This window comes from Frischella perrara (assembly GCF_000807275.1).
In the GTDB taxonomy this organism is placed as follows: domain Bacteria; phylum Pseudomonadota; class Gammaproteobacteria; order Enterobacterales; family Orbaceae; genus Frischella; species Frischella perrara.
In genome coordinates, this window is sequence record NZ_CP009056.1 from 57,672 (window position 1) to 173,014 (window position 115,343).

At 35.2% G+C, this 115,343-nt stretch carries 103 protein-coding genes, 5 tRNA genes, 4 rRNA genes and 1 pseudogene (2 of these 113 cut by a window edge); 71 read left to right on the forward strand and 42 right to left on the reverse strand.

The genetic code is table 11. The features are described from left to right. Positions 1–790 carry the 5' portion of a uroporphyrinogen decarboxylase gene (gene hemE, locus FPB0191_RS00240; protein WP_110021821.1) on the reverse strand. 272 nt of this gene lie to the left of the window's left edge, so 790 of the gene's 1,062 nt are visible here — the first part of the coding sequence; the start codon lies at positions 788–790; its stop codon lies beyond the left edge, outside the window. Positions 791–1,023: 233 nt separating this feature from the next. On the opposite strand from hemE, the gene glmU reads away from it, so the two are divergent. The 3 genes from glmU to argA all read left to right on the forward strand — a co-directional run bounded on the left by glmU (position 1,024) and on the right by argA (position 5,718). After that, complete coding sequence (glmU, locus tag FPB0191_RS00245) at positions 1,024–2,391, forward strand: bifunctional UDP-N-acetylglucosamine diphosphorylase/glucosamine-1-phosphate N-acetyltransferase GlmU (RefSeq protein ID WP_039103169.1); 1,368 nt, start codon at positions 1,024–1,026, stop codon at positions 2,389–2,391. Positions 2,392–2,412: 21 nt separating this feature from the next. After that, the gene (glmS, locus tag FPB0191_RS00250) at positions 2,413–4,260 is read left to right on the forward strand and encodes a glutamine--fructose-6-phosphate transaminase (isomerizing) (protein ID WP_039103171.1); all 1,848 of its coding nucleotides are present in this window, start codon (positions 2,413–2,415) and stop codon (positions 4,258–4,260) included. Positions 4,261–4,380: 120 nt separating this feature from the next. Next, a complete protein-coding gene (argA, locus tag FPB0191_RS00255) occupies positions 4,381–5,718 on the forward strand; it encodes an amino-acid N-acetyltransferase (protein ID WP_039103173.1) in 1,338 nt (445 codons plus the stop codon). A 34-nt stretch (positions 5,719–5,752) separates the two neighbouring features. On the opposite strand, the gene lysS is transcribed toward argA, so the two are convergent. The 7 genes from lysS to FPB0191_RS00290 form a co-directional block, all read right to left on the reverse strand. Further along, entirely contained in the window at positions 5,753–7,273 is a 1,521-nt protein-coding gene (lysS, locus tag FPB0191_RS00260) for a lysine--tRNA ligase (protein WP_039103175.1), read from the reverse strand. Positions 7,274–7,294: 21 nt separating this feature from the next. Continuing rightward, a protein-coding gene (gene prfB, locus FPB0191_RS00265; RefSeq protein ID WP_110021820.1) for a peptide chain release factor 2 occupies positions 7,295–8,393 on the reverse strand; the annotation gives its coding sequence in 2 pieces (ribosomal slippage) (positions 7,295–8,317 and positions 8,319–8,393; 1,098 coding nt in all). 802 nt (positions 8,394–9,195) lie between these two features. Beyond that, the gene (asnB, locus tag FPB0191_RS00270; RefSeq protein WP_039103179.1) at positions 9,196–10,869 is read right to left on the reverse strand and encodes an asparagine synthase B; all 1,674 of its coding nucleotides are present in this window, start codon (positions 10,867–10,869) and stop codon (positions 9,196–9,198) included. A 545-nt stretch (positions 10,870–11,414) separates the two neighbouring features. After that, positions 11,415–12,839: a glutamate--tRNA ligase gene (gene gltX / locus FPB0191_RS00275; protein WP_039103181.1), complete on the reverse strand. Its 1,425-nt coding sequence runs from the start codon at positions 12,837–12,839 to the stop codon at positions 11,415–11,417. Between the two features lie 119 nt (positions 12,840–12,958). Next, positions 12,959–13,234 carry a GNAT family N-acetyltransferase gene (locus tag FPB0191_RS00280; protein WP_039103183.1) on the reverse strand — a complete coding sequence of 92 codons (276 nt, stop codon included), beginning with the start codon at positions 13,232–13,234 and terminating at the stop codon, positions 12,959–12,961. Between the two features lie 121 nt (positions 13,235–13,355). Continuing rightward, positions 13,356–14,318 carry a 6-phosphofructokinase gene (gene pfkA / locus FPB0191_RS00285; RefSeq protein ID WP_039103185.1) on the reverse strand — a complete coding sequence of 321 codons (963 nt, stop codon included), beginning with the start codon at positions 14,316–14,318 and terminating at the stop codon, positions 13,356–13,358. Positions 14,319–14,395: 77 nt separating this feature from the next. After that, positions 14,396–15,301 carry a cation diffusion facilitator family transporter gene (locus tag FPB0191_RS00290; protein ID WP_039103187.1) on the reverse strand — a complete coding sequence of 302 codons (906 nt, stop codon included), beginning with the start codon at positions 15,299–15,301 and terminating at the stop codon, positions 14,396–14,398. 195 nt (positions 15,302–15,496) lie between these two features. Here FPB0191_RS00290 and FPB0191_RS00295 point away from each other — a divergent pair, with 195 nt between their 5' ends. From FPB0191_RS00295 to trmL, 3 genes are read left to right on the forward strand one after another with little or no spacing between them, the layout of a single operon-like run. Next, positions 15,497–16,210, forward strand: coding sequence for a response regulator (locus FPB0191_RS00295; protein WP_039103189.1), 714 nt, complete (start codon positions 15,497–15,499; stop codon positions 16,208–16,210). 39 nt (positions 16,211–16,249) lie between these two features. Beyond that, positions 16,250–17,623 carry an envelope stress sensor histidine kinase CpxA gene (gene cpxA / locus FPB0191_RS00300; RefSeq protein WP_039106354.1) on the forward strand — a complete coding sequence of 458 codons (1,374 nt, stop codon included), beginning with the start codon at positions 16,250–16,252 and terminating at the stop codon, positions 17,621–17,623. Positions 17,624–17,635: 12 nt separating this feature from the next. Next, a complete protein-coding gene (gene trmL, locus FPB0191_RS00305) occupies positions 17,636–18,118 on the forward strand; it encodes a tRNA (uridine(34)/cytosine(34)/5-carboxymethylaminomethyluridine(34)-2'-O)-methyltransferase TrmL (RefSeq protein WP_039103191.1) in 483 nt (160 codons plus the stop codon). Positions 18,119–18,205: 87 nt separating this feature from the next. Here trmL and efp read toward each other — a convergent pair whose 3' ends face one another. Continuing rightward, positions 18,206–18,772, reverse strand: coding sequence for an elongation factor P (efp, locus tag FPB0191_RS00310; RefSeq protein WP_039103195.1), 567 nt, complete (start codon positions 18,770–18,772; stop codon positions 18,206–18,208). A 35-nt stretch (positions 18,773–18,807) separates the two neighbouring features. Between efp and epmB the strand changes: the two genes are divergently transcribed. Further along, a complete protein-coding gene (epmB, locus tag FPB0191_RS00315) occupies positions 18,808–19,827 on the forward strand; it encodes an EF-P beta-lysylation protein EpmB (RefSeq protein WP_039103197.1) in 1,020 nt (339 codons plus the stop codon). Positions 19,828–19,923: 96 nt separating this feature from the next. Here the strand turns inward: epmB and metA are convergent, their stop codons facing one another. The 5 genes from metA to fabZ all read right to left on the reverse strand — a co-directional run bounded on the left by metA (position 19,924) and on the right by fabZ (position 24,278). Then, positions 19,924–20,853 carry a homoserine O-acetyltransferase MetA gene (gene metA / locus FPB0191_RS00320; protein ID WP_039103199.1) on the reverse strand — a complete coding sequence of 310 codons (930 nt, stop codon included), beginning with the start codon at positions 20,851–20,853 and terminating at the stop codon, positions 19,924–19,926. A 345-nt stretch (positions 20,854–21,198) separates the two neighbouring features. Beyond that, positions 21,199–21,783 (reverse strand): ribonuclease HII, encoded by a 585-nt coding sequence (gene rnhB, locus FPB0191_RS00325; RefSeq protein WP_039103203.1) that lies wholly within the window; start codon positions 21,781–21,783, stop codon positions 21,199–21,201. Further along, positions 21,783–22,943 (reverse strand): lipid-A-disaccharide synthase, encoded by a 1,161-nt coding sequence (gene lpxB / locus FPB0191_RS00330; RefSeq protein ID WP_039103207.1) that lies wholly within the window; start codon positions 22,941–22,943, stop codon positions 21,783–21,785. The genes rnhB and lpxB overlap by 1 nt, the downstream gene beginning before the upstream one ends. A 67-nt stretch (positions 22,944–23,010) precedes the next feature. Then, positions 23,011–23,802, reverse strand: coding sequence for an acyl-ACP--UDP-N-acetylglucosamine O-acyltransferase (gene lpxA / locus FPB0191_RS00335; RefSeq protein WP_039103209.1), 792 nt, complete (start codon positions 23,800–23,802; stop codon positions 23,011–23,013). 29 nt (positions 23,803–23,831) lie between these two features. Further along, positions 23,832–24,278: a 3-hydroxyacyl-ACP dehydratase FabZ gene (gene fabZ / locus FPB0191_RS00340; protein ID WP_039103211.1), complete on the reverse strand. Its 447-nt coding sequence runs from the start codon at positions 24,276–24,278 to the stop codon at positions 23,832–23,834. Positions 24,279–24,571: 293 nt separating this feature from the next. On the opposite strand from fabZ, the gene fkpA reads away from it, so the two are divergent. From fkpA to tusC, 3 genes are read left to right on the forward strand one after another with little or no spacing between them, the layout of a single operon-like run. After that, positions 24,572–25,390 (forward strand): FKBP-type peptidyl-prolyl cis-trans isomerase, encoded by an 819-nt coding sequence (gene fkpA, locus FPB0191_RS00345; RefSeq protein ID WP_039103213.1) that lies wholly within the window; start codon positions 24,572–24,574, stop codon positions 25,388–25,390. A gap of 9 nt (positions 25,391–25,399) precedes the next feature. Continuing rightward, the gene (tusD, locus tag FPB0191_RS00350) at positions 25,400–25,783 is read left to right on the forward strand and encodes a sulfurtransferase complex subunit TusD (RefSeq protein WP_039103214.1); all 384 of its coding nucleotides are present in this window, start codon (positions 25,400–25,402) and stop codon (positions 25,781–25,783) included. A 23-nt stretch (positions 25,784–25,806) separates the two neighbouring features. Further along, the gene (gene tusC / locus FPB0191_RS00355) at positions 25,807–26,160 is read left to right on the forward strand and encodes a sulfurtransferase complex subunit TusC (RefSeq protein ID WP_039103216.1); all 354 of its coding nucleotides are present in this window, start codon (positions 25,807–25,809) and stop codon (positions 26,158–26,160) included. Between the two features lie 77 nt (positions 26,161–26,237). Here the strand turns inward: tusC and ung are convergent, their stop codons facing one another. After that, positions 26,238–26,930: a uracil-DNA glycosylase gene (ung, locus tag FPB0191_RS00360; RefSeq protein WP_039103218.1), complete on the reverse strand. Its 693-nt coding sequence runs from the start codon at positions 26,928–26,930 to the stop codon at positions 26,238–26,240. A gap of 250 nt (positions 26,931–27,180) precedes the next feature. On the opposite strand from ung, the gene grcA reads away from it, so the two are divergent. Next, entirely contained in the window at positions 27,181–27,564 is a 384-nt protein-coding gene (gene grcA / locus FPB0191_RS00365) for an autonomous glycyl radical cofactor GrcA (RefSeq protein WP_039103220.1), read from the forward strand. Between the two features lie 93 nt (positions 27,565–27,657). Here the strand turns inward: grcA and satP are convergent, their stop codons facing one another. After that, entirely contained in the window at positions 27,658–28,236 is a 579-nt protein-coding gene (satP, locus tag FPB0191_RS00370; RefSeq protein ID WP_039103222.1) for an acetate uptake transporter, read from the reverse strand. A 234-nt stretch (positions 28,237–28,470) separates the two neighbouring features. Here satP and dnaK point away from each other — a divergent pair, with 234 nt between their 5' ends. The 3 genes from dnaK to FPB0191_RS00385 all read left to right on the forward strand — a co-directional run bounded on the left by dnaK (position 28,471) and on the right by FPB0191_RS00385 (position 32,968). Beyond that, the gene (gene dnaK, locus FPB0191_RS00375; protein ID WP_039103224.1) at positions 28,471–30,384 is read left to right on the forward strand and encodes a molecular chaperone DnaK; all 1,914 of its coding nucleotides are present in this window, start codon (positions 28,471–28,473) and stop codon (positions 30,382–30,384) included. Positions 30,385–30,641: 257 nt separating this feature from the next. Next, positions 30,642–31,775, forward strand: a complete 1,134-nt coding sequence (dnaJ, locus tag FPB0191_RS00380) for a molecular chaperone DnaJ (RefSeq protein ID WP_039103225.1) — start codon at positions 30,642–30,644, stop codon at positions 31,773–31,775. Between the two features lie 194 nt (positions 31,776–31,969). Next, complete coding sequence (locus FPB0191_RS00385) at positions 31,970–32,968, forward strand: LacI family DNA-binding transcriptional regulator (RefSeq protein WP_039103226.1); 999 nt, start codon at positions 31,970–31,972, stop codon at positions 32,966–32,968. Positions 32,969–33,029: 61 nt separating this feature from the next. Here FPB0191_RS00385 and FPB0191_RS00390 read toward each other — a convergent pair whose 3' ends face one another. From FPB0191_RS00390 to FPB0191_RS00410, 5 genes are all read right to left on the reverse strand, one after another. After that, complete coding sequence (locus tag FPB0191_RS00390; RefSeq protein ID WP_039103227.1) at positions 33,030–33,296, reverse strand: PTS sugar transporter subunit IIB; 267 nt, start codon at positions 33,294–33,296, stop codon at positions 33,030–33,032. Positions 33,297–33,459: 163 nt separating this feature from the next. Further along, positions 33,460–34,578, reverse strand: a complete 1,119-nt coding sequence (locus FPB0191_RS00395) for a glycoside hydrolase family 172 protein (RefSeq protein WP_039103228.1) — start codon at positions 34,576–34,578, stop codon at positions 33,460–33,462. A gap of 68 nt (positions 34,579–34,646) precedes the next feature. Continuing rightward, positions 34,647–35,906, reverse strand: a complete 1,260-nt coding sequence (locus FPB0191_RS00400) for an oligosaccharide MFS transporter (RefSeq protein ID WP_039103229.1) — start codon at positions 35,904–35,906, stop codon at positions 34,647–34,649. Positions 35,907–36,184: 278 nt separating this feature from the next. Beyond that, positions 36,185–36,261 (reverse strand) — tRNA-Pro (locus tag FPB0191_RS00405). A gap of 10 nt (positions 36,262–36,271) precedes the next feature. After that, positions 36,272–36,347: transfer RNA gene (locus FPB0191_RS00410), tRNA-His, on the reverse strand. 427 nt (positions 36,348–36,774) lie between these two features. On the opposite strand from FPB0191_RS00410, the gene ptsH reads away from it, so the two are divergent. The 3 genes from ptsH (at position 36,775) to crr (ending at position 39,335) form a co-directional block, all read left to right on the forward strand. Continuing rightward, a complete protein-coding gene (ptsH, locus tag FPB0191_RS00415; RefSeq protein WP_039103231.1) occupies positions 36,775–37,032 on the forward strand; it encodes a phosphocarrier protein Hpr in 258 nt (85 codons plus the stop codon). Between the two features lie 62 nt (positions 37,033–37,094). Further along, a complete protein-coding gene (ptsI, locus tag FPB0191_RS00420) occupies positions 37,095–38,822 on the forward strand; it encodes a phosphoenolpyruvate-protein phosphotransferase PtsI (protein ID WP_039103233.1) in 1,728 nt (575 codons plus the stop codon). A 9-nt stretch (positions 38,823–38,831) separates the two neighbouring features. Beyond that, positions 38,832–39,335 carry a PTS glucose transporter subunit IIA gene (gene crr / locus FPB0191_RS00425; protein ID WP_039103235.1) on the forward strand — a complete coding sequence of 168 codons (504 nt, stop codon included), beginning with the start codon at positions 38,832–38,834 and terminating at the stop codon, positions 39,333–39,335. A 50-nt stretch (positions 39,336–39,385) separates the two neighbouring features. On the opposite strand, the gene pgi is transcribed toward crr, so the two are convergent. The 4 genes from pgi to FPB0191_RS00445 all read right to left on the reverse strand — a co-directional run bounded on the left by pgi (position 39,386) and on the right by FPB0191_RS00445 (position 43,975). Next, complete coding sequence (pgi, locus tag FPB0191_RS00430; RefSeq protein WP_039103236.1) at positions 39,386–41,035, reverse strand: glucose-6-phosphate isomerase; 1,650 nt, start codon at positions 41,033–41,035, stop codon at positions 39,386–39,388. Between the two features lie 82 nt (positions 41,036–41,117). Next, positions 41,118–42,296 carry an ABC transporter permease gene (locus FPB0191_RS00435; protein ID WP_202965358.1) on the reverse strand — a complete coding sequence of 393 codons (1,179 nt, stop codon included), beginning with the start codon at positions 42,294–42,296 and terminating at the stop codon, positions 41,118–41,120. After that, a complete protein-coding gene (locus FPB0191_RS00440) occupies positions 42,277–43,401 on the reverse strand; it encodes an HlyD family secretion protein (protein WP_039103237.1) in 1,125 nt (374 codons plus the stop codon). The genes FPB0191_RS00435 and FPB0191_RS00440 overlap by 20 nt, the downstream gene beginning before the upstream one ends. Before the next feature lie 76 nt (positions 43,402–43,477). Then, complete coding sequence (locus tag FPB0191_RS00445; protein ID WP_039103239.1) at positions 43,478–43,975, reverse strand: MarR family winged helix-turn-helix transcriptional regulator; 498 nt, start codon at positions 43,973–43,975, stop codon at positions 43,478–43,480. Positions 43,976–44,324: 349 nt separating this feature from the next. On the opposite strand from FPB0191_RS00445, the gene nirB reads away from it, so the two are divergent. The 4 genes from nirB (at position 44,325) to cysG (ending at position 49,479) form a co-directional block, all read left to right on the forward strand. Next, complete coding sequence (gene nirB, locus FPB0191_RS00450) at positions 44,325–46,847, forward strand: nitrite reductase large subunit NirB (protein ID WP_039103240.1); 2,523 nt, start codon at positions 44,325–44,327, stop codon at positions 46,845–46,847. 2 nt (positions 46,848–46,849) lie between these two features. Then, positions 46,850–47,185 carry a nitrite reductase small subunit NirD gene (gene nirD / locus FPB0191_RS00455; RefSeq protein ID WP_039103241.1) on the forward strand — a complete coding sequence of 112 codons (336 nt, stop codon included), beginning with the start codon at positions 46,850–46,852 and terminating at the stop codon, positions 47,183–47,185. An 18-nt stretch (positions 47,186–47,203) separates the two neighbouring features. Continuing rightward, positions 47,204–47,971, forward strand: coding sequence for a nitrite transporter NirC (gene nirC, locus FPB0191_RS00460; RefSeq protein WP_052236655.1), 768 nt, complete (start codon positions 47,204–47,206; stop codon positions 47,969–47,971). Between the two features lie 134 nt (positions 47,972–48,105). Further along, on the forward strand, positions 48,106–49,479 hold the full coding sequence (gene cysG / locus FPB0191_RS00465) for a siroheme synthase CysG (protein ID WP_039103242.1): 1,374 nt from the start codon (positions 48,106–48,108) through the stop codon (positions 49,477–49,479). Between the two features lie 53 nt (positions 49,480–49,532). On the opposite strand, the gene narL is transcribed toward cysG, so the two are convergent. Both narL and narX read right to left on the reverse strand, forming a co-directional pair. Next, positions 49,533–50,186 (reverse strand): two-component system response regulator NarL, encoded by a 654-nt coding sequence (narL, locus tag FPB0191_RS00470; RefSeq protein WP_039103243.1) that lies wholly within the window; start codon positions 50,184–50,186, stop codon positions 49,533–49,535. Further along, complete coding sequence (gene narX / locus FPB0191_RS00475) at positions 50,187–51,998, reverse strand: nitrate/nitrite two-component system sensor histidine kinase NarX (RefSeq protein ID WP_052236656.1); 1,812 nt, start codon at positions 51,996–51,998, stop codon at positions 50,187–50,189. It abuts the gene before it with no gap. A gap of 225 nt (positions 51,999–52,223) precedes the next feature. Here narX and rplU point away from each other — a divergent pair, with 225 nt between their 5' ends. From rplU to FPB0191_RS00540, 13 genes are all read left to right on the forward strand, one after another. Next, positions 52,224–52,532: a 50S ribosomal protein L21 gene (gene rplU / locus FPB0191_RS00480; RefSeq protein WP_039103244.1), complete on the forward strand. Its 309-nt coding sequence runs from the start codon at positions 52,224–52,226 to the stop codon at positions 52,530–52,532. A 15-nt stretch (positions 52,533–52,547) separates the two neighbouring features. Further along, positions 52,548–52,808: a 50S ribosomal protein L27 gene (rpmA, locus tag FPB0191_RS00485; RefSeq protein ID WP_025314437.1), complete on the forward strand. Its 261-nt coding sequence runs from the start codon at positions 52,548–52,550 to the stop codon at positions 52,806–52,808. 129 nt (positions 52,809–52,937) lie between these two features. Beyond that, complete coding sequence (locus FPB0191_RS00490; RefSeq protein ID WP_052236657.1) at positions 52,938–53,906, forward strand: DMT family transporter; 969 nt, start codon at positions 52,938–52,940, stop codon at positions 53,904–53,906. After that, on the forward strand, positions 53,903–55,063 hold the full coding sequence (gene cgtA / locus FPB0191_RS00495) for an Obg family GTPase CgtA (RefSeq protein ID WP_039103248.1): 1,161 nt from the start codon (positions 53,903–53,905) through the stop codon (positions 55,061–55,063). The genes FPB0191_RS00490 and cgtA overlap by 4 nt, the downstream gene beginning before the upstream one ends. Before the next feature lie 437 nt (positions 55,064–55,500). Then, complete coding sequence (locus FPB0191_RS00500; RefSeq protein ID WP_039103250.1) at positions 55,501–56,115, forward strand: NADH-quinone oxidoreductase subunit J family protein; 615 nt, start codon at positions 55,501–55,503, stop codon at positions 56,113–56,115. Next, complete coding sequence (nuoK, locus tag FPB0191_RS00505; RefSeq protein WP_039103252.1) at positions 56,096–56,398, forward strand: NADH-quinone oxidoreductase subunit NuoK; 303 nt, start codon at positions 56,096–56,098, stop codon at positions 56,396–56,398. Before FPB0191_RS00500 ends, nuoK begins: the two co-directional genes overlap by 20 nt. Beyond that, the gene (locus tag FPB0191_RS00510; protein WP_039103253.1) at positions 56,395–58,242 is read left to right on the forward strand and encodes an NADH-quinone oxidoreductase subunit 5 family protein; all 1,848 of its coding nucleotides are present in this window, start codon (positions 56,395–56,397) and stop codon (positions 58,240–58,242) included. The genes nuoK and FPB0191_RS00510 overlap by 4 nt, the downstream gene beginning before the upstream one ends. A 29-nt stretch (positions 58,243–58,271) precedes the next feature. Then, positions 58,272–59,879 (forward strand): complex I subunit 4 family protein, encoded by a 1,608-nt coding sequence (locus FPB0191_RS00515; protein ID WP_052236658.1) that lies wholly within the window; start codon positions 58,272–58,274, stop codon positions 59,877–59,879. Between the two features lie 5 nt (positions 59,880–59,884). Continuing rightward, positions 59,885–61,576 (forward strand): NADH-quinone oxidoreductase subunit N, encoded by a 1,692-nt coding sequence (locus FPB0191_RS00520; RefSeq protein WP_052236659.1) that lies wholly within the window; start codon positions 59,885–59,887, stop codon positions 61,574–61,576. Between the two features lie 143 nt (positions 61,577–61,719). Continuing rightward, complete coding sequence (yajC, locus tag FPB0191_RS00525; RefSeq protein ID WP_039103255.1) at positions 61,720–62,055, forward strand: preprotein translocase subunit YajC; 336 nt, start codon at positions 61,720–61,722, stop codon at positions 62,053–62,055. A 47-nt stretch (positions 62,056–62,102) separates the two neighbouring features. After that, positions 62,103–63,956, forward strand: a complete 1,854-nt coding sequence (secD, locus tag FPB0191_RS00530) for a protein translocase subunit SecD (RefSeq protein ID WP_082018195.1) — start codon at positions 62,103–62,105, stop codon at positions 63,954–63,956. 27 nt (positions 63,957–63,983) lie between these two features. Further along, entirely contained in the window at positions 63,984–65,018 is a 1,035-nt protein-coding gene (secF, locus tag FPB0191_RS00535) for a protein translocase subunit SecF (RefSeq protein ID WP_039106376.1), read from the forward strand. Positions 65,019–65,153: 135 nt separating this feature from the next. Next, positions 65,154–65,229 (forward strand) — tRNA-Ala (locus FPB0191_RS00540). A 426-nt stretch (positions 65,230–65,655) separates the two neighbouring features. Here FPB0191_RS00540 and FPB0191_RS00545 read toward each other — a convergent pair. From FPB0191_RS00545 to metN, 6 genes are all read right to left on the reverse strand, one after another. Further along, positions 65,656–66,339 carry a winged helix-turn-helix domain-containing protein gene (locus FPB0191_RS00545; protein ID WP_039103258.1) on the reverse strand — a complete coding sequence of 228 codons (684 nt, stop codon included), beginning with the start codon at positions 66,337–66,339 and terminating at the stop codon, positions 65,656–65,658. A gap of 553 nt (positions 66,340–66,892) precedes the next feature. Continuing rightward, positions 66,893–68,257 carry a histidine-type phosphatase gene (locus FPB0191_RS00550; protein WP_039103260.1) on the reverse strand — a complete coding sequence of 455 codons (1,365 nt, stop codon included), beginning with the start codon at positions 68,255–68,257 and terminating at the stop codon, positions 66,893–66,895. 104 nt (positions 68,258–68,361) lie between these two features. Further along, positions 68,362–69,048 (reverse strand): tRNA (N6-threonylcarbamoyladenosine(37)-N6)-methyltransferase TrmO, encoded by a 687-nt coding sequence (gene tsaA / locus FPB0191_RS00555; RefSeq protein WP_039103261.1) that lies wholly within the window; start codon positions 69,046–69,048, stop codon positions 68,362–68,364. 109 nt (positions 69,049–69,157) lie between these two features. Beyond that, entirely contained in the window at positions 69,158–70,039 is an 882-nt protein-coding gene (locus FPB0191_RS00560) for a MetQ/NlpA family lipoprotein (RefSeq protein ID WP_039103263.1), read from the reverse strand. 19 nt (positions 70,040–70,058) lie between these two features. After that, a complete protein-coding gene (locus tag FPB0191_RS00565; protein ID WP_039106378.1) occupies positions 70,059–70,718 on the reverse strand; it encodes a methionine ABC transporter permease in 660 nt (219 codons plus the stop codon). A 112-nt stretch (positions 70,719–70,830) separates the two neighbouring features. Then, entirely contained in the window at positions 70,831–71,862 is a 1,032-nt protein-coding gene (gene metN / locus FPB0191_RS00570; protein WP_039103264.1) for a methionine ABC transporter ATP-binding protein MetN, read from the reverse strand. A gap of 119 nt (positions 71,863–71,981) precedes the next feature. Here metN and gmhB point away from each other — a divergent pair, with 119 nt between their 5' ends. From gmhB to dolP, 16 genes are all read left to right on the forward strand, one after another. Further along, positions 71,982–72,518 carry a D-glycero-beta-D-manno-heptose 1,7-bisphosphate 7-phosphatase gene (gene gmhB, locus FPB0191_RS00575; RefSeq protein WP_039103265.1) on the forward strand — a complete coding sequence of 179 codons (537 nt, stop codon included), beginning with the start codon at positions 71,982–71,984 and terminating at the stop codon, positions 72,516–72,518. Positions 72,519–73,037: 519 nt separating this feature from the next. Next, positions 73,038–74,571: ribosomal RNA gene (locus FPB0191_RS00580) — 16S ribosomal RNA — on the forward strand. 58 nt (positions 74,572–74,629) lie between these two features. Then, positions 74,630–74,706 (forward strand) — tRNA-Ile (locus FPB0191_RS00585). Between the two features lie 90 nt (positions 74,707–74,796). Further along, a tRNA-Ala gene (locus FPB0191_RS00590) sits at positions 74,797–74,872 on the forward strand. Between the two features lie 310 nt (positions 74,873–75,182). Next, positions 75,183–76,382 carry a pyridoxal phosphate-dependent aminotransferase gene (locus FPB0191_RS00595; RefSeq protein ID WP_039103266.1) on the forward strand — a complete coding sequence of 400 codons (1,200 nt, stop codon included), beginning with the start codon at positions 75,183–75,185 and terminating at the stop codon, positions 76,380–76,382. 440 nt (positions 76,383–76,822) lie between these two features. Beyond that, a 23S ribosomal RNA gene (locus FPB0191_RS00600) occupies positions 76,823–79,723 on the forward strand. A gap of 67 nt (positions 79,724–79,790) precedes the next feature. After that, positions 79,791–79,906: ribosomal RNA gene (rrf, locus tag FPB0191_RS00605) — 5S ribosomal RNA — on the forward strand. A 224-nt stretch (positions 79,907–80,130) separates the two neighbouring features. Further along, positions 80,131–80,246: ribosomal RNA gene (gene rrf, locus FPB0191_RS00610) — 5S ribosomal RNA — on the forward strand. 169 nt (positions 80,247–80,415) lie between these two features. Beyond that, positions 80,416–81,015 carry an RNA pyrophosphohydrolase gene (rppH, locus tag FPB0191_RS00615; RefSeq protein ID WP_039103268.1) on the forward strand — a complete coding sequence of 200 codons (600 nt, stop codon included), beginning with the start codon at positions 80,416–80,418 and terminating at the stop codon, positions 81,013–81,015. Further along, positions 81,012–81,878: a prolipoprotein diacylglyceryl transferase gene (gene lgt, locus FPB0191_RS00620; protein ID WP_039103270.1), complete on the forward strand. Its 867-nt coding sequence runs from the start codon at positions 81,012–81,014 to the stop codon at positions 81,876–81,878. Before rppH ends, lgt begins: the two co-directional genes overlap by 4 nt. Positions 81,879–81,925: 47 nt before the next feature. Beyond that, on the forward strand, positions 81,926–82,720 hold the full coding sequence (thyA, locus tag FPB0191_RS00625; RefSeq protein WP_039103272.1) for a thymidylate synthase: 795 nt from the start codon (positions 81,926–81,928) through the stop codon (positions 82,718–82,720). A 174-nt stretch (positions 82,721–82,894) separates the two neighbouring features. Continuing rightward, the gene (gene rlmM / locus FPB0191_RS00630) at positions 82,895–83,968 is read left to right on the forward strand and encodes a 23S rRNA (cytidine(2498)-2'-O)-methyltransferase RlmM (protein WP_039106379.1); all 1,074 of its coding nucleotides are present in this window, start codon (positions 82,895–82,897) and stop codon (positions 83,966–83,968) included. 156 nt (positions 83,969–84,124) lie between these two features. After that, a complete protein-coding gene (locus FPB0191_RS00635; RefSeq protein WP_039103273.1) occupies positions 84,125–86,041 on the forward strand; it encodes a penicillin-binding protein activator in 1,917 nt (638 codons plus the stop codon). Then, positions 86,041–86,394: a YraN family protein gene (locus FPB0191_RS00640; RefSeq protein ID WP_039103275.1), complete on the forward strand. Its 354-nt coding sequence runs from the start codon at positions 86,041–86,043 to the stop codon at positions 86,392–86,394. The genes FPB0191_RS00635 and FPB0191_RS00640 overlap by 1 nt, the downstream gene beginning before the upstream one ends. Positions 86,395–86,440: 46 nt before the next feature. Beyond that, positions 86,441–87,025, forward strand: a complete 585-nt coding sequence (locus tag FPB0191_RS00645) for an SIS domain-containing protein (protein WP_039103277.1) — start codon at positions 86,441–86,443, stop codon at positions 87,023–87,025. 116 nt (positions 87,026–87,141) lie between these two features. Next, on the forward strand, positions 87,142–87,717 hold the full coding sequence (dolP, locus tag FPB0191_RS00650) for a division/outer membrane stress-associated lipid-binding lipoprotein (protein WP_039103279.1): 576 nt from the start codon (positions 87,142–87,144) through the stop codon (positions 87,715–87,717). 123 nt (positions 87,718–87,840) lie between these two features. Here dolP and csdE read toward each other — a convergent pair whose 3' ends face one another. The 4 genes from csdE to ubiU all read right to left on the reverse strand — a co-directional run bounded on the left by csdE (position 87,841) and on the right by ubiU (position 91,516). Beyond that, complete coding sequence (gene csdE / locus FPB0191_RS00655) at positions 87,841–88,251, reverse strand: cysteine desulfurase sulfur acceptor subunit CsdE (RefSeq protein WP_039103281.1); 411 nt, start codon at positions 88,249–88,251, stop codon at positions 87,841–87,843. A 143-nt stretch (positions 88,252–88,394) separates the two neighbouring features. After that, positions 88,395–89,594 carry a cysteine desulfurase CsdA gene (gene csdA, locus FPB0191_RS00660; RefSeq protein ID WP_039103282.1) on the reverse strand — a complete coding sequence of 400 codons (1,200 nt, stop codon included), beginning with the start codon at positions 89,592–89,594 and terminating at the stop codon, positions 88,395–88,397. Next, positions 89,591–90,466: a U32 family peptidase gene (locus tag FPB0191_RS00665; RefSeq protein ID WP_039103283.1), complete on the reverse strand. Its 876-nt coding sequence runs from the start codon at positions 90,464–90,466 to the stop codon at positions 89,591–89,593. Before FPB0191_RS00665 ends, csdA begins: the two co-directional genes overlap by 4 nt. Positions 90,467–90,520: 54 nt before the next feature. Further along, the gene (gene ubiU / locus FPB0191_RS00670; protein WP_039103285.1) at positions 90,521–91,516 is read right to left on the reverse strand and encodes a ubiquinone anaerobic biosynthesis protein UbiU; all 996 of its coding nucleotides are present in this window, start codon (positions 91,514–91,516) and stop codon (positions 90,521–90,523) included. Positions 91,517–91,894: 378 nt separating this feature from the next. Here ubiU and FPB0191_RS00675 point away from each other — a divergent pair, with 378 nt between their 5' ends. Beyond that, positions 91,895–92,980 (forward strand): LacI family DNA-binding transcriptional regulator, encoded by a 1,086-nt coding sequence (locus FPB0191_RS00675; RefSeq protein WP_039103286.1) that lies wholly within the window; start codon positions 91,895–91,897, stop codon positions 92,978–92,980. Positions 92,981–93,008: 28 nt separating this feature from the next. On the opposite strand, the gene xseA is transcribed toward FPB0191_RS00675, so the two are convergent. Both xseA and xthA read right to left on the reverse strand, forming a co-directional pair. After that, positions 93,009–94,484: an exodeoxyribonuclease VII large subunit gene (gene xseA, locus FPB0191_RS00680; protein ID WP_039103288.1), complete on the reverse strand. Its 1,476-nt coding sequence runs from the start codon at positions 94,482–94,484 to the stop codon at positions 93,009–93,011. Between the two features lie 204 nt (positions 94,485–94,688). Then, positions 94,689–95,492: an exodeoxyribonuclease III gene (gene xthA / locus FPB0191_RS00685; protein ID WP_039103289.1), complete on the reverse strand. Its 804-nt coding sequence runs from the start codon at positions 95,490–95,492 to the stop codon at positions 94,689–94,691. Positions 95,493–95,956: 464 nt separating this feature from the next. Between xthA and tyrA the strand changes: the two genes are divergently transcribed. Further along, complete coding sequence (gene tyrA / locus FPB0191_RS00690; protein WP_039103290.1) at positions 95,957–97,078, forward strand: bifunctional chorismate mutase/prephenate dehydrogenase; 1,122 nt, start codon at positions 95,957–95,959, stop codon at positions 97,076–97,078. 12 nt (positions 97,079–97,090) lie between these two features. On the opposite strand, the gene FPB0191_RS00695 is transcribed toward tyrA, so the two are convergent. Further along, the gene (locus FPB0191_RS00695) at positions 97,091–98,125 is read right to left on the reverse strand and encodes a LacI family DNA-binding transcriptional regulator (RefSeq protein WP_082018198.1); all 1,035 of its coding nucleotides are present in this window, start codon (positions 98,123–98,125) and stop codon (positions 97,091–97,093) included. Positions 98,126–98,435: 310 nt separating this feature from the next. On the opposite strand from FPB0191_RS00695, the gene FPB0191_RS00700 reads away from it, so the two are divergent. From FPB0191_RS00700 to fdx, 11 genes and pseudogenes are all read left to right on the forward strand, one after another. Further along, on the forward strand, positions 98,436–98,879 hold the full coding sequence (locus tag FPB0191_RS00700) for a PTS sugar transporter subunit IIA (RefSeq protein ID WP_039103292.1): 444 nt from the start codon (positions 98,436–98,438) through the stop codon (positions 98,877–98,879). Between the two features lie 32 nt (positions 98,880–98,911). Next, positions 98,912–99,184 (forward strand): PTS sugar transporter subunit IIB, encoded by a 273-nt coding sequence (locus FPB0191_RS00705; RefSeq protein ID WP_039103293.1) that lies wholly within the window; start codon positions 98,912–98,914, stop codon positions 99,182–99,184. A gap of 20 nt (positions 99,185–99,204) precedes the next feature. Then, positions 99,205–100,569 carry a PTS ascorbate transporter subunit IIC gene (locus tag FPB0191_RS00710; RefSeq protein WP_039103295.1) on the forward strand — a complete coding sequence of 455 codons (1,365 nt, stop codon included), beginning with the start codon at positions 99,205–99,207 and terminating at the stop codon, positions 100,567–100,569. A 285-nt stretch (positions 100,570–100,854) separates the two neighbouring features. After that, complete coding sequence (locus tag FPB0191_RS00715) at positions 100,855–102,213, forward strand: MFS transporter (protein ID WP_039103297.1); 1,359 nt, start codon at positions 100,855–100,857, stop codon at positions 102,211–102,213. Between the two features lie 172 nt (positions 102,214–102,385). After that, positions 102,386–102,814: pseudogene (iscR, locus tag FPB0191_RS00720) on the forward strand (Fe-S cluster assembly transcriptional regulator IscR); the annotation flags it as partial. Positions 102,815–102,872: 58 nt separating this feature from the next. Further along, a complete protein-coding gene (locus tag FPB0191_RS00725; protein ID WP_039103300.1) occupies positions 102,873–104,087 on the forward strand; it encodes an IscS subfamily cysteine desulfurase in 1,215 nt (404 codons plus the stop codon). 24 nt (positions 104,088–104,111) lie between these two features. Further along, positions 104,112–104,495 carry a Fe-S cluster assembly scaffold IscU gene (gene iscU / locus FPB0191_RS00730; protein ID WP_039103302.1) on the forward strand — a complete coding sequence of 128 codons (384 nt, stop codon included), beginning with the start codon at positions 104,112–104,114 and terminating at the stop codon, positions 104,493–104,495. Between the two features lie 159 nt (positions 104,496–104,654). Continuing rightward, positions 104,655–104,978 (forward strand): iron-sulfur cluster assembly protein IscA, encoded by a 324-nt coding sequence (gene iscA, locus FPB0191_RS00735; protein ID WP_039103304.1) that lies wholly within the window; start codon positions 104,655–104,657, stop codon positions 104,976–104,978. 29 nt (positions 104,979–105,007) lie between these two features. Further along, positions 105,008–105,529 carry a Fe-S protein assembly co-chaperone HscB gene (gene hscB, locus FPB0191_RS00740; RefSeq protein WP_039103305.1) on the forward strand — a complete coding sequence of 174 codons (522 nt, stop codon included), beginning with the start codon at positions 105,008–105,010 and terminating at the stop codon, positions 105,527–105,529. Positions 105,530–105,568: 39 nt separating this feature from the next. Continuing rightward, positions 105,569–107,428, forward strand: a complete 1,860-nt coding sequence (gene hscA / locus FPB0191_RS00745; protein ID WP_039103306.1) for a Fe-S protein assembly chaperone HscA — start codon at positions 105,569–105,571, stop codon at positions 107,426–107,428. Between the two features lie 26 nt (positions 107,429–107,454). Beyond that, positions 107,455–107,793, forward strand: coding sequence for an ISC system 2Fe-2S type ferredoxin (fdx, locus tag FPB0191_RS00750; protein ID WP_039103308.1), 339 nt, complete (start codon positions 107,455–107,457; stop codon positions 107,791–107,793). A 97-nt stretch (positions 107,794–107,890) separates the two neighbouring features. Here fdx and fmt read toward each other — a convergent pair whose 3' ends face one another. Then, on the reverse strand, positions 107,891–108,850 hold the full coding sequence (gene fmt, locus FPB0191_RS00755) for a methionyl-tRNA formyltransferase (RefSeq protein ID WP_039103309.1): 960 nt from the start codon (positions 108,848–108,850) through the stop codon (positions 107,891–107,893). Positions 108,851–109,034: 184 nt separating this feature from the next. Beyond that, positions 109,035–110,876, reverse strand: coding sequence for an SLC13 family permease (locus tag FPB0191_RS00760; protein ID WP_039106382.1), 1,842 nt, complete (start codon positions 110,874–110,876; stop codon positions 109,035–109,037). A 591-nt stretch (positions 110,877–111,467) separates the two neighbouring features. On the opposite strand from FPB0191_RS00760, the gene rpsJ reads away from it, so the two are divergent. The 8 genes in view from rpsJ to rpsC are tightly spaced (at most 33 nt apart) and all read left to right on the forward strand, a layout consistent with a single transcriptional unit that may run on beyond the window. Further along, on the forward strand, positions 111,468–111,779 hold the full coding sequence (gene rpsJ / locus FPB0191_RS00765; protein ID WP_001181005.1) for a 30S ribosomal protein S10: 312 nt from the start codon (positions 111,468–111,470) through the stop codon (positions 111,777–111,779). Positions 111,780–111,812: 33 nt separating this feature from the next. Further along, complete coding sequence (rplC, locus tag FPB0191_RS00770) at positions 111,813–112,439, forward strand: 50S ribosomal protein L3 (RefSeq protein WP_039103311.1); 627 nt, start codon at positions 111,813–111,815, stop codon at positions 112,437–112,439. A gap of 16 nt (positions 112,440–112,455) precedes the next feature. Next, positions 112,456–113,073 (forward strand): 50S ribosomal protein L4, encoded by a 618-nt coding sequence (gene rplD / locus FPB0191_RS00775; RefSeq protein ID WP_039103313.1) that lies wholly within the window; start codon positions 112,456–112,458, stop codon positions 113,071–113,073. Continuing rightward, the gene (gene rplW, locus FPB0191_RS00780) at positions 113,070–113,372 is read left to right on the forward strand and encodes a 50S ribosomal protein L23 (RefSeq protein ID WP_039103315.1); all 303 of its coding nucleotides are present in this window, start codon (positions 113,070–113,072) and stop codon (positions 113,370–113,372) included. Before rplD ends, rplW begins: the two co-directional genes overlap by 4 nt. 18 nt (positions 113,373–113,390) lie before the next feature. Continuing rightward, positions 113,391–114,215, forward strand: coding sequence for a 50S ribosomal protein L2 (gene rplB, locus FPB0191_RS00785; RefSeq protein ID WP_039103317.1), 825 nt, complete (start codon positions 113,391–113,393; stop codon positions 114,213–114,215). 19 nt (positions 114,216–114,234) lie between these two features. Further along, positions 114,235–114,513 (forward strand): 30S ribosomal protein S19, encoded by a 279-nt coding sequence (gene rpsS / locus FPB0191_RS00790; protein WP_039103318.1) that lies wholly within the window; start codon positions 114,235–114,237, stop codon positions 114,511–114,513. A 13-nt stretch (positions 114,514–114,526) separates the two neighbouring features. Continuing rightward, complete coding sequence (gene rplV / locus FPB0191_RS00795; protein WP_039103319.1) at positions 114,527–114,859, forward strand: 50S ribosomal protein L22; 333 nt, start codon at positions 114,527–114,529, stop codon at positions 114,857–114,859. Between the two features lie 15 nt (positions 114,860–114,874). Further along, positions 114,875–115,343, forward strand: partial view of a 30S ribosomal protein S3 gene (gene rpsC, locus FPB0191_RS00800; protein ID WP_039103320.1) — the 5' portion only. The gene runs 233 nt beyond the window's last position; 469 of the gene's 702 nt are visible here — the first part of the coding sequence; its start codon is at positions 114,875–114,877; its stop codon lies off the right edge, out of view.

Genomic DNA, 115,343 nt, shown 5'->3' on the forward strand with positions numbered 1-115,343 from the left:
TTTTTTCAAACCATAACCCGCCACCTTTGGTAAATAGCGTAACTGGCACATAATCTGGTGTAAAGGTATTTTGCTTTTTCCCACGATTTAAAAGTGATATGATCTTTGTCATGTAATAGAGGGAAAATTCATTATAGCTTGTGTGGCTTAAAACGCCTCCCCAAGAATCAAAAATCATAATAGATTGCGCGCCTGCTTGGATTTGAGCATTAAGATAGAGTGCAATACTATCGCTTAATTTATCTAGTAATAAATGTAATGATAAAGGATCACTGTATAACATCTTTTTTATTTTAGTAAATGTCTTACTGCTTCCGCCTTCTATCATATAGGTGGCTAAAGTCCACGGGCTACCCGAAAAACCAATCAAGGGTACTTTGCCGTTTAATTCACGTTTAGTTAATCGAATCGCATCCATAACATAGCCAAGCTCTGATTCAGGATCGGGAATAGCTAATTGTTTAATATCACTGATATCATTGATACTTTTCTTGAATTTTGGTCCTTCACCTTGCTCAAAATAAAGACCTAACCCCATCGCATCAGGAATTGTCAAAATGTCAGAGAAGATGATCGCCGCATCTAGATCATAACGCCGTATTGGTTGTAGAGTTGCTTCACATGCTAACTCAGGCGTTTTGCACATCGTCATAAAATCACCTGCTTGAGCGCGTAGATGTCGATATTCTGGCAGATAGCGACCAGCCTGACGCATCATCCAAATTGGCGTACAATCGACCGGTTGACACTGCAAAGCGCGAAGATAGCGATCATTTTTTAATGGCATGATATTCCTAATATCCTAATATAACGCTGATTAATCTTATATGTTTGTTATTATAACATTAATCAGAGATGATGTAGTTGAGATAATATTTAAACTTTGATCACTATCTAATTTCAACAGAAAATAAAACGCAACTTATTTCGTTATAAAAATTAAATTTTAACAAGGCAATTAAGATTGTTAACCACTCTATCTTTTATTATAGTAACCATAAATTTGTTATCTTGGTTACAATTATGCCTCAATTAAGTTCTATTATTCTTGCTGCGGGTAAGGGTACCCGCATGTATTCTAATCTCCCTAAAGTGCTACATAAAATTGGTCACAAAACGATGTTACAGCATGTTATTGATACGGTCATTCAATTAGGATCTGATCATATTTATGTTGTTTATGGGCATGGAAAAACACAATTAGAAACAGCTCTACATAGTCAACCAGTACAATTAGTTCTTCAAGAACAGCAATTAGGTACAGGGCATGCAGTGCAGCAAACCATACCTTATATTAACGATAATGAGGACATTTTAATCCTCTATGCGGATACACCATTGATATCTAAACAAACCCTAGAGACTTTAATTGCTAATAAGCCAGAAAATGGTATTTCACTATTGACTGTAGTATTAGATGATCCAACGGGTTATGGTCGAATCGTGCGAGAAGAAGGAAATGTTGTGGCAATTGTCGAGCAAAAAGATGCGACGCCAGAACAGCAAGCCATTAAGGAAGTGAATACAGGTATCATGCTAGTACCTGGACGTTTACTAAAAAGTTGGTTAACGAAGATTAATAATCATAATGCTCAACATGAATTTTATCTAACAGATATTATTGCTTTAGCTCATCAGGAAGGGCATGCAATTGTTGCTAGCCATCCATTACAACCTTTTGAAGTCGCCGGTGTGAATAACCGTTTACAACTAGCTAATCTAGAACGTATTTATCAACAACAATTAGCAAATCAACTATTGGCTGATGGTGTGACATTACTTGATCCGCAACGTTTCGATCTAAGAGGTGAGATTACTCACGGTATAGATGTCACAATAGATTGTAACGTCATTATTGAGGGTAAGGTTGAATTGGGTAATCATGTTTATATCGGTGCCGGTTGTATTTTAAAAGATTGTGTGATTGGTGATCATAGTGTCATTAGTCCTTATAGTGTGATTGAAGGTAGTAAACTTGCCAATCATTGTACCGTTGGACCATTTGCAAGATTACGTACGGGCACCCAATTAGAGGATAGTGCTCATATTGGTAATTTTGTTGAATTAAAAAAAGCGCATCTTGGAAAAGGCACTAAAGCTGGACACCTAACTTATTTAGGTGATAGTGAGATTGGCTCAAATGTTAATATTGGAGCAGGAACTATTACCTGTAATTATGATGGTGCTAATAAATTTCAAACGACTATTGGTAATGATGTTTTTGTGGGATCGGATAGTCAATTAATCGCGCCGGTTACCATCGGTAACGGTGCAACGATTGCTGCTGGAACTACGGTTACTAGCAATGTTAATGACGATGAATTGGTTGTTAGTCGCGTTAAACAAAAACATATTGCTAACTGGAAACGACCGGTAAAAATAACTAAATAGATTAACTCTTTAGGAGCTTTTATGTGTGGTATTGTTGGCGCTGTAGCACAACGTGATGTTGTGGATATTTTAATTGAAGGATTAAAACGATTAGAATACCGAGGTTATGATTCGGCAGGACTTGCGGTAATTTCAAAACTGGCACAAGGATATCAATTAGAACGAATCCGACGAGTGGGGAAAGTTGAAGTCTTACAAGATGCAATTATCCAACATCCTATTCAAGGTCATATTGGTATTGCGCATACACGCTGGGCAACACATGGTCAGCCGAGTGAATATAATGCGCATCCACATGTTTCTGGTTTTATCAGCGTTGTACATAATGGCATCATTGAGAACTATCAATCTTTACGTACAATGTTAATTGATAAGGGGTATCAATTTAGTTCTGAAACCGATACCGAAGTAATCGCACATTTGATTCATGATATTATTCTTGAAAACGATTGCTCATTATTTGAGGCAGTAAAAAAAGTACGACCACAATTACAGGGAACCTATAGTGTTGTAATAATGGATAGCCGTAATCCTGATCGTTTAGTGGCAATTCGTTCAGGTAGTCCGCTAGTGATTGGTTTAGGTCAGGGAGAAAATTTTGTCGCCTCGGATCAGCTAGCTTTGTTACCCGTCACAAGGCGATTTATCTTTCTTGAAGAAGGAGATATTGTCGAGATTTGTCGTGATAATATTAATATTATTGATAAAGAGCAACAAACAGTTACACGCCACGAATGTTTATCCGATGTGAAATATGATGCAGGCGATAAAAACAATTTCCGCCACTACATGGAAAAAGAGATCTTTGAACAACCAATAGCCATTAAAAATACACTCCTTAACCGCATCAAGCATGGAAAAGTTGACCTTTCCGAACTAGTAGAAGAGCATGCTACCGTTTTAGCACATGTAGAGCATATACAGATTGTGGCATGCGGAACAGCCTATCATGCTGGCTTAGTAGCAAGATACTGGTTTGAATCAATTACAGGAATACCATGTGATGTCGAAATTGCGTCAGAATTTCGTTATCGAAATCCTGCAACGCGACCAAATAGTTTATTTATTACATTATCACAGTCCGGCGAAACGGCTGATACTTTAGCCGCTTTACGCTTAGCAAAAACAATTGGTTATATTAGTACTTTGGCTATTTGTAATGTCGCTGCCTCAACATTAGTACGAGAGGCTGACTTAGTCCTTTTGACTAAAGCAGGTACTGAAGTTGGTGTAGCTTCGACAAAAGCTTTTACTACGCAATTAACCGTACTATTATTGCTAGTTGCTAAGTTTAGTCAGATTAAAAATAAACCGGCTTTAGTTGAAAAACAAATTGTTGAAGCATTACAGATTTTACCTAATCGTATTGAGCAACTTCTATCAAGTGCTGATAAAATCGAAAAATTAGCTAAACATTTTGCTGATAAGCAACACACTTTGTTTTTAGGTCGTGGTGATGAGTTCCCTATTGCCCTTGAAGGCGCATTGAAACTAAAAGAAACGAGCTACATACATGCAGAAGCCTACGCTGCAGGTGAATTAAAACATGGTCCATTGGCCTTAGTTGATAAAAATATGTCTGTTATCGTGATTGCTGCTAATAACCATTTATTAGATAAGCTTAAATCGAATATCGAAGAAGTTAGGGCACGCGGTGGACAGCTTTATATATTTACCTCAGAGGATAGTGATTTAGCTGATGCTGACAGTAAGAATATGCATGTTATTGCCTTACCTAAAATAGAGGAATTGACAGCATCAATTTATTACACGGTGCCAATGCAGTTGTTAGCATATTATGTCGCTTTAATAAAAGGTACTGATGTCGATAGACCACGTAACTTGGCCAAATCGGTAACCGTAGAATAACGTAAGTCATTTAAATATACGTTGATAAAGCCAGTATGTTTAATTTAAAAAACTTGCGATTTTTATTAAAATAAATAAAAATACAAAATAATCGCATAATTATTCATATTGGTGATCGGGATGAAAGAACGAACTACCGAACTTGTTAAAGGCTTAAGACACTCTGTTCCATATATCAATTCCCACCATGGTAAAACGTTTGTTATTTTACTCACGGGTGCAACTTTAAAAAGTAATAATTATGCAAATATTATTAATGATATTGGTTTATTACATAGCTTAGGCATTAAATTAGTGATCGTTAATGGTGCTCGTAATCAAATAGATGAGGCACTTAAAAACCAAAATATCACCCCCAAATACCATAAGTATACCCGTATTACTGATGCAAAAACACTGGATATAATTAAGCAAGTTACTGGATTATTACAACTTAATATTACAGGTAGCTTATCAATGTGTCTGAATAATACACCTTTACAAGGCGCACATATTAATGTGATCAGTGGTAATTTTGTTATTGCTCAACCATTAGGGGTTGATGATGGTGTTGATTATTGTCATACCGGCAAGATTCGACGTATTAATAGTGAAGGAATTAATAATCAACTAAACGCGGGTTCAATTGTTTTGTTAGGACCTGTAGGTGTTTCAGTCACGGGTGAAAGCTTCAATTTAGCCTCAGAAGATGTTGCAGCAGAAGTAGCAATTAAGCTAAAAGCGGATAAATTAATTAGTTTTTGTAGTGAACAAGGCGTATTGGATGAATCTGGTCAAGTGATCACCGATCTTTTCCCCGCAGATGCAGATTATTATGTCAATGATAAAGAACGTCAGGGTAAACATCTATCTAGCGATGCTCGTTTTTTAAGAGCAGCTTCACGTGCCTGCCGTAATGGTGTACATCGATGTCATTTAGTGAGTTATTTGATTGATGGATCAATTCTACAAGAGATATTTTCTCGAGATGGTATTGGTACTCAAGTTGCAATGGAACACTCTGAAAATGCCCGTGATGCTAATATCAATGATATTGGTGGCATTCTAGAGTTAATTCGCCCACTTGAGGAACAGGGGATTTTAGTACGCCGTTCAAGAGAACAACTCGAAATGGAGATAGATAAGTTTACGATTATAGAAAGAGATAATATGACTATCGGCTGTGCAGCACTCTATCCTTATTTCGAGGAAAGTATGGCGGAGATGGCTTGTGTAGCAATTCACCCTGATTACCGCAATTCTGCTCGTGGTGATATGTTGTTAGACATGCTAGTTGAAAAAGCTCAAAAAATGGGAATAGGGAAATTATTTGTTTTAACTACTCGTAGTATTCATTGGTTTAGAGAAAAAGGCTTTATTCCTGCTGAAGTTGACGATTTACCCATTAAAAAGAAACAACTTTATAATTATCAACGTAACTCAAAAATATTAATCATGACACTGAACAGTGAAGATTAGCCGTTAACGTTATTGTCAACGGCTATAAAGGATATTATTTAGTTGGACGCATTGCTGGGAATAAAATGACATCACGGATAGTATGGCTGTTAGTAAATAACATTACTGTACGATCAATACCAATACCTAAACCAGCTGTAGGTGGTAAACCATGTTCCAAAGCGGTTACATAATCTTCATCAAAGAACATCGCTTCGTCATCACCGGCATCTTTTTGTTTAACCTGTTCTGCAAAGCGTTCAGCTTGATCTTCAGCATCATTAAGTTCTGAGAATCCATTACCGATTTCACGACCGCCAATGAAGAATTCAAAACGATCTGTGACGTCTGGATTAATATCGTTACGTCTTGCCAATGGTGATACTTCGGCTGGATATTCGGTAATAAATGTTGGTTGAATTAGATTAGATTCAGCAACTTCTTCAAAGATTTCTGTCACTACCCGACCGAGTCCCCAACCTTTTTCAACTTCAATGCCAACACTTTTCGCTATTTCGCAAGCTTTTACAAAGTCATCTAAATCGGCGCTGTTAGTTTCCGGTCGATAATGACAAATCGCTTCTCGCATTGTCATTTTGATAAACGGTTTACCGAAGTCGAAAGTATGTTCACCATATTGCACAACCGGAGAGCCAGTGACCACAACAGCTAAACGACGGAATAGTTCTTCTGTCAGAGTGATCAGATCTTTATAGTCAGCATAAGCCATATAAAGTTCCATCATTGTAAACTCTGGGTTATGACGAGGTGATACACCTTCATTACGGAAATTACGATTGATTTCATAAACACGTTCGAAACCGCCAACCACTAAACGTTTTAAATAAAGTTCAGGAGCGATACGCAGATACATATCTAAATCAAGCGCATTATGATGAGTAATAAATGGTTTTGCTGATGCACCACCAGGAATCACCTGCATCATTGGAGTTTCCACTTCCATGAAGTGTAATTCATTCATGAATTGGCGAATTTCAGCAACAATCTGCGAACGGGCTCTAAATGTGTTGCGTGATTCTTCATTAGTGATCAGATCTAAATAACGTTGACGATAGCGTGTTTCTTGATCAGCTAAACCATGGAATTTATCAGGAAGCGGTCGTAATGCTTTAGTTAGTAATCTAATTTCTTCGCAATGGATGGATAATTCACCGGTCTTAGTTTTGAATAAATAACCTTTGGCTGCAACAATATCACCTAAATCCCATTTTTTAAATTGTTCGTTGTAATACCCTTCCGGTAATTCGTCACGAGTAACATATAGTTGAATTTGACCACCTACATCCTGTAACGATACAAATGACGCTTTACCCATAATACGACGCATCATCATACGTCCTGCAACGGCAACATAAGTTTTATTCTCAACGAGCTCTTCATTAGTCTTTTCACCATATTTTTGGTGGAGTTCGTTAGAAATTGCATCTCGGCGGAAATCATTTGGAAATGCAATACCGTTTTCACGAATTTGTACTAACTTTTCGCGACGTGTCGCTAATTCGTTATTTAATTCTTCCATGCTATTGTTGATTTGATCTTGTTGCTGTATTGACATGATTGTTACCTTATAAACTGTTTATAGTCCTGCTTTTAAACTCTCTTCAATGAATTGATCCAAATCGCCATCAAGAACGGCTTGTGTATTACGTGTTTCCACACCGGTGCGTAGATCCTTGATGCGTGAATCGTCAAGTACATAAGAACGAATCTGGCTACCCCAACCAATATCTGACTTATTATCTTCCATTTGTTGCCTTTCGGCATTTTTCTTTTGCATTTCTAATTCATACAATTTCGCTTTTAATTGCTTCATTGCTTGATCTTTATTGCTGTGTTGTGAACGATTATTCTGACATTGGGTCACAATACCCGTAGGGATATGGGTAATACGAACGGCTGATTCTGTTCGGTTAACATGTTGGCCACCTGCTCCAGAAGCACGATAAACATCTATACGTAGATCAGCAGGATTAATGTCGATATCAATATTGTCATCGATCTCAGGGTAAACAAAGACAGAAGCAAAAGAGGTATGTCTACGATTTCCAGAGTCAAAAGGACTTTTACGGACTAAACGATGCACTCCTGTTTCAGTTCTTAACCAGCCAAAAGCATAGTCCCCAGCAACACGAATAGTCGCTGATTTAATTCCAGCAACATCACCATCAGACACTTCCATTACTTCAGTCGAAAATCCTTTTGCTTCCGCCCATCGTAAATACATACGCAAAAGCATTTCTGCCCAATCCTGCGCTTCTGTTCCACCAGAACCAGATTGAATATCCAAATAACAATCTGCACTATCATAATCCCCGGAAAACATACGGCGAAACTCCAACTTCGCTAGTTTGGTTTCAAGTTGATTTAATTCGTCAGTGGTTTCATTAAAAGTGTCAAGATCATCGGCTTCAATGGCTAGTTCTAATAATCCTTCAACGTCATCAATACCTTGTGTTAAGGTATCAATAGTATTGATTATCTCTTCTAATGCAACTCGTTCTTTACCGAGCGATTGTGCTTTTTCTGGATTAGCCCAAACGTCCGCCTGTTCGAGTTCGCCATTAACTTCTTCGAGACGTTCTTTCTTCGTTTCATAGTCAAAGATACCCCCGTATAACAGCGGTTCTTTCAGTAAGTTCTGTGATTTTATTCCTGACTGGATTTATTTCAAACATGAGTTTTAAATTAAAAATCTGAAAATTGAGTGATAGCGCAACATTTTAACGGAATAATGCCTAAATAAGCAATAAAATTAAAGAACTTAATTTGGCAATCGGCAATTAAAATAAGAAAGCAAAGTCCATGATGTTTTGTTATTTTTAAGCGATTATATTAGTTTTTTATGAACACTAACCTATGATTGGTACTGAAAATTAATGTCCAATACTGAATCTATAATTTATGTTGTTAAAGACAGTTCTTCCATTCATCAAACAAATTATATCAGCAGTTGATAAATTATTAGTGATAAACCGTCTCAATGGTTACGGGCAGATATTTTTATCAAGACGCTTAAATTTAATCGTCATTACCATTTTGATATTAATTGCTATGTCGTTCATTGATTTAATGTTGATGATTTAGTGAAGATTAACATTTCAAGTTCAATGGTCTTGTATAACCCAATGAAATTTTACCGTGATATCCGCAGCGTTCAAGCTTGTTGAATATTTTTCGAGTAACAAAACCAGAATATTAAAACTCAATGGCTATACCTACATTCTACATTGTTTAAAGTGATAATGGAGCAGCATGTAATTTAAACAATAGATAATAAAAGTTACTGACTCAAATGGTTACTGGTTTTTAGATGTGTTTAATTAGAGTGAGAAATCATTAAAATACGACGATAAAAAAATCCATAATTAGTTTAAATAATTATGGATTTTAACGATATTAAGAACTAATTAATGCGTTCTTTTTATTAAACAGCCATCATTCGAAGCGATTATTCGTACATTTAGTTAATAAAGAATGCTATTTTTTGTAAGCATCATTATGTACGCCAACCGCAGCACGACCTGATGGGTCATTAAGATTCTTGAAAGCCTCATCCCATTCAATTGCTTTAGCTGTAGAACATGCAACAGATGGACCACCGGGTACACATTCAGCAGCACTTGGTATAGGAAAGAGTTCATCGAAAATCTCTCTATACATATATGCTTCTTTAGTGGTTGGCGTATTGTATGGAAAACGGAATTTTGCGTTTTCTAGTTGCTGATCAGTGATTTTGCTTTCAGCAATTTCTTTCAATGTATCGATCCAACTATAACCAACTCCATCGGAAAATTGCTCTTTTTGGCGCCACACTACAGATGCAGGTAGATACGATTCAAAAGCTTCACGAACAATGTGTTTTTCCATTTTGCCATTGCTACCACACATTTTATCTTTAGGATTAATGCGCATAGCGACATCTAAGAATTTCTTATCTAAGAATGGAACACGTGCTTCAACGCCCCAAGCAGCCATAGCTTTATTGGCTCGTGCACAATCATACATATGTAATGCAGCTAATTTACGCACTGTTTCTTCATGGAATTCTTTAGCATTAGGAGCTTTATGGAAGTAAAGGTAACCACCGAATACTTCATCAGCACCTTCACCAGATAAAACCATTTTAATACCCATCGCTTTGATCTTTCTTGCCATTAGGTACATTGGCGTGGAAGCGCGAATAGTGGTTACATCATAAGTTTCAATAAAGTAAATAACATCACGAATTGCATCAATACCTTCTTGAATAGTAAAGTTAATTTCATGATGAACAGTACCTAAATGATCTGCAACAGATTGAGCTGCTTTAAGATCAGGAGCACCTTTTAGACCCACTGCAAATGAATGTAACTGTGGCCACCAAGCTTCAGATTTTTCTTGATCTTCAACTCGACGAGCGGAGAATTTTTTGGTAATAGCTGATATTACGGAAGAGTCAAGTCCGCCTGATAATAATACCCCATAAGGTACATCAGACATAAGGTGACTTTTTACAGACTCTTCTAATGCTATGCGTAATTCGTTAATATTGGTCTTATTGTCTTTGACATTATCGTAATCCATCCAATCACGTTGATAGTAGGATTTAATTTCACCTTCAGTACTGGATAAATAGCAACCCGGTGGAAATGCATTGATTGTTTTACAAATTGGCACTAATGCCTTCATTTCAGAAGCAACATAAAATGTGCCATGTTCATCATGACCTGTATACATTGGGATAATACCAATGTGATCACGACCTATAAAATAGCTATCATTGTTAATATCATACAGAACAAAGGCAAACATCCCTTGTAATTCATCAAGACCATGAATCCCTTTTTCTTGATATATAGCTAAAATAACTTCACAGTCTGATCCTGTTTGAAACTCATAACGATCTTTGTACTTATTTCGAAGCTCTTGATGATTATAAATTTCGCCATTCACAGCTAACACTAAGGTTTTATCTTTATTGTAAAGTGGTTGAGCTCCGGTATTTACGTCAACAATTGATAGACGTTCATGAGCAAGGATAGCTTTATCAGAGGCAAAAATACCAGACCAATCCGGACCACGATGTCGCATTAAACTTGATAGTTCTAATGCTTTCGTTCGTAGTGTTTGTGGATCTGATTTAATATCAAGGATACCAAGAATCGAACACATTGAGTTTCTCCATTAAGTCTTGCCAAATAGGCAAATTAAAATCTTATAATAAATATTGAGTTACAATCTTCAAAATAGTAATAATTGTAACTATTTTTTTAGACTAGCTAATGTTAGAAATAAACAACTAGGCGTTTGTTTATTTCGTTATTTAATCACTACTAAATTAATCTTCTAAACTATTTATAGTCGAAGATGAATCACAATTTAGTTTTGCAAATAACATGCCAAAACGGTTAAAGACTATAAATTGTTATGTAATATAACGATATTAAAATATGAGATCTTTACCACAAAAACAAGATAAAAACATCAATTTAACTGATTTGTTGCTAAAAAAAGTAACACATCATACCTTAAGTAAAGGGATAAATCATAAAATATTTATTATATTCAACGAATTAATTAAAGTTCATTAAGGCGATAATAATTTAAGGCTTATCAATATATGATGAATGGTAGCAGCAGTTTTAATATGTTATGGTAAGTTGATTCGCACCATATTGGTGCGAATACTTTATTAAATGCTCAGTATATGACGAATATTATTGCTCGGCTCTGTTTGCAATATAAGCTAATGCTTTGTCAATTCGAGCTAAAGTACGTTGTTTACCAACAGCAAAAATGGTTGCATCTACAGAAGGGGATTGACCCATACCCGTAACGGCAACCCGCAATGGCATACCAACTTTTCCCATACCAACATTTAGTTCATCTGCGGTTGCTTGAATAGTTTGATGAATTTTTTCTATTTCCCAATCGAAATCAGCAATCGCTTGTAGTTTAGTTTTCGCAAGTTCTAATGGCTCTTTAGCAACAAGGCGTAGATGCTTTTTCGCTGCATCGGCATCAAAATCAGAGAAATCTTGATAACAGTAAGCACATGACTGAGCCATTTCTTTTAAGGTTTTAGATCGCTCACCAAATAATTTGATAATAGTAATGAGATCCGGACCTTGAGTTAAATCATAACCTTGTTGATTCATATGCCAAACTAAATGCTGTGCAACATAATCAGCATCTAAATGGTTAATATAATGGTGATTTAACCATAATAACTTTTCAGTATTAAAGGCGCTAGCAGAACGACTCACCGCATCAAGAGTGAAATATTCGATCATCTCTGGAACACTGAAAATTTCTTGATCACCATGCGACCAACCTAAGCGAACGAGATAATTGAGAAGAGCTTCAGGTAAATAACCATCATCACGATACTGCATAACGCTTACTGCACCGTGGCGTTTAGATAGTTTTTGTCCATCATCACCTAAAATCATTGATACATGACCATATTGTGGTAATGGGGCACCGAGTGCTTTTAGTATATTGATTTGACGAGGTGTATTATTGATATGGTCTTCACCACGAATAACATGAGTGATTTCCATATCCCAATCATCAACAACAACACAAAAATTATAAGTTGGTGATCCATCAGTACGGCGGATAATGAGATCATCAAGTTCCTTATTCGCAATCTCGATAGGACCGCGAATAAGATCATTAAATATCACAACGCCATCTATAGGATTAGCGAAACGGACAACATGAGGTTCGTCTACAGAGTGTGTTTTTTGAACACTTTTACAGCGACAATGTCCATCATAACGTGCTTTTTCTCCACGCGCCATTTGCTCTTCGCGTAGCTTCTCTAAACGTTCTTTTGAACAATAACAACGATATGCCGTACCATTTTCTATCATTTCATCAATGACTTTATTGTAACGGTCAAAGCGTTTAGTTTGGTAAAATGGACCTTCATCCCATGATAGTTGTAACCAGTTCATACCTTCCATTATCGCTTCAATGGCTTCTGGTGTTGACCGTTCTAAATCAGTATCTTCAATACGTAATACAAACGTACCATTAGCATGACGAGAATAAAGCCAAGAATAGAGTGCAGTACGTGCACCACCAACATGTAAATAGCCAGTAGGACTAGGGGCAAAACGAGTTTTTACTTTCATGAAAATAATTCCTGCTACGATAAGCGATAGCTGGCTATTTTATCATGATCAAGCGATTGAGCAATAAAAGACGGTAAAGAAAATCTTCCGTCTTAGATATGTATTATTTGATATAGAAATTATGCTTTGATGGATTGAAGTTGATTATCTCGTTCAAATTTCCTTACAGCATATGAACAAACTGGAATCACTTTACGATGTTGCTTGCGCATTTCTTCGATCACTAAATCGAACAAACGATCAGCAATTCCTTGCCCACGATAATTGACATTAACGAAAGTATGATCAATTGAAGCTTTATCATTACCTATTAGAGTATACGTAATTTCGGCGATATCCTCACCACCATCAGGATTGGGTACATAGAAACGATTATCACCAGCTAAAAATTGCATATATTTTCTCCTTCATTGACTAGAGTTAAATACTAAAACATAAAAGTGGATAGAAAACCATCCACTCTTATCAAATATAATGAAGTAACAATCTCTGGGCTAGTTTGTATACAGAGTAGTTTTAAAACAAACGTTTAGCTGTATTAAACAAATCCATATCAAATGGACGCTTCATATTGTTAATGGCATCAATAATATCGTGGTGTGCAAGTTTACCATTTTGGATTCCTATACAACGACCACCATGACCTTGTAAAAGAAGTTCTACGGCATACGCGCCCATACGAGATCCTAAAATACGATCGTAAGGAACAGGAGAACCACCACGTTGAACATGACCCAGTACTGTTGCACGTGTTTCATGACCAACTGCATCTTGAATATCTTTGGCGAGTTGATTCACATCTAACATAAGTTCAGTAACAGCAACAATAGCGTGTTTTTTCCCTTTATCAAAGCCGAGTTTAATCTCTTGAATGAGATCTTCTTTAGTACATGTGATTTCAGGGATAATCATAAATTCACAACCACCGGCAACCGCTGCATTTAAGGTTAGATCACCACAGCCACGACCCATGATTTCAATCACTGAAATACGGTGATGTGATGAGCAAGTATCTCGTAAGCGGTCAATTGCTTCAACAGCAGTTTGAAGTGCGGTAAAGTAACCGATTGTGTAGTCAGTACCACGAATATCATTATCAATCGTGCCTGGTAAACCAATACAAGGAAATCCCTCTTCGGTTAAGCGCATTGCTCCCATATAAGAACCATCACCACCAATGACGACTAATGCATCAATACCATTTTTTCTTAGGTTTTCAATAGCAACTTTGCGCGTTTCTTTTTCTTTAAATTCAGGGAAACGTGCTGAGCCTAAGAAAGTACCCCCACGGGTGATGACATCTGACACACTATGGCGTTCAAGTTTCCTAATGCGGTTTTCATATAAACCGAGGTAACCATCTTCAATACCATACACTTCCAATCCTTCGGTTAAGGCTGTTCGGACAACACCTCGAATTGCTGCGTTCATTCCAGGAGCATCGCCACCACTAGTTAGTACACCTATTTTTTTTATCATATTAAAGTACCTTCAATTATTTGACTGAGTTTATTATAAAAGTATAAGCACGCACTAACAATAGAAATCAATGCTGGTTATTTAAATTTTTGAAGTCCAACTTTTTCATTTGCCACCACAGAAATGGGGTCTTGATGAACAATAACTTCCGCAGGGGAGAATTGATTAGCAACCATTTTTTCTAGTTTATCTGCGATGGCATGTGCTTTAACTAGTGGCATATTATCATCTAATTCAATATGTAATTGAACAAAAGTGATGGGGCCAGAACGGCGGGTTTTTATATCATGTACGCCGTGAATATCGCTAAATGACATTGCTAATTCGTAAATTTTTTGATTGTCTGATTCGGGGAGTGCTTTATCCAATAAATCTTGAAGTGCAACAAACATTATTTTTATTGCATGGAAGAAAATGTAACCGCCAATAAGTAGTGCTAGAACCCCATCAGCGTAAACGATTCCAATCCAACTTAAACTTAATGCGATAATTACGGCAATATTCATGAGTAGATCTGCCGAGTAATGTAACATATCGGCTTCAATTGCATTACTACCTGTTAGTTTGATTACATGGCGTTGATAGGAAACTAACGCAAACGTTAATACGGTGGAGACAGACGAAATAATAATACCAACGATGGGATAATTCACCGGCGTTGGATGAATCACTAACTTAATACTATTAAATAACAGAAATATAACTGAGCCAATAATAAAAGCACTTTGTGCCAGAGCAGCTAATGATTCAGCTTTACCATGACCAAAAAGATGATCATCATCAGGCGGTTTCAAGGCGTAACGAATTAGAATGAAATTTAAACCAGAAGCCAAAAAATCCATTGATGAGTCGAATAATGACACTAATAAACTGTAAGAGTCGGTGATCCACCAAGATACAAATTTTATTGCAATTAATAATAATGCAAAGCATATTGAAAAGGTCGTTGATCGCTTAACAAGCCTATCATAGATTAAATTCATCAATTACTCTTTGGGGTTGATTTTGAGATTTTTTAACACACTTATACTAACATAAATACATTGTTTTTTATTTAAAATTGATCATTTTATTTTCAAATCAACGATTTAATCTATATAATATATATACATGCTACTGTGTTAAACAGAAGTAGTTAGCATATTCAATAATAAATGAAATTTTTGCAGAGGATAATAATGAATAAAAAATTACTGCTAGTTGATGACGATATTGAAATTGTAACGTTACTTAAGGAATTATTGGAATTAGAAGGATTTATCATTGAAATTGCTCATTCTGGAAAGGAAGCTTTAGACAAAATTAATAATACGATTGATCTCGTACTGTTAGATGTCATGATGCCGGGAGATAACGGTTTCAGTGCATTAACAGAAATCAGGAGAAGGTATACAGTTCCTGTTATTCTTCTCACTGCTAAGGACAATGACCTAGATAAAATTATAGGCTTGGAATTAGGCGCAGATGATTATATTATTAAACCTTTCAATGATCGTGAACTAATTGCACGAATTCGCGCCACATTAAGACGGAAATTGTGGGATAGTTCTACAGAATTAAGTGAAAATTCACTATTAAAATATGAAGTTGACGGGTTGGAAATAAATGTACGTTGGCAAGTTGTTTATTACAATCAAAAGCAAATCGAATTAACAGGTACTGAATTTCAAATATTACTAAAATTATTAGAGCAAAAAGGTAATATTATGTCACGCGAAGTACTTAGTAAGTCGGTATTAGGTAAAGAATTTTTACCATTTGCTCGTTCAATTGATGTTCATGTTTCAAATTTAAGAAAAAAATTGCCTCCTCGTCCACAAGGATTACCGTGGATTAAGACTCTACGTTCTAGAGGGTATCAATTCGTAATGGATGCGGAACAGGATACCTGATAATAATTATTTTCACATATAGGTTTTTGTATCATGTGGATATTTGATAGGTTAACAATAAGAATCTTTACGATCTTTTTGTTAACTATCTCATTTTTTCTGGTTTTGATTATTACAATTCCAAATCTTGATTCCAGAAATTTAACTTATTTATCAAGTAAAGAAAAAAAGATGGGAATGATGATCGCTAATTCAATTAAAAATGAATTACCTCACATTCCCAAAAATAAATTTCGTTGGTGGATGAGCCTTATTGTTATTATGGATAAATTACATTATCCAGGGCAATTCCTCTATGTTGTCACGCCAAATGATCAGATCATAGCTTCTGATACAGTTAATATTGATATTGTCCGCAATTTTAATGAATTAACTAAATCATTAAAAAAGCCGGCTAAGAAGATCTATGACTTGCAAGAAGTTATTGGTCCTTTTCCCCTTCATTATGGTGATGAAGTTTATCATTTGTATATTATTCAAACAGAAATTAATGGTCAGTTACAATTTGTGAATTTCATTTTTGATAATCCTTTGCTGTTATTAACGTTAACTATGTTAGTGAGTACTCCTTTTTTATTATGGTTATCGTGGAGTTTAGCTAAACCAGCAAGAAAGTTAAAAATGGCTGCCGATAAGGTTGCGAGAGGTGAGATTCAAGAATGGCCAGAACTTGAAACTACCGGATCTCTAGAATTTAAAGCAGCCGGTATGAGTTTTAATCATATGCTCCGTGAATTGAAACGTATGCAAGATTTACAACAGCGTTTATTGTCGGATATTTCACATGAGCTTAGGACACCATTAACACGTCTAAAATTAGCTGTTTCCTTATCACATCTTAAATATGGTGAAACAAATGAGACAAAACGTATTGAGCTAGAAGCAAATAAATTAGATTCGATGATAGGAGATTTACTTTCTCTTGCTCGCCATCGCTATGCATGTAATCAGGTTCAAATGCCTTGTCAAATAGACAAGTTATGGCAGACAGTATTAAATAATGCTCGTTTTGAATCTGAGCAATTACATAAGACATTGATTATTTCAACATTACCATCCGATTGGCTATTATGTTATCCCGAATCATTATGTAGTGCCTTAGAAAATGTGATTCGTAATGCGTTTCGTTATTCACATCAATTTATAGTTGTCAATTTTTCAGTTAACGAGCACCAATTAAAAATAACTATTGATGATGATGGACCCGGTGTAGCCAATGATGAATTTAAGCAAATTTTTAGAACTTTCTATCGTACTAGTGAGGCTAGAGATCGAGAATCGGGTGGTGCAGGACTAGGATTAGCAATTGTTGCTAATGCTGTTACACGCGATCATGGCGAAGTCTATGCAGAGAAAAGCCATCTAGGTGGTTTAAGAATTGTGATAAAATTACCACTATTTAAAAATCTTTAAAAGAGAATAATTGTGTTAAACATTGTACTTTTTGAACCAGAAATTCCTGCTAATACGGGGAATATTATTCGCTTGTGTGCTAATACTGGTTATCATTTGCATATAATAGAGCCTATGGGTTTTTTCTGGGATGATAAGAAGTTGCGACGTGCCGGGCTTGATTATCATGAATTTGTTGAAGTTAAACGTTATAAAAATTTTGAACAGTTTCTCCAAGATAATCAATTATCACTGATTGAATCTTGTCGAATGTTTGGTATGACAACGAAAGGTTCAAAGCCCCATAGCCAAGTTAGCTACCAGCACGGAGATTATCTGATTTTTGGACCAGAAACTCGAGGTTTACCGACAACTATTTTAGACAAATTATCACCAGAACAGAGAATTCGTATCCCAATGTTAGCGGAAAGCCGAAGTATGAATTTATCAAATTCTGTTGCAGTCGCTATTTACGAATCGTGGCGGCAATTAGGATACTCGGGAGCTAAAGATTAATTCGAATTAAAAAGTCATTTAATCAATAAAAAAACCGCCACGTTTGCGGTTTTTTATTAATGAAATGAATAGAACGCTATCAAGCGATTATTTCACGCGTGAAACATATTCCCCAGAACGCGTATCAACTTTTAACACTTCCCCAATTTGCACGAATAATGGTACACGTACTACAGCGCCAGTTGATAATGTAGCAGGTTTACCACCCGTACCCGCTGTATCACCTTTAAGACCTGGATCAGTCTCAACGACTTCTAATTCGACGAAGTTAGGTGGCGTAACCGCGATTGGTTGACCATTCCATAAAGTTAAAACACAATCAGCTTGCTCAACTAACCATTTTGCATTATCACCCACCGCTTTTGCATCAGCAGATAATTGTTCAAATGTTTCGTTATTCATGAAGTGCCAGAATTCACCATCGGTATATAGATAGGTTAAGTTCATATCCATAACATCAGCAGCTTCAACTGATTCACCTGATTTAAATGTTTTATCAACGGTTTTACCGGATAATAATTTTTTAATTTTCACACGGTTTAGTGCTTGACCTTTACCGGGTTTATAAAACTCATTTTCGACGATAACACAAGGTTCACCATCTTGCATTATTTTAAGACCCGCTTTAAACTCACTTGTACTATAAGATGCCATAAAAAGCTCCCAAAAAATTCTGAATACTGAACAAAATGAGCCACATTATACAGCAAAATACTAAGCAAACAATCAGAGATACTTGGATTTCCGATCTCAATAATGTTGTCACTGATTTATCTGATCTTTTAAAAATATTGGATCTTGATGAATTAGCGATCACTCATGCAATGTTGCAAGCAAAAAAGCAATTTGCATTGCGGGTGCCGTTGACATTCGTAAACCGAATTAAAAAAGGTGATCCTAATGATCCACTACTGCGACAGGTTTTATGTAGTGAAAAGGAAATGATCATTGCTGATGGCTATAGTACTGATCCTCTTGAAGAACAAAATAACACGATACCCGGATTACTACATAAATATCGTAATCGAGCATTATTAATTATGAAGACGAATTGTGCAATTAATTGCCGTTATTGTTTTCGTCGCCATTTTCCCTATCAAATGAATCAAGGTAGTAAAAATAATATTACCCAGATATTAGCTTACATTGCTGAACATACAGAACTTAATGAAATCATTTTATCAGGGGGGGATCCCCTTATGGCAAAAGATCATGAATTAGCTCAATTCATAACTCATCTTGAAGCGATTCCTCATATTAAACGTTTACGTATCCATAGTCGTTTAGCAGTGGTGATTCCTAATAGAATCACTGATAAATTATGCCAATTATTGGAAAAGAGTCGTCTGGATATTATTTTAGTAACCCACATTAATCATCCTAATGAAATTGATCAGTCTGTTATTAATGCGATGCATAAACTCAAGCAGCATAACGTGACTTTACTTAATCAAAGTGTATTACTCAAGAATATTAATGATAGTGCTAAAGTTCTAGCGAATTTAAGTAATCAATTATTTACAGCCGGTATATTACCTTATTACATTCATGTCTTGGATAAAGTACAAGGAGCAGCACATTTTTTTGTTGATGATAAAACAGCTCAACAATTAATGCGTCAATTAGCCGCTCAAGTATCCGGTTATTTAGTGCCTAAGCTCGCACGTGAAGTGGGAGGGGAAAGTAATAAACGCGTTTTACCTTATTAATGATTTAATTTGGGTCGATAATTTTTATCGAATAAATAAGCCCTATTCATAATATAAATAAAATAGGGCGAGTATCGTTAAATTGATAAAGAGATATCAATCAATAGTTAAATTACGAGTTTTCAAATCATAAGGTGTTAACTGGTAAACATAGTAGTTTAACCAATTACTAAATAATAAATAAGCATGACTACGCCATTTTGCTTTAGGTTCGAGTTGAGGATTGTTCTCTGGAAAATAATTTTCTGGAATTGTTGGATTTATACCTGCTTGAATATCACGGAAATATTCATTAGCTAAAGTGAAAGAGTCATATTCCGGGTGACCTGTTACAAATGCCATTCGTCTATCCTTGGTTGCCATGAGATAAGCACCGGTTATTTCTGATTCGGCAAGGATAATTAGATCGGTTTTATCGCGAATAACGTCGCTAGGAAAATCAGCATAACGTGAATGCGGTGCTAAAAAGGAATCATCAAAACCTCGAGTTAAGGTGGCTTGCGGATGTGTAATATTGTGTGAATAAACACCAGATAATTTCTGTTCACGAGTCATCTTAGGTAAGCCATATAGGATATTTAAAGCAGCCTGTACAGCCCAACATACGAATAAAGTTGAGGTTACATGTTCTTTTGCCCATAAGATTATTTCTTTTAATTTTGACCAATAAATTACATCATCAAAAGAGACTTTTCCTAGCGGAGCACCTGTAATAATTAATCCATCAAAATTTTGCTCTTTAATATCCTCAAAATCACAATAGAAACTGTTAAGATGCTCAGTTGGCGTATTTTTTGAAGAGCGTTGATCGATCCGTAATAATTGAATGTCGACTTGCAATGATGAATTGGAAAGTAATCGAAGAAATTGATTTTCAGTTTCAATTTTTTTTGGCATTAAATTAAGAAATAAAACTTTTAAAGGACGAATCTCTTGACTTTGAGCTCGGCTCGATGCCATAACAAAGATATTCTCATTACGTAGTACATCAACAGCAGGTAATGTATCAGGGATACAAATTGGCATAATTAAGCTCCTCCATCCTTATATATTTTTAGACGTCTAGATATCTAAATATATCGGTTTTTAATTTCTTTGTCGAGTAGTAAAATATTTTCGTTTTTAAGAATTGTAGATTTGGTCGCACTTTATTAATTTAATAATGAGTTAAGTGAAAAATTACTTAACTTTTTTGTGCGAACATTAGTAGGATAATTTGTTAAATGGGTATTTATGTGTAGTCTAATGATAAAAATGATGCATTATGATTAAATTTGAGATTTTATTTGCTTTATCTCCTTTTTGAATCATTGTAGCAACACCATATTAATCATTAATGCATTACAAATTAAAGATCGCGAAATATAACGACTAAGTTGTTAATAGTCGTTTTACTGGCGCGAAACTTTTACGATAGATATCGTTAACACCATGTTCAATAATGGCTGCAAGATGGGCTTGAGTCGGATAACCTTTATGTTTGCTTAAGCCATATTGTGGGTAAATCTTATCAAGTTCTGCCATTTCTCGATCACGAGTCACCTTAGCCAGAATTGATGCTGCGCCAATTTCCTGAACTAAGCTGTCGCCTTTTACTACCGCTTGGGCAGCAATACCAAAATCAGGTGCACGATTACCATCAACCAAGACTAAATTGGGTTTAATCGATAATCCAGCTACTGCTCTTTGCATTGCTAACATTGTGGCATGTAAAATATTGAGCTGATCAATTTCTGAAACGGAAGCTCGAGCGATATTCCAAGCTAAGGCTTTTTCTTTAATCACTTCAAAAAGATATTCACGTTTTTTTTCACTTAATTTTTTTGAGTCTGCTAGACCTTCAATAGGATTATTGGGGTCTAAAATAACCGCTGCGGTAACGACATCACCACATAATGGGCCTCTGCCAACCTCATCAACACCAGCTATGAAACTTACATCGGGATAGATAAACATTAATGATTTACTCCTATAACATCTAAAACAGCTTTAGCAGCCTGCTCATCGGCATGACAACGAATTTGTTGGTGTAATGTTAAAAAAGTTTGTTTTAAGACAGTATTATCACCTGTTAGCAATGGTAGGATTTGTTTAGCGATATTTTCAGGAGTGCAATCATTTTGTAACAATTCAGGTACAATGGCTTTTCCTGCTAAGATATTGGGTAATGACACATATTTAGTTTTAACTAATTTTTTTGCTAACCAGAAAGTAAAAGGTTTCATTTTATACCCTACAACCATTGGGCATTTTGCTAGCATACATTCTAAAGCTACAGTGCCGGATGCTAATATCGCAGCATCACTGGCGATCATCGCTTCACGAGCTTGACCATCAAGCAAATGTAATTCTAAATCAGGTGCAATTTGCGATTTAATTTTTTCGAATTCTTGACGTCGTTTAGCATTAACCAAAGGCACAAGTACATATAAATTAGGGATCGTTTGTTTAATTAATTGTACAGCTTTGATGAATGGTTCAGATAAAAGTGTCACTTCTGCATGACGGCTACCTGGTAATAATGATAAAACGTTTACATTTGACGGTATATTGAGTTGCGATCTAATTTTAGCCTGATCTGGATTGAGAGCGATATCATCTGCCATTTTATGACCGATAAATTGACACGGCACTGAGTATTTATCGTAAAAGACCTTTTCAAAAGGTAAAAATGTTAAAATTAAATTGGTATTATGTTTAATTTTATAGACACGTTTTTGCTTCCATGCCCATACCGAAGGGCTAACATAATGAATGGTTTTTATCCCATTTTGTTTAAGTTTTCCTTCCAGACTAAGATTGAAATCAGGCGCATCAATTCCAATAAATACATCAGGTTTCAGTGCTATAAGCCTTTGGGTAAGCTGTTTACGAATAGCAAGGATACGTTTTAATTTACCGAGTACTTCAACAATTCCCATAACGGATAACTCTTCCATTGAATACCATACTTCGCAGCCTTCAGCTTGCATATTGGGACCGGCAATACCAACGAATTTGATATTTGGATAATGCGCTTTTAACGAACGTATTAAACCAGCGCCAAGAATATCACCAGAAGTTTCACCTGCAACAAGTGCGATAGTAAGGGTAGGTTGAGGATGGTTAATTGTCATATTTTTTAAATAGCTTATTAAAATTTTATTGGAGAAGAGGCAATATTAAGGTTTGCCTCTATATTTTTTAACGAATGATGCCGCGAGTTGAACGTGCAAAAAAATCAATAAATAGTTTTACTTCAGGATGAGATTGTGCGATTTGGTCAATATTGTTTTTTGCTTCTTCAAAAGATAAACCATTACGATATAAAGCTTTGTAGCTGTTATTAATAGCTTGTAAAGCTTCTTTACTAAAACCACGACGTTTTAAGCCAACAAGATTAACACCATAAGGAGTAGCATGGTTACCTTGAGCGATAAAATAAGGTGGCACATCCTGAGCAACACCAGAACAACCGCCAATCATAGCATGTGAACCGATGACACAGAATTGATGAACTGCAGTCATACCACCAATAATAACATAATCATCAATTTGTACATGACCACCTAATGTAGCATTATTGGCTAGAATACAGTGATCGCCGATTTGACAATCATGAGCAATATGAGCATTAATCATTAACAGATTATCACTGCCTATACGTGTGACATTACTGCCTTGTACAGTACCTCGATGAATTGTCACGCTTTCACGTATTCGGTTTCGATCACCTATTTCCGTACGCGTTGGTTCGCCTTGATATTTCAAATCTTGGTTATCTTCACCGATGGAAGCAAATTGATAAATTTTGTTATCCTGACCTATTTTGGTGTAGCCGTTAATCACTACATGAGACTTTAATTCCGTGCCAGCACCGATTTCAACGTTTGCACCAATATAACAAAATGGACCAATCTTAACGTTGGAACCTATAATCGCTCCATCTTCGATAATTGAACTTGGATGGATTATCGCTGATTTGTCGATTGCCATAAACTTTCCTTAAATTGGTATTATCAACTCTATTTACGTGCACACATCATTTCAGCTTCACACACTAGCTGACCATCGACAGTAGCAACACCATGAAATAATGCAATACCACGGCGTTCTTTTACATAAGTTACATCCAGAATCATTTGATCGCCGGGTATTACAGGGCGTTTAAAACGAGCTTTATCAATTGACGCGAAATAATATAGTTGTCCAGGTGTAAGTTCTTGAATACTCTTAAACGCTAAAATACCGGTTGCTTGAGCCATTGCCTCTAAAATCAAAACACCAGGGAAAACAGGTTTATTCGGGAAATGACCTTGGAAAAAAGGTTCATTAACGGATACATTTTTAATTGCGCGAAGTGTTTTACCTTTTTCATAACTTACTACGCGATCAACCATTAGGAATGGGAAGCGATGAGGTAATAGACGTATAATTTCTTCAATATCGAGAGAATTTAGTTCGGTACTCAAAATTTTCATCCTTTTTTAATTCAAAGTTATACATAATATATTATAACTTATGTTACGGGTTGGGGGAATCGTTTCAATTTAATATTTAGATTAAATGAACTAGTATGAAATGCTATTTAAGTAATTTTGCGATAAATATTATAATCAAATTAGTTAACTTATATTAAGTTTAATGGAAAATATCAATAACTATATTGTAAAATAGGTACTATCAACAAAATAATTATATATAATGAGCACGCTTAGCTTTATTATCGAAGTAAATTTACAGTTTAATCTTTGGAGAAATTTAGATGAAATCATTATTAAAAATGACATTGATTAGCGGCGCGATTGTGCTTGCGTTAACTGGGTGTGATGATAAAAAAACCGAAACAAAATCACAACCACAACCAGCTACCGAAGTCACTACAGCAGCAAATGATCAACAACAAAATTCTAATGTTGAATATGATCAGAAAGCCGAAGCTTATGCAATTGGCGTATCAATGGGTACAAATCTAAGAGAAAACCTAGAATATAACAAAATCATTCTAGATCACAATCAAATTAGTAAAGGTTTTAGTGATGCTTTAGCTAATAAATCACAATATAAAGAAGATCAAATTAAAACAATTCTTAAAGGATTGAATGAGCGCCTCGAAAAAGAAGCAGCAGAAAGTTTTGAAGCAGACAAAGCGGCTAGCATTAAAGCCGGTGATCAATTCCGTAAAGAATTTGCAGCAAAAAGTGACGTGAAAAAAACGGATTCTGGTTTATTATATCAAATTATTGATGAAGGTAAGGGACCACACCCGACTAATAATGAAACTGTAATTGTTCATTATGTTGGTACATTAGTTGATGGGCAAAAATTTGACAGTTCCTATGACCGTGGTGAAGCAGCTACTTTCCCTCTTAATAGTGTAATTAAAGGTTATAAAGAAGGTCTTCAATTAATTGGTGTCGGTGGTAAAATTAAATTAGTTATACCGCCTGAGTTAGCTTATGGTGATGAGAAAATCCCTTCATTTGATGGGAAAGCTGAGATTCCACCAGCATCAACGTTAGTATTCGAAGTTGAATTATTAGGTATTGATAATCAAAACGAATCGTCTTCTAACAACCAATAATTTAATAAAATGGATAGTCAGATTTTAAACTATACCATTATGGTTACGGGTTCTGCTTATGGGGCCCAATCATCATTTTGTGCTTACCAATTTTGTCAATCTTTATTAGCTAATACATCTCACCATATTCGATCCATTTTCTTTTATGCTGATGGAACTTTAAATGCAAATTATTTTGTCAGCCCGGCAAATGATGAATTTGATATTGTCAATGCTTGGCAGGAGTTATCGAGGGACTATGATGTGCCTTTATTTGTCTGTATTGCTGCCGCTCAACGTAGAGGCGTGATAAATGAACAGGGTAAAAATAATGTTGGTTCACAGTTCCAATGTGTTGGTCTTGGAGATCTAAGTGAATCAATTGCTAACAGTGATAGATTTATTCAATTTTAATCTATAAATGAATGGTGAGCGTTTTGAAGAATATAGCCATAATCTTTAATCATCCGCCACACGGAACCAGCTGCGGACGTGAAACTTTAGATCTCGCGTTGGCTCTATCGGACATTAATCAAATTTCTGTTTTTTTTATCAATTCTGGCGTGATAAATTTATTGAAAAATCAACAGCCAGATAAGATTTTAATGAGAGATTATATCTCAACGTTCTCAATGTTATCACTTTATGATATTACAAACGTTTATGTTTGTGCCGATGCTCTGCTTGCATTAAATATAACCGCAAGTGAGTTAGTCATTGACGCACAAGCCATGACTAAAATTGAGATGGCAAAATTACTATCTAAACATGATGCTATTATAAATATCTAAATCATAGGTAATTTAATTCACCTATGTAATATGATGTTAATAATATCATATTTATTTTTCTTGTTCTCTTTGTGTAATTATTTACTCATTTCTTCTGGTAAACGAGGTTGCCAATCAATGGGTGTTTTCCCTTGTTGTGTTAATATTTCATTTGCCTTTGCAAAATGTTGGCAACCAAAAAAACCTCGATGAGCCGATAAAGGCGAAGGGTGAACAGATGTTAGAACATGATGTTTTTGCCGATCAATAAATTGCCCTTTATTCTGAGCTGGTGAACCCCATAATAGGAAAATAATACCCGAGAGTTTTTGGTTAATTGCATCAATAACATGATCGGTGAACTTTTCCCAACCGATTTTCGCATGGGAATGTGCTTGCCCCGCCTGAACAGTTAGTACATTATTAAGTAATAATACGCCTTGTTCCGCCCAATATCCTAAATAACCGTGGTTAGGGATATGGAAGTTAGGAATATTGGTAGCTAACTCTTTATACATGTTTTGCAGTGAAGGTGGTGGTTTTATTCCAGGTAATACTGAAAATGATAGCCCATGTGCTTGATGAGGACCATGGTAGGGATCTTGCCCTAAAATAACGACTTTGATATTCGAAAATGGAGTGAATCGAAAAGCATTAAACACATCTTTTTGTGGTGGATAAATAGTTTTACCACTTTCGCGTTCTTGAGAGACAAATTGCATAATATGTTGGAAATATGCTTTTTCTTTTTCTACTCCAATTACATCATGCCAAGTTAATTGATTAGCCATAATTTACTTTAAATTCTCTTTAGTACTTCATGTTTTAATTATACCTAAAATTACCAATAATCCTAATGATATCAGGGATTACATGATAGCAATTATTATTATGCTAGCAATACATTGAAATCCTAAAAACTTAATAAAGGAAATAATTATCATATTAATAGCATTTTTTGATTTAAATCAAAAAAAATAAGTGCTATAGTATCCCTAGTTATTCTAAGGAAATTGATTAAGCTCGGAAGGAGGGTTTAAAATGATTACAGGTATTCAAATTACAAAAGCAGAAAATAGTGCTCTTCAAAATTCTTTCTGGTTATTAGATGATACAACTAACGAAGCACGCTGTGTAGCGGCTAAATCTGTTTACAAAGAAGATCAAATATTACCTAAAGCGGAACTTGGAAATTTCGAATATCGTGAAATTCCTTTAGATGTCGCTCCTACTATTAAAGTAGAAGGTGGTCAACATTTAAACGTGAATGTTCTACGTCGTGAAACTTTGGAAGATGCGGTTAAGCACCCAGAAAAATATCCACAATTAACTATCCGTGTTTCAGGTTATGCAGTACGTTTTAATTCTTTAACACCTGAACAACAACGTGATGTAATTTCTCGTACTTTTACTACTAACATGTAATTGTTTCTGTTTGTGAAAGTAAATAACCCAGTTTGACTGGGTTATTTTTTATCTATTAAAAAGTAAATATTATAATTTATAACACTTAATTGCTTAGTGATGTGAACCTTTAGGTGCTCCAATCGGTAATATGGTGCGGCCATATTGTTCATTTAATACTTCGGCCATAGCTAAATAAATAGCACTAGCACCACAGATGATACCTTCAAAACCAGCAATATTAATAATGGTATGATTTTCACAGATATTACCAATAGCAAGTAAAGCAAATAATATAGTCAAACTACCAAAGACAAATTGTAAAGCTTTATTGGCTTTTAGTGTACCGATAAACATAAATGCAGTAAAAATACCCCATAATGCTAAAAAGATACCTAAAAAGGTTTTATCGGTAGTCGCTGTTGCGGCTGAAGTTGGTAAATACCATATTCCGACTAATGCAATCCAGAAGAATCCATAAGACGTAAATGCGGTAGTTCCAAACGTATTTCCTTTACGAAATTCTAAAATTCCAGCGATAACTTGTGCTAAGCCACCATAAAAAATACCCATAGCTACAATAGCAGTCGTTGCAGGAAAGAATCCAGCATTATGAATATTTAATAAAACAGTGGTCATCCCAAATCCCATTAAACCTAGTGGACCAGGGTTAGCAAATTTAATATTTTCCATAAAAATCCTACATATATAAGTGCGATTAATGTTTAAAGCGTGCTAATAATACGGTGAGTATTTCGCTCAATCAAGTAAGAAGGAAAAAAAATTTACATTTACCCCTTGATATTAACAGCAATGCTCCCATTTTAATGAAAACGAGTAATTCCTTGTGAATTTTAAGGTCTTGAAAAAATATATTTCGGCCTTATATATAAGGAATATATGATAGGATTTTAGGAGAAGATTATTATGGGTAAAATTATTGGTATTGATTTAGGTACAACAAATTCATGTGTTGCAGTTATGGACAATGGACAAGCTCGAGTATTAGAAAATGCAGAAGGCGATCGCACCACTCCATCGATTATTGCATATACACAAGATAATGAAATATTAGTTGGTCAACCAGCTAAACGTCAGGCTGTAACCAATCCACAAAATACATTATTTGCAATTAAACGTTTAATCGGTCGTCGTTATGAAGATGCTGAAGTTCAACGTGATGTTGGGATCATGCCATATAAAATTGTTAAAGCAGACAATGGTGATGCTTGGGTAGATATAAAAGGTCAAAAAATTGCGCCACCACAAATCTCTGCTGAAGTATTGAAAAAAATGAAGAAGACAGCTGAAGATTATCTTGGTGAACCGGTAACTGAAGCCGTTATTACTGTACCTGCTTATTTTAATGATGCACAACGTCAGGCAACTAAAGATGCAGGTCGTATCGCTGGATTAGATGTTAAACGTATTATTAATGAACCAACAGCTGCAGCATTAGCATATGGTTTAGATAAAGATGTTGGTAACAGAACAATTGCTGTGTATGACCTTGGTGGTGGTACATTTGATATCTCAATTATCGAAATTGATGATGTAGATGGTGAAAAAACATTTGAAGTATTAGCAACTAATGGTGATACACACTTAGGTGGTGAAGACTTTGACTCTCGCTTGATTAATTATTTAGTAGAAGAGTTTAAACGTGAACAAGGCGTTGATCTAAAAAATGATCCTTTAGCAATGCAACGTTTAAAAGAAGCGGCTGAAAAAGCTAAGATTGAATTATCATCAGCACAACAAACTGATATTAATTTACCATATATTACAGCTGATGCATCAGGTCCTAAACACTTAAATATTAAAGTAACGCGTGCTAAATTAGAATCATTAGTTGAAGATTTAGTAAAACGCTCTATGGAACCAGTAAAAACAGCATTAAAAGATGCAGGTTTGTCTGTTTCTGATATTCAAGACGTCATTCTTGTTGGTGGTCAAACTCGTATGCCAATGGTACAAAAAGCCGTTGCTGACTTCTTTGGTAAAGAACCTCGTAAAGATGTTAACCCAGATGAAGCTGTAGCTGTAGGTGCAGCTGTACAAGGTGGTGTTTTAGGTGGTGATGTTAAAGATGTATTATTGCTTGACGTAACACCATTATCATTAGGTATTGAAACTATGGGTGGTGTGATGACTCCACTTATTGAGAAGAATACTACTATTCCAACTAAACATAGCCAAGTATTCTCAACAGCTGAAGATAATCAATCAGCAGTAACGATTCATGTGTTACAGGGTGAACGTAAACGTGCTGGAGATAATAAATCTTTAGGTCAATTTAATCTTGACGGTATTCAAGCAGCACCACGCGGTATGCCACAAATTGAAGTAACTTTTGATATTGATGCTGACGGTATTTTACATGTATCAGCAAAAGATAAAAATACAGGCCGTGAACAAAATATCACTATTAAAGCTTCATCTGGCTTAAGTGAAGAAGAAATTCAAAAAATGGTTCATGATGCAGAAGTTAACGCTGAAGCAGACCGTAAATTTGAAGAGTTAGCTCAAGTTCGTAACCAAGCGGATCATCTTGTTCATAGTACACGTAAACAAGTGACAGATGCTGGCGATCAACTAACTGCTGATGACAAAAAAGCGATTGAAGATGCAGTAAGTGCTTTAGAAGTTGCAGCACGTGGTGAAGATAAAGCTGAAATTGAAGCGAAGATTCAAGCTGTTGTTGAAGCCTCTAAAAAATTGCTTGATATTGCACAACAACAAGCCCAAGCACAACAAGCAACTGAAGGTGCTGCTAACAGCAGTAAGCCTGAAGATGATGTTGTTGATGCAGACTTTAAAGAAGTTGATGATAATAAATAATGAGTTATTTGATAATTCATCAGTTACTTCAAAGAGCTTGAAGTAAGTAATTAAAACGGGTAAGAGGTAACTCAAGCCCGTTTAGTTGTTTTAATGAATGAGTTTATTTCGTTTGATTAGATGAAGTGTTCTAACTCATACTAATTAGTTAATAGCTCTTAATCGGTAATTGAGTGCTTAAAGAACAAATGTTTTGCTTGTTTTAACCAATTTTAGTTAGGCACTTAAAAATAATTTGAATTAAAGTAAGGGTTAATATGGCAAAGAGAGATTATTATGAAATTTTAGGCGTCAACAAGAGTGCTGATGAGCGTGAAATAAAGAAAGCTTATAAGCGCTTAGCGATGAAATATCATCCGGATAAAAATCAGGATAATAAAGCAGAAGCAGAAGAGAAATTTAAAGAAGTCAAAGAAGCATATGAAATCTTGACCGATCCACAAAAGAAAGCTGCTTATGATCAGTATGGGCATGCTGCATTTGAAAACGGTGGTGCTGGCGGTTTCGGTGGTTTTAATGGTAGTGCTGATTTCGGCGATGCCTTTGGTGATATTTTTAGTGAATTTTTTGGTGGTGGTCGAGGTCGCGGTAGAGCGCAGGCTGATACACGTGGTAACGATTTACAATATAATATTACGTTAACATTAGAAGAAGCAGCAGCTGGAGTGACTAAAGAAATTAAGGTTCCAACAGCTGTAGTTTGTAATGTTTGTCACGGTAAAGGTGCAGAAAATTCATCAGATATTAGCACTTGTAGTACTTGTCACGGTAGTGGCGTAGTTCAAATGCGACAAGGATTCTTTGCTGTTCAACAAGAGTGTCCAACATGTCACGGTTCGGGTAAGAGCATTAAAAACCCTTGTAAAAAATGTCATGGTGAAGGTCGAATTCAGAAAACTAAAACATTATCCGTTACCATTCCTGCAGGGGTTGATACGGGTAACCGAATTCGTTTAGCTGGCGAGGGTGAAGCGGGCAGAAATGGCGCTCAAGCGGGTGACTTATATGTTCAAGTGCAAGTTCGTCAGCATTCTATATTTGAACGTGATGGCGTTAATTTACATTGTGAAATCCCGATTAATATTGCATTAGCATCATTAGGTGGCGATGTAGAAGTTCCAACCTTAAATGGTAAGGTTAGTTTGACTATACCGGCAGAAACGCAAACAGGTAAAGTTTTCCGCCTAAAAGGTAAAGGCGTTAAATCTCTGCGAGGTAGTACAATGGGTGATTTATACTGTCATGTTGTAGTTGAAACACCTGTTAATCTTACCAATCGACAAAAAGAATTGTTAAAAGAATTAGCCGATAGTTTAAAAGGTGATAAAGGTTCTAAACATAGTCCGAAAGAAAAGAGTTTCTTTGATAAAGTGAAGAAATTTTTTGGATAATTGACTATTATTTCTTGTCAAAACCGACAATTATTTTGTCGGTTTTTTTTATGGCTTATAAATTTTTAGGCATAAAAGTAACTTTGTTTAACTAAATTAACTTCAAATCAATAATATTGATTACTCGTTAACATAAAAGTATGTTATAAGCTCATTATTGACTGAATTCTTCAATATTCATTTATCAATAAGATATGAAAAAAATAAAATTTAAAGACATTGCAAAAATGGCTGGTGTATCGACAACAACCGTTAGTCATATCTTTAATGGTAATGTTGATAGACACAGAATCTCTGACCACACTCGTTTGAAAGTGATTAATATTGCTCGGCAATATCAACATCAACCCAATATACAGCGAGCGATTATTAAAGCTACTCGTACAAAAACAATTGGGGTAATCGTGCCGGATATGTCGAATATTAGTTTCTCGCTGTTTTTACATAAATTAGAGACTATTGCTAGTCAGAAAGGTATTCAATTATTAATTGCTTGCAGTCATTACGATTCTACACAAGAAATTACATCGGCTCAAAATCTACTGCAAAGAAAAGTTGACGGAATTATTACTATCACTTCATTAATAGACGATAACTTTTATAAGCAAATCCAAGAAGAAACGCCAGTGTTATTTTATGACCGTTATATTCATAATAGTAATATACCTTGTGTAACAAGTGAATCTATCCAATCTGTTGCTGATTTAGTAGCTAAAAAAGCTAAGGTGTTAGGTGAGTTTTATTTTTTAGCCGCAGATAGTCAATTATCAACAATCAATGAACGGTTAATTGGTTTTAAGCAAGGTATTCAACAGGCAGGGTTAACTATTAATTCGGATTGGATTTTATGTGAACAATATCAAGAAAATATCGGTTATTATCTTACTGAAAAGCTTGTTGCAACACTTGGTCGTATACCTAAAGCAATATTTACACCCTCTGGCAATTTATTAGAAGGGGTTTTGTTATATTTAAAACAACAACAAGTTAAACGTCAGGACATTTATTTGTGTTCTTATGACTATAACTTATATCATAATTTACTATGCTATGACGTCGATATTATTGCACAAAATTATGATAATATGGTTAAAATCTGTTTCAGAAGTATTCAATCTTTAATTGAGAGAAAACAACTTAAACAGCAATTAACTTATATTAAACCCCGAACGATTTATTATAATCAGCAATAATATAAAACGATTTTTATATCATAGCGTTAGACTTCAAATATGATTAGTGAATTTATCTCAACTATTTTTTATGATCTAAGGTTTGTTTTAATTCACTAAATACCTCTTCAAGTTTATCCTGATCGGTAACAATGTTACATTTTCCATCCTCAGTTTGCGATACGTTGGCTACAGACTCTAAATTTGCAATTTTATCTTTATGAACTAATTTACTGTCTTTCACATCAACTCTTAAACGTGTTGCACAGTGAGTCACGAAATTAATATTTTCAGCACCACCTAAGAGTGAAACAAGTTCAAGTACCATTTTTAAATAACCTTTGGCCATAATGCTAACCCCTTTTTTAAATTGTCTATTTTGCTTTTAAATGATGACATTCATATTAAATCAAATTTCTCATAATGCGAATTTTGTTTCTGTTTACAATATAGGGCATCTCACGATAACCCTATATTGATTTTACAAATATAACTTATCTTATAGCTATCATCTAACGCGGTAATCGTTGTTGTTGTGTTGGAAATACTGGATTGGTATTTTGTGTTGGATTTTGATACCAATAAGCCACTGTCGCGATGTCGTCCTGTCTTTCATATAAGTGAATATCATCGTTGCCAATTTGTTGAAATGTAACTTTGATATCATTATGGAAAGCAATTGGATCAGGTAAATGCCAGCGGTAAAGTCCATGCATAGGTAGCGCATCATCACCAAATCCGTGTACAGGATTTGCATCGCCTGTTTGGAAATAATCACGGGTATGATCGCGATTAGTTTGCCAAGGATAACCGACAAATAAGGTTTGGAAACATTGTGCAGAGGCTCGTCCTTTTTCATCTCGATGGTGAAATGCCCAAGCACCGCCAAAATAGTCTTCCGAACCAGTAGAGTGTTGAGTAGGATAATCTGAATCTCCATCTAAATAAAATTTAAATTCGCCTTCTCCCCACCAATAACGTTCCAATGCGGTCAGTGCAAGATATGTCCCTACATAATACCCATGGCCTTTAATGTTATCTAATATAACATAATCTATGGCAGGGGTTGTAACACGTTGACGTCGCCATTGAGCATGGAAATACAGAGGGTCTATAAATGGTTGTGGCATTAAAGCATAGTTAATTGCAAAGAAGAAATGTTCCAGATCTGCTTCATGTTCATTAGTTATCACAATTTTAGCTGATTTGTTGAATGGCATTCTAAAATAGCTATTAAATCCACCCGTAGGATTAACAACAATTGGTAGTGAGTTTATATCACAACGTGCTCCAAAACCATTGCAGAAGAAATCACCGATAGGCGATTCAACTGATGGAACGGTTTCATCATCCCAATAAATACGAATCACTACATCGCGTAATACAAAACTACCGCGTATTGTTTTATCTGTTAAGGTAAACCACATGTGTCGAATTTCTGCTGGTCCTTTTATATCGGCAATCGTGACACTTTCGCCACTTTTTATACGGATAAAACCACTACCTTTACGGCAAGGACCAAGATGGCTAGCTGCCATGCATGATTGTCCTTTTTCTCCAGTTCTATTTTCTGGTGATATAGTTCGAGTTTGTTCATGATGAAATTTGGTGACCGAATTAAGTAAATTCATTGTTGTACCTCATATTTAAATTTTGAATATTGTAAATTTAGTAATGTATTAACGGGTTGAATACAAAGCTATTCGTCAGTATCTTTTATGCGATTTTGAAGTCGCAGCATGCTTTTCTTTTCACTATTTAAAAAGATGATTGCAAAAACCATGAATAGTACGACAATTAGTCCTAAGCCTTTAAATGTTTCAGCGGGTCCATTAGCATCGTAAAAATCTCCTGCTAATGTTGAGAATAAAATCACACCAACTGAACCTGCGACCTGATAACCGACTAAGAAAACAGTGGCTGATAAACGTTTGTCAAAGTTGATAGCAATATATTTAAAGACCGCGACTAAAACAGTAGTAATCTCAAGACAATGCATTAATTTAATAATTGAAATAAAAACAATGGACTCAGCATAACCCGTCATCAATATTCGAGCTGCCGATACGCAGGCGGCAAAGATAAGCGCATTTTTAGCACCAACTTTATTAACGATAAATGGCACGGTAAACATTACAGCCGCTTCAAGAAATACTTGCAATGAATTTAACATACCATATATTTCATAACCTGCCCCTTCCGTACCAAATAAATTTGTAAAATAGACCGGGAAAAGCTGTTGATCATAGATGTTATATAAACTATAAGTTCCAAGAACATAAACCACAAAAATCCAAAAGTCTTTTAACCCAAATACCGTAACAATTTCGCTCATTTTTAGTGGTTCATTAACTTTTATCATCGATAGATTAGCCTTATTGAAATCGGGCTTATAAAAAATATTTAAGATGATAAAAAATATCCCTACGACTGATGCAGCCCAGAAGTTAAGATGAGGATTTTTTGAAATTAGGATACCCGCAACAAAAGTACCAATTGCGTATGCGATACAACCCCAAGTTCTTGCTTGTCCGAATTCAAAACCAAATGCTCGACTAATCTTCTCACAATAGGAATCGATTAATCCCATGCCGGCTATCCAACCCAGACCTAAATAAATACTGCCCGAGATAACACCAAGATAAAAGTGAGATTGAAGTAGAGGCTCATAAACATATATCAGAAATGGTGCAGCACCTGTAATGATCAAACTTTGAAACCAAACTAAGTGCTTGCGTAACACTAATTTATCTTGAGTTACGCCATAAAAGAACATAATTATTAAAGCAATAAAATAATTGAAAGAGTAGACAATACCGGTTTGTTTTGCTGTTAAACCAATTTTTTCGCTTAGCCAAATTGCGTAAAAGGAAAAGACTAAACTTCCTGCCGCATAATAGACCATACTGTACGAAGATGAAAACCAATAGTTGGTATTTTTATAGAATGCAGTACTCATTTTTATGCTCCATCAAAGGAATGTAAATTTAGGCTAATTAGCTAAATTTTTAGCTTGAAACCTAAACTTTCATAAATGAGAGGATGATCACGTAAATTTTTAAATTAGAACTGTCCATTTTGTAAAAATGGATGCCCAGATTTTTGAAAAATAATGATTTAATGTTAGTGATGATGGGAACAATGATAGTATTGAGATCATAATACGATGTTGATGTTGATGAGATACTCGAATTTTTGATACAAAAAAACCGCTAAATAAGCGGTTTCTTTATTGATTGGTCGGCGAGAGAGGATTCGAACCTCCGACCCACTGGTCCCAAACCAGTTGCGCTACCAAGCTGCGCTACTCGCCGTCTGAATAAATGGGGTGGCTAATGGGACTCGAACCCACGACAACTGGAATCACAATCCAGGGCTCTACCAACTGAGCTATAGCCACCATATAAAACAGGACGCAATATTACGCATTTATCACTATTTTGTCTAGTATATTTTCGATTATATTAGGTTTATTTGCTCATAATATCAGCATATGCACCATTATATAGCTAATCTAACAACTAATCATCACATCTTCAAACTATATTAGATGATAAAATATCCAAATATGCTTCTACTACTATAAAATGGTGACCTATTAAAAGAAAATTTTTATGAATTTAATCTTTTTAAGAGATTAATGTACGAATAATTTAATTAAAAATTGTTTAATATCAATGGCTTAATATTTATACTTGTTTCTATCTCATTTACTCGCCATAATAGCACCCAACAGTTAATCAGTTCTAAACGATAAATCAACTGGTATTTATCATAAATTTTATTTATATTGAACAAAATACATTATAATTTAGGGGTACATAAACATGCATAAGCAAGATGTCACTATCACTGCACCAAATGGCCTGCATACAAGGCCGGCCGCTCAATTTGTTAAAGAAGCAAAAGCCTTCAATTCAGAGATAACAGTGACTGCAAATGGCAAAACTGCAAGTGCAAAAAGTTTATTTAAATTACAAACCTTAGGATTAACAGAAGGAACTGTAATTACTATTTTGGCTGATGGTGAAGACGAGAAAGAAGCGGTCGATCATCTAGTGAAGCTTATACCAGAGCTTGAATAAACCCCCTCCCGAATTTAAAAATGTTAAATTTCTATAATATCATCATATAAGGATCAAATATTATGGTTTCAGGTATACTTGTGTCTCCGGGCATAGCCTTCGCCAAGGCTTTATTATTAAAAGAAGATGAAATTGTTGTTAACACAAGACCAATTGCTGATAGCAAAGTTAATGATGAAATCGAACGCTTTAAAAGTGCTCGAGAAAAGTCAACCCAACAGTTAAATTCTATAATGGAACGTGCTAAACAAACGTTGGGTGAAGATAAAGCAGCAATCTTTGAAGGTCATATCATGTTATTGGAAGATGAAGACCTTGAAGCTGAAGTAATCAATCGTATTAAAACCAAACACGTCTCTGCTGATTCAGCTGTACATACTGTATTTGATGCGCAAGCTAAAGAATTAGAAGGTTTAGATGATGAGTATTTAAAAGAACGTGCAGCTGATATTCGCGATATTGGTAAACGTTTACTTAAAAATATACTAGGTATGGAAATTGTTGATCTTAGTGCGATCAATGAGCCTTGTATCTTAGTTGCGACTGATTTAACTCCTTCTGAAACAGCACAATTAAATTTAGAAAAGGTACTTGGATTTATCACTGATATCGGTGGTCGTACTTCTCACACCTCAATCATGGCGCGTTCACTTGAAATCCCAGCGATTGTGGGTACTTCTAATGCGACAAAAGAGATAAAACATGGTGATTATCTTGTTCTTGATGCGATTAATAATCAAATCTACATTAATCCAAATGATAAAACCATTGAGAAATTGAAATTAGTCCAAAAACAATTTGTTGCTGATAAAGAAGAATTAGCAAAATTAAAAGATTTACCGGCTATTACCTTGGATGGTCACCAAGTTGAGGTCTGTGCCAATATTGGTACTGTACGTGATATTGCTGGTGCAGAGCGCAATGGTTATGAAGGTGTAGGTCTTTATCGTACTGAATTCCTTTTTATGGATCGTGATGCTTATCCGAATGAAGAAGAGCAATTTAAAGCCTATAAAGAAGTTGCAGAAACAACGAATGGTTTAGCGGTTATTGTTCGTACTATGGATATTGGTGGTGATAAAGATGTGCCATATATGCACCTGCCAAAAGAAGAAAACCCATTCTTAGGTTGGCGAGCTATCCGTATCTGTATGGATAAAAAAGAAATTCTACATGCCCAGTTACGTGCTATTTTACGTGCTTCCGCCTTTGGTAAACTTCGAATTATGTTCCCAATGATTATTTCTGTGGAAGAAGTGCGTATCTTAAAATCAGAATTAAATGTGCTGAAAGAGCAGTTAAGATCTGAAGGCAAAAAATTCGATGAAAAAATTGAAGTGGGTGTTATGATAGAAACACCGGCTGCTGCAATTATTGCGCGTCATTTAGCAAAAGAAGTTGATTTCTTTAGTATTGGCACAAATGATCTGACACAATATACTTTAGCTGTTGATCGTGGAAATGAGTTGATTTCTCATCTTTATAATCCACTTTCACCATCAGTATTAAATCTGATCAAAAATATAATTGATGCTTCACATGCAGAAGGTAAATGGACTGGAATGTGTGGTGAGTTAGGTGGTGATGAACGAGCTACCGTATTACTTCTTGGTATGGGATTAGATGAATTTAGTATGGGTTCAATTTCCATTCCAAAAATTAAGAAAATTATTCGTAATACTAATTACAGCGAAGCGAAAAAACTTGCTGATGCAGTGTTAGAGAAAGCAACTGCAAAAGAAGTTAGTGAATTACTTGAAAAATTTGCTGCTGAAAAACAAGTTTGTTAGGAGAATGCCATGGGTTTTTTCGATAAATTAAAACAGTTTGTATCCGACGATGATCAAAATTTTATAGAGATTCTAGCGCCACTTTCAGGTGAAATTGTTAAAATTGAAGATGTACCTGATGTTGTATTTGCAGAGAAAATTGTTGGTGATGGTGTGGCAATCAAACCAAATGGCAACAAAATTGTTGCACCTTTGTCTGGTAAGATTGTGAAGATTTTCGAAACTAACCATGCTTTCGCTATAGAATCTGATGAGGGTATTGAACTTTTTGTTCATTTCGGTATTGATACAGTTGAATTAAAAGGTGAAGGATTTACCCGTATTGCAGAAGAAGGACAGCAAGTTAAAGCGGGTGAAACTGTGATTGAATTTGATTTGCCATTTTTAGCAAATAAAGCGAAATCAGTGTTAACCCCAGTCGTTATTTCTAATATGGATAGCATTCATGAATTGGTGAAATTATCTGGAGTTGTTGAAGAAGGTAAAACACCGATTATGAAAGTAAAGAAATAACTTTTATAAATAAAAAAACCGCCAATAGGCGGTTTTTTTAATTAACATTATTATCGCCAAGATTTATAACGATTAATTAAATTATTAGTAGAACTATCATGCGAAGTAATTTTATCGTCATTATTTAATTCTGGCAGTATACGTCCCGCTAGTTGTTTTCCAAGCTCAACGCCCCATTGATCGAAGCTGAAAATATTCCAGATAATACCTTGAGTGAAGATTTTATGTTCATAAATAGCAATCAATGCACCTAATGAATAAGGGGTAATCTCTTTTAATAAGATAGAGTTTGTTGGTCGATTTCCTTCAAACACTTTAAAAGGTACTATTGATTTCACATCCTCAGCATTTTTGCCCGCATCCAAGAATTCTTGTTCAACGATTGCTTGAGTTTTCCCGAAAGCTAAAGCCTCAGTTTGAGCAAAGAAGTTAGATAATAATTTCTGATGATGATCAGCCAATGGATTGTGACTAATGGCAGGTGCAATGAAATCACATGGGATTAGTTTTGTACCTTGGTGAATTAATTGATAAAATGCATGCTGTCCATTCGTACCTGGCTCACCCCAAATAATAGGGCCTGTAGTATAAGTAACTTTATTACCATTACGATCAACATATTTACCATTAGATTCCATATTACCTTGTTGAAAATATGCAGCAAAACGATGCATGTATTGATCATATGGTAGGATAGCTTCAGTTTCAGCGCCAAAGAAATTGTTATACCACAGATTGATTAAAGCCAAAATGACGGGAATATTTTCCTCTGGTTTAGCTTGCGAAAAATGGTTATCAATGTCATGAGCACCTGCTAATAATTGTTTAAAATTATCAAAACCAATTGATAATACAATGGATAAACCAATAGCTGACCAGAGTGAATAACGTCCTCCAACCCAATCCCAGAATTCAAACATATTATTTGTATCAATTCCAAATTTTTCTACTTCTTTGGTATTGGTTGATAACGCTACAAAGTGCTTAGCAACGGCTTTTTCATCTTTAGCTGATTGTAATAACCATTCGCGAGCACTTTGAGCATTAGTCATGGTTTCTTGAGTTGTGAAGGTTTTTGAAGCAATTAAAAATAATGTTGTTTCTGGATTAACTTTTTTTAACGTTTCAACTATTTGAGTACCATCAATGTTTGATACAAAATGCATATTTAAATGGTTTTTATAAGGTCGTAATGCCTCTGTAACCATATAAGGACCTAGGTCAGAACCCCCTATACCAATATTCACTACATCCGTAATAGCTTTTCCGGTGTATCCCTTCCACTCACCACTTATAATCTTGTTACTAAAAGATTCCATTTTAGCTAATACAGCATTAACATCATCCATTACATTTTTACCGTCAACATAGATCGGCGTATTGGATAAGTTACGCAATGCAACGTGCAAAACTGCACGATTCTCAGTAAGATTAATTTTCTCACCACTAAACATGGCGTTAATAGCCTCACTTAAACCGCTCTGTTTTGCTAGCTTTTGTAGTTTTACTAATGTCTCTTCAGTAATACGATTTTTAGAATAATCGACAAAGATTTGATCATTAAATGTAAGTGTAAATTTACTGGCACGATCGTTATCTTCAGCAAATAATGATTGAATAGTACGATCTTTCATTTGCTCAAAATGTGATTTTAATTCTTGCCAAGCATCAGTTTTAGTTGGATCAACATTGTTTAACATGGTACTTAAACTCCATTTATTATTAAGATTCATTCATAATATAACGCTTTAATAAAGAATCAATAAAAGAATCAATAACAGCTTAACAATTTTCGATTGCCTTATTTTGGTTATAGGATTTTTGCGTATGATAATAAACCGTAACAACAATAGCTGCGATAACCGTCAAAAAGATTATATATGCACCATAAGTTGCTAACATATCAATCAGTGATCGTCCTCGCATGGCAAAATCTCGGAAGAAACGAAATAACCATACTAGAGGAAAACAGTGGCTAGCATAATATGCCCATGCGGGTAAAATTCCTACCGCCATTGTTGATCCGCCCATGATAAATCCAGGAGGGACTAAAAATATCATACGGCTAGCCCCTTGTCCCGGATCTTTGGTATTCCAAGAAAGCAATAAACCTAACCATCCAAAAGCTAATCCGGTCATAAAGATACTTGGTAAGAAAGCAAAATAATTACCATCAAAACGAAGTTGTCCAAACACCACTAATATTGCACTTATAAGCGTTAAACCGGTAGTGTAGAATAAAGCATAAGGGGTCGTTCTTGCCATTAATGCTAATGGACCTCTTTCCATCACAGTATTCCACATTCCTGTTGCTTTAAGGCGCCCAACTATCATTAATGATGTTAATCCGTAAGTTAATGAAGAAAAGAAATAAACAAAATAGACAATAGTCGAGATAGTTGATGAGCTCGCTGGATTAAACATATTGCGGGATTTAATTTGCATTGGCGAAAGCGTTGCTTCGGTACCATCTCTCCCTAATCCTAAAGCTGAAATGCGATTAACGCTGATTTCAGCGCCTAATTCTGGAATATATTCGTTTAGACTTGGTAGTACTTTAGAGTTTTGAGCATCATTAGTATCGTCTACAAAATAACCTAAATTAACAGTTTGTTCTCCTTTTTTTATATTTTTTTCTAAGCCTTTCGGAATATATAAAACGCCAAGATTACGATCGTGAGAAACGAGTGTTATTGGATTGACTGGCGAACGAATAACTTCACTGACTTGAATATACGGTGAAGTGTTAATTTTAGTAATGAGTTCAGTCGAGTATTTCGAGCCGTCAAGATCGATGACGGCAATTTTACCTTCAAATACAGAACCGTGACTAAGTACTAATGAGAATATCAAAGCAACAACCATTGCCAAGCCAATGGCTACCTTAAAATAAGGTATAAAATGGCCTGACAACATAGCATCGATTTCTTCTAAAATAGATTTAATGATGTTTTGCATCATTGACCTCAATTGTCATACCTGTTAAAAGATTCGGGATATCGTCAACATAGATTCTAACTTGATAAGAAGTGAGATCTGCTTGACCTCTTTCACGTGTCATACGTAAATCAGCAAACGAAGGAGCTGCAGTGGCAAAGCGTATTTTACCGCTAACTTCTTTATCTAATGCAATCACATTAGCTGTAACAGTTGTACCCGGTTGATAATCATTTACCATTGTTTCATTTACATAGATATCAACATACTTACGATTTGTTTCTAAGAGCACTGCTGGCGCACCCGTTGGGACTAATTCGCCATCTTCGTACATAATTTTTAATACTTTTCCATCTTCAGGTGCAACTAAAGTTAATCGTTGATAATTTACCTCTAACTGTTCTAATTCAGCTTGTGATTGACTTAGTTGAGCACGTAATTGAGCCAACTGATTATGTCTATTTTTTATCGTATGCCGAGCATTAATAATGGATTGTAATGTCATGCCTGTGGCATCTTTTGTTTTGGAAAACTGTTGTAATTGTTCAGTAGATGCACCAACTGTTAATGTTGATAATTGACTTTGCAGTTGTACCGTGGTCATTTTGGCCGCTATATATGTATTTCGAGTATTATCTAATTGTGATTGTGAAACGCCACCAGCTTTACGTAATTGAATATGCCGTTGATACTCAGTGTTGGCAAAATCGAGGGCTGATTTTGCTGCATCAAGACTAGCCTGCACAGCTTCAATATTTCGCCAAGTCGCAACTTCAGATAAATTCGTTTCATTTTCGGCAATGGTAATGGCTGATTCTTCTTGACGAACAGAGGCTTCTTGACCTGCAATTACTGCTTTTAATCGCTCAATTGCTAATCGGGTATCAGTATCTTCTAATACCATTAATACATCACCTTTTTTAACTTGTTGTGATTCTTGAACTGCGCGGGTTAATACTTTACCACCGACATTTTGAAATGCGACATTGATTTCATCAGCGGTTAGTACACCTGATTTAATGCTTTTAGCAACAGTAACAGCATCATTTCTTGAACCGAAAAAGATTAAGGTTGAACCAAAGGTAAGTAATATTAAAAAGATAATTGGGATTTTAACGTTCTTGTTCATAATAAATACTATTTTCCATTTATTTAGTCGACTAACTAATTAATTAAAAAAACTAATAAAGTAACTTATTGTTAATTTATTTTCGTAATAATTTACGTAACATTGATATTAAAGATTCTCGTTCCTCAGCATTGAGTACATCTGCAAACGCTTGCACTGCTTCAATATGCTGTGGTAAAGCTTTTTGAATAAGTCTTACACCGGCTTCACTTAGCGTAATTAATCTTGAACGACCATCATTTCCACTTTTTGACATGCAAATAAGGGGTTCGGGAGCGGCTAACATTCTTTTTACCATAACTGATATTGTGGCCGAAGTTACCCCCACTTTTTGAGCTAATTCGCTAGTGCAGGTTTTTCCTTCCGAATATAACCACATTAACAAAGCAAACTTACCTTCCGATACATCATAATCTTTTGCCAATTGGGTATAGATATTGGCACGTATAAGATCAGCTGTCGTAATTAAATTTAAAACTAAATCTGCTCCTGATACATCGATGGCATGATGACTTGATTTGTGTACTCGAGCGAGAGCTTCACGAGAAGGTAGCGTTCTAGAATTGTAACTCATACATCATAACTCGTTTATTTAGTCGGCTAATTATATCAGCGAAATGGAAAATTGCAATGTGAACATTAATAAAAGAAAAATTGTTTTATTTATACAAAACAAATAGTTATATAAAAATGGCTGATTTTTTTAGTTGCGATTTTTTACCCATAAAACAATGTTATTAAAATAATTTCTATCCTATTAAGTTCAATTTTTCACATAACAAGTTTGGGATTTAGTCGATAGTTTTATTTATACCTCTTTAGTAGTAACTCTTATGGGTAATTATAATCTGCGTGAGGTTTCATACAATGTTCATTAAAGATAAATCAATTATTGAAAATTTAAATTAACATTGGAGTTTTGTATGAATAAAACCAGTCTCGTTATCATTGGTAATGGGATGGTTGGGCATCGTTTTGTTGAAGAAATAATCGACAAAAATTTGTCCGATCAATTTGAAATTACTATTTTCTGTGAGGAACCTCGCTTAGCTTATGACCGAGTTCATCTTTCCTCTTACTTTAGCGATAATAACGCTCAAGCCTTATCTTTAGTTAGTGAAGGATTATATCAAACTAACTATATTACGGTATTCATGGGTGAAAGAGCAGTATCGATTAATCGACAAACAAAAGAGGTATGTTCTCAAACAGGTAGGGTTGTATCGTATGATAAATTGATTATTGCAACAGGTTCCTACCCGTGGGTACCGCCGATTAAGGGCGCTCAGGGTAAGAATTGTTTTGTTTATCGAACTATTGAAGATCTTGATGCAATCAGAGCGTGCGCTAGTCAAAGCCGAAAAGGTGCCGTAGTTGGTGGTGGATTATTAGGACTTGAAGCTGCTGGCGCTGTTAAAAATTTAGGTATGGAAACGCATGTTATTGAATTTGCACCAGTACTGATGGCAGAACAACTTGATGCATTAGGTGGTGAACAGTTACGCCGTAAAATTGAAGATATGGGCGTTAATGTACATATAAGTAAAAATACCCTCGAAATTATGGATACATTAGACGGTAAGGTAATGCAATTTGCTGATGGGAGTTCATTAGACGTTGATTTTATCGTGTTTTCGACAGGTATTAGACCTAATGATAAATTAGCTCGTGATTGTGAGCTTGCGATAGCAGACAGGGGTGGGATTATCATTAATAATTATTGTCAAACTTCTGATCCCAATATTTATGCGATCGGTGAATGTGCTTCATGGCAAGGACGTGTATTTGGGTTAGTTGCTCCCGGTTATAAAATGGCGCAAGTGGTACTCGGGCATTTAATGGGAGAAAATATCCAATTTTCAGGCGCTGATATGAGCGCAAAATTAAAATTACTTGGAGTTGATGTTGGTAGTATTGGTGATGCAAAGGGCAAAACGACCAATTGCCAAAGTTATATTTATTTAGATGAAACAATTCCCATTTATAAGAAACTCGTTGTTTCGGCTGATAATAAACAGCTTTTAGGCGCAGTATTGGTTGGAGACACATCAGATTATGGTAGTTTATTGCAATTGATGTTAAATAATATGCCATTACCTGAACACCCCGATACGCTAATTTTACCAACCTATGTTGGAGAAAAACCTGCTTTAGGGGCGGATGCTTTGCCTGATTCTGCCCAAATTTGTTCTTGTTTTGATATTTCAAAAGCAAGAATAGTTGAGGCCATTCATGCTGGTTGTCATACGGTAGCAGCGATTAAAGCTGAAACAAAGGCCGGAACGGGTTGTGGGGGGTGTCTACCATTAGTTACACAAATTCTTAATTCAGAGTTAGCTAAGCAAGGTATTGAGGTCAGCCATGCACTTTGTAAACATTTCAACTATTCTCGTCAAGAGCTTTTCCATTTAGTTCGTATTGAAGGGTTAACTTCATTTGAACAAGTTATCAAAAAGCACGGTAACGGTTACGGTTGTGAAATATGTAAACCAACTATTGGTTCAATACTTGCTTCTTGTTGGAATAGTTACATTCTCAAGCCAGACTTAGTTCCATTGCAAGATAGTAATGATATTTTTTTAGGAAATATCCAAAAGAATGGGACTTATTCCATTATTCCACGTAGTGCAGGCGGTGAAATTACGCCAGAAGGTCTAATCGCGATAGGGAAAATTGCTCAAAAATATCATTTATACTCAAAAATTACCGGTTCACAACGCATTGGTTTATTTGGTGCTCAGAAGGATGATCTACCAGTAATTTGGCAAGAATTAATCAATGCCGGTTTTGAAAGTGGTCATGCCTATGCAAAAGCCCTACGAATGGCAAAAACTTGTGTTGGAAGTACATGGTGTCGTTTTGGCGTAGGTGATAGTGTTGGCTTGGGTGTTGAATTAGAAAATCGTTATAAAGGCATTCGTGCTCCACATAAATTCAAACTAGGTGTATCGGGTTGTACACGAGAATGTGCAGAAGCTCAAGGTAAAGATATTGGTGTTATCGCAACAGAGAAAGGCTGGAATCTCTATGTCTGTGGTAATGGGGGTATGAAACCACGCCATGCAGATCTTTTAGCTGCCGATTTGGATAAAGAAACACTTATTCGCTATCTTGATCGTTTTATCATGTTTTACATTCGCACGGCCGATAAATTACAACGCACGTCCGTTTGGTTAGAGAATCTTGAAGGTGGAATCAATTATTTACGCAGTGTGATCATTGAGGATAAATTAGGCGTTAATGCTGAACTTGAGAATGAAATGGCTCGAATCCGTAAATTAGTGGTCTGTGAATGGAAGGAAACAGTGACACAACCAGATAAACAAAATCGATTTGCTCATTTTATTAACAGCCAACAGCGAGATGATAATGTCGTATTTGTACCTGAACGAGAGCAGCATCGACCAGCTACTTTTGAAGAACGTAAAGCCATATTAGGAGAATAATCATGAGTCAGTGGATCACAATTTGTAAACTAGATGATATTTTACCAGAAACAGGTGTATGTGCTTTAGTTGGTCAAGAACATGTTGCTATTTTCCGTCCTTATGACAATCAAGAGCTTTTTGCCATAAGTAATATTGACCCTTTTGCTCATGCTAGTGTGCTATCACGTGGCATTATTGCTGAACATGAAAATGATTTATGGGTGGCAAGTCCACTTAAAAAACAGCGTTTTCGATTAAGAGATGGTTATTGCTTAGAAGATGAGCATTATTCAGTTAAGCATTATGATGTCAAAGTGACAGAAGACGGATTTGTTCAAGTAAAATCACCTAATTAAATAAAAAGGAAAAAGATAATGTATAGGGAAACCATTAATAAATGTGCTGCAAATGCAGCGCGTATTGTGTCTTTAGCCAAAAATAACCCTTTTGGGTTTTGGCTTAGTTCGGCTATGGCTGGTGCTTATGTAGGGTTGGGAATTATTTTGATTTTCACATTAGGTAATTTGCTTGAACCATCAATTAGACCTTTAGTTATGGGGGCGACATTTGGAATCGCCTTAACTTTGGTTGTTATAGCTGGCTCAGAACTGTTTACAGGACACACAATGTTTTTAACATTTGGTGTTCAAGCTAAAAAGATTACACATGCTCAAATGTGGTGTGTACTACCGCAAACATGGTTAGGCAACTTATTAGGCTCAATTTTTGTTGCAGCATTATTCTATTGGGCATCTTTTCCTCTTTTATCAACTGACAGTAGCCTTGTACATACCGCTGCATTAGCAAAAACTTCAACTCCAGCAACGGCATTGTTTTTTCGTGGAGTTTTATGTAACTGGCTAGTTTGCTTAGCAATTTGGATGGCTAATCGTGTTGAAGGTTCAGCTAAATTTATTGCCATATGGTGGTGTTTATTAGCTTTTATTGCTTGTGGTTATGAGCATAGCGTTGCCAATATGACGCTATTTTCTCTTTCATGGTTCGGTAATCACAGTGAGGCTTATACCTTAGGAGGGATTGGTCATAATCTATTATGGGTGTCTTTGGGTAATTTAATTTCAGGAGCGTTATTTATGGGGTTAGGGTATTGGTACTCAACGCCTAAAGCAGAACGCGCTTAATTTCTCAAAACCAGATGGATTTTTGAACCATTAAATAATTTTATTTGATACGGTTAATTTAAACAATTAACCGATTATACTATCTGTAAAATCTGATAACACATTATATTATATTAAAATAAATTAGAGATATTATGGATTATTTCCCATTATTTTGTAAATTAGAAAATCGTGACTGTTTGTTAGTTGGTGGTGGTGAGATAGCAGAGCGCAAAGCGAGGTTATTACTTGAAGCAGGTGCAAAAATAACAGTGAATGCACCAGTATTTAATGAGCAATTTATTTGTTGGGCTAAACAAAATCAATTAATCTTAGAACAAAGTACGTTTAATGCACAATTGCTCGATGAAAAATGGTTAGTCATTGCAGCGACAGACTGTCAACAAACCAATCAACAAGTCAGTTCTGAAGCTGAAAAACGTCGTATTTTTTGTAACGTGGTGGATTCACCAAAAGATGCCAGTTTTATTATGCCTTCCATTATTGATCGTTCACCAATTATGGTAGCGGTTTCTTCCGAAGGGCATGCGCCGGTTTTAGCTCGTTTATTGCGTGAAAAGTTAGAGGCAATTCTACCGCAACACTTAGGTAAATTGGCTAATTATGCTGGTTATTTACGTAATAAAGTGAAGCAGAAATATCAAACATTAATTGAACGTCGTCGTTTCTGGGAAAAACTGTTTACTCATGATCGTTTGGCTCAAGCTTTAGCTAATAATGATTCTGAACAAGTTGATTTATTAACAAGTGAACTTTTTGATAATTCATTGGAACATCGTGGTGAAGTTGTTTTAGTTGGGGCAGGTCCCGGCGATCCAAGTTTATTAACTTTAAAAGGATTACAGCAGATTCAGCAAGCCGATATTATTGTTTATGATCGTTTAGTTTCTGATGAAATCATGAATTTAACGCGACGTGATGCGCAACGCGTTTTTGTTGGTAAACGCGCCGGATTTCACTGTGTACCACAGGAGCAAATTAATCAGATCCTATTAGAGCAAGCTAAAAAAGGATTGCGAGTAGTACGTCTTAAAGGCGGTGATCCATTTATTTTTGGGCGAGGTGGAGAGGAGTTGGAAACCTTATTTAATGCAGATATTCCTTTTTCTGTTGTACCAGGAATTACGGCTGCTTCGGGTTGTTCCGCTTATAGTGGTATTCCTTTAACACATCGAGATTATGCACACAGTGTACGGTTAATTACCGCACATTTGAAAGATGGGACACATCTTGATTGGCAAAGTTTAGCAGCGGAAAAACAGACTTTAGTTTTTTATATGGGGTTATCACAAGCTGAAAATATTCAAAAACAATTGATTCGGTATGGTATGAATGCTTGTACACCTGTTGCAATTGTTGAAGAAGGTACGATGACGAAACAAAAAGTAATAACTGGTTTATTAGATAACCTATCGGAAATTGCTTTGCAGGCTTGTAGTCCTAGTCTAATTATTGTTGGTCCGGTTGTAGCTTTACGTGATAAACTAAATTGGTTTTCTGGTCATTAAGTCAATAAACGATCTTAAGGCTATTATTATTTATTTTAGCCTTATTTTTAGCCTTACAGTTTATTTTGTAAGTACCATACCGTCATTTCCATGCGTGATTTGAAGTTGAGTTTTTTGAAGATACTTTTTACATGGACTTTAACAGTACTTTCAACAATATCTAGCTCTTTAGCGATGAGTTTATTTGATAATCCTTGAACCAGTAAGTTAAATATTTCATGTTCTCTTGGTGTGAGTAAGTTAACATCATGGGATTGTTTTATTGTTGATTCATCACCGTAGCGCATATAATCCAACATAATGTATGTGATGCTCTCATCCATTATGATTTTACCCTCGGCAATGCTATGTAATGCTTTGAGTAGATTTTCAGGTTCCATATCTTTGAGTAAATAACCGTCAGCACCATTCTTTAGTGCAGTAATAATATCTTCTTTAGTATTAGATACAGTAAAAATAATAATGCGACTAGAAACGTTATTTCTACGTAAATAACGTAATATCTCTAATCCATTCATATCATTCATATTGATATCAAGCAAGATAATATCGGGTTCTAACGTTACAGCAAGTTGGATACCTTCCGTTCCCGAGCCAGTTTCCGCAATTACTAGAAAATGACTATCAGTGCCAATGAGTTGCTTTACACCATTACGTAGCATAGGATGATCGTCGATAAGTAAAATTGTATTTTTTATTTGTTCCATTTATGGCACTTCAATTGTTTTAATAGGAATAGGATTTGTTATTTTAAAGGTGATTAAAATGGTTGTTCCTTTATTTGGCTTGCTGTCGATTTTAAAATTTCCATTTAACAAGTCAACGCGATCTTTCATAATAATAAGCCCATAGTGATTATCTTGATTAATTGTAGAAGGTAAACCTATACCATTATCATGAATAGTAATTCTAATAATCTGATCATGCATAAGATTGACATCAAGTGAAACATAACTGGCTTTTGCATGTTTATAAATATTATTTAACGCTTCACGGATAATCTGTAATAAATTAATAGCATATTTGCTATTAATTACATTTAATGGTAGCTGATAGTTAAATGCAATGTTGATTTGTAATTTTTTATTAAATTCATCCACTAGTTCAGTAAGATTAGCATAAAACCCTGTTTGATTTAGACGTAATTGGAATGATGTAATTAATTCCCTTAATTGTGAATAGGTCATATTGATTTCTTTACGCATGGTATTAAGTAAATTAATACTTTCTGAAGAAGTTAAATCAGATTGCATTTGTAAACAGCTAAGATGTATCTTTATACACGAAAGAGATTGCGCAATGGAATCATGTAATTCTCTTGCCATAGCCGTTCTCTCTTTCATTAATAAATAGTGTTTTTGTTGTTCTATTTGCCGGTCTAGCATAATTGCCATGGTCATTTGTTCCATCAAGCCAGAAATCAGTTGTTCTTGCTCTTCTGTTAATGAAACATTGGCAGGCTGCATGGCAAAAATCATACCGTATTTTTGTTGACTATCTTGCAAGTACCAGTACCTTTGGATACCTTTAGATTCATTAGATTTAGAAGGCATTAAACATGCACTACATTGAGGATCCTGACAATTAGGTAGTTTTTGTCGATTATCAGGCTTAATTTGTTGATAATGATCGGGATCATCTGACTCATAAAAACGTATCTGAAATTGATGCAATGGGACTAATTTTTCAAGGTCATGTAAAATAATCAGAAACCGTTCGCATAACGGGGATGACGTATGTAAATGTTTTATCGCTTGATATTGAAAGAAAACGACGCGATTTTTCTGTTGTAATTCTGCCGTTTTTTCTGTTACCTTTTCTTCAAGTAAAGCATACTGAGATTCAATTTGTTCAGACATATTATTTAATGCCAACCCTAACAGATCAAATTCATTTGTTTTATGCCTGATTTTAAAACGTTGACTAAAATCATGCCGTGAAATAGCATCGGCCATGATCATTAATTTATTCCATGGCGCTAGCAAATAACGGCGTAAATAATAAATTTGGCTTATCAAAACAATAAGAATAATAACTATAAATAGCATTTGTAATTGGGTTATATAGCTCAATTGTTTTTCGGTCTTATTGTTAAGTTTACTAACGACCAGATCGATTTGATTAACATAAAGTTCAATATCTTTACGAATGGGCTCAATTTCTTTTGCTTGTTTTAATTTAGGAAGTATATGGGTAAACCAGTCGTTTTTCAGCTGATCAAATTCTTCAGTTAATTGGTAACGGTCAAGAATATCAACATATTCTTGGGAAGTAGGAAAATGGTGAAATAGATTTAATTGGTGATACTCTTGTTGTTTAAATGGAATCATAGATAATAATTGGTAGCTTTTCATTCTTAATAAACCTAATTGATTAATCATATAGGCACTACCTTTGGTATCATTGGCAAAACGGCTAGATAATAATAAAGCGACCAATGCGATTGAGGCTAAAAAAAATACCAATAATGTTAAACGATTGATAATCGATACACTAAATTTGATTTTCCTTTTTAACATGACAGTTTTATTGTTATTTTATAATTATTGGTTATTTATTTTTAATAATATTATAACGTTAAAAATGAAACTACCGATCTTTTTTTGTCACTTTTTGTGATCTTTTAGAAAACACTACTTGCATACAAAATAAAATTTGCGTAAAATTCACGCCCTATAAGATTAATCTATGCAGACCGTAAATAATTTAAATGATGTTGTCTGCTTTTTATTGCGGAGTTAGATATGTACGCAGTTTTCCAAAGTGGTGGTAAACAACACCGAGTCAGCGAAGGGCAAGTTATTCGCTTGGAAAAATTAGAAGTCGAAACCGGTTCAGAAGTCGTTTTTGACAAAGTTTTAATGGTAGCAAATGGTGAAGACATCAAAGTTGGTGCTCCGTTTGTTGAAGGTGCAACAATTAAAGCAGAAATTGTTGAACACGGTCGTGGTGACAAGATTAAGATTGTTAAATTCCGTCGCCGTAAGCATTACCGTAAACAACAAGGTCATCGTCAGTGGTTTACTGATGTTAAGATCACTGCAATAGCTTAATAGGAGTAATTAATAATGGCTCATAAGAAGGCTGGTGGTTCATCACGTAACGGACGTGATTCCCAGAGTAAACGTTTAGGTGTTAAGCGTTACGGTAGTCAGGAAGTTTTAGCGGGTAATATTTTAGTTCGTCAACGTGGTACCCAATTCCACCCAGGTACAAATGTTGGTTGTGGACGTGATCATACTTTATTTGCACTTATTGATGGACAAGTGAAGTTCGAAGTTAAAGGTCCTAAAAATCGCCGTTATGTTAGCGTAATTGCAAATAGCTAATTAAAGCGAATCTGATTAAAAGAAAGCCTCACATTATTGTGGGGCTTTTTTGTATTTTTAGTATTAAATCAATCTGATATCAGAAATATGATGTAAACTATTATATAATTATTATTTACCCGCGTAATTATGATGAAGCAACAAAACGTTAAAGTTGGTTTTTTACTTGCTATGTTAACCGCTATTTTATGGGGTGCGGTACCTATTGCTATGAAATATGCTATGGTTTCAATTGATCCTTATACGGTGGTATGGTATCGATTTGTGATTTCTGCAATAGTAATAACTGGTTGGCTAGCTTATAAAAAACAATTTCCTAATTTTCGCGTTTTTAAAAAACGACGCCGTTTTATCATGTTGATGATTACAGGATTTGCTTTAATTACTAATTTTGTACTGTTTGCTTCGGGTGTAAAGTACTTGACGCCAACTACTTCTCAAGTGGTTGCCCAATTAGGTATTGTGATTTTTATGATTTCAAGTGCGATTGTATTTAAAGAACATTTAAGACCTTCGCAGTTAATTGGTATAGCTATACTACTCATTGGGTTAGCACTTTTCTTCAATAAAAGCCTTATTATGCTATTCACTAACCTATCTGAATATGGTAAGGGTGTTTGGTTAGTCGTACTTGCTTCTATCGCTTGGACGATATATGCATTAGCACAAAAGGTATTATTAAGTAAATTAAGAGCCGAGCAGTTACTTTGGTTGGTATATATGATATGTGCTATCGTTATATTACCGATATCTTCTCCTGAAAAAATATTTAATGCCGATGCGGGGCAACTTTTTGCGTTAATTTTTTGTGGATTAAATACCATCTTTTCATATGGAGCATTAGTTGCGGCAATGGAACGATGGCAAGCAGCGCAAGTGAGTGCGGTAACAACGTTAGCACCTTTATTTGCATTAGTTTTTTCAGATTTATTTGCCTTGTTGTGGCCGACTAAGTTTGCGATACAATATCTTAATGTTTGGGGTTACATTGGGGCATTGGCAGTAATATGTGGCGCTATGTTTGCAACAATTGGACATCAAATATGGTTGCCAGGAAAAGGTTTTCTGTTTAAGCAGAAAACAGGAGAAAAAGAATGAAATTTGTTGATGAAGCTTCAATTCGTGTCGAAGCAGGTGATGGTGGTAATGGTTGTGTTGGTTTCCGCCGAGAAAAATATATACCAAAAGGTGGACCTGATGGTGGTGATGGCGGTGATGGCGGTGATGTTTACTTCATTGCTGATGAAAATTTAAACACTCTTATTGATTTTCGCTTTGAAAAGGCTTACCGCGCAGGTAGAGGACAAAATGGTCAAGGATCTGATTGTACAGGTAAACGCGGGGATGATATTACCGTCAGGGTACCGGTTGGGACACGAATCACTGATAAATATACCAATGAAGTTATTGGCGATTTAACTCATCATGGTCAAAAAATCATGGTGGCTAAAGGCGGATTTCATGGCTTAGGTAATGCACGTTTTAAATCCTCCGTTAATCGGGCACCAAGACAAAAGACTAATGGTACACCTGGGGAAAAACGTGATGTTTTACTAGAATTATTATTACTTGCTGATGTAGGGATGCTAGGGTTACCAAATGCTGGTAAATCAACATTTATTCGCAGTGTTTCGGCAGCTAAACCCAAAGTAGCAGATTACCCATTTACCACGTTAGTCCCGAGTTTAGGGGTGGTTAGAATGGATAATGAGCAAAGTTTCGTGGTAGCAGATATACCTGGTTTGATTGAGGGCGCTTCAGACGGCGCAGGATTAGGTATTCGTTTTCTTAAACATTTAGAACGTTGTCGGGTATTGGTGCATTTGGTTGATATAGCACCAATTGATGGTTCTGATCCGGCAGAAAATGCACGTGTCATTATTCAGGAATTACATCAATATAGTGAAGAGTTAGCGAAAAAACCACGTTGGTTAGTGTTTAATAAGATTGACGTAATAGGTCAGGAAGAAGCTGAACTAAAGGCAAAACAGATTGCTGAACAATTAGGTTGGGAAGATAATTATTATTTAATTTCAGCAGTTAACCACGAAGGAGTTAAATCTCTTTGTTGGGACTTAATGACCTATATTAATGAACATCCTAGAGAACAAGAACAACAAGAAGTGAAAAACGAGAAAGTGGAATTTATGTGGGATGATTACCATCAACAGGTTCTGGACGAAGTCTTTGATGAAGACTTTGAGGATTGGGATGAGAGTGATGAAGAAGGTGTAAAGATAATTTATAAAAAATAGTTATAGTTCAATTGCTAATAATTAATTTTATAATGTCATTGTAAAAAGATAAATAAAACTTGCTTTTGAAAATGATAATTATTATCATTAAAATGTACTTGATTAGTGGCGAATGCTTCTAAGGAGTATGACATTGCTCACATTGCTTCCAATGTTTGCCAGCTTAACCATTAATTAAGCTGGCTTTTTTATGTACTTGTATATGTTCCTTCCAATTATTATCTAACATTAATTTTGATTAATTTTTAACTTAACTGTCGTAATGTTGACGGTAAAATGTGTTTATTTATGCAAATTAACTAGACTTTTTACAAAATAAGCATAAAAATAAACCAATAATATCAAAAGTTAATTTATATATTTCCATCCTTATTTATCAATAAAATATTAGTGGAATAAGAATATAATAAAATAATTTCGTTCCATTAAGGTTTGTTTTGTTTGTTACTATTGGATTAGATAATGGTGTGGATATGGATAATAAAATGGTCTGGGTTTTTTACATAGCAGCTATTATTGTTATTTTGACAAGTATGAAAATCATTACTAGTCGAAATGCGGTAGGGGCATTACTTTATTTTGTTATTTCATTATTAGCAACATCTGTTATTTTTATTGCAATGGATGCCTATCTGTCGGTTTTCTTAGTCCTCATAGTTTTTATCTGTATAGTCTCATTAATTTTCCTTTTAGTTATATCTATACTTAAGTTGCGTAAAGATGTTGTAGAACAAGGCAAGTATGGTATCAATCCAAAAATATGGTTAGGTCCTTTAATTTTAGCTTTCATTTTATTTGTAACATTAATTTATGGCATAGCTAGCACTGATTATGAGACATTATTCGATAATCACACGGATGATATCGCAACAACTATGGGGTTGCTTATGGAAGATTATATTTTAATCATTGAGCTAGCTGCTTTATTATTAATCGGGGCGTTAGTCATTGCTTATCATTTTGTATATCGTATTTATATGATTAAATGTACAAAATCACAAGATAATAGTAAATCTGATCTTAAGGATAAACATGATTCCGTTAATGCATAGTTTTATTTTGGCTGCATCTTTATTTACCATAGGATTATTGGGCGCAATGATTCGAAGGAATTTCTTTTTTTTACTATTGAGTCTAATGGTTATGTTCAATGGTGCTGTAATTGCATTAGTTGCGGCAGATACCTATTGGCAGCAACCCAATGATCAAATCATATCAATTATAGCTATTAGTGCAGCATTAGCCGAAAGTATAGTTGGTTTAGCTTTATTGATTAAACTGTTTTATCGACGTAAAACCGTCAATATTGACTTATTGAGTGAAATGAAAGGATGAATTTACTTTATTTAACAATAGTTATTCCCGTGCTCTCTTTTTTATTATTAATTTGTATCGGGCATCATATTCGAAGAGAAAATATTACGGTTATTGGTCTTAGTACGATAGGATTATTATGTCTTTTAATGGGGTTTGTTAATATTGATTATCATGTTAATTCGGTACCTGAAACTTCATTAATTTATACACGTTATTTGTGGAACTGGTTTACCATCAACAATATTACTGTACCGGTTTCACTCTATTTAGATGGTTTATCATTAGTTTTTTTAACGATGATAGCTTTCTTTAGTTTAATTATTTATTTTTTTGCAGCTGGATATTTTACATCTCTAAAAGATATTTACACTTTTTATGCCTATGGAAATCTGCTAATCGCTAGTTTATTTTTATTAATTTTAGCCGGTGATTTATTTGTTCTTTTTGTCGGATGGGTAGGTGTTAGTATCAGTTGTTATTTATTAATTGGTTTTTATTATCGGACTAAGAAGGTTAGTTATTCTGCCGTAAAATGGTTTGCAATAATACATATAATTGATGCTTTTTTACTCATTGGTATTTTTCTGATTTATACAGGATTAAATACATTAAATATTGCTGACATTCTTAATATTGCCAGTAATGATTTAGCTTCTGACTCAGAAATTATCTTTTGGATAACATTGGTTTTATTTGTGGCCGTTATCGGAAGATTAGGGTTATTTCCTTTCCATTTAGGTATTGCTCAATTTGTCATGGCTCCTATGCCAGCAATAGCACTTTTACAATCTTTCACAATTATATTATCAGGCAGTTATCTTGTATTAAGACTAAGTTTATTGTTTACGATGTCGAGTGATGTTTTTATTTTTATGGGAGTGATAGCGGGTATTACAATTATTTTTGCAAGCTGTATATCTCTTGTACAAAACGATATTAAACGCTTAGTTATTTATATTAATCTATGTCAGGCTAGCTATCTCCTTTTAGCTTTTGTAACCCAAAATTGGGTATTATCACTTAATTTCATTATTAGCTACTGTATAACGAGTCTGCTATTACTATTCTCAACATCAATACTTATAAAAATTGGTAATGGGGAGCGTAATGTTAATCGATTTGGTGGTTTATGGCGACAATATCCAATCTTATATAGTTGTTTCATAATGTCTGCGGCTTCAATCTCATCATTACCTTGGGTTATGTTATCGTTTTATGCTAAAAGCGATATTATTTGGGAACTGATAAAAGCGAATAAGATGGGATTAGGCATTATTGCTCTTATTGGTAGTTTATTGTCTACAATAAGTATTTTACGACTTATTTTCATTGTATTTCATCATAGACAAAAGGTTAAACGTTCGACAAAGATTGGGTTTCTATCTTATCTTCCGTTAATTATTTTGGCTTTTATGTCGACTAATATGCTTCTTTATTTACCATTACCTATTCAAGGTATTATCCCTATTAAAGATATTAATGCCGAAAACCAATTTATTTTGCAGCTATTATTAGTGGCGATAACTATTCTAGGTTTTATTATTGCTTATATATTATTTTATCATCCAAACCCGGAAATTAAGGAAGTTGTTAATACACCAATTAGCAAAATGCTAATTAAATTATGGCGTAATGAATGGTATTTCAGTAAATTAATACATCGATTATTTGTTAAACCATATCATTATATTGCTCTTCTGATGAAAAAAGATCCTGTATCGAAATGGATGTATTTTGTAAACTGGGGAATAAAGAAAGTCAATTTTCAAATAGTTTCATTAGAAAGTGGACAACTACGCTGGTATATCATGTCGATTGTGACAGGAAGTATTGTCATGCTATTCCTACTTATTTTAATTTGATAGATTCATCGTTTTAAGAAGGATTTTGTGTGTTAGTTTGGCTCGTTTTTTTACCTTTATTAGGTGGATTTGTTAGCTGGTTATTTGATGCTTATTTACAACGATCTTTTACTCAAATAAGGCGTTGCGATGAAGGTAGTGTTAATCATATTGGTTTAATGCATAAATTATGCGATAAATTTTCTTCATTTGCAGCAGGTTGGGTTGCTTTGATTTTTGCTTTCAGTTCGTTAGTAATTACTTGTACATTCATTTTGGAAGTATTTAAGCAAGATGATCAATCACAAAATTGGTGTAAAGTTGTTGAATTCGACTGGATACCCTTGTTAGGTATTCAATTCCATTTAGTCCTAGATGGTTTAGCGCTATTAATGATTTTGATTAGCTTAATTGTTACTATTATCGCTATCATTTATTCTTTTAAAGAGCGCCCGAGTAGTTCAGGATTTTTCTATTTTTCACTATTATTGATGTTGTCAGCTGTAATAATGCTCTTTGTTGTAGCTGATCTATTCTTATTTTTATTACTCTGGGAAGCAACGTCAATTCCAGTATATTTCTTAATTGCCCTGTGGGGTAGACGAGATTCTAATGCACAATTGAGATTTAATGGTGCCAGCAAGTTTTTAATTTATACTCAGGTGAGTAGTTTAATTATGCTAATTGCAATAGTGTCATTAGCATTAGTCAATTGGAAACTTACGAATACTTGGACTTTCGATAGTTCAACATTAATGAATACACCTATTTCTAGTCGTGTTGAATTTTTAATTATGCTAGGTTTTTTATTTGCCTTTTTAGTTAGAATTCCGCTTTTACCTTTTCATAGTTGGTTTATTCAAGCCCATATCGAATCTTCAACTACCACTTCGATCATGATTAGTGGATTAATTGTTAATACCGCAATTTATGGTCTGCTACGTTTAGTTATTCCATTATTTCCTAATGCCTCATTGATGATTACGCCGATAATGCTTGCACTTGCCATTATCACTTTATTTTATGCTGCAATATTATGTTTCAATCAAAATGATATTAAACGTTTAATCGCTTATATCCATATTGGTTTAATGAGTTTAATGACTTCGGTATTGTATAGTGGATCATTAAAAGCATATCAAGGAATGATAATAGATATCGTTGCAATTAGTCTTGTTATTGTTGGTTTATTTATAATTAGTGGTTTATTAGTTGAACGCTATTCAACACGTAATATCAACCATTTTATTGCTTTAAAACAACATGTTAAATACCTATCCACGCTCACGCTATTTTTTATTTTAGCCGTTTTAGGTGTGCCTGGTACAGCAAATTTTGTAGCTAATTTTATGATGTTTTTGGGAAGTTATGAATCGTCAACCTATTTAGGTATATTATTAATAATTGGGTTAAGTTTACTTTCAATATCGTTAATTATTCGAATTCAACCTATTTTTTATGGTACAACCGACAAACAGGTGATGGATAAAAAGAACATCTCATTTAGAGATTTATCATTATTAATTTTAATTTTGGTAATGCTGTTTGCTATTGGGTTATATCCTCAATGGTTATTAGATCTCTTTTCTCCAACGATAAGTAAAATTCAACAGATATTTGTTAATGCGCAAATTAATCTGATTAAAGGGGATGTATAAGTATTATGGTGGTGATAACAAGTTATGAATTTATTTATTTATTACCTATCCTGATATTGGGCAGTGCTATAATTATTTTATTATTGTTACTTTCGTTATGTAGAATCAATACTAAACTTTCTGCATGGTTTACAATTTTTTGTTTGGTCTTATCGCTAGCATCATCTTCTTATATAGGTTATAAGTTTATCTCACAGTCCGATGATAAAATACTTGTTGCTAATAATTTGACGCAAAACATTGATAAAGTCATCAATAATCCGACGGAGATAAATGATGATATTAATGAAGCGGCATCTGCTGATCAACAATTGCAAGAAATTAATACTGTCGCATTAGCATCGCCCACTATAAACGATGATCTTAGTGTTCAAGAGGAATTAGTAAAACCACATAGTCATAGTACTGCTTTGTTTACAAGTGATGGCTATGGTGCGCTTTATACTAGCCTGATACTATTTTTATCAATCATTATTTCAACATTAGCCTTAACATGGTTTAAGGATGAACGAACACCTCGTGGCTCATTTTATTTATTAGTCCTTTTTTCAGCTTTGGGGGCAACCATATTAATTTATTCAAGCCATTTAGTTTCATTTTTTATTGGCATTGAATTACTATCATTAACCATTGTTGGATTAGTTGGTTACCAATACACTCAAAAATATTCCTTAGAAGCAACCATAAAGTATATGGTGCTATCGGCTATTTCAACTATTTTTTTGTTAATGGGTATTGCGTTTTATTATGCTGCTACTGGTGAATTAACATTTATTGCGTTAAGTTTTAAATTATCGACATTATCAGCACCAAGTATCTTATTATTACTCGGTGTTTGCCTTATGCTTGTAGGTATTGGATTTAAACTATCTTATGTACCTTTCCAGTTATGGTTACCTGATGTTTATCAAGGTGCACCGGCCTGTGTTTGTTTATTACTAACGACTATCGGTAAAGTTGCTATTTTTTGTGCTATAGCGCGATTGTTTTTATTAGCGCCGATTGTAAATAATGAAACCATTCGGGCTATGATGATTATTATGGCATTTTGCTCAATTATTTGGGGTAATATTTTTTCAATTAAACAACATAATATAAAACGTTTATTAGCTTACTCATCAATTGCTCATCTAAGTTATTTATTAGTGGCATTAATTGCTGTTCAATATCAAGTATTAGCATTAGAAACAATAGGGATATATCTAATTGGCTATATGTTAGCTAATGTTTGTGTGTTAGGTGTAATTAGTTTGGAGTCAAGCTCAAGTGCTAATTTAGATCATGATAATGATGTAGATCTAACAGGCTTATTTTGGCGTCGTCCGATTATAGCACTCGCTATGGGCATTGGGTTATTATCTCTTGCCGGTATACCGTTAACAGTTGGTTTCATTGGGCGTTTTTCTTTGATTTTACTTAGTGTGACAGCTGAATTATGGTGGTTTGTTGGGACAGTGGTAATTGTTAGTGCATTTAGTTTGTATTTTTATTTAAGATTAGCCATTAATCTTTATATTAAACCCGATCATATCCTAAGAAATGAGGTTCCTAAAACACTAACGATCTCGAAAATCCGACAAATTAGTATCAATGAAATCTTTATCATTAGTTCAGCTTTATTGATTATTCTTTGTGGTATATATCCAAAATGGTTATTTAATTTAGTGAGCATTGCCCAATACTTAATGCCGCAATGATTGCGTTATTTATGTATTGATACTAAGGTTAAGCGGTATAACGCTCCAAACCTCATTAAATTTTGAATAAATATGTTATAATTTTATTTTCGTGTATTATTAAGCACGAATTTTAATTTCAACCATTTACTTATGAGGAAAGTATGAACTTTTTTATCAGTAACGCTTATGCAAATACTGGAGATACTCTTGCTTTAGATAACAATCTTACCACTTTCATTATGCTAGGAGTATTTTTATTATTTTTCTATTTTATTATTTTTCGCCCACAACAAAAAAGAGCCAAAGCTCACCGAGAATTAATGTCATCAATATCTAAAGGTGATGAAGTATTAACCAATGGCGGTTTGATTGGTCGTGTTGCCAAAGTAAGTGAAAATGGCTATTTATCAATACAACTTAATGATACAACTGAAGTTGTTATTAAACGTGATTTTGTAACTTCAGTTTTACCTAAAGGAACAATGAAATCACTATAATTCATTGTATGAGAATGTTAATTAGATAAACCACAAGAGAAAACGTCGTGTTAAATCGCTATCCTTTGTGGAAGTATATTATGCTAGTCGGCGTTATTCTCGTCGGTTTGCTTTATGCACTTCCTAATATTTACGGTGAAGATCCTGCTATTCAGATTTCTGGTAGTAGAAATGCTAAAATCACCGTCAAAACTTCTGAGAAAATTGAAAAGATCTTTAATGAGAAAAAAATCCCTTTTAAATCCATCATTTTTGAAAATAATACCGTTCTAGTTAGAGTGGCAACTAATGATATTCAACTAAAAGCAAAAGATATCATTGCAAATGAGTTAGGTAATAACTATGTTGTTGCTTTAAACTTGGCTCCAGCAACGCCTTTATGGCTAAGTTTTATTGGGGCTGAACCGATGAAATTAGGTTTAGATCTCCGTGGTGGTGTTCATTTTCTAATGGAAGTTGATATGGCAACGGCATTGGATAAATTACTTGATGTTGCCACCGACTCCTTACGTAATGACTTTGGTAATAGTAATATTGAATTTTCGTCGTTAACTAAAAATGATCAACAACAAATTATAGTATCATTCAATAGTGTTAATGATCGTAATGCCGCAATAGCTAGAATCAATGGGTTAGCCGATTATCAGATTATTTCACAAAGTGATAAAGAATTAGTTATTGGCATTAGTGAAGCACGTTTACAAAAAGCAAAAACAGAAGCTGTAGCTCAAAATACAACTATCTTACGTAATCGTGTAAACCAATTAGGCGTATCTGAACCGATCGTACAACGACAGGGCTCTGATCGTATAGTGGTCGAATTACCTGGTATTCAAGATACTGCGCTAGCAAAGAAAATCATAGGTGCAACGGCAACTTTAGAATTTAGGCAAGTAAACACCTCTAATTCTTACAACTTGCAAGATATTCTTACTGGTAAAGCGAGAGTTCCTTATGGCTCAGAAGTGAAGTTTACTGCAGATGGGCGCCCATTATTATTGTATAAAAACGTTGTTCTAACTGGTGATCATATTATCGATTCTTCATATCAAATTTATAAAGGTGAGCCTCAAGTATCTATAAATTTGGATAGTGAAGGTGGTAAAAAAATGTTAGCTTTCACTCAGAAAAACATCGAAAAACCAATGGCAACTTTATTTGTTGAATATAAAGATTCGGGAAAAGTTGATAGTGAAGGTAAACCAATTTTAGAGAAACAAGAACAGATTATTAATGTAGCAACAATTAGGAGTGCCTTTAGCGATCGTTTCCAAGTGACTGGTATTGATAATTATGATGAAGCAAAACAATTATCATTATTATTAAGAGCCGGTGCATTGATTGCTCCAATACAAATTGTTGAAGAGTTAACAATTGGACCATCAATGGGACAAGAAAATATCACGCAGGGCTTGGAATCTTGCTTATGGGGATTATTAATCTCAGTTATATTTATGTTGCTGGTCTACCGTTTATTTGGTGTGTTTGCGAGTTTAGCATTAGTCGCTAACCTTATCTTGATTGTTGGGGTCATGTCTTTATTACCCGGTGCGACATTAAGTATGCCTGGTATAGCAGGTATTGTTCTTACTGTCGGGATGGCTGTTGATGCTAATGTATTGATTAATGAACGTATAAAAGAAGAATTACGCAATGGTCGGGGTGTACAGCATGCGATTAATGAAGGTTATGCAGGGGCATGGAGTAGTATTTTTGATGCTAACATTACGACATTAATCACGGCTATTATCTTGTATGCTGTAGGAACAGGCTCAATAAAAGGTTTTGCCATTACGTTAGGTGTCGGTATTTTAACATCAATGTTTACTTCAATTGTAGGAACGAGGGCCTTAGCTAATTTAATTTACGGTGGACGCCGTGTTAATAAGCTATCAATTTAGGAGTCAAAGGTGGCTAATTTAAAATTAATGAAAAATAAGGCAGAAAACGCATCATATGATGTCGAATCGCTGAATCACGGACGCCGTGTTATTGATTTTCTTCGTTTTGGTTTTATAGCCTTCGCGATTTCTATGTTATTAGTCGTTGGCTCAATTGTTGTTATATTTGTAAAAGGATTTAACTTAGGTCAAGATTTTACAGGCGGTACAACAATTGAAATTACGTTGAGTAAAGCGGTTGAAATTGATGATATTCGAGCTAGTTTGAAACAAGCAGGGTATGGTGAACCGGTAGTCCAAAATTATGGTTCAAGTCAAGATATCATTATTCGTTTGCCAATTTTAAAAGATGATGAGTCTAATCAGCAAAACTCGAATATGACTGAGGATCAAAAAACGCAGGAACTTAATAGTGCTTTAGGTGCAAAAATTGCTGATCTAATGCATAAGTATATTGATAGTGATGCGAAAATTAAACGTGTAGCATACGTTGGACCATCAGTAGGTTCTGAATTGGCACAAGACGGTATTTTAGCTATCTTGGCGGCTTTAATTTCAATTTTGATATATATTGCTATTCGTTTTGAATGGCGATTTGGTACAGGAGCTGTCGTTGCGTTAGCTCATGATGTTATTATTACAGCAGGTTACTTATCATTATTTCAGCGTGAATTAGATTTAACTATTATAGCAGCAATGTTATCGATTATAGGATATTCACTCAATGATACAATTGTGGTTTTTGACCGTATAAGAGAGAATTTTAGAAAAATTCGTCGAGCAACATCCTATGATGTTATTAATATTTCCTTAACTCAGACTTTGAGTCGAACTTTAATGACATCAGGAACGACGCTAGCAGTAGTTGTAATCTTATATATTTTTGGTGGTAGTATGTTACGCGGCTTTTCAGAAACACTTGGGGTAGGTATCATTCTTGGTACTATCTCATCAATATATGTTGCTGCATATATGTCATTAAAAATGGGTATAAAACGTGAACATTTTATTCAACAGAAAGTTGAAGTAGAAGGTGCCGATCAAGCACCCATCCTACGATAATCGTTGATAAAAAGACCTATTTATGTTGCTTTTATAACAGCATAAATAGGTATATTAGAAAATACGTAACAATTGTTAATCTGTTATCTTGACATCAAGGTCGCTCTTGCATATTATTGCGTAAGTCATATTGAAGGGGCCATAGCTCAGCTGGGAGAGCGCAACGCTGGCAGCGTTGAGGTCAGGGGTTCGATCCCCCTTGGCTCCACCAATTCACTATTCTACAAAATTCTTTAACCTCCATTTAAATACATAGACCCCAATCTTAACAGGATTTAAACTCTATTTAGATACGCCATAAGTTCCATTAAGATACACTTGCAACCCATATTTTTAGATATATGATTAGTTATTATTAAGCTGAATGTTAGTGAACATCGTAAATAACTTATAACAAAACCTTTATATTTTAGGGGAAATCAACAAAAAAATAAGTAGCTAAGCAGTCATCACTGCTAACTTTATTTTGAATAATTCATATTGGAATATGAAGGGAAGGTAAAATTTTAAAATTATTTTTTGAGACCGAACACCAAACCAATTTTTCACACCGCAAAATTATAAAAATAGGGTTTTAAAAGTTAAGTCCATAAAGAAATTGTTAACTAACTAATTAATTTTTGATGAAAGCTAGTTATCAGGTTCGCTTCTCTAATACATATCCTGTACCCCGTACAGAATGAATTAGCTTAGTTTGAAAGCCTTGATCAATTTTGTTCCTTAATCTTTTAATTGCTACATCTACTACATTGGTTTGATTATCAAAATTAATATCCCAGACATGAGAAATAATGAACGTTCTTGAAAGGGGTTTGCCAGCGTGTTGCATTAATAAGGCAAGTAAGGAAAATTCTTTTGAGGTAAGTTGGATTGATTTATTTCCACGCATTACATAATGACGTTTCCAATTTAGTTGCAAATCATCAATAATGTATAATTCTTCTTCTTCTATTCTATGTTGTTGACTACGTCTTACTAAAGCCTTCATTCTCGCTAGAAATTCTTGGAAAGAAAATGGCTTAGCAAGATAATCATCAGCACCTAATTCTAAACCTCTAATTCGCCATTCGACTTGATCTTTATCTGATAATAATAAAATAGGAACTTGTTGTCGCGTTGAACTAATCGTTTGTAAAACATCCCAACCACTAATTTTAGGTAAAAAAATATCAAGAACTACAATATCGTAATTTTTAGTAAGAACACGATCTATACCATCTAATCCATTATAAACGGAATCAACATTAGTATAGCCTGTTTGCATTAACAGGTTGATTAACTTATCGACTTTGTCTGAATTACTAATAATAAGAATATTCATAGATATTAGTTAGCTTCTTTATTGTTATATTTTTAGATGCCGCAGTACATAACTAAACGATTAGTTTATGTTTTATTTTTTATGATTCAAATCAAATTACTCAATGATTTTGTGTGAAAATTATGGCTAAGACGTTATTTCAAATTTAATTTTCGAAATACCATCCTTTGCTATCTTTACAATAATAGAATGAGTTATGTCGTCTGTGATTTTTCAAATTTATAATCTATCTTATTCTCAAGAAGATATAACTTATTATTAAATCACGAGACAATCCCATCCAAAGTGACCCTTGTTTATATATTTATTATTATACATTTGTAGCTATGACATCATATTCTTTTTCAAATTACTTTAATATGACATATTAATTACAAATTAAGCAATAAATGTACATTTTTGCAAAGTTATTTAAATATAACAATTAGTTAAATTATTTCCTCCTAAAATTTATTACATGGTTTTAACCTCTAGAAGGATTAAAAAACTTTTTACCAGATGTCATTATTATACATGGTATGATTATATTGATATGCATAATGGTTTGTTTGATTTAATTGAGATGTATTAACCAATCTTTTGCATTTTTTTTCGGGGTTAAACCTAAATTATCAAGTTTAGTTAAGTAAAATTTCTTGAATAAAGACCAATCATAGTAGGGATAATGGTTAGTTTGAATCGGTAATTTTATCTCCCTCTCATTTAATAATAATTTTACGAGAATTGGTTTGGAATTATCTCTGTTACGATAGAAAATAAGTTGGATATTGGCAGCCATAGGAATTATTCGTTCGGCCTGCCAGTATTTATGATAATTTTCAATAAAGTCGGTTGTTTTATTTGTTCCTTTTATTTCCATTAAGGTTGCTAATGGTGAAATAGTTTCAGCATGGGCAAAATGCAGATTAGCATCAATTTGATTGTGATAAATATCGTTATCGGAGGATAAAATTATATCTCTAAGTAATGGTGCTGCTATTCTGATCTGGATACCATTTTCATCAAAAGCAGGACCTATTTGTAAATAATTTTTAGCGGTAATAACTGTCGATAACCAGCGTTTTTCGGTAAATGTAAACAAATCCCCTAAATTAATCTGATTTTGCTCTAGCTTTTCGTTACTAAAAGATAATGTTTCTTGGTATATTTTGAATAAAGCTATTACAAATTCTGTTGCAGTAACTTGATCAACTGATTTAAGATTCGTTTCATTATTTAATTGATTGATAAATGATGAATTAAATAGTCTTTCAATAACATGTTGAACGGTTTTCTTTGTTAAAGGTGCTTCCTGTAAAGTTTGAATAGCATTTTTGATAGGTTGGCTTGTTTTATATTTTTTATAAGCAGGCGAATAGTCAAAAAAACGGAGTAATACCTGTTCATTTTCTGGCTGCTGTATGATTTTCGCATTAGGATAAATTGCCCGAAAAGGTTTTAAAAATGCTTCAGCACTATCAATTGTCCGTTGGGATGTGGTCGATATAATAGCAATTTCTTTTTGTTGAAAAATAGTAGGGTATTGTTTCAACATACGTTGAGCAATATGTTGAATATCGTCTTTCCCTAAATCAGTGAGCTGACCATATTTGTTTTGATTTAGTTTTATAATTTTATTTAGCTGCTCTCGTAAATTTTTTCCTAAGGGTGTTAATTGATTTTGTTGATGAGCTTTTTCTAATATTTGAGATGTAATAGTTTCTGGTTTAGCTTTGCTAATATATCGTGAACCATGTCTGCCAATATAATAAATATAAAATGGATGATAATTTTGCGGTGTTGGTGTAAGTTTTTGCTGCGGGTCATATTGGTAGCTTGACTTTGATCCGGAAATGTTGCCATAAGCAATATTATAATTAAGTAATGTACTTATAAGTAGTATAGGTGTAAGTAGTATAGGTGCGATTAATAACTTCATATAAAATCCTATGATAAATTATCATAGGTAATATATCATAATTATTTCAACAACTTATCTTGTTTATGTTTTTTTAACAATGATTAATTAATTCTATATCTTCATTATTCTTGTATATCTATAACTATGGCTTGAAGATTGATAACTTGCCAACGGATATTATAGTGATATAACTTGATACCAAACGTCTGGGGTTCGGATTTCCCCTTTTTATATGCAGGTCTTGGATCTTGACTTATAATTTGAATTATCAGTTCTCGTAATTCAGGTTTGTCAAAGAGAAATTGTTCAACTTGTGGGGCAAAATCCACATACAGTGAGCTATCAGGTTTATTCAGTGCATAACTGGCTTGAGCATTAGGATAACTATCACTATATGGAATATAGGGTTTAATATCGATGATGGGAGTTTGATCTATCAGATCGACACTACCTAATTTTAGAATAATCTGTTCCTTACTGATCACAATATCATGGAGTTCAACCGCCGAGAGCCCTATTGGATTAGGTCGAAAAGTAGAGCGACTAGCAAAAACGCCCACTCTTTCGTTTCCTCCCAATCTTGGGGGTCTGACAGTGTTATGCCATCCTTGTTTCGCGGTACCAGAAAAGATGAAAAGTAACCATAAATGGGAGAATTTCTCTAATCCCCTGATACAATTGGGGTGATTAAAAGGGGGATTTAAATGAAGTTCACCTTTTGCCAAAGGAACGAGATTAGGTTGTCTTGGGACACCAAATTTTTCTTTATATGGTGAATGTAAAATACCAATTGTTTTAAGCGAGATCATAGATGGTTATTTAGAGAAATATAATATGATTAAAATTATGCAACAAATATAGGATTAGAGGTTATCTAATCCTTTTAAATTCCATACATCTTAAATAAGTTGGTAATTATTACCAACCTTTAACGGCACTACCTTTAAATACTTCATTCGCCTTTTGTACTGCAGCATCACTATGACGTGCATCAATATATTTTTGGATATTTGGATCGTTTTTGTTGTCTTCGCGAGCAACGATAATATTCACATATGGTGAATCTTTGTCTTCAACAAAGATACCGTCTTTATTAGCGGTCAGATTTATTTGACCTGCAAATGCATTATTGATGATGGCAAAGTCTACTTGAGCATCATCCAACGAACGCGGTAGCATAGGCGCTTCTATTTCAAGAATATTCAGATGATAAGGATTATCAGTAATATCAATTACAGTTGGAAATAACCCTTTTTCAGGATTAACGGTAATTAATCCTTGTTTTTGCAGTAGTAATAAAGCACGACCTAAATTAGTTGGATCATTAGGTATAGCAACTGTTGAATTAGGTTTGATTAAATAGGATTCACCACGTGGTGAAGTCACAATTTTACCTTCTTCATTACTTGTCGAATCGGTTATTGGTTTTAGTTTATGTGTATAAGCTGCAATCGGGTGAACAAAAGTTTTACCAACTGAAACAAGTTTATAGCCTCTTTCTTCAATTTGTTGATCTAAGAAAGGTTTATGTTGAAAGTCATTAATATCAATTTGCCCACTATCTAATGCTTGATTAGGGATTACATAATCGTTAAAAATAACCAGTTCTACATCTAAATTATATAATTTCTTTGCTTGTTCTTTCGCCGCTTCAGCAACTTCTTGATCGGGACCAGAAACAACTCCAACTTTCAATACCTCAGGTTTTGTAGCTTCTTGGGGAGCTTTGTTGTTATCACATGCAGTCAAAAATATGCTACTAGCAAATGTTGCAAAAATAGCAAGTTTTTTTAAAATCATAATCTATTCCTTTTAAATATTAGTGGTGTGTGACACGTTTAACGATAGCATTGCCTATAAATTGTATTGTAAAAACAATTAGAATCAATATGATGAGTACAGTGTTCATAACAGCAGGTTTATAACTATATAGACCATAGTATCGAGCTAATTCACCTAATCCACCAGAACCAATGGCTCCTACCATAGCAACATAACCATTCAACGTTATTAAAGTGATGGTTAAGCTATTGACGATCACAGGCATTGCTTCTGGAAGTAGCACTTTACGAATTATTTGTAGTGGTGTTGCTCCCATAGATCTTGCTGCTTCAACTAATCCTTTAGGTACCTCTAATAAAGCATTTTCTATCATCCGAGCAATCAATGGCGCGACACCAATACTTAATGGGACTAATGCAGCTTGTCGACCTAAAAATATACCTTGTCCAGTCATAATTAACATAACAAAGGTCGTGAAAGGGATAATCCAGAACAATAATATAATAAACGGAATTGAACGTAATAAATTAGTAAAAAAAGACAATAATCCTGAAGCGATAGAACAATCTAAAATCTGATTTTTACGCGTGGTATATAATAAAATACCAAGTGGTAAACCAATTATGGTTCCCCATAATCCAGATAATACAGTCATATAAATAGTATTGTCGGTTTCTTGGGCTATTTTAAAAATCATATTTTGGTTAAAACCATTAAATTGTGAACAAAAGTTAACAAAGCTTGCCCAGAAATCGTAACCTGAAAGATGGCGCATTAATGTTTCAAATGGTTTAAATGAGGGTATAAAATCAAACATAACCAAGCACCTCTACAGTAATATTATTATCTTGTAAGAATTTGATAGCATTTTTTGTATCTACTGGATTACCAATTATTTCTGTAAGCATAATGCCGAATTTAATTCCTCCTGCATAATCCATTTGTGCGCTGATAATATTGTTGTCAATGTTAAATTCTTTAGCCGCTTGTGATAAAAAAGGTGCATCGACAGATAAACCAGTAAATTCAAGGCGCAATAATGGATGTAAATTGTCTTGATAAGTGGTTGATAATTTTTGTAAATAATCTTCTGGGATATGTAAATGAAGGGTTGATTGTATAAACTGTTTTGCAACATCACTCTTAGGATGAGAAAACATTTCACCAACAGTTGATTGTTCAACTAGTTCACCTTGGCTAATTACCGCTACCTGATCACATATTTGTTTTACTACATCCATTTCATGAGTTATCAATAAAATCGTTAATCCTAACTTTTTATTGATATTTTTGAGTAATTCTAAAATAGAACGTGTTGTTTCTGGATCTAAAGCACTGGTTGCTTCATCACATAACAAAACTTTTGGATCATTAGCTAATGCGCGAGCTATGGCTACACGTTGCTTTTGCCCACCTGAAAGATTGGATGGGTAAACATTGGCTTTATCTTCTAATCCTACCAGTTTAAGCAGTTCATTAACTTTACTTTTAATTGTCTTCTTTTGAACGTTATCAAATTCTAAGGGTAAGGCAATATTTTCGAATACTGTTCTAGATGACAATAAATTAAAATGCTGAAAAATCATACCTATTTTTCTGCGTATATGAATAAGCTGGCTATTTGATAACTCCGTTATATATTGATTATCAATAATAACCTTTCCACTAGTTGGCTTTTCTAATAAGTTAACACACCGAATTAAGGTACTTTTTCCTGCACCAGACTTTCCGATGACGCCAAATATTTGTCCAGCAGGTACATGCAAATTAATATCTTTTAATGCATATATTGGCTGTTTATTATGCATAAACGTCTTAGAAATATTTTCAAGTTTGATCATAAAAGGATTCTAAATAATTAAAATTTATTACAAAATGTTAAGACGTCTAGACATCTAAGTCAATAACTATTATGCTAGCGCACTTATTTAAAGTAATTTTCTACAATGAGTAATGCTGAATGAAGCCTGCTATTTTTCTGGATCGTGATGGTACAATCAATATCGACTATAATTACGTACATCAAATTGATAATTTCCATTTTATAGATGGAGTTATTGATGCTTTAGTCGAATTAAAAAAAATGGGTTTTTTGCTGGTTATAACGACGAATCAATCTGGCATAGCTAGAAAAATTTTCTCTCAAGAACAATTTGATACACTTACGCAATGGATGGACTGGTGTTTGATTGACCGTGGTGTTGAAATTGATGGTGTGTATTATTGTCCACATGATCCTTTAAATACTCATTGCGATTGCCGAAAACCAAAACCAGGTATGATCTTAACTGCGCAAAAAGATCTAAATATAGATCTTGCTAATTCATATATGGTCGGTGATAGAGTATCTGATTTATTATCAGGTAAAAATGCAGGGGTGAAAAAGACGGTATTAGTTAGAACCGGTGATAAAATTACACCAGAAGCGGAAGCACAAGCTGATTGGATTATTGATAGTTTAGCTGATTTACCACAAAAGATTCGTAATGAATCTTAATTGATGATAAAAAGTTAGTAAAAGTCAGATTAAAAAATGGCAATAAAGATAAGTAAATACAATGATGATTTTTAAAGTGGGATATTAATTTGCTAAAATTTAGTTCACTTTGGATAAAAAAAGAACGAACAGCGATATATTTAGCAATATTTACTTGCGCGATTTATTTTTACTCTTATAATCTCGACTCACTAACCAACGATAATACATCTAAAATGAATTTATTATCTTAGGTTGATTTAAAAATTAAAGAAGTTTTTAACTTAGAATAAAGTTAAAAATAAAGTCAAAAGTGACTTGACAATAAAGTTAGGTAAGCGTAACATACGCAACCCTTGAGACAGTAAGCCGAAACGGAAAAAACTGTCAGCTCTTTAAAAAGTAAATAACAGACAATCTGTGTGGGCACTGTTAGGACAAAGAATTAAAGTCTACGGACTTAAAAGAAATCAAGTCTTAATAAGTGACACTGAAGATTCATTTGAATATGTCAGAGACAGTTATTGAGCATCAAACTTTAAATTGAAGAGTTTGATCATGGCTCAGATTGAACGCTGGCGGCAGGCTTAACACATGCAAGTCGAACGGTAACATGAGTGCTTGCACTTGATGACGAGTGGCGGACGGGTGAGTAATGTATGGGGATCTGCCGAATGGATTGGGACAACAGTTGGAAACGACTGCTAATACCGAATAATGTCGCGAGACCAAAGGGTGCTTTCGGGCACTTGCCATTTGATGAACCCATATGAGATTAGCTAGTTGGTGGGGTAAAGGCTCACCAAGGCGACGATCTCTAGCTGGTCTGAGAGGATGACCAGCCACACTGGAACTGAGACACGGTCCAGACTCCTACGGGAGGCAGCAGTGGGGAATATTGCACAATGGGGGAAACCCTGATGCAGCCATGCCGCGTGTATGAAGAAGGCCTTAGGGTTGTAAAGTACTTTCGGTGATGAGGAAGTTATGTGTGGGATAAGCACATATAATTGACGTTAGTTACAGAAGAAGCACCGGCTAACTCCGTGCCAGCAGCCGCGGTAATACGGAGGGTGCGAGCGTTAATCGGAATGACTGGGCGTAAAGGGCATGTAGGCGGATGATTAAGTTAGGTGTGAAAGCCTCGGGCTCAACCTGAGAATAGCATTTAAAACTGGTGATCTGGAGTACTGTAGAGGGAGGTAGAATTCCACGTGTAGCGGTGAAATGCGTAGAGATGTGGAGGAATACCGGTGGCGAAGGCGGCCTTCTGGACAGATACTGACGCTGAGATGCGAAAGCGTGGGGAGCAAACAGGATTAGATACCCTGGTAGTCCACGCTGTAAACGATGTCGATTTGGAGTTTGTTGCCTAGAGTGATGGGCTCCGAAGCTAACGCGATAAATCGACCGCCTGGGGAGTACGGCCGCAAGGTTAAAACTCAAATGAATTGACGGGGGCCCGCACAAGCGGTGGAGCATGTGGTTTAATTCGATGCAACGCGAAGAACCTTACCTGGTCTTGACATCCACAGAATCTTTCAGAGATGAGGGAGTGCCTTCGGGAACTGTGAGACAGGTGCTGCATGGCTGTCGTCAGCTCGTGTTGTGAAATGTTGGGTTAAGTCCCGCAACGAGCGCAACCCTTATCCTTTGTTGCCAGCGATTAGGTCGGGAACTCAAAGGAGACTGCCGTTGATAAAACGGAGGAAGGTGGGGACGACGTCAAGTCATCATGGCCCTTACGACCAGGGCTACACACGTGCTACAATGGCGTATACAAAGGGAAGCGAAGGTGCGAGCTGGAGCGGACCTCCTAAAGTACGTCTAAGTCCGGATTGGAGTCTGCAACTCGACTCCATGAAGTCGGAATCGCTAGTAATCGTGAATCAGAATGTCACGGTGAATACGTTCCCGGGCCTTGTACACACCGCCCGTCACACCATGGGAGTGGGTTGCACCAGAAGTAGATAGCTTAACCGCAAGGGGGGCGTTTACCACGGTGTGATTCATGACTGGGGTGAAGTCGTAACAAGGTAACCGTAGGGGAACCTGCGGTTGGATCACCTCCTTACGAAGCGCCTAGCAGTGTTCACACAGATTGTTTGTTATGAAGAGAGAAGCACTTTATTGGGTCTGTAGCTCAGGTGGTTAGAGCGCACCCCTGATAAGGGTGAGGTCGGTGGTTCAAGTCCACTCAGACCCACCAATTTGAGAAAAGCTCTGCTGAGAAGAGGTTTGTATTCCTGCGAAGTTGGTGTCGAATCGAATTGGTAGAAGTGATGAAGTGAAGATAGATGGGGCTATAGCTCAGCTGGGAGAGCGCCTGCCTTGCACGCAGGAGGCCAGCGGTTCGATCCCGCTTAGCTCCACCATTATTTATTCTTTCTGTTTACTTTTTATTTATCCTCCCTAAAAAATCCAATGCAAAATTACTACATCATAATCTCACATCGTTATTATAATGCTATAATTTAGTTCATTATTGTTTGTTTTTAGTGCAATTTCGCACTGATCTAATATAAGAATATTATCATTAGAATTTTTATAAAAAAAGTAACAGCTAGTATATTACTAAATTTCCATTATTTTTTTAGTTTCCTTTGTTATGGTTGGTATCCTTTTTGCAACAGTAAAAATTGTTTTAAGCCATTTTTATATTACTATTAAACAAAGGATCTTAAAATGATGTCTGAATCTAATGATAAAGTTATATTATCTCGTCGAAATTTTCTAACTTATTCAGGTATTGCAATTGGTGGAATCTCGCTAAGTTCTGTTTTGACTAAAAGCTATGCTAAGCAACTTGTTTCGCCATCTATTGATGCTTTACCTGCAATAGATGAAACAATAACACCAAGTTTAGAAAATCCTGTTCGATTGAATTTTAATGAAAATGCATTAGGTATGTCACCCAATGCAAAACAAGCTGCTATTTCTGCTGTAAGTAAAGCTAATCGTTATGCAAAACATGAAATGCCATTGTTAAGTCAATCCATAGCTACATCACATGGTTTATCAACACAATATGTTTTATTAACAGCTGGTTCATCAGAGGGTATACGTAGTTCAATAATGGCATTTGCAAAAGAAAATACACAATTTGTAATTAGCGATCTTACATATGGTGATGGCGAATATTTTGCTAAGATTGCGAAATTATCAGTTAAGAAAGTACCATCTTTGAAAGATTGGACAATTGATATTGATGGACTAAAAAAACAAGTTGAAAAATATAATGGAAATTCAATTGTTTATCTTGTTAATCCAAATAATCCAACTTCAACTATAACCGATACAAAAAAAATGTTTGCTTGGATTCGTAGTAAACCTAAAAACACAATGTTTATTATTGATGAAGCATATGCTGAATTTGTCAATGAACCGACATATCAATCTGTCGATAGTTTTATTGAACAAGGCTATGAAAATGTCATTTTACTTAAAACCTTTTCGAAAATTCATGCTATGGCAGGGTTACGAGTAGGTTATGTTCTTGCTCATCCTAAAAATATAACCCATATTGCACAATATGTAGCGGGCGAAAAATTAAATTATTGTGGCGTATGTGCTGCTCTGGCTTCAATGGAAGATAAAGCTTATTTGAATTATTCTAAAAAAGTAAATGATACATCTCGTCAAATAATGCAAAAAACATTGAAGGAACTAGGCTTTGATTATTTATCTTCACAGACGAATTTTATTTTTCATAAGATTCCTACTGATTTAACTAAATATCAACAACTATTAAAAGATAACTATATATTAGTAGGGCGAGCATTTCCTCCTGCAGAACGATGGTGTCGTATATCATTAGGAACTCCAGGTGAAATGCTATATACCACAAAAATACTTACACAACTGCGAGAGCAAAATTTAATTTAATTTTATAGATTAAAATACACTATTATTTGTATACCATAAGTCAGCTTCCAAGCTTCAGGGAAACAAAATAATAGTGTTTTTTCTATTTTTGTAGCTGTTATATTCAGATATAGAATAAAATAAAAACAAACGCACATTATTTTGAATTTTTTTTAAATTTAGTGTTGTGTTATTAAATAAAGTGTACTAATATAGCGCCCACTTCGACAACGAGGTGATTAAGTAGTAAGATGTTGAGTTAATAAAGAAATAACTTACTTACTGTTTATTGGTGAGTACATATTGTGTGTGCTAACTAATAATGCTCTTTAACAAGTAGGAACAAGCTGAAAGAAACGAGTTCTCGAATGATATTGAAATTGCATGAATGAATTTATGTGGTGAAGATATGATAAGAGAAGAAAGCGTAAAAGAAAACCAGAGACAACTGTGAGTTGTAAGGTTAAGAAATTAAGCGTACACGGTGGATGCCTAGGCAATCAGAGGCGATGAAGGACGTGTTAATCTGCGAAAAGCGACGGTAAGCTGATAAAGAGCGTAATAGCCGTCGATGTCCGAATGGGGAAACCCAATGCAGGTAACTGCATTATCATATGATGAATACATAGTCATATGAGGCGAACCGGGAGAACTGAAACATCTAAGTACCCCGAGGAAAAGAAATCAACCGAGATTCCCGAAGTAGCGGCGAGCGAACCGGGAGGAGCCCAAAGTGGGAAGCATATAGAGTTAGTGGAATTATCTGGAAAGTTAGACGATAGAGGGTGATAGTCCCGTACACGAAGACTAGATATGTGAAAGCTTGAAGAGTAGGGCGGGACACGTGATATCCTGTCTGAAGATGGGGGGACCATCCTCCAAGGCTAAATACTCCTGATTGACCGATAGTGAACCAGTACCGTGAGGGAAAGGCGAAAAGAACCCCGGCGAGGGGAGTGAAATAGAACCTGAAACCGTGTACGTACAATCAGTGGGAGCTGTTACCATTGGGTAATAGTGACTGCGTACCTTTTGTATAATGGGTCAGCGACTTATATTCTGTAGCGAGGTTAACCGAATAGGGGAGCCGAAGGGAAACCGAGTATTAACTGTGCGTTAAGTTGCAGGGTATAGACCCGAAACCCGGTGATCTAGCCATGGGCAGGTTGAAGGTTGGTTAACACTAACTGGAGGACCGAACCGACTAATGTTGAAAAATTAGCGGATGACCTGTGGCTGGGGGTGAAAGGCCAATCAAACCGGGAGATAGCTGGTTCTCCCCGAAAGCTATTTAGGTAGCGCCTCATGTATAACTGTTGGGGGTAGAGCACTGTTTCGGCTAGGGGGCCATCCCGGCTTACCAACCCGATGCAAACTCCGAATACTGACAAGTTTGAGCATGGGAGACACACGGCGGGTGCTAACGTTCGTCGTGAAGAGGGAAACAACCCAGACCGCCAGCTAAGGTCCCCAAGTCATAGTTAAGTGGGAAACGAAGTGGGAAGGCTTAGACAGCTAGGATGTTGGCTTAGAAGCAGCCACCATTTAAAGAAAGCGTAATAGCTCACTAGTCGAGTCGGCCTGCGCGGAAGATGTAACGGGGCTAAAACTATGCACCGAAGCTGCGGCAGTATGCGAAAGCATATTGGGTAGGGGAGCGTTCTGTAAGCCTGTGAAGGTATCCTGAGAGGGGTGCTGGAGGTATCAGAAGTGCGAATGCTGACATAAGTAACGATAAAGCGGGTGAAAAGCCCGCTCGCCGGAAGACCAAGGGTTCCTGTCCAACGTTAATCGGGGCAGGGTGAGTCGACCCCTAAGGCGAGGCAGAGATGCGTAGCTGATGGGAAACGGGTTAATATTCCCGTACTAGATATAACTGCGATGGGGTGACGGAGAAGGCTAGGTTTACCATATATTGGATAATGGGTTAAGCGTGTAGGGGTGTGATTAGGCAAATCCGGTCACTGAAACCCTGAGGCGTGATGACGAGTCACTAAGGTGGCGGAGTAATTGATGCCATGCTTCCAGGAAAAACCTCTAAGCATCAGGTTATATGTAATCGTACCCGAAACCGACACAGGTGGTCAGGTAGAGAATACTAAGGCGCTTGAGAGAACTCGGGTGAAGGAACTAGGCAAAATGGTGCCGTAACTTCGGGAGAAGGCACGCTGATGGTAATTGAAATCCCATGCGGATGTAGGTGAAATCAGTCGAAGATACCAGCTGGCTGCAACTGTTTAATAAAAACACAGCACTGTGCAAACACGAAAGTGGACGTATACGGTGTGACGCCTGCCCGGTGCTGGAAGGTTAATTGATGGGGTTATGCGCAAGCAGAAGCTCTTGATCGAAGCCCCAGTAAACGGCGGCCGTAACTATAACGGTCCTAAGGTAGCGAAATTCCTTGTCGGGTAAGTTCCGACCTGCACGAATGGCGTAATGATGGCCAGGCTGTCTCCACCCGAGACTCAGTGAAATTGAAATTGCCGTGAAGATGCGGTGTACCCGTGGCAAGACGGAAAGACCCCGTGAACCTTTACTATAGCTTGACAGTGAACATTGAGCCTTAATGTGTAGGATAGGTGGGAGACTGAGAAATGTGTACGCCAGTATGCATGGAGTCGACCTTGAAATACCACCCTTTAATGTTTGATGTTCTAACCTATGCTTCTGAATCGAGGCAAGGGACACTGTCTGGTGGGTAGTTTGACTGGGGCGGTCTCCTCCCAAAGAGTAACGGAGGAGCACGAAGGTTAGCTAATCCTGGTCGGACATCAGGAGGTTAGTGCAATGGCAAAAGCTAGCTTGACTGCGAGAGTGACGGCTCGAGCAGGTACGAAAGTAGGTCATAGTGATCCGGTGGTTCTGAATGGAAGGGCCATCGCTCAACGGATAAAAGGTACTCCGGGGATAACAGGCTGATACCGCCCAAGAGTTCATATCGACGGCGGTGTTTGGCACCTCGATGTCGGCTCATCACATCCTGGGGCTGAAGTAGGTCCCAAGGGTACGGCTGTTCGCCGTTTAAAGTGGTACGCGAGCTGGGTTTAGAACGTCGTGAGACAGTTCGGTCCCTATCTGCCATGGGCGTAGGAAAATTGAGAGGGTTTGCTTCTAGTACGAGAGGACCGAAGTGAACGCACCGCTGGTGTTCGGGTTGTGATGCCGATTGCATTGCCCGGTAGCTACGTGCGGAATAGATAAGTGCTGAAAGCATCTAAGCACGAAACTAGCCTTGAGATGAGTTTTCCCTGAAGAGATTCAGTAAGGTCCGTTCGAGACTAGGACGATGATAGGTCAGGTGTGTAAGTGTAGTGATACATTGAGCTAACTGATACTAATGAGCCGAGAGTCTTAACCTTACAACTCGGAGTTGTTTTTGGAAAGAAGAGCTTGTTCTGAAGAGTTAGAGAAGTTAGACAGGATATGTCTGGCGGCGATGTTGCGGTGGTCCCACCTGACCCATGCCGAACTCAGAAGTGAAACGCCGTGGAGCCGATGGTAGTGTGGGGGTTACCCCATGTGAGAGTAGGTCACCGCCAGACTATAAAATACAGACCTCGTCCGCAAGGATGGGGTTTTTTTATTGCTGTTATACTGCTGTCATATTGCTGTTATTACTATTATTATTGTTATTGTTTGTAGAGAGAATGATTAGTGATGATGAAGTTATTAGTTGCAGGGGCTAATGGCTGTGATGAACTAATCAGCAATCAGAATCTTAATTTTAGTCTTATAAATTAAGCTAAATACCATTTACCGAATTATGTCTGGCGGCGATGTTGCAGTGGTCCCACCTGAACCATGCCGAACTCAGAAGTGAAACGCTGTGAAGCCGATGGTAGTGTGGGGGTTACCCCATGTGAGAGTAGGTCACCGCCAGACTATCAATTTAATATATCTCCTTTCATAACTACGTAATCATTTTGCTCTTTTTTATAGCAAATTGCCTACTATGTCTTTCAATATTCTATTTTTTCTGTATCTAAGGTTTACCTTAATTGTGTAATATGTAACAATCTTATCTAAGTAAAAGTATATCTTGAGGTAGTCGGTGATTGATCATGATGGCTACCGTCCAAATGTAGGAATTATTATTTGCAATCGACATGGTCAGGTATTGTGGGCGCGTCGTTTTGGGCAAAATTCTTGGCAGTTTCCTCAGGGCGGAATTAATAATAATGAAACACCTGAACAAGCTATGTTTAGGGAATTGAAAGAAGAAGTAGGTTTATCTTCTAATGATGTGAAAATTTTAGCAGTAACAAGTGGATGGTTAAGATATAAATTACCAAAACGTATGATACGTTGGGAAAATGAACCTATTTGTATAGGTCAAAAACAAAAATGGTTTTTGTTGGAATTAGTATCTGATATTTCTTCAATTAATCTTGAATTGACATTAACACCGGAATTTGATGATTGGCGTTGGGTCAGTTATTGGTATCCTGTACGGCAAGTTATCGCTTTTAAACGTGATGTTTATCGTAAAGCAATGAAGGAGTTTTCTTCAACGGTGTTCTCAATACAAAATGAACAGGAGTTACTTTCTGAAAACAGAAATGAAACACCTAAACTTAATCAATCAGGGCGTAAGAAACGCTTTAGTTTTTTTGCTCATAAACGTAAAAACAAGAAGTTCACAAAAAAATGACACATTACTTATCCTTTCCTAATTTTGATCCGATTATATTCTCAATTGGTCCATTGTCGTTGCATTGGTATGGAGCGATGTATTTGTTTGGTGTTCTAGGTGCATGGCTGCTAGCAAATAAGAGAATAAAACAACCCAACAGCGGTTGGACCAAGCAACAAGTAGAAAATTTATTATTTTGGGGCTTTTTAGGCTTGTTTATAGGTGGTCGTCTAGGTTATATACTTTTTTATAATTTTAAAATGTTTATCGCAGATCCTTCAGTTCTTTTCCGTGTATGGGAAGGTGGAATGTCATTTCATGGAGGATTAATTGGTGCTTTAGTTGTGATAGGTATTTTTGCTTATAAAAATCATAAACGCTTTTTTGAAGTTTCAGATTTTGTTGCTCCCCTTATTCCAATAGGTTTAATGTTTGGTCGTTTAGGTAATTTTATTAACGGTGAACTGTGGGGACGCGTGACGACATCTCATATTGGTATGTTGTTTCCAACTTCCAGTTCCGCTGACCTTGCTTATGTAAACACTCACCCACAATGGTATGAGCTCTTCGTAAAGTGCGACTATTTATTACCTCGCCATCCTTCTCAACTTTATGAAATGGTTTTTGAAGGTATTGTATTATTTATTTTATTGAATTTATTTATTCGTAAAACGCGACCAATCGGTAGCGTGTCAGGATTATTCTTACTGTTATACGGTATCTTCCGTTTTATTATAGAGTTTTTCAGACAACCAGATGAACAACTTGGCTTATTTTTTAATGCAATAAGTATGGGGCAAATTTTATGTTTACCAATGATTATTTTGGGTGCGATATTTCTCTATTTTGCGTATAAGTCCACAGATGGTTTAAAATATTAAACTTTAAATTGTATTACCCGTTTTAAAATGTATTTATAGGATTAAAAATGAAACAATATTTAACGCTTATGCAGAAAATTCTAGATGAAGGTACGTCAAAAGCAGATCGCACAGGTACTGGAACATTGTCAATTTTTGGTTATCAAATGCGTTTTAATTTACAAGAAGGTTTCCCTTTGGTAACGACTAAAAAGTGCCATTTGCGTTCAATTATCCATGAATTACTTTGGTTTTTGAAAGGCGATACAAATATTCAATATTTAAAAGATAATAAAGTTACAATTTGGGATGAATGGGCTGATGAAAATGGTAATTTAGGCCCTGTTTATGGTAAGCAATGGCGTTCATGGGATGCAGCAGATGGACGGCAAATTGATCAAATTAGTCAAGTTATAGAGCAAATCAAAAAAGACCCAGACTCTCGACGAATTATTGTTTCGGCATGGAATGTGGGTGAGCTAGATAAAATGGCACTAGCGCCATGTCATGCCTTTTTCCAATTTTATGTAGCTAATGGAAAATTATCTTGTCAGCTTTATCAACGTTCTTGTGATGTTTTCTTAGGTTTACCATTTAATATTGCGAGTTATTCGTTATTGGTGCACATGATAGCTCAACAATGTAATTTACAAGTAGGTGATTTTATTTGGACTGGTGGTGATACTCATCTTTATTCAAATCATTTGGAACAGGCTCATTTGCAATTAAGTCGACAACCAAAACAACTACCTAAATTAGTAATTAAAAGAAAACCACCTACTATTTTTGATTATGAATTTGAAGATTTTGAAATAGAGGGTTATGATCCTCACCCAGCCATTAAAGCACCAGTAGCCGTATAAATCTGAACTATATAATGTGGATTACTCCATATTATATAGTATCGACTATTTTAGTTATCTTTATGTAATAATTTTAAACGTTTAATAGTACTCCGGTATTATTGTGTAATCAATCCCACTATATGATACACTACGGCAAATTATATTGGGTTTTTATAAATTGTAATGCAAAAACTGAATCGTATTATTTTATATTGTCGTTCTGGATTTGAAAAAGAGTGTGCGGCAGAAATCACTGATAAAGCTAATGAACTAGGTATTTATGGATTTGTTAAATTAAATCCCATGAGCGCATACGTTGAATTTGAGTGTTATCAAGATGGTGAAGCTGAAAAATTAGTTAAAGAAATTAATTTCAAAACATTGATTTTTGCCAGACAAATGTTTGTGGCAGGCCCAGAGCTAACAAATTTATCAAACCAAGATCGCATCACTCCAATTGTTAATGCAATTAAAGGTAATATTTCTCGTGCAGGATCGTTACGTGTTGAAATACCAGATACGAATGAAGCAAAAGAACTAGCAAATTTTTGTCGTAAATTTACAGTACCGCTAAGGCAAGCATTACGTGCTAATCAGATTTTACTGAAAGTTGAAAATTCCCTAAAACCGGTTATTCATTTATTATTTATAGATAGTACCCGTTGTTTTATTGGTTACTCGTATAGTAATAATAATTCTCCCTTTTATATGGGTATTCCACGGTTGAAATTTCCTGTTGATGCACCTAGTCGATCCACGCTTAAATTAGAAGAAGCTTTTCATGTGTTTATTCCATATGAAGAGTGGGATGAGCGTTTAAAAGGGGGATTAAATGCGGTTGATTTAGGTGCAAGTCCTGGTGGTTGGACTTACCAATTGGTAAAGCGCAGTATGATGGTCAGTGCGGTTGATAATGGTCCCATAAATAAATCGTTAATGGAAACGGGGCAAGTTAAACATTTTCAGGAAGATGGTTTTAAATTCCGACCTAAAAAAAATAGTATCTATTGGCTTGTTTGTGATATGGTAGAAAAACCGGCAAAAGTTACAGCTTTAATGATTGATTGGTTAGTTAGTGGTTTATGTCGAGAGGCTATATTTAATTTGAAATTGCCTATGAAAAAACGTTATGAAGAAGTTAAACAAAATATGTTTTTTCTGCAAGAGCAATTAAAAGAACATCGTGTTAATGCTCAAATTCAAGCAAAACAGCTTTATCATGATCGTGAAGAAATTACGATTCATGTTCAGCGTATTTGGGGTTAATCAAAATAATAAAAAACATCAATTAATCAGATCTCATTGATTATAATATAGAATTATATCTAAAATAGTACCGCTAATTGGTCTAAGTAAATTTATTTTATTTGATCAACTATGCATTATTGCTTATACATTTTAATAAACGAAAGAGATTATATAATGGTTAAGTCGCATATATTGTCAGGTTTTCTTAAATTTAGTCTGTTTGCATTACTGATAAGTGTATTAACAGGATGTCCAAATTATATACCACATCAAGCTAATTTTGATGAAACTAAAAATTCACGTTATTATTTAGCTCAATCAGAAAATTCTTCGGGTAGTGAAAAGATAAATTGGCAATTATTTGCTATTCGAGCGCTATTAAATGAAGGCAATCTTACTCAAGCCAAACAATTACTTGATCAAATACCTAAAAGTTTAAATAATGAACAAGAAAAAGAGAAGATTTTGTTGCAAGGTGAGGTAGCAGTAAAATCTAAGCAGAAATTTGATATCAGTTCTCTTTCTTTGGCTAATTTAAATGAAGATCAAAAAATTCGGTACTATAAGATTAAAATTGAGTTAGATGGACAAAAACAAGATAATAATGCCAAAATTCATGACCTCATCGAACTTGAAAAATATGGATCAGTTGAGCAACGTCATGATGCGATTAATCTAACATGGCAATTCCTGTCTAACCTTTCCGAAAAACAAATTAATAAAATTTTAGTTTATGCAAATGAATATGTTTTGCAAGGTTGGATTGATTTAAGTTATCTTTATAACAGTAATTTAAAGACATATGCCATTAATGAGCAAGATGATGCTGATACTATAGCTAGATTAGAAGAAGATAAATATAAAGCACTTAAGAATGCAATTAGTGAATGGCAAATTCAATATTCAAGCCACCCAGCGGCAAATTATCTACCAAGGGATATTTATGGCAGTAAACACCGTCTATCTGATCCGAGCGAATATAAAAAAGTTGCACTATTGCTGCCATTGAGTGGTCAATCAAAGATATTTGGTGAAACAATTCGTTTAGGTTACCAAGATGCCGCAAAAGTATCATCAGAAAATCAGCAACAGGATGTCATATATTTTGATACCAATAGTGATTCTATTGATAATTTAGTTATTCGTGCTAAGCAACAAGGAGCACAGCTCATAGTTGGTCCTCTACTAAAACAAAATGTGCAAACACTATTACAATCTTCCCCCGATTTACCAGTATTAGCTTTGAATAAGATTGAAGATATCAATTCATTACCAAGCCATGCTAATAAAATCTGCTTTTTTGCTTTATCACCTGAAGATGAAGCAAAAGATGCAGCTAAACATATTTACAGTGAAAATAAGAAACAACCTTTGTTAATCATCCCACATAATAATCTGGGTGATCGCGTGGCAAAAAGTTTTAGTCAGCAATGGGATATTACTAATCCAAACTCTAAAGGAATTTATGTACAATATTTTAATTCTGCGCAGGAACTAAGTAAAAAAATGAATTCAGGTATTGGTATTGAGTTAGAAGGAATCCCTCTAACTCATTCAAACACCGAATCAACTATACAAAATAATTCTGTTGAACAGCCAAAATTTGATGCAATCTATATTTATGCTTCTCATGAAGAGCTTACTTTAATCAAATCAATGCTTGAAATGAAATCAAATAAAGTTATAGCAAATGCTGATGGTAATAATAATAAAAACGAGAATAAACAATCAGAAATTAAAGTTATCCCTATGCTTTATGCTAGTTCAAGAAGTAATATCGCTAATACGACAACGGATTTCCGTTATGATATGGATAAACTACAATTAAGTGATATACCTCTTATTGTTAAGCAAAAAGAGCGTTATTCACAATTACCAGATTATATAAAAAATGATTTCTCTTTGGTTCGTTTATATGCAATGGGTTTTGATGCTTGGACATTATCAAATCATTTTGATACTTTGATCCCGTATCAAACAGGCATCATTAATGGTGAAACAGGTAGACTATCAGTAACAGAGCAATGTGATATAACGCGCACATTATCATGGATACGTTATAAAAATGGTAATGAAGTGGCAATTAATTAATGCTAAATAAACGTCAACTAGGACAATATTATGAAGAGCTAGCATGCCGTTCTTTATGTTCTAAAGGACTAACATTAATAGCTAAAAATAGTCAATCTCGATTAGGTGAGATCGATTTAATTATGCAAGATCAAAGTTGCTTAGTATTTGTTGAAGTACGTTATCGCAAAAACGATTTATTTGGTAATGCTGTATCAACAATAACAAAAGCGAAACAGAATAAGATTATTCGTGCTGCTTATGACTGGATGTCTTTGCAGCATATCAATAGTGAGTCGTACGAATTTCGTTTTGATATCTTTGCATTTACGGGTAGAGAAACACAATGGATAAAAAATGCCTTCTCGATCTAAAAGATAAGTCAATTTAATTTGTTAGTCACTTAATGAGAAAGATAAAATGTTAAGCATGATCAAAAATTACTTTACTGAAAGTATTCAGACTCAGATAGTCATGACTGAAGCTTTAAGTCAACCAATTGAACAAGCAGCAAATATTATTATAAATGCCTTATTAAATGGCAATAAGGTACTGAGTTGTGGAAATAGTATATCAGCAGCTAATGTACAAAATTTTACAGCTCAACTGGTAAGTGGTATTGATGTTGAGAGACCAAGTATTCCCGCCCTAGCGCTAGTAAGCGATAATATTTTAATTAGCACTATAGCCAATCATTATCAGCAACTAAACGATATTTATGCTAAGCAAATTCAGGCATTAGCAGTAGAAAATGATGTTTTAATTGTTTTATCAACTGATGGTAACGATAAATCGATCATTCATGCTGTTCAGGAAGCCGTTATAAAAGATTTACCTGTAATCGCGATAACTGGATGTGATGGCGGTACTATAGTGGGATTATTAGGACAAAATGATATTGAGATAAGGATACCTTCTCATAAAGAAAGAACGATTTGTGAAATGCAATTATTGGTATTGAATTGCTTATGCCAATTAATTGAAAATACCCTTTTTCTTCGTTAAAAAGGTTCATTAAAGGCAATATTAATATAAAGAATAATTGTATTTAACGCTTTAATTGTTTTTATATTAAACTGTATTACAATCACCTTTATAAATGACGATTTGAGGATTAGCTTGTGAAAAGAATAACATTATGCGTTTTAGTAGTGACTGGTATATTAATGTTACAAGGGTGTGTTGCTGCCGTGATTGGTGCTGGTGCAGGTGTTGCAAAAATTGCTTCAGATCCTAGGACGGCAGGAAAGCAAGTTGATGATACGGCGATTGATTCAAAAATTAGTTTAAAGATAAAAAATGAGAGCGATTATTTTAAAGGATCGCGTATTGTAGTCTCATCCTATAATGGTAATGTATTACTTATTGGTCAAGCTAGCTCTCAATCTGTTATTGATCGAGTAGTAGAATTAGCGAATGGTGTTGACAGTGTAGAAAAAATCTATAATCAAATCCGAATTGGTAATATTATTAGTGCAGGTACTATGACTAATGATGCATGGATAACAACGAATATCAAGACTAAGTTAATCGCCAATAAGAATACTAAAGCTCGAGATATTAAGGTCATTACCGAAAATGGAGAAGTGTTTTTATTAGGTATTGTTACTCGCGATGAAGGATATACCGCTGGTGATATAGCAAGTAGAGTGTCGGGTGTTAAACTTGTAACCAAAATTTTCACTTATCTTGATTAATATAACGTTATTTCCCCAGTTCAAGTTAAATGCTAATTGGGCGCATCGAGCGCCCTGATTTATTGAGTTGTTTTTTTAATTACTTAATATCGTTTAATCCAAAAAGAAGTGATAGCATCATAATTAATTATGTAAGACCAATTCCTTGATTTTATCAATAATATTCTTTACACCTGACTGTCGGGATTCACTCAATTCATTAATAATTTTTAAGTCTTTTAGTACAGCTAGAAAATCGGTTTCTGCTATTTCTGAGGCTGATTTACCATTTGCTAATATGAGTATTATAGCCATTAATCCTTTAACTATGCGCCCCTCACTATCGCCATAAAAATAAAACTGATCTTGGGGATTTTTATCAAAAGTCAACCAGACCGAATTCTCACAACCTTGTATTTGGTTCTCGGTAATACGAGCATGTTCAGGATATGTAGGCATTGTTTTTGCCAATTGAATTATTTGCCGATAACGATCTTGCCAAGTATTGAGTGATGAAAATAATGTAAATAATTGTTCTATGGAGAGTAACGTCATAATAATTAAGTAATAATTAAACTCGTTTCATAATTGTAGCATAGTTAAGAAAGGAAACACTAAATCTAACATTTCAATAGCAGTACATTTTAATAAATTGTATTTAAGTAAATATCTTCTATTCACTACACGATAAGTATGATCTATTTTAAAATGGATATGGCGTTTTCAATCGCCAAAATAAATTTATCAACATCCATTGATGAATTATATGGCATAAATGATGCCCGAATTACACCTTTGCAATTTAAAGCCTGCATTAGCGGTTGAGCACACAATTCACCGCTACGGATGGCAATATCTTGTTCGGCAAGCAAAATAGCTATGTCATCATGATGAATATCTTTGATAGAAAATGTTATTAAAGAACTATTGGCAACACTATGAATGTTGATATCAGGAAGGGTTTTAAGTTTAATTAGTGCATCTTTAACAAGATTAATGGTGTAGTGCGTAGCTGCAAAATTATCAATAGATTTTAACCAATCTAATACTGCATAAAATCCGACTACCGCGGCAATATTTGGGGTTCCAGCTTCGAATTTATAGGGGATATTAGCAGGTTCAAAATCTGTGAAAGAAACGGATTTCAGCATTTTTCCACCACTTTGCCAACAGTCCATTTTTTCTAGCAAGTCTGCTTTTCCATATAATACGCCTAAACCTGTTGGAGCATATAATTTGTGAGCAGAAAAGGCATAAAAATCAATTTGATATTGTTGCATATCAATAGGATGATGAACAATACCTTGTGCACCATCCACTACGATAATGGCATTATGTTGATGAGCAATTCTACTAATTTCGTAAATGTCAGGTTGAAAACCTGTGACATTTGACATTTGCGTAACAGCTATGATACGTGTTTTAGGGGTGATAAGTGTTTGTAAACAATCGACTGATAGCGTGCCATCAATTTCTATTGGCCATTTTATTACCTTTGCCCCTGTTTGCTGAGCAACTTGTATCCAAGGGATTAAATTACTATGATGCTCTAACTCACTGACGATAATTTCATCACCAATGTTCAAATTTTTTCGTGCATAACCCTGCGCGACAAGATTGATAGATTCTGTTGCACCTTTAGTCCATACTATCTCATGGCTATATTGTGCATTAATCAAATCAGCCGTGAGAGAACGAGCTAACTCATACTGTGCATCTAACGCTAATGCCTTAGTATGTTTGCTTCTCAAAACTGTGGCTACATTCTGATAATAATCCTTAGTAGCTTCAATCATCACTAGTGGTTTAAGAGCTGTTGCTGCGGAATCAAGGTAGACCCCTTCACACTGTAAAGAAGGAAACTGTGATCTAAAATGTATAGAATTAAATGCCATTATGATAACTCAAGCCCTGCAATACCGTTCCAATAGCCGTTACAATCATGTTTTGATTTAATGTTAAGCGGTGCTTGACCCTTTTCATTAGCTTTGAATTGCTTAACTACTTCAAGAGTTTCTAAACCTAAAGGTGATAAACGAACAACGTCAACTAAACCTTGCATATCTTTAAGATTATTACCAAGATTATAACAATAGCCGCTTTGAGTTTGTATACCGTTAAGTACAAATACTTTTTGCTGTTCCTGTGAATATACCTCACGACCTACTGGATATTTTATACAACAAGTTTCACATTTATCTTTTGGTCTATCTTCTGAACGAGCAGTAAAACAACGAGCGGAATAGGCTAATGGTAAATAACCATAACTAAAGACTTCAACTTCAAATTGACGTGGAACATTTAAAGATTCAAATTGTACCAGTATATTATGTAACCAATCACGGGATAGCTCTACTGGCATACACCAACGAATCATACCTTGCTTTTGTAACAACTTGAGTGTGAAAGCGTTATAACAGTTAATTGCAGGTCCGGCCACAAATGGTAGATGATATTCATTTGCTAAATTAATCGCCGCCAAATCGTTAGCTTCAATCAAAAAGTCACCATTGTTTATAAGTTGGCGCATTTCATTAATTTCTGATGCAGCTTCTAATAATGCGAGAGTCGATAATACGACTTGTTTACCAGAGTTTGAAACTTCTTTGGCTAAAGAAATCCAATTAGCGACTTTCATTTCTCGACGTTTAGTACAAACGGTTTCTCCCATATATATGATATCGGCATCACTTTGCATTGCCGCTTGATAGAATTTTTCCGTTTCTATTTTAGGCCAATAATATAAAACAGGGCCTAAGGAGTATTTCATAAAGCTTCCCTTAATATTAAAGCGATTAATTGCTCACATATTTATAATTTTATTTTATTGCCATTTACGATGATAAGCACCTAACGTTGTTTGACTACCTTCCGATACTGAACCTAGCGTGTCCATCCATTGCTTTTCAGCATGATAGGATTGCGGATTAGCCATATAACGATCGATAGCTTGACGCCAGACTTTAGTTACTTGTTCGACATAAGCGGGACTACGTTGACGACCTTCAATTTTTACTGAAGCAATATTAGCTGCAAATAATTCAGGTAATAATTCAATGGTATTTAAACTGGTTGGTTCTTCAATTGGATGATAAAGCGTATTTTCCACAAAATAACGCCCTTTACATAAAGTTGGATAACCTGCATTTTCTCCTTTTTTGTGGCAGTCAATTAATACGTTATTTAATCGTGATTCTAATCCACGCTCTGTTTCTTCCCAACGGACAAATTTTGCTGGTGAACAAGCACCCACCGTATTAGGTGACTCACCTGTTAAATAAGAAGATAGATAGCAACGTCCTTCAGCCATGATACACAGACTACCAAAGGCAAATACCTCAAGTGGAATTGGCGAAACTTGAGCTAATTGTTTGACTTGATGAATAGAAAGTACACGCGGTAATACTATTCGATGAGGATTAAAATTGCTATGGTAAAATTTAATAGATTCAATATTGGTTGACGAAGCTTGTACCGAAACATGTCTCTCAATATGTGGGTATTTTTCTGCCGCATAATCAAGAATCGCTAGGTCAGCTAAAATCAGAGCATCAGCTCCAATCGTTGCAGCCATATCTACTGCATTTTGCCAACGATAGAAATTATCGGGGTGAGCAAAGGTATTGATAGCAATGTGTAATTTTTTACCTTTCCGATGAACGTAATCAGAGGCTTCAAATAAGCGTTTTTCATTAAAATTTAGCCCAGCAAAATGACGAGCATTGGTATCATCTTTTAAACCGATATAAACTGCATCGGCACCGTTATCTATTGCCGTTTTTAAAGCCGGTAAAGATCCCGCAGGACATAAAAGTTCCATAAATATACATCCAAAATATTTAACTACATTATTATGCTATAACATCTCAACCTTTGTGAATATATAAAATAATATAATCTTCAATATAAAAAACAAGTTACAATAATTTTATTGAGATTAACTTCTTTTAATTCTTGCTAAAAACGGTCAAGTTGCCATCAGTATAACATCAATCATATAAAGCAACATAAAGCTTATTATTGTTGTTGAATTTGCTAGTTTTCTTTAGCATTGCGAGTGAGGATCAATTGATGCAAAATTCTATTCTTTTATTATAACAAAACAATGCGATTTTAATCGCAAAAAGATAGCAGTTAAATCGCTAATTTATTTTTTTTAAATATAGTGAATGAATAATTATATTATCTGATCCAGAATATGTCTAAAAGAAAAATAACTTTGAAAGCGATCGCCGAGCAGGCTGGGCTATCAATAGCCTCTGTATCTAGGGTTATCCACACGCCTCACTTAACACAAAGGGAAACTCAAAATCGTGTTAATCAAGCTATCACAGAACTAGATTTTGATGCTAAAAACCTATTAAAACGTTATCAGACTAATGCGAAAAGCCAAATTATTTTGATTCTTGATAACCAGATGATAACTAATAGTTTAATAAATCAAGGCATTGAAAACCAAGCTAAAATTAAAGGATACAAAATTCTTTATTTACGTTTTATCTATTTTACAGAATCTGAAATACAACAAATTATTAATTACACAATTAATTTTCAGCTAGATGGCATTTTAATTATTAATAATTCGCCTCATTTGAACAACCTTTTGCAGATGCAACATGCCTTACCTCCGATAGTTTTAATTAATCAATTTTCCCTCAAATTTCCTTGTGTGTATTTTGATCATTTATCTATCGGTTATCAGGCTACTCAATATCTAATAGGCTTAGGTCATAAACAAATTGCGATTTTACTAGCTAATAAAGATGAGAGTGATGTTTATCAACTTTATAGTGGCTATAAACAAGCACTAGCTAGAGCGAATATTGCGATAAATCATGCTTTAATTGCTTACCAATCTGTTAGCTATTTGAGAAGTAAAGAAGCAGTAAAGGCGATGCTCAATAGTACTAAACCACCAACAGCGATTATTTGTACCGATCAATTTGGATTAAATCATTTCGATTATGAAAAAGATATGCCAAAAGATCAACATAGTTGTTTTATAAATGCACAGAGCACAATATGTGGAGTCATCGATCAATGTCGCACAATGAATATAGATATCCCAGAGAATCTATCATTATTACAATTTATGCCTGATAAAAATTATAAGCTTTATTACCCATTAAATCATATATGCGCAATGTATAAACCATTATTTACAATGGGGGAAGAGGCTTTTCAATTATTGTTTGCAATAGTTAATGGCGATCACTCAATTCGACAAGCTAAATTGATTGATAGTGAATTGATTATACGCCATTCAACTCGCAAAATTAAATAAGTGACTATGAGATTTAACGAATTAATTATTAAGGTTTTTCAATTGTGTTAATCGTACTAATTATTTTACCTGATATCAAATTTGTTGTAATCGTATCACCAATATTAAGGTTATCAATAGAATTAATCGCCTTGCCATGTTGATCTGAAGTAATGGAATATCCGCGTTCAAGGGTCGCCAGAGGACTAACTGTATTAAGCTGTGATGCTTGAATGGCAAAATCGTTTTTTGCTTTTTGTAATTGTAACCTTAAACCTGTAATTAATTGTTGTTGTTTTTGTTGTAAATTGTGCTGGTAAAGATTGATTTGATGTTCAGGGGATAAACGTTCATGAGCATTGATAAGATTATTAAGTCGTTGGCGATTATTTATTACTATTTGCTCAGCCGTTGTGTGTAAAGATCGAGATAATGCCTGTAAATGAGTTTGTTGTTTTACTAACTTTACTTGCGGATGCTGCATTTGTAAATGATGACGCAACTTTTGCAAGTTTTGGCTTTTTTCGAGTATAGCATGTCTAATCGCGGTATATACAGAACGATGTAATGTTAATAAATTGGCTTGCTGTTTTACTAGCTTTACTTGTGGATGCTGCGTTTGTAAATGGTGGCGCAGATTTTGTAAGCATTGATTTTTTTTTAGTAGAACATGATCAATAGCCATTGCTAAATGTTGTTCAAGTACTTTTAAATCTTTGATTTGATCTTGTCTATCCCGACTAATCAGTTCTGCCGCGGCTGAAGGTGTGGCTGCTCGCAAGTCGGCAACAAAGTCAGCAATTGTAAAATCGATCTCATGACCAACAGCACTAATTATTGGTAACTGACTTGCAAAAATCGCTCGGGCAACAATTTCTTCGTTGAAAGGCCATAAGTCTTCTAATGATCCACCGCCTCTTCCAACTATCAATACATCACACTCTTGACGTAAATTAGCTAATTCTATCATTTTAGCAATTTGAGATGCAGCACCGTCACCTTGAACTAATGATGGGTAGATAATAATAGCTAAATTTGGATCGCGACGTTTAAGAATTTGACAAATATCATGTAAGGCAGCGCCTGTAGAAGATGTTACTATACCAACACGTTGAATATTTTTGGGTATTGGTTGCTTGTGAATTACATCAAACAAACCTTCTTGTTGCAATTTTTGCTTAAGTTGCTCAAAGCGTTGTTGCAATAATCCAGCACCTGCTAATTGTAATTTGTCGACAACAAGTTGATATTCACCTCTTGCTTCATAAATTGTTACAGATGCACTAACTAGAACTTGTTGTCCATTTTGAGGGATGAATCCAGTTCTTAAATTGCTATTGCGAAACATTGCGCATTGGATTTGTGCTGAATCATCTTTTAATTTGAAATACCAATGCCCGGATGCTGGTTTTGAAAAATTCGATATTTCCCCTATCAACCAAATTTTACCAATACTATCAGTAAGTAAATCTTTAACCATTTGATTGAGGTCTTTAACAGACAAAATCGCGCTATTACCTATCATATTTACCTTTTTGTACAGATTGGAATAATCAATTAAATAGATTACGGATTTAACCATTCTTTAGATTCAAAAAATATTAACATGTCTTTTATTGAATCTGATTTATTATCTGGGAATTGATTTCCATCATTATATACTATTACAATTTAATGCTTGTAAATCAAATTGTTAAAACTCTATTTAATAATATTTGTCTTAATACAGTTAGCAGTTAAACTCCGCCCAAATTGGGGCATGATCAGATGGTTTTTCCATCGCACGAATTTCAAGATCAATGCCTGTATTGATACAATGGGACATTAATGATTGACTCGCTAATATCAAATCAATTCTTAATCCTGTATTGGTATCAAAACCACGAGAACGGTAATCAAACCATGAATATTGTTTACTTGAAGGATTAGCTGAACGGAAAGTGTCAACAAAACCTAAAGCTAATATTTGTTCCATCCATTGGCGTTCTTCTGGTAAAAAAGAACATTTACCCGTTCTTAACCAACGTTTTTGGCTATCTTGAGATAACCCGATATCTAAGTCGGTTGGGCTAATATTCATATCACCCATTACAACCGTTAATTGTTGATTAAGAGTATTGTCTTTCAAATAGTTAAATAAATCCTGATAGAATTTCTCTTTAGCTGGAAATTTAGTGGCGTGAGATCTATTATCTCCCTGAGGAAAATAACCGTTAATAATAGTTATTTCACCATGTTGACTAGGTATTTTAGCTTCAATTAATCGACATTGTGCATCATCAGTATCCCATGGGAAACCACAACTTACTGACAAAGGCGCTTGTTTAGTGAGTAAAGCAACACCATAGTGACCTTTTTGACCGTGATAATTTAGATGATATCCCAAATGAGCAAGTTCTGTAACAGGAAATTGATCATTGTGGACTTTTGTTTCTTGTAAACCAATCACATCCGGTTGATGCTTATCAATTATAGCTTCAAGTTGATGTATTCTTGCTCTAAGGCTGTTTATGTTAAAAGAAATGAATTTCATAAATTAAAAATTGTCAGGCTAAAGTTTTTCATTATGCTATCAAAAATCCGTTATACTGTTAAGTATATTGAAAACAACTAAGAGGATTGAGGTTAATATCATAATATATTGATAATGAAATCTTTGTACTACTTTATCAATAATAAAAATATTAAGGCATAACTTGTTAATAATGTAAAAACAAACAATTATGATTAGTAATGGAATAGATTTATTAACTCATTTTTTAGTTGTGAATTATTCTAAATTGATTAATTCTAGTACAGTATTTTATTCAAGATAACAATGATACGATTAAACAGTAGGATAGGTTCTGCATTGTTATGATTAATTGCCAATTTTTGATAATATCAAAGTAATGTTAGTCGCTTATGATCGCAAAATACTAACAACCAGTATAATGCATAGTAATGGTATTTCAGCATATTTTAGAAAAATAACTTATTATATTTATTTGAGGTTTTATGTCGGTAGAATTAAATGATTTACGCGATAAAATTGATGAAATCGATCAATCAATCTTATCTTTAATTACCAAACGGCTGGAATTAGTTGCACAAGTAGGTGAAGTGAAAAGCCTTCATGGCGTACCAATTTATGATCCTAAACGAGAATCTAGTTTGTTGGCTAAACGGCGTCTAGATGCTGAACAAGCAGGGATTTCGCCTAATTTAATTGAAGATATTTTCCGTCGTTTAATGCGTGAATCCTATGCAAATGAAAATGGTAAGGGATTTAAGAAAATCTATAATGGTCAGGGATCCATCGTTATCGTAGGAGGTAACGGACAAATGGGCAGGCTTTTTAACCGTTTATTTATTTTATCAGGTTATGATGTAAAGATCCTAGGTTCCAAGAATATGCACCAAGCTAAGGAAATAGTTGCTAATGCGGCTGCGGTAATTATCACTGTTCCTATTAATAAAACGGTTGACATTATTAATCAGTTACCTGAGTTACCAAATGATTGTATCCTTACTGATTTTACCTCTATTAAGCAAATCCCTTTACAAACCATGCTCAAAAAACATCCTGGTCCTGTGGTAGGATTGCATCCAATGTTTGGACCAGATGTTCCAAATCTGGCAAAACAAATCATTGTTTATTGTGATGGAAGACAAGCTGAAAAATATCAATGGTTGATTGAACAAATGAAAATTTGGGGAGCGACGCTTTATCCTATTTCTGCTAGTGAACATGATAAATGTATGTCATTTATTCAAGCTTTACGTCATTTTACTTCTTTTACTTATGGCGTAAATTTACAGCAAGAGCACGCGAATCTTGAACAGCTAATTGCTTTATCTTCACCTATTTATCGTTTAGAGTTAATGATGGTTGGAAGACTGTTTGCTCAGGATCCGCAACTTTATGCTGATATTATTATGTCATCTAAGCAAAATATTGAATTGATTAAGCACTATTACCATCGTTTTGGCGATATGGTTAAATTAATTGAACAAGGCGATAAAGAACAGTTTATTAATTATTTTAATCAAGTCACACAATGGTTTGGTGATTATGCGCAGCGATTCATTAAAGAAAGTCAATCATTATTAAAACTAGCAAATGATAATCGTACGTAGCACTTTGATAATTCATATTAAGCTAGCCCTTGATTTAATTATAGGTATGATTGTGTTTAAATCTGGTTCGCTATAAAGCGTGTTATCAGTTAATTGACTTAGTAACATTTGTGCTGTTTGCTTGCCAAGTTGTTTGGATGGTAAAGAAATAGTCGTAAGTGGTGGAAAGCTGACTTGGCTAAATTCATTATCGCCAAATCCGCAAACAGCTAATTGATAAGGAACCTTAATATGACGCCGTTGGCATTCATAAAGTACTCCACAAGCTAACTCATCCGTTGTGCACATTATTACTTCAAGTTCAGGCCAATTTAAAATCATATCCGCTAGCATTTCACTTCCAGTTGTAAAATTAGCCGGTTTGGCAGCATTGATAATTCGGTGATTTGGTAAATGATGAGTAAGCATTGCTTTATGCCAACCATGTAAACGCTGTTGGAAAAATTGATATTCCTGATTAGCACATAATAAACCAATCTGCTCATAACCTTTCTTAATTACATGTTCCGTTAATAAATACATGGCTTGAGTATCATTCATGGCAATATCTAAGTTATTTAACGAATCGGTGTGTTTGCCAATATTCATAATGGGTATAGTTTTGTGACTAATGATTTGTTTAATCAAATTATCATTTTCAATGTAAAATAATATAATAGCCGCGAGATTATGGCTAAAAAGCGCATCTAATAATTGTTGTTCACATTGATTATAATGATAAGATTCAATGACTAAAAGAATATAATTTTCTTGAGTTAAACTTGCTTGAAGGGTATCAAGAAATAGTTTGGCAGAATGGTCACAAATCTTAGTTGTTACAATCGCAATGAATCGATTGGTAGAGGCAGAAGCCAACAAACTTGCAGCAATATTTGGTTTATATCCTAAGGCATCAATTGCTAACTGAATTTTTTTCCGTAATTTCTCAGAAACACATTCTGGTGTACGTAAGGCTCTAGAAACTGTCATCGTACCTACGCCAGCATATTTAGCAACATCAAATAGTGTAATTTGTCCTGTAGTTCGCCTTCTTTTTGTATCTTGCATTGATTATTCCAATTTGTTTTTTAATTTACCTCAATATCAGAGAACAGCAAATCAGCTAATAATGACTTATTCATTATGTAGTTAGATAAAATTAATCCAAAGATTAGCGTGTCATAAAGGCATATTATTGCTAAATATCGCTGTTTTCTGCATATTTTATTTAATATGTTACTTTCATCACAGAATAAACAATATTCTGCTCAATTTTGATAGCGCTATCACATTTCTTATATTCTTCAATTTTCATAATTATCCAGTGTGATAATTTTTAATAAAGTATCAAAAAATATTGGTTTTTAACGGAGGAAAAATGTTAGCAAAATGGTTAACACCCCAAACAGTTAATATTGTTGATTCGGTGGACGATTGGAAACAGGCAATACAATTATGTGCGCAGCCATTACTAGAAAATAACACAATTACTGCAGATTATATTCAAGCAATTTTTAAGCTACATGAATCAATAGGACCCTACTATGTTTTAGCGCCAGGTATTGCAATGCCTCATGCTAGGCCGGAACAGGGAGTTAATCAACTTGGATTATCTATGCTTTTAGTTAAACAAGGCGTGAAATTTAATTCTGAAGATAATGACCCGGTTTATCTAATTACCTTATTGGCTGCCAATGATAGTACTAGTCACATTGAGATGTTAACGCAATTAGCAACATTATTTGGCGAAACTAACGATATACAAACGATATTCAAGGCACAGCAAAGCGAAGACATCTTAGCTGTGCTTAACAAATATTAATCATCTGTTGTACTTTAAAAAGGATAAATAAAATGAAAATTATGGCGGTTTGTGGTTCAGGTCTTGGAAGCAGTTTTATGGTTGAAATGAATATAAAAAAAGTACTGAAAAAACTGGATATTAATGCAGAAGTTACGCATGCTGATCTTGCGTCGGCAACTCCAGATCAGGCTGATTTATTTGTCATGACCAAAGATTTAGCAGCAAGTTCGGGTATTCCTAATGATAAATTAGTTATTTTAAATAACATCATTGATATCAACGATTTGGAAGCTAAACTCGTTGAATATTTTGCTAAACACTAATCAATAAATGAGGTGTTGCTATGATTCAGGAAGTCATTAAATTTATTGTTGATATTTTAAAGGTACCCGCGGTATTAGTTGGTATTATTGCAATGGTTGGACTAATTGCACAGCGTAAATCACTTGCTGATACAATAAAAGGCACAATTAAGACTATACTAGGTTTTTTGGTTTTAAGTGGTGGAGCAGGGGTAGTCGTCAGTTCTATAACGCCATTAGGAAATATGTTTGAAGAAGCGTTTAAATTGCAAGGTATCATACCGAATAATGAAGCAATTGTTTCTATGGCATTAAATGATTATGGTGCGGCAACAGCTCTTATTATGGCTTTTGGTATGGTAGCTAATATCATTGTGGCTCGATTTACTCGCCTAAAATTTATCTTTTTAACGGGTCATCATACTTTTTATATGGCATGTATGATTAGTATCATTTTAACTGTTGCAGGGTTTACAGGATGGCAATTAGTATTTACTGGAGCATTAGTGCTCGGTATGATCATGGCTTTCTTCCCAGCTTTAGCTCATCCACAAATGCGAAAAATTACCGGTAATGATGATGTTGCTTTTGGTCATTTCGGAACCTTAGGTTATGTGTTAGCAGGTTGGATGGGACAATTATTTGGGAGAGGTTCACGTTCAACAGAAGAGATGAATTTACCTAAAAACCTAAGTTTTTTACGGGATAGTTCAATCTCAATTTCGTTAACCATGATGATTATCTACTTAATTTTAGCAGTATGCGCAGGTCCAGAATATGTAGAGTCTAATTTTAGTAAAGGCGATAACTATTTGGTTTATGCAATTATTCAAGCGATTACTTTTGCTGCTGGTGTATTTATCATTCTTCAAGGTGTGCGTCTAATTTTGGCAGAAATTGTTCCTGCTTTCACAGGATTCTCTGAAAAATTAGTTCCTAATGCAAAACCAGCGTTGGATTGTCCTGTGGTTTTCCCTTATGCACCTAATGCAGTTTTGATCGGTTTTCTATTCAGTTTTATTGGTGGATTAATCGGATTATTTGTTTTAGGGAAACTAGACTTAGTCTTAATTTTACCAGGTGTAGTCCCTCATTTCTTCTGTGGAGCAACAGCGGGTGTATTTGGTAATGCGATGGGAGGACGTCGCGGTGCAATGTTAGGTGCATTTGCTAATGGACTATTGGTTACTTTCTTACCTGTTATGTTATTACCAGTGTTAGGTTCAATGGGGTTGTCCAATACAACATTCTCTGATGTTGATTTCTGTGGTATTGGCATAATCTTGGGTTATATGGCTAATTGGTTTAATAAAGACATTATTATGGCAATCATTGTTGGTATCTTTGCCTTATTAGTCATTTATAACTATACCGTTAAACCGAAAAAAAATCATAGCGCTAAATAAATCATATATTTATTACGTTTTCTTTCTCACGATAAAATTTGGCACTGATTTATAACGTCAACTTTCAAAAAACGGGGATTTATCAAAATCCCCTATTTTTTCATCAAGCCATAATCATTCTAACCACTTATTCGAAATTTTGATTATTTTTATAAGTCTAAAATAAGTTAAGCCTAATTGTAACTTATTGATATAATTTACTTTTATTGCAAATGCACTATACTATTCTTAATTCCAATAGGGTGTTTCTAGTAAATGTTTAGTGAATTGATAAAAGGATAGGGTATGAGTAATATGTTACATACAATACAGCAATGGCATCCGGAAGATAATTGGTTTTGGGAAAGGATAGGTAAAAAAATAGCAAAGCGTAATTTGAAAATATCAATAGTTTGCTTATTACTAAGTTTCTGTGTATGGATGCTTTTCAGTATTGTAACAATTCATCTCAATTCTATTGGATTTAACTTTTCTGCTACTCAGTTATTTTTATTAACAGCCATTCCATCAATTTCTGGTGCAATTTTGCGAGTTCCTTATTCATTTGTTATTCCAATTTTCGGTGGAAGATGTTGGACTGCATTTAGTACCTTTATTTTAATTATTCCCTGTTTATGGTTAGGTTATGCCATTGAAAATACTAATACTTCATATATAGAATTCGTTATAATCGCTTTATTGTGTGGTTTAGGAGGCGCGAACTATGCATCAAGTATGGCAAATATCAGTTTTTTCTTTCCTAAATCACGTTTAGGTACAGCATTAGGTTTAAATGGTGGCTTAGGTAGTTTGGGTGTTAGTGTAATTCAACTCGTCGCTTCACTAATTATTTTCTTTCCTATGTTTGATGAGAAATGGGTATTATTGGTTAATGGGCGGAAAATATGGCTACAAAATGCGGCCTTAATTTGGGTTCCATTGCTTATTATTTCTTCAGCGATAGCGCTATGGAAAATGAACGATTTACCTGTTGTAAGAGCTTCATTTAAACAACAATTAATTGTAGTAAAAGACATTAAGATGTGGGTACTAAGTCTACTTTATTTAGGCACGTTTGGTTCTTTCATTGGTTTTTCTGCAGGTTTTGCAATGTTAAGTAAAATTCAATTTCCAGAAATTGATATTACTATCTATGCTTTTTGGGGTCCGTTGATTGCTGTTTTAGCACAACCTTTAGGCGGTATTATTTCAGATAAATTTAATGGTACGCGCATAACTATGATAATTTATCTATTAATGATTTTATTAGTTGGTTTAGTCTTATCTTCTTTACCTGGTGTTGTAACGAATAAAGGTTCTTTTATTAGTTTTTATATTACTTTTTTGGCAATGTTTTTTATTGCAGGTTTTGGCAGTGGTTCAACATTTCAAATTATCGCTACATTATATCGGCAACATGTGAAAAATTCTTTGATTAAGAAAGGAGTAAATCAAACAATAGCAAATAAGAATGCTATAATCGAAACAGCAGCTGCATTAGGCTTTATATCAGCAATTGGTGCGATTGGTGGCTTTTTTATTCCACAAATATTTAGTGTATCATTACTGTTATTTAATTCTGTGAACTATGCATTAGTGGTTTTTATGATTTTTTATTTAATTTGTACACTTGTTACTAAATTAATTATTTGTAATCGTATTTAAGCTTATTAAATAATAATATAATGTTATGAAATTAACAACGGCGCCTTTGGCGCCGTTGATCTTATAATAGATAACGTCTATTTCTAATATCCTACTAAAATACTCAACTAAATACTTGACTAAAAAAAACGGATATATACAATACGCGAATAATATTAACAAGGAAATATTTATGAAATTAACATCAAAAGGTCGCTACGCAGTAACAGCTATGCTTGATGTTGCACTTCATTCTAATAAAGGTCCTGTATCATTAGCTGAGATATCAGAAAGGCAGGAAATTTCGTTGTCTTATCTTGAGCAATTATTTTCACGTCTTAGGAAAAATGGTTTAGTTGCCAGTGTCAGAGGACCAGGCGGAGGCTATATTTTAGGACGTGGTATGAATGAAATCGCCATCAGTTCTATTGTAAAGGCTGTTGATGAAACAGTTACTGCGACAAAATGTCATGGTGAAGAAGGGTGCCAAGGGGGCGTTAAATGCCTAACGCACTCTTTATGGAACGAGTTAAGTGAACGAATAGATAGCTTTTTGACAGGTATTACATTAAGCGAATTGGTCAAAAGTAAAGAGGTTCAAGCTATTGCTGAACGACAAAGTCATGTCATTCGTGTCAACCATCTTAACTGATTATAGAGAATTGATTATTGGAGCAAAAATGAAACTTCCAATTTATATGGACTATGCTGCAACAACGCCGGTCGATCCACGTGTAGCAGAAAAAATGATGCAATATTTAACGTTAGATGGCGTTTTTGGTAATCCAGCCTCCCGTTCGCATCGCTATGGTTGGCAAGCAGAGGAAGCCGTTGATATCGCTCGTAACCAAATTGCAGATTTGATTGGCGCTGATTCGCGTGAAATTGTTTTTACATCAGGTGCTACCGAGGCAGACAATTTAGCAATAAAGGGGGCTGCACATTTTTATCAATCAAAAGGTAAGCATATTATAACTTGTAAAACCGAGCATAAGGCGGTATTAGATACTTGTCGTCAGCTTGAAAGAGAAGGTTATGAAGTTACTTATTTAGCGCCAGAATCCAATGGTCTGATAGATCTTAATAAACTTGAACAAGCCATGCGGGACGATACAGTCGTTGTCTCTATTATGCATGTAAATAATGAGCTCGGTGTTATCCAAGATATTGAAAAAATTGGTGAGCTATGCCGAAGCCGTGGTATTGTTTTTCATGTTGATGCGACGCAGAGCGTTGGTAAATTACCGATTGATTTAACAAAATTAAAAGTAGATTTAATGTCATTTTCAAGTCATAAACTGTATGGACCTAAAGGAATTGGTGGTTTATATGTAAGACGAAAACCTCGTATCCGGATTGAAGCACAAATGCATGGTGGTGGTCATGAACGAGGTATGCGTTCTGGTACTTTACCTGTACACCAAATTGTCGGTATGGGTGAAGCTTATCGTATTGCTAAAGAAGAAATGACTAGCGAAATGCCACGTTTACAAGCATTAAAAGAACGGTTATGGAACGGTTTGAAAGATATAGACGAAGTTTATCTTAATGGATCGATGGAAAACAGTGTAGCGAATATCCTTAATGTTAGTTTTGCATATGTTGAGGGTGAGTCATTAATGATGGCATTAAAAGATTTGGCTGTGTCATCAGGTTCTGCTTGTACTTCTGCCAGTTTAGAACCATCTTATGTGTTACGCGCATTAGGTCTTAATGATGAGTTAGCCCATAGCTCAATCCGTTTTTCTTTAGGCCGTTTTAGTACTGAAGAAGAAATTGATTATGTGATTAAGTTATTACACGATTCAATTGGTAAATTAAGAGAGTTATCGCCATTATGGGAAATGTTTAAGGATGGAATCGATCTGTCCCAAATTAAATGGTCGGCTCATTAATCACAATTAAACGAGGAAAATTTTATGGCATATAGTGATAAAGTAATTGATCATTACGAAAATCCTCGTAATGTTGGTTCATTTGATAAGAATGACCCAAATGTAGGCAGTGGTATGGTAGGCGCACCGGCATGTGGTGATGTGATGCGTCTACAAATCAAGGTCAATGATGAAGGTATTATTGAAGATGCAAAATTTAAAACTTACGGTTGTGGTAGTGCGATAGCATCAAGCTCACTGGTAACTGAATGGATTAAAGGTAAGTCTTTAGATGAGGCTAGTGCAATTAAGAATGTTGATATTGCACAAGAATTAGCTTTACCGCCAGTAAAAATACACTGCTCCATTCTTGCTGAGGATGCTATTAAAGCAGCAATCGAAGATTATAAAAACAAGAAAAATAAATAAGCTAGCTTTCAGGTAGGTATGTTTTTGAGCATATATTCTGGAACAAGTTACCTTTCAAAATTAGGTATTAGCTAATTTTTTGTAGTTGTTATACATAATGCTTCGTTTCTAGCAATGACGTTTATAGCATTATGGCAATATTTAATAGAGGAAGCAGATATGTCAGTTACTTTAACTGAAAGTGCAGCGGTACGTGTACAGTCTTTTCTCACTAATCGAGGTAAAGGTGTTGGTCTTAGACTTGGTGTAAAAACCTCCGGTTGTTCAGGAATGGCTTATGTTCTTGAATTTGCTGATGAAATAAATGATGATGATACAATATTTGAAGACAAATCAATCAAAATTATTGTTGATACAAAAAGCCTTGTTTATCTTGATGGAACCGAGTTAGATTTTGTCAAAGAAGGATTAAATGAAGGATTTAAGTTCAATAATCCAAATGTCAAAAATGAATGTGGCTGCGGCGAAAGTTTTAACGTCTAGTAGCTAAAACCTTTGAAAAGGGGACAAATATGAAAAATAACTATTTTGATTTATTAGCGTTACCAATGATATTACCGATCAATTTGTCCCAACTGAGTTTGAATTATCAACAGTTACAGAAGCAGTATCATCCAGATAATTATGCAACGGCTTCAGAAAGTGAGAAAATGGCGGTTGTTCAAAAATCAGCTACAATAAATGCTGCTTATCTAACTTTAAAAGATCCGATTAAAGCTGCCGAATATCGAGTAGCTTTAGAGGGAATTAATATCAATGAAGAACAGCAAACCATTCACGATAGCGAATTTCTGCAAGAGCAGTTTATGTTACGTGAACAGCTTGATGAAATTGATCAAGTTCATGATTTTGAAAGGTTAGAGTTATTTTACGATGAGATTCTCAAACGTAAAAACCAAGTTTATTTACAATTATTAGCTTACATTAATCAATCTAACTGGTTAGCTACCAAGCAACCATTATATCAACTTCGCTATTTCGTAAAGTTGATTGAACAAATAGAATTGCAACAAGAAAAACACTTTGATTTATAGTACTAATCTATAAATCATTTATTCTAAAGAGAACATTTCATGGTTTTATTACAAATCAGCGAGCCAGGGCAAACTCCCCCTCCACATGAACGACGTATAGCAGTTGGTATTGATCTGGGAACAACCAATTCGCTTGTGGCAACTGTGCGTAGTGGGCAAGCCGAAACTTTACCTGATTTAGAAGGTCATCATTTATTACCTTCTGTTGTTCATTATGGTTTTGATCATGATGGTAATAGTATCACCACTGTCGGTGAGAAGGCAAAAAATGGAGCAGCACTGGACCCAATTAATACGGTGAGTTCAGTAAAAAGAATGATGGGGCGTCATGTCGATGATATTGATTTTCATCATTTGCCCTATAAGATAACTGCCAGTGAAAATGGTGTGCCGATTTTAAATTTACCAAATAAATCAGTCAACCCGATTCAAGTTTCTGCTGATATTCTAAGAGCATTAATAGAACGGGCAAAACAGTCATTAGGTCAAGAGCCTGATGGTGTTGTCATTACATTACCTGCTTATTTTGATGATGCGCAGAGACAGGCAACAAAAGATGCTGCTAATTTAGCCGGTTTGCATGTTTTACGTTTGTTAAACGAACCTACAGCAGCTGCAATTGCTTATGGATTAGATTCTGCACAGGAAGGTGTAATTGCTGTATATGACTTAGGTGGAGGTACTTTTGATATATCTATCCTTCGTTTAAGTAAAGGCGTGTTTGAGGTGCTAGCCACTGGGGGAGATTCAAAATTAGGTGGCGACGATTTTGATCAGCAATTAGTAACATGGATTGTTGAACATGCTAAGATTGAGAAACCTGATGATCCCTTTATCCAACGTCAATTACTTGATTTGGCTAACCAAATTAAACAGCAGCTATCAATCAATGAAGAAGTTGGAATTGAATTTTACGGTTGGAATGGCAAAATTAGTCGTAGTGAATTCAATCAGTTAATTGAACCTTTAGTTAAGAAAACGTTGTTCGCTTGTCGTCGTGCATTAAAAGATGCCAATGTCACTCAAGAAGAAGTCGTTGAAGTTGTTATGGTGGGAGGTTCAACTCGGATCCCTTATATACGTGATAAAGTTGGACAGTTCTTTGGTCGTACTCCTTTAACGTCTATTGATCCTGATCGTGTTGTGGCGATTGGTGCTGCTATTCAAGCCGATATCTTAGTAGGTAATAAACCCGATGCAGATATGTTATTACTTGATGTAATTCCATTATCATTAGGTATTGAAACCATGGGGGATTTAGTAGAAAAAATAATTCCACGTAACACAACTATCCCTTGTGCTAGGGCTCAGGAATTTACAACATTTAAAGATGGTCAAACCGCTATGATGATCCATGTTCTACAAGGTGAACGTGAAACAGTTGCGGATTGTCGTTCTTTAGCTCACTTCACTTTGCATGGAATACCGCCAATGCCTGCTGGCGGTGCTCATATACGTGTTACTTTCCAAGTAGATGCAGATGGGTTATTAAGCGTCACTGCCATGGAGAAGTCTACTGGTATAAATGCGACAATTCAAGTCAAACCTTCTTACGGACTAACCGATAAAGAAATTGCATCTATGATCCAAGATTCATTAAGTTATGCCGAATTGGATAAACAAATTCGTCAGTTAGCAGAACAAAAAGTAGAAGCCGCACGAGTATTAGAAAGTCTAAATGCCGCACTTGAAAAGGATGTCGATTTATTATCACAATCCGAGCTTAATGCAATATTAGCCCAGAAACAAAATTTAGAGGATAAGATGACTGGCGAGAATAGTGCAGAGATCGAAAAACAGATAAAGGCATTAGATCTATTAACCCAAGATTTTGCGGCAAAAAGAATGGATCGATCAATTAAAGATGCGCTAACTGGCCATCGTGTTGATGATATATAAGCTTTGTATTTAATGAGAGAATAATTATGCCAAAGATTACTTTTTTACCTAATGCCGATCTTTGTCCAGAAGGTATAACCATTGAGGCCGAAAAAGGTGAGTCAATTCTAGATGCTGCTTTGCGCAATGATATTGAAATTGATCATGCTTGTGAAATGTCGTGTGCTTGTTCGACATGCCATTGTATCGTGCGTAAAGGTTTTGATTCTTTAGAACCAAGTGATGAGCAAGAAGATGATATGCTAGATAAAGCTTGGGGAGTTGAACCACAAAGCCGACTAAGTTGTCAGGCTATAGTTGAAGATGAAGATCTGACGGTGGAAATCCCTCGTTATAGTCTGAATCATGCTAAAGAAGATCATTAATTAAATCATCAGATGCCTTATAATATTTAAGGCATCTGGTTTTACAATTAGTGTTGTAAGATTTATCGTCTTTAATGTTGGTTAATTACTAATTTATTTAAATAATATTACCCACAATAAACCATGCTTTGCGTGAATTTAAAAAATCTTGGGCAGACATCGGTTTTTTGCCAGCTGGCTGTAATAGCGTCATATTTATGACACCATTTTGAGTTGCTATTTGGATACCTGATTTATCAGCTCGTAGAATGGTTCCCGGCGTCTTATCTGTTGTTTCAGATATAACATTTGCTTGCCATACTTTAATTAGTTCACCATTTATTTCAAAATAACTAACGGGCCAAGGGTTAAATGCTCGTATGCATCTTTCAAGTTGAGTTGCCGTCAAATTCCAATCTAATTTGGCTTCTTGCTTAGATAACTTAGTCGCATAGGTTACTTGTGATTCGTTCTGCTTTTCGGGTTTTGCTTTCCCTTCTATAATAAGCATTAAAGTCTTTAGTAAAGCATCTGGACCGATTTGTGCTAATTTATTATATAAAGTTGCACTGGTATCATCGTCTTCTATATGACATTTTTCTTTATATAGCATATCTCCGGTATCTAAGCCTACATCCATTTGCATGATCGTTATACCTGTTTCAGTATCACCAGCCCAACAAGCACGTTGGATAGGTGCAGCACCACGCCATCTTGGAAGTAACGAACCGTGAACATTTAGACAGCCATATTTAGGCATATCTAAAACGGTCTGTGGAAAAATTAATCCATATGCTACAACAATCATAATATCAGCATTCAGGTCAGCAATAATTTGTTGATTAGCTGAATCTTTTAAGCTTATGGGTTGATATACCGGAAGGTTATTTTGCAAAGCAAGTTGTTTAACGGGGCTGGCTGTGAGTTTATTACCGCGACCGGCTGGTTTATCTGGTTGGGTAAAAACGCCAATGACTTGATGAGGTGAATTTAGTAATGCCTGCAAGTGTTTAGCCGCAAAATCGGGCGTACCAGCAAATATAATTTTAAGTGATTTATTAGCTTTGTTTTCTGTCATACTTTTTACCTGTTAATCCTATCGGGATACATCATCATATACTCAATATATTATGAGATTTGTTGTATATACTTATATTATAGCAAATGATTGTTTTCAATGTGAGTGAGTTGGTTCTGGCTCAAATTAAGATTGTTATTAATATCATTACCTTTTTGATATATTCAATTGAAACAACGTGTGTCTAAAATGGGAAGAATAATGGCACTAATATTACATCCACGATAAGTACTAAACAGGTTAATGGTACGCCTACTTTAACAAAGTCGCTAAAGCTAAATCCTCCGGGTGCAACAATCATCGATTTTACTGGTGACGACACTGGTGTGATAAAAGAAGCAGACGTAGCAATGGCGACAGTCATGGCAAATGGATAAGGTGAATAGCCGAAGCTAAGAGCAATGTTAATGGCAATAGGGGCAATTAATATTGCCGTCGCAGTATTACTAATAAATAAGCCTACCAGTGAACAGAGTAGAAAAATAAACGTTATTGCTACATAAGGTCCATAACCACTTAGGTGTGCTTTTAGTAAATCAGAAAATAAATTAATCCCGCCTGTTTTATTTAATGCAATAGCGAAAGGCATCATACCAATAATAAGAATTAAACTTGGCCAATGAATTGATTTATAAGCACTTGCCATATCAATGCAACGTGTAAGTCCCATTAATAAACAGGCAATCAACGCGGCAACTACATTCGGAACTATACCACTAACCATTAAGATAATCATAATAGCAAGATTAATCAGTGCAGCAATAGCTTGAGAACTGGCTGGCGCTACGTCATCAATATCGGCAGGGAAATCAAGTACGACAAAATCATTCGTACGGGTTTGTAATTTTCGGATTGAGCCCCAATCACCGCAAACTAATAAGGTATCACTAATTTGTAACTTTTCTTCAAATAAATTGTTAGCTTCAATAGGTGCATGATTGCGACGAATACCAATTACCGTGAGATAGTATTTACTACGAAAATCAATTTCATTTAACGTTTTACCATATAATGACGATTCTGGTAGCAATGCTACCTCAGCCATACCCACTTCTTTTACTTGATCAGAAAAGTATTCGCCTCGTAGGATTTTAGGCTCTAACATGTAGGTATTTAAAAAATTTCGATAATCGTCATCAGAATTACAATAATCTAATAAAAGAACATCTCCTTGGTAAAATTCAGTCATCCTATTTACGGGGATGAGCACTTTTCTAAATTTCCGCCATCGTTCAATTCCAATTACGTTAACCCCTTGTTGGCTCCTAAGATGTAGATTATCAATTGTTTTACCAATGAAAGGTGAGCCAGGTAATATTTGGGCGCGATGCGCACGACCAGATAATTTATATTCTCGAATTAAATCGGTGATTTGCCTACGTGTTGGTGATTTTTGTGATTCATCTATTTGTTTTTTAGACACAAGCCAGTTACGGCTAATAACACAATAAAGCAATCCGACAATTAATACCCCAATACCAATAGGCGTGATTGAAAAGAATTTGAATCCTTCAAGTTCAACACGTTCCAATTCACTATTAACCACTAAGTTTGGTGCTGTGGCAACTAATGTCATCATGCCACTAATTAAAGCTGCAATGCATAATGGCATCATTAATTTCTTAACATGTATGCCTGAATGAGAGGCAATACTGATCACTACAGGAATAAAAATAGCAACGACACCAGTGGAACTCATTACAGAGCCTAATAAAGCAACACTCAACATAATTAATATAATGATTTGGATATCATTTTTACCAGCTACTTTAAGAATATACTCACTCATTTGATAAGAAATACCAGTTCTAACAAGACTTTCTCCAATAATAAATAACAAGGCTATCAAAACAATATTGGGATCACTAAAGCCAGATAATGCTTCGGTCGGTGTCAAAATACCCGTAACCATAATTGCTGTTATCGCAAGAATTGCGATTATATCCATACGTAATTTGGTAAAGGAAAAGAGTATGATAGTAATAAATAACAAACCACACACAATGAGTAATTGATATTGCTCCACTAGGGCAGGAGGTAAAAGAACAAGTAATTCTTGACCGATAGATGATAATTTCAAAATTAGATTATTTTATAATTTGATTTTTGCCATATCATACCGTAAGTAAATAATCTTGGGCAAGTCAAACAATAATGGTTTGAATATTAAGTTGGTTATTTCGTGTTTAATTTTTGCGTGTTTTTTGTGCAGAATTAAAACTTTATTTCAATAATCAAATAATAAATTTTAGTCTTATTAAAATTAAGGTATCACCACTGTTTTGTAATAAGCGTTTATACCAATAGGGTAAAATAATTATAATATTCAGTTTATTAATCACGAAGTTATGAATAAATCGTTTTTTTAAGATTTATCCTTTTACAAAATAGAACTAAATTTGAACGATTAAACAGTTGCATTGGTTTTCTTTTTCAGTATAATAGCCAGACTTCGCCAATAAAGGCAAAGCTTATTGGATGTCAGTATATTTAACATCCACACAATACTCCCGATTTGGGGGTTATGTAAAGAACGGATTACACTCTCCTGTCAATCGTAACAGGAAATGAGTAGTAGTCTTTTGTTATAACTTTTTTATAGTGGAGCTCTGGTCTCATGCAGAACCAAAGAATCCGAATCCGTCTAAAAGCATTCGATCATCGTTTGATTGATCAATCTACTGCGGAAATCGTTGAAACTGCGAAGCGTACTGGTGCGCAAGTTCGTGGTCCTATTCCATTACCGACGCGCAAAGAGCGTTTCACTGTATTGATTTCACCACACGTTAATAAAGACGCTCGTGATCAATACGAGATTCGTACTCATAAACGTCTAGTCGATATCGTTGAACCAACTGAAAAAACAGTTGATGCTTTGATGCGTCTAGATCTTGCTGCCGGTGTTGACGTGCAGATCAGTTTAGGTTAATTCTGGGCTGAAAAGGATTAAGAGGTCGAAACAATGATTGGTTTAGTCGGTCGAAAAGTAGGAATGACACGAATCTTCACTGAAGATGGTGTTTCAGTTCCTGTAACCGTAATTGAAGTTGAAGCTAACCGCGTAACTCAAGTAAAAAGCCTTGAGAACGATGGTTATCAAGCTATTCAGGTAACTACAGGTAGCAAAAAAGCTAATCGTGTAAACAAACCTGAAGCAGGTCATTTTGCTAAGGCTGGCGTTGAAGCTGGTCGAGGTCTGTGGGAATTCCGTTTCGAAGAAGGCGAATTCACTGTAGGTCAAAGCATTAATGTCGATATTTTTACTGACGTTAAAAAAGTTGATGTTACTGGTACATCTAAAGGTAAAGGTTTTGCTGGCGTTACAAAACGTTGGAATTTCCGTACTCAGGATGTTACACATGGTAACTCTTTGGCACACCGTGGTCATGGCTCTATTGGTCAAAACCAAACTCCAGGTAAAGTGTTCAAAGGTCGTAAAATGGCAGGTCACTTAGGTAATGAACGTGTAACTGTTCAGAACTTAGATATTGTACGTGTTGATGCAGAACGTAACCTTTTATTAATTAAAGGTGCAGTGCCAGGCGCAATCAATAGTGACGTAATTGTTAAACCAGCGATTAAAGCTTAACGTCGAGGAGATAGAAATGGAATTAGTAGTTAAAGACGCGCAAGCGCTTTCTGTTTCAGAAACTACCTTCGGACGTGATTTTAATGAAGCATTAGTTCATCAAGTTGTTGTTGCTTATGCATCAGGAGCTCGTCAAGGAACTCGTGGTCAAAAAACTCGTGCAGAAGTAGCTGGTTCTGGCAAAAAACCATGGCGTCAAAAAGGTACTGGTCGCGCTCGTTCAGGTTCAGTAAAGAGCCCAATCTGGCGTAGTGGTGGTGTAACATTTGCAGCTAAACCACAAGATCATAGCCAAAAAGTTAACCGTAAAATGTATCGTGGTGCATTAAAGAGCATTTTCTCTGAATTAGTGCGTCAAGATCGTTTAGTGGTAGTTGAGAAGTTCACTGTAGAAGCTCCTAAGACTAAGTTATTAACTCAGAAATTAAAAGCAATGGATCTTAATGATGTATTGATTATCACTTCTGAAGTTGATGAAAATCTTTTCTTAGCTTCACGTAATATCTACAAAGTTGATGTACGTGATGTTGCTGGTATTGATCCAGTTAGCTTAATTGCATTTGAAAAAGTTCTCATGACTGTTGATGCAGTGAAACAAGTTGAGGCAATGTTAGCAGAGGAGAAAGTAGCATGATTCTAGAAGAGCGTCTGCTTAAAGTCCTGCGTGCACCACATGTTTCTGAAAAAGCATCTCTTTCAATGGAGAAAAGTAACACACTAGTGTTAAAAGTTGCAAAAGATGCTACTAAGAAAGAGATTAAAGCCGCAGTTGAAAAACTATTTGAAGTTAAAGTAAACGATGTAAATACTTTAATCGTAAAAGGTAAAGTTAAACGTCGTGGTCAACAAATCGGTCGCCGTAGCGACTGGAAAAAAGCTTACGTCACTTTAGCGGAAGGTCAAAACTTAGACCTTGCGGGCGTCACTGAATAATTCGGAGGAGTAAGAACAATGGCAGTTGTTAAGTGTAAACCTACATCTCCGGGTCGTCGCCACGTTGTTAAAGTGGTTAACCCAGAGTTGCATAAAGGTAAACCTTATGCACCTTTGCTTGATACAAAGAGCAAAACTGGTGGTCGCAATAATAATGGACGTATTACTACTCGTCATATCGGCGGTGGTCATAAACAACATTATCGTATTGTTGACTTTAAACGTAATAAAGATGGTATTCCTGCTACTGTTGAACGTTTGGAATATGATCCAAACCGTAGCGCGAATATTGCATTAGTTTTATATAAAGACGGTGAACGTCGTTATATTCTAGCTCCAAAAGGCTTAAAAGCCGGAGATCAGATCCAATCTGGTGTTGATGCAGCGATTAAAACAGGTAACTGTTTACCAATGCGTAATATCCCTGTTGGTTCTACCGTGCATAATATCGAAATGAAACCTGGTAAAGGCGGACAGCTTGCTCGTTCTGCTGGTAGCTATGTTCAAATCATTGCACGTGAAGGTTCATATGTAACTCTTCGTCTTCGTTCTGGCGAAATGCGTAAAGTATTATCTGATTGCCGTGCTACTATTGGTGAAGTAGGTAATTCAGAGCATATGCTTCGCGTATTGGGTAAAGCTGGTGCAACACGTTGGCGTGGTGTTCGTCCTACTGTTCGCGGTACGGCGATGAACCCAGTAGATCACCCACATGGTGGTGGTGAAGGTCGTAACTTTGGTAAACATCCTGTGTCTCCATGGGGTCAAAAAGCCAAAGGATTGAAAACGCGTAGCAACAAACGTACTGATAAGTACATTGTTCGTCATCGCAATAAGAAATAATTAAATTAGAGGATTAGCTATGCCACGTTCTCTCAAGAAGGGTCCATTTATTGACCTACACTTGCTGAAGAAGGTAGAGAAAGCGGTGGAAAGCGGGGACAAGAAACCATTACGTACTTGGTCCCGTCGTTCAACGATCTTTCCTAATATGATCGGATTGACCATCGCTGTCCATAATGGTCGTCAGCACGTACCAGTTTATGTAACCGATGAAATGGTTGGTCATAAATTGGGTGAATTTGCGCCGACTCGTACTTATCGCGGTCATGCAGCAGATAAGAAAGCTAAGAAGAAATAAGTAGGAGAAAGAGATGGAAACAATTGCAAAATATCGCCACGCTCGTTCTTCTGCACAGAAAGTTCGCTTAGTTGCTGATTTAGTGCGCGGTAAGAGTGTGTCACAGGCACTTGATATTTTAACTTTCACTAATAAAAAAGCTGCAGTGTTAGTTAAAAAAGTATTAGAGTCTGCTATTGCTAATGCAGAGCATAACGACGGTGCTGATATTGATGATCTGAAAGTTGCGAAAATATTCGTAGATGAAGGCCCAACCATGAAGCGTATTATGCCTCGTGCAAAAGGTCGTGCAGATCGAATTTTGAAGCGTACGAGTCACATTACTGTGATCGTGTCTGATCGCTAGATCTGGAGAATAGCAATGGGTCAAAAAGTAAATCCAAATGGTATCCGATTAGGTATTGTCAAACCTTGGACATCTACCTGGTATGCGGATACAAAAGAATTCGCTGATAATTTAGATGGCGACTTTAAAGTACGTCAGTTCTTAAATAAAGAATTAGCGCAAGCGTCAATCTCGAAAATCGTTATTGAACGTCCAGCTAAGAGTATTCGTGTTACTATTCACACAGCTCGTCCTGGTATCGTAATCGGTAAGAAAGGTGAAGACGTAGAAAAATTGCGTAATACCGTAGCGAGTATTGCTGGTGTACCAGCACAAATTAATATTGCAGAAGTTCGTAAACCTGAACTTGATGCAAAATTAGTTGCTGACAGCATCACTTCACAATTAGAACGTCGTGTAATGTTCCGTCGTGCGATGAAGCGTGCAGTACAAAATGCTATGAAAGCAGGTGCGAAAGGTATTAAAGTTGAAGTTAGTGGTCGTT

Excerpts from the sequence above, each read along its gene's own strand:
- lpxA (WP_039103209.1), bottom strand. The coding sequence starts at position 23,802 with ATGGCAATCGACAAATCAGCGATAATCCATCCAAGTTCAATTATCGAA.
- ptsI (WP_039103233.1), top strand. The coding sequence starts at position 37,095 with ATGGTTTCAGGTATACTTGTGTCTCCGGGCATAGCCTTCGCCAAGGCT.
- pgi (WP_039103236.1), bottom strand. The coding sequence starts at position 41,035 with ATGTTAAACAATGTTGATCCAACTAAAACTGATGCTTGGCAAGAATTA.
- rplD (WP_039103313.1), top strand. The coding sequence starts at position 112,456 with ATGGAATTAGTAGTTAAAGACGCGCAAGCGCTTTCTGTTTCAGAAACT.
- FPB0191_RS00295 (WP_039103189.1), top strand. The coding sequence starts at position 15,497 with ATGAATAAAAAATTACTGCTAGTTGATGACGATATTGAAATTGTAACG.
- metA (WP_039103199.1), bottom strand. The coding sequence starts at position 20,853 with ATGCCAATTTGTATCCCTGATACATTACCTGCTGTTGATGTACTACGT.
- iscU (WP_039103302.1), top strand. The coding sequence starts at position 104,112 with ATGGCATATAGTGATAAAGTAATTGATCATTACGAAAATCCTCGTAAT.
- nuoK (WP_039103252.1), top strand. The coding sequence starts at position 56,096 with ATGATTCCGTTAATGCATAGTTTTATTTTGGCTGCATCTTTATTTACC.
- FPB0191_RS00440 (WP_039103237.1), bottom strand. The coding sequence starts at position 43,401 with ATGAACAAGAACGTTAAAATCCCAATTATCTTTTTAATATTACTTACC.
- rnhB (WP_039103203.1), bottom strand. The coding sequence starts at position 21,783 with ATGTTTATCTATCCCGATGTAAGTTTCATAGCTGGTGTTGATGAGGTT.
- FPB0191_RS00490 (WP_052236657.1), top strand. The coding sequence starts at position 52,938 with ATGATGAAGCAACAAAACGTTAAAGTTGGTTTTTTACTTGCTATGTTA.
- FPB0191_RS00545 (WP_039103258.1), bottom strand. The coding sequence starts at position 66,339 with ATGAATATTCTTATTATTAGTAATTCAGACAAAGTCGATAAGTTAATC.
- rplB (WP_039103317.1), top strand. The coding sequence starts at position 113,391 with ATGGCAGTTGTTAAGTGTAAACCTACATCTCCGGGTCGTCGCCACGTT.
- lgt (WP_039103270.1), top strand. The coding sequence starts at position 81,012 with ATGACACATTACTTATCCTTTCCTAATTTTGATCCGATTATATTCTCA.
- FPB0191_RS00385 (WP_039103226.1), top strand. The coding sequence starts at position 31,970 with ATGAAAAAAATAAAATTTAAAGACATTGCAAAAATGGCTGGTGTATCG.
- FPB0191_RS00390 (WP_039103227.1), bottom strand. The coding sequence starts at position 33,296 with ATGGCCAAAGGTTATTTAAAAATGGTACTTGAACTTGTTTCACTCTTA.
- FPB0191_RS00400 (WP_039103229.1), bottom strand. The coding sequence starts at position 35,906 with ATGAGTACTGCATTCTATAAAAATACCAACTATTGGTTTTCATCTTCG.
- dnaK (WP_039103224.1), top strand. The coding sequence starts at position 28,471 with ATGGGTAAAATTATTGGTATTGATTTAGGTACAACAAATTCATGTGTT.
- nirB (WP_039103240.1), top strand. The coding sequence starts at position 44,325 with ATGAATAAAACCAGTCTCGTTATCATTGGTAATGGGATGGTTGGGCAT.
- lysS (WP_039103175.1), bottom strand. The coding sequence starts at position 7,273 with ATGTCAATACAGCAACAAGATCAAATCAACAATAGCATGGAAGAATTA.
- crr (WP_039103235.1), top strand. The coding sequence starts at position 38,832 with ATGGGTTTTTTCGATAAATTAAAACAGTTTGTATCCGACGATGATCAA.
- glmS (WP_039103171.1), top strand. The coding sequence starts at position 2,413 with ATGTGTGGTATTGTTGGCGCTGTAGCACAACGTGATGTTGTGGATATT.
- FPB0191_RS00710 (WP_039103295.1), top strand. The coding sequence starts at position 99,205 with ATGATTCAGGAAGTCATTAAATTTATTGTTGATATTTTAAAGGTACCC.
- gmhB (WP_039103265.1), top strand. The coding sequence starts at position 71,982 with ATGAAGCCTGCTATTTTTCTGGATCGTGATGGTACAATCAATATCGAC.
- rpsJ (WP_001181005.1), top strand. The coding sequence starts at position 111,468 with ATGCAGAACCAAAGAATCCGAATCCGTCTAAAAGCATTCGATCATCGT.
- tsaA (WP_039103261.1), bottom strand. The coding sequence starts at position 69,048 with ATGATCTCGCTTAAAACAATTGGTATTTTACATTCACCATATAAAGAA.
- tusD (WP_039103214.1), top strand. The coding sequence starts at position 25,400 with ATGGATAGTCAGATTTTAAACTATACCATTATGGTTACGGGTTCTGCT.
- FPB0191_RS00640 (WP_039103275.1), top strand. The coding sequence starts at position 86,041 with ATGCTAAATAAACGTCAACTAGGACAATATTATGAAGAGCTAGCATGC.
- thyA (WP_039103272.1), top strand. The coding sequence starts at position 81,926 with ATGAAACAATATTTAACGCTTATGCAGAAAATTCTAGATGAAGGTACG.
- gltX (WP_039103181.1), bottom strand. The coding sequence starts at position 12,839 with ATGAAAGTAAAAACTCGTTTTGCCCCTAGTCCTACTGGCTATTTACAT.
- lpxB (WP_039103207.1), bottom strand. The coding sequence starts at position 22,943 with ATGACAATTAACCATCCTCAACCTACCCTTACTATCGCACTTGTTGCA.
- FPB0191_RS00725 (WP_039103300.1), top strand. The coding sequence starts at position 102,873 with ATGAAACTTCCAATTTATATGGACTATGCTGCAACAACGCCGGTCGAT.
- nirC (WP_052236655.1), top strand. The coding sequence starts at position 47,204 with ATGTATAGGGAAACCATTAATAAATGTGCTGCAAATGCAGCGCGTATT.
- rplC (WP_039103311.1), top strand. The coding sequence starts at position 111,813 with ATGATTGGTTTAGTCGGTCGAAAAGTAGGAATGACACGAATCTTCACT.
- FPB0191_RS00280 (WP_039103183.1), bottom strand. The coding sequence starts at position 13,234 with ATGCAATTTTTAGCTGGTGATAATCGTTTCTATGTACCCAATCCTGAT.
- rplV (WP_039103319.1), top strand. The coding sequence starts at position 114,527 with ATGGAAACAATTGCAAAATATCGCCACGCTCGTTCTTCTGCACAGAAA.
- ung (WP_039103218.1), bottom strand. The coding sequence starts at position 26,930 with ATGGCTAATCAATTAACTTGGCATGATGTAATTGGAGTAGAAAAAGAA.
- ptsH (WP_039103231.1), top strand. The coding sequence starts at position 36,775 with ATGCATAAGCAAGATGTCACTATCACTGCACCAAATGGCCTGCATACA.
- hscA (WP_039103306.1), top strand. The coding sequence starts at position 105,569 with ATGGTTTTATTACAAATCAGCGAGCCAGGGCAAACTCCCCCTCCACAT.
- FPB0191_RS00550 (WP_039103260.1), bottom strand. The coding sequence starts at position 68,257 with ATGAAGTTATTAATCGCACCTATACTACTTACACCTATACTACTTATA.
- FPB0191_RS00595 (WP_039103266.1), top strand. The coding sequence starts at position 75,183 with ATGATGTCTGAATCTAATGATAAAGTTATATTATCTCGTCGAAATTTT.
- FPB0191_RS00290 (WP_039103187.1), bottom strand. The coding sequence starts at position 15,301 with ATGAATTTAATCTATGATAGGCTTGTTAAGCGATCAACGACCTTTTCA.
- asnB (WP_039103179.1), bottom strand. The coding sequence starts at position 10,869 with ATGTGTTCGATTCTTGGTATCCTTGATATTAAATCAGATCCACAAACA.
- yajC (WP_039103255.1), top strand. The coding sequence starts at position 61,720 with ATGAACTTTTTTATCAGTAACGCTTATGCAAATACTGGAGATACTCTT.
- FPB0191_RS00510 (WP_039103253.1), top strand. The coding sequence starts at position 56,395 with ATGAATTTACTTTATTTAACAATAGTTATTCCCGTGCTCTCTTTTTTA.
- hscB (WP_039103305.1), top strand. The coding sequence starts at position 105,008 with ATGAAAAATAACTATTTTGATTTATTAGCGTTACCAATGATATTACCG.
- satP (WP_039103222.1), bottom strand. The coding sequence starts at position 28,236 with ATGGAAAATATTAAATTTGCTAACCCTGGTCCACTAGGTTTAATGGGA.
- xseA (WP_039103288.1), bottom strand. The coding sequence starts at position 94,484 with ATGATAGGTAATAGCGCGATTTTGTCTGTTAAAGACCTCAATCAAATG.
- fdx (WP_039103308.1), top strand. The coding sequence starts at position 107,455 with ATGCCAAAGATTACTTTTTTACCTAATGCCGATCTTTGTCCAGAAGGT.
- rpmA (WP_025314437.1), top strand. The coding sequence starts at position 52,548 with ATGGCTCATAAGAAGGCTGGTGGTTCATCACGTAACGGACGTGATTCC.
- epmB (WP_039103197.1), top strand. The coding sequence starts at position 18,808 with ATGAGCCACATTATACAGCAAAATACTAAGCAAACAATCAGAGATACT.
- csdE (WP_039103281.1), bottom strand. The coding sequence starts at position 88,251 with ATGACGTTACTCTCCATAGAACAATTATTTACATTATTTTCATCACTC.
- FPB0191_RS00520 (WP_052236659.1), top strand. The coding sequence starts at position 59,885 with ATGGTGGTGATAACAAGTTATGAATTTATTTATTTATTACCTATCCTG.
- fkpA (WP_039103213.1), top strand. The coding sequence starts at position 24,572 with ATGAAATCATTATTAAAAATGACATTGATTAGCGGCGCGATTGTGCTT.
- ubiU (WP_039103285.1), bottom strand. The coding sequence starts at position 91,516 with ATGGAACTTTTATGTCCTGCGGGATCTTTACCGGCTTTAAAAACGGCA.
- efp (WP_039103195.1), bottom strand. The coding sequence starts at position 18,772 with ATGGCATCTTATAGTACAAGTGAGTTTAAAGCGGGTCTTAAAATAATG.
- rplW (WP_039103315.1), top strand. The coding sequence starts at position 113,070 with ATGATTCTAGAAGAGCGTCTGCTTAAAGTCCTGCGTGCACCACATGTT.
- glmU (WP_039103169.1), top strand. The coding sequence starts at position 1,024 with ATGCCTCAATTAAGTTCTATTATTCTTGCTGCGGGTAAGGGTACCCGC.
- narX (WP_052236656.1), bottom strand. The coding sequence starts at position 51,998 with ATGTTAAAAAGGAAAATCAAATTTAGTGTATCGATTATCAATCGTTTA.
- xthA (WP_039103289.1), bottom strand. The coding sequence starts at position 95,492 with ATGAAATTCATTTCTTTTAACATAAACAGCCTTAGAGCAAGAATACAT.
- tyrA (WP_039103290.1), top strand. The coding sequence starts at position 95,957 with ATGTCGGTAGAATTAAATGATTTACGCGATAAAATTGATGAAATCGAT.
- nirD (WP_039103241.1), top strand. The coding sequence starts at position 46,850 with ATGAGTCAGTGGATCACAATTTGTAAACTAGATGATATTTTACCAGAA.
- FPB0191_RS00695 (WP_082018198.1), bottom strand. The coding sequence starts at position 98,125 with ATGCAAGATACAAAAAGAAGGCGAACTACAGGACAAATTACACTATTT.
- FPB0191_RS00395 (WP_039103228.1), bottom strand. The coding sequence starts at position 34,578 with ATGAATTTACTTAATTCGGTCACCAAATTTCATCATGAACAAACTCGA.
- FPB0191_RS00665 (WP_039103283.1), bottom strand. The coding sequence starts at position 90,466 with ATGAAATACTCCTTAGGCCCTGTTTTATATTATTGGCCTAAAATAGAA.
- dnaJ (WP_039103225.1), top strand. The coding sequence starts at position 30,642 with ATGGCAAAGAGAGATTATTATGAAATTTTAGGCGTCAACAAGAGTGCT.
- rpsS (WP_039103318.1), top strand. The coding sequence starts at position 114,235 with ATGCCACGTTCTCTCAAGAAGGGTCCATTTATTGACCTACACTTGCTG.
- FPB0191_RS00565 (WP_039106378.1), bottom strand. The coding sequence starts at position 70,718 with ATGATTTTTAAAATAGCCCAAGAAACCGACAATACTATTTATATGACT.
- FPB0191_RS00675 (WP_039103286.1), top strand. The coding sequence starts at position 91,895 with ATGTCTAAAAGAAAAATAACTTTGAAAGCGATCGCCGAGCAGGCTGGG.
- FPB0191_RS00435 (WP_202965358.1), bottom strand. The coding sequence starts at position 42,296 with ATGATGCAAAACATCATTAAATCTATTTTAGAAGAAATCGATGCTATG.
- pfkA (WP_039103185.1), bottom strand. The coding sequence starts at position 14,318 with ATGATAAAAAAAATAGGTGTACTAACTAGTGGTGGCGATGCTCCTGGA.
- cysG (WP_039103242.1), top strand. The coding sequence starts at position 48,106 with ATGGATTATTTCCCATTATTTTGTAAATTAGAAAATCGTGACTGTTTG.
- grcA (WP_039103220.1), top strand. The coding sequence starts at position 27,181 with ATGATTACAGGTATTCAAATTACAAAAGCAGAAAATAGTGCTCTTCAA.
- FPB0191_RS00715 (WP_039103297.1), top strand. The coding sequence starts at position 100,855 with ATGAGTAATATGTTACATACAATACAGCAATGGCATCCGGAAGATAAT.
- FPB0191_RS00705 (WP_039103293.1), top strand. The coding sequence starts at position 98,912 with ATGAAAATTATGGCGGTTTGTGGTTCAGGTCTTGGAAGCAGTTTTATG.
- argA (WP_039103173.1), top strand. The coding sequence starts at position 4,381 with ATGAAAGAACGAACTACCGAACTTGTTAAAGGCTTAAGACACTCTGTT.
- FPB0191_RS00635 (WP_039103273.1), top strand. The coding sequence starts at position 84,125 with ATGGTTAAGTCGCATATATTGTCAGGTTTTCTTAAATTTAGTCTGTTT.
- rplU (WP_039103244.1), top strand. The coding sequence starts at position 52,224 with ATGTACGCAGTTTTCCAAAGTGGTGGTAAACAACACCGAGTCAGCGAA.
- metN (WP_039103264.1), bottom strand. The coding sequence starts at position 71,862 with ATGATCAAACTTGAAAATATTTCTAAGACGTTTATGCATAATAAACAG.
- iscA (WP_039103304.1), top strand. The coding sequence starts at position 104,655 with ATGTCAGTTACTTTAACTGAAAGTGCAGCGGTACGTGTACAGTCTTTT.
- secF (WP_039106376.1), top strand. The coding sequence starts at position 63,984 with ATGAAAAATAAGGCAGAAAACGCATCATATGATGTCGAATCGCTGAAT.
- cgtA (WP_039103248.1), top strand. The coding sequence starts at position 53,903 with ATGAAATTTGTTGATGAAGCTTCAATTCGTGTCGAAGCAGGTGATGGT.
- FPB0191_RS00445 (WP_039103239.1), bottom strand. The coding sequence starts at position 43,975 with ATGAGTTACAATTCTAGAACGCTACCTTCTCGTGAAGCTCTCGCTCGA.
- FPB0191_RS00560 (WP_039103263.1), bottom strand. The coding sequence starts at position 70,039 with ATGATTTTAAAAAAACTTGCTATTTTTGCAACATTTGCTAGTAGCATA.
- FPB0191_RS00700 (WP_039103292.1), top strand. The coding sequence starts at position 98,436 with ATGTTAGCAAAATGGTTAACACCCCAAACAGTTAATATTGTTGATTCG.
- narL (WP_039103243.1), bottom strand. The coding sequence starts at position 50,186 with ATGGAACAAATAAAAAATACAATTTTACTTATCGACGATCATCCTATG.
- fmt (WP_039103309.1), bottom strand. The coding sequence starts at position 108,850 with ATGACAGAAAACAAAGCTAATAAATCACTTAAAATTATATTTGCTGGT.
- FPB0191_RS00645 (WP_039103277.1), top strand. The coding sequence starts at position 86,441 with ATGTTAAGCATGATCAAAAATTACTTTACTGAAAGTATTCAGACTCAG.